The 113,668-nt window shown below is 71.9% G+C and carries 103 protein-coding genes, 2 pseudogenes and 1 riboswitch (1 of these 106 running past the window's edge); of the genes and pseudogenes, 62 read left to right on the plus strand and 43 right to left on the minus strand.

From position 1 onward, the window contains the following. The first annotated feature begins 504 nt into the window (after positions 1–504). The 3 genes from ACIQFZ_RS00415 to sucD all read left to right on the plus strand — a co-directional run bounded on the left by ACIQFZ_RS00415 (position 505) and on the right by sucD (position 3,379). Positions 505–837, plus strand: coding sequence for a hypothetical protein (locus ACIQFZ_RS00415; RefSeq protein WP_365433173.1), 333 nt, complete (start codon positions 505–507; stop codon positions 835–837). A 454-nt stretch (positions 838–1,291) separates the two neighbouring features. Continuing rightward, complete coding sequence (sucC, locus tag ACIQFZ_RS00420; RefSeq protein ID WP_402690283.1) at positions 1,292–2,473, plus strand: ADP-forming succinate--CoA ligase subunit beta; 1,182 nt, start codon at positions 1,292–1,294, stop codon at positions 2,471–2,473. 21 nt (positions 2,474–2,494) lie between these two features. Next, a complete protein-coding gene (sucD, locus tag ACIQFZ_RS00425; RefSeq protein WP_402690284.1) occupies positions 2,495–3,379 on the plus strand; it encodes a succinate--CoA ligase subunit alpha in 885 nt (294 codons plus the stop codon). Between the two features lie 185 nt (positions 3,380–3,564). Here the strand turns inward: sucD and ACIQFZ_RS00430 are convergent, their stop codons facing one another. Further along, positions 3,565–4,464: a sigma factor-like helix-turn-helix DNA-binding protein gene (locus ACIQFZ_RS00430; protein ID WP_402690285.1), complete on the minus strand. Its 900-nt coding sequence runs from the start codon at positions 4,462–4,464 to the stop codon at positions 3,565–3,567. Positions 4,465–4,560: 96 nt separating this feature from the next. On the opposite strand from ACIQFZ_RS00430, the gene ACIQFZ_RS00435 reads away from it, so the two are divergent. After that, positions 4,561–6,396: a DUF6350 family protein gene (locus ACIQFZ_RS00435; RefSeq protein ID WP_383057106.1), complete on the plus strand. Its 1,836-nt coding sequence runs from the start codon at positions 4,561–4,563 to the stop codon at positions 6,394–6,396. On the opposite strand, the gene ACIQFZ_RS00440 is transcribed toward ACIQFZ_RS00435, so the two are convergent. Continuing rightward, positions 6,386–7,177 (minus strand): hypothetical protein, encoded by a 792-nt coding sequence (locus tag ACIQFZ_RS00440; RefSeq protein WP_383057108.1) that lies wholly within the window; start codon positions 7,175–7,177, stop codon positions 6,386–6,388. The genes ACIQFZ_RS00435 and ACIQFZ_RS00440 overlap by 11 nt on opposite strands. A 323-nt stretch (positions 7,178–7,500) precedes the next feature. Here ACIQFZ_RS00440 and purN point away from each other — a divergent pair, with 323 nt between their 5' ends. Both purN and purH read left to right on the plus strand, forming a co-directional pair. Beyond that, entirely contained in the window at positions 7,501–8,130 is a 630-nt protein-coding gene (gene purN / locus ACIQFZ_RS00445; protein WP_361416006.1) for a phosphoribosylglycinamide formyltransferase, read from the plus strand. Continuing rightward, entirely contained in the window at positions 8,127–9,689 is a 1,563-nt protein-coding gene (gene purH / locus ACIQFZ_RS00450) for a bifunctional phosphoribosylaminoimidazolecarboxamide formyltransferase/IMP cyclohydrolase (RefSeq protein ID WP_402690286.1), read from the plus strand. Before purN ends, purH begins: the two co-directional genes overlap by 4 nt. Positions 9,690–10,218: 529 nt before the next feature. Here purH and ACIQFZ_RS00455 read toward each other — a convergent pair. From ACIQFZ_RS00455 to ACIQFZ_RS00465, 3 genes and pseudogenes are all read right to left on the minus strand, one after another. Beyond that, a pseudogene (locus ACIQFZ_RS00455) lies at positions 10,219–11,698 on the minus strand (protein kinase); the annotation flags it as partial. After that, positions 11,695–12,441, minus strand: a complete 747-nt coding sequence (locus ACIQFZ_RS00460; RefSeq protein WP_383057233.1) for an FHA domain-containing protein — start codon at positions 12,439–12,441, stop codon at positions 11,695–11,697. The pseudogene ACIQFZ_RS00455 and the gene ACIQFZ_RS00460, both read right to left, overlap by 4 nt. Positions 12,442–12,555: 114 nt before the next feature. Next, positions 12,556–13,158, minus strand: a complete 603-nt coding sequence (locus ACIQFZ_RS00465) for a hypothetical protein (RefSeq protein ID WP_383057111.1) — start codon at positions 13,156–13,158, stop codon at positions 12,556–12,558. A gap of 271 nt (positions 13,159–13,429) precedes the next feature. Between ACIQFZ_RS00465 and ACIQFZ_RS00470 the strand changes: the two genes are divergently transcribed. The 12 genes from ACIQFZ_RS00470 (at position 13,430) to ACIQFZ_RS00525 (ending at position 28,773) form a co-directional block, all read left to right on the plus strand. Further along, positions 13,430–14,284 carry a bifunctional methylenetetrahydrofolate dehydrogenase/methenyltetrahydrofolate cyclohydrolase gene (locus ACIQFZ_RS00470; RefSeq protein WP_365425499.1) on the plus strand — a complete coding sequence of 285 codons (855 nt, stop codon included), beginning with the start codon at positions 13,430–13,432 and terminating at the stop codon, positions 14,282–14,284. Next, positions 14,274–14,771: a DUF3017 domain-containing protein gene (locus ACIQFZ_RS00475; RefSeq protein WP_383057113.1), complete on the plus strand. Its 498-nt coding sequence runs from the start codon at positions 14,274–14,276 to the stop codon at positions 14,769–14,771. The genes ACIQFZ_RS00470 and ACIQFZ_RS00475 overlap by 11 nt, the downstream gene beginning before the upstream one ends. A gap of 534 nt (positions 14,772–15,305) precedes the next feature. Next, positions 15,306–16,700: a helix-turn-helix domain-containing protein gene (locus tag ACIQFZ_RS00480; RefSeq protein ID WP_365425503.1), complete on the plus strand. Its 1,395-nt coding sequence runs from the start codon at positions 15,306–15,308 to the stop codon at positions 16,698–16,700. Between the two features lie 415 nt (positions 16,701–17,115). Next, positions 17,116–18,105 (plus strand): malate dehydrogenase, encoded by a 990-nt coding sequence (locus ACIQFZ_RS00485; protein ID WP_402690287.1) that lies wholly within the window; start codon positions 17,116–17,118, stop codon positions 18,103–18,105. A 219-nt stretch (positions 18,106–18,324) separates the two neighbouring features. Continuing rightward, positions 18,325–20,073 (plus strand): hypothetical protein, encoded by a 1,749-nt coding sequence (locus tag ACIQFZ_RS00490; protein ID WP_402690288.1) that lies wholly within the window; start codon positions 18,325–18,327, stop codon positions 20,071–20,073. A gap of 24 nt (positions 20,074–20,097) precedes the next feature. Next, the gene (locus tag ACIQFZ_RS00495; RefSeq protein WP_383057115.1) at positions 20,098–20,451 is read left to right on the plus strand and encodes a hypothetical protein; all 354 of its coding nucleotides are present in this window, start codon (positions 20,098–20,100) and stop codon (positions 20,449–20,451) included. 12 nt (positions 20,452–20,463) lie between these two features. Beyond that, positions 20,464–21,372, plus strand: coding sequence for a hypothetical protein (locus ACIQFZ_RS00500; RefSeq protein WP_383057117.1), 909 nt, complete (start codon positions 20,464–20,466; stop codon positions 21,370–21,372). Positions 21,373–21,573: 201 nt separating this feature from the next. Beyond that, a complete protein-coding gene (locus ACIQFZ_RS00505; RefSeq protein ID WP_402690289.1) occupies positions 21,574–23,100 on the plus strand; it encodes an aldehyde dehydrogenase family protein in 1,527 nt (508 codons plus the stop codon). A gap of 106 nt (positions 23,101–23,206) precedes the next feature. Then, on the plus strand, positions 23,207–24,736 hold the full coding sequence (locus ACIQFZ_RS00510) for a GMC family oxidoreductase (RefSeq protein ID WP_402690290.1): 1,530 nt from the start codon (positions 23,207–23,209) through the stop codon (positions 24,734–24,736). Then, positions 24,736–25,872, plus strand: coding sequence for a glycine betaine/L-proline ABC transporter ATP-binding protein (locus ACIQFZ_RS00515; protein WP_365425515.1), 1,137 nt, complete (start codon positions 24,736–24,738; stop codon positions 25,870–25,872). The genes ACIQFZ_RS00510 and ACIQFZ_RS00515 overlap by 1 nt, the downstream gene beginning before the upstream one ends. Further along, positions 25,872–27,815, plus strand: coding sequence for an ABC transporter permease (locus ACIQFZ_RS00520; RefSeq protein ID WP_402690291.1), 1,944 nt, complete (start codon positions 25,872–25,874; stop codon positions 27,813–27,815). The genes ACIQFZ_RS00515 and ACIQFZ_RS00520 overlap by 1 nt, the downstream gene beginning before the upstream one ends. A gap of 1 nt (position 27,816) precedes the next feature. Continuing rightward, positions 27,817–28,773 carry an ABC transporter substrate-binding protein gene (locus ACIQFZ_RS00525; protein WP_402690292.1) on the plus strand — a complete coding sequence of 319 codons (957 nt, stop codon included), beginning with the start codon at positions 27,817–27,819 and terminating at the stop codon, positions 28,771–28,773. A 64-nt stretch (positions 28,774–28,837) separates the two neighbouring features. Here the strand turns inward: ACIQFZ_RS00525 and ACIQFZ_RS00530 are convergent, their stop codons facing one another. After that, on the minus strand, positions 28,838–29,371 hold the full coding sequence (locus ACIQFZ_RS00530; RefSeq protein ID WP_402690293.1) for a carboxymuconolactone decarboxylase family protein: 534 nt from the start codon (positions 29,369–29,371) through the stop codon (positions 28,838–28,840). Between the two features lie 47 nt (positions 29,372–29,418). Here ACIQFZ_RS00530 and ACIQFZ_RS00535 point away from each other — a divergent pair, with 47 nt between their 5' ends. Next, on the plus strand, positions 29,419–30,837 hold the full coding sequence (locus ACIQFZ_RS00535) for a PLP-dependent aminotransferase family protein (protein ID WP_376654194.1): 1,419 nt from the start codon (positions 29,419–29,421) through the stop codon (positions 30,835–30,837). Between the two features lie 30 nt (positions 30,838–30,867). On the opposite strand, the gene ACIQFZ_RS00540 is transcribed toward ACIQFZ_RS00535, so the two are convergent. Both ACIQFZ_RS00540 and rocD read right to left on the minus strand, forming a co-directional pair. Then, on the minus strand, positions 30,868–31,722 hold the full coding sequence (locus ACIQFZ_RS00540) for a hypothetical protein (RefSeq protein ID WP_402690447.1): 855 nt from the start codon (positions 31,720–31,722) through the stop codon (positions 30,868–30,870). Between the two features lie 102 nt (positions 31,723–31,824). Continuing rightward, positions 31,825–33,030 (minus strand): ornithine--oxo-acid transaminase, encoded by a 1,206-nt coding sequence (gene rocD, locus ACIQFZ_RS00545; protein WP_402690294.1) that lies wholly within the window; start codon positions 33,028–33,030, stop codon positions 31,825–31,827. Between the two features lie 114 nt (positions 33,031–33,144). Next, positions 33,145–33,233, plus strand: a riboswitch (ZMP/ZTP riboswitch). A gap of 30 nt (positions 33,234–33,263) precedes the next feature. Here rocD and ACIQFZ_RS00550 point away from each other — a divergent pair. Beyond that, positions 33,264–34,718, plus strand: a complete 1,455-nt coding sequence (locus ACIQFZ_RS00550) for a glycine hydroxymethyltransferase (RefSeq protein ID WP_402690295.1) — start codon at positions 33,264–33,266, stop codon at positions 34,716–34,718. 66 nt (positions 34,719–34,784) lie between these two features. Here ACIQFZ_RS00550 and ACIQFZ_RS00555 read toward each other — a convergent pair whose 3' ends face one another. The 4 genes from ACIQFZ_RS00555 to ACIQFZ_RS00570 all read right to left on the minus strand — a co-directional run bounded on the left by ACIQFZ_RS00555 (position 34,785) and on the right by ACIQFZ_RS00570 (position 38,121). Next, positions 34,785–35,510 (minus strand): hypothetical protein, encoded by a 726-nt coding sequence (locus ACIQFZ_RS00555; RefSeq protein WP_365430376.1) that lies wholly within the window; start codon positions 35,508–35,510, stop codon positions 34,785–34,787. Between the two features lie 52 nt (positions 35,511–35,562). Further along, positions 35,563–36,300, minus strand: coding sequence for a hypothetical protein (locus ACIQFZ_RS00560; RefSeq protein WP_383057124.1), 738 nt, complete (start codon positions 36,298–36,300; stop codon positions 35,563–35,565). 293 nt (positions 36,301–36,593) lie between these two features. Next, positions 36,594–37,556, minus strand: a complete 963-nt coding sequence (locus ACIQFZ_RS00565) for a hypothetical protein (RefSeq protein WP_402690296.1) — start codon at positions 37,554–37,556, stop codon at positions 36,594–36,596. Then, positions 37,513–38,121: an RNA polymerase sigma factor gene (locus tag ACIQFZ_RS00570; protein WP_383057127.1), complete on the minus strand. Its 609-nt coding sequence runs from the start codon at positions 38,119–38,121 to the stop codon at positions 37,513–37,515. Before ACIQFZ_RS00570 ends, ACIQFZ_RS00565 begins: the two co-directional genes overlap by 44 nt. A gap of 89 nt (positions 38,122–38,210) precedes the next feature. On the opposite strand from ACIQFZ_RS00570, the gene trpS reads away from it, so the two are divergent. Both trpS and ACIQFZ_RS00580 read left to right on the plus strand, forming a co-directional pair. Then, the gene (gene trpS / locus ACIQFZ_RS00575; protein ID WP_365421713.1) at positions 38,211–39,224 is read left to right on the plus strand and encodes a tryptophan--tRNA ligase; all 1,014 of its coding nucleotides are present in this window, start codon (positions 38,211–38,213) and stop codon (positions 39,222–39,224) included. Positions 39,225–39,386: 162 nt separating this feature from the next. Beyond that, complete coding sequence (locus ACIQFZ_RS00580; RefSeq protein ID WP_383057129.1) at positions 39,387–39,968, plus strand: 2'-5' RNA ligase family protein; 582 nt, start codon at positions 39,387–39,389, stop codon at positions 39,966–39,968. An 80-nt stretch (positions 39,969–40,048) separates the two neighbouring features. On the opposite strand, the gene ACIQFZ_RS00585 is transcribed toward ACIQFZ_RS00580, so the two are convergent. Further along, complete coding sequence (locus tag ACIQFZ_RS00585; protein ID WP_383057130.1) at positions 40,049–40,807, minus strand: decaprenylphospho-beta-D-erythro-pentofuranosid-2-ulose 2-reductase; 759 nt, start codon at positions 40,805–40,807, stop codon at positions 40,049–40,051. A gap of 85 nt (positions 40,808–40,892) precedes the next feature. Between ACIQFZ_RS00585 and ACIQFZ_RS00590 the strand changes: the two genes are divergently transcribed. After that, positions 40,893–41,852 carry a YihY/virulence factor BrkB family protein gene (locus ACIQFZ_RS00590; protein WP_365421704.1) on the plus strand — a complete coding sequence of 320 codons (960 nt, stop codon included), beginning with the start codon at positions 40,893–40,895 and terminating at the stop codon, positions 41,850–41,852. On the opposite strand, the gene ACIQFZ_RS00595 is transcribed toward ACIQFZ_RS00590, so the two are convergent. Next, entirely contained in the window at positions 41,800–43,077 is a 1,278-nt protein-coding gene (locus ACIQFZ_RS00595; protein ID WP_402690297.1) for a D-alanyl-D-alanine carboxypeptidase family protein, read from the minus strand. The genes ACIQFZ_RS00590 and ACIQFZ_RS00595 overlap by 53 nt on opposite strands. A gap of 91 nt (positions 43,078–43,168) precedes the next feature. Here ACIQFZ_RS00595 and ACIQFZ_RS00600 point away from each other — a divergent pair, with 91 nt between their 5' ends. From ACIQFZ_RS00600 to ACIQFZ_RS00610, 3 genes are all read left to right on the plus strand, one after another. Further along, positions 43,169–43,408 carry an SCO4848 family membrane protein gene (locus tag ACIQFZ_RS00600; protein WP_225078982.1) on the plus strand — a complete coding sequence of 80 codons (240 nt, stop codon included), beginning with the start codon at positions 43,169–43,171 and terminating at the stop codon, positions 43,406–43,408. Positions 43,409–43,483: 75 nt separating this feature from the next. Beyond that, positions 43,484–44,959, plus strand: coding sequence for a metallophosphoesterase (locus ACIQFZ_RS00605; RefSeq protein WP_402690298.1), 1,476 nt, complete (start codon positions 43,484–43,486; stop codon positions 44,957–44,959). Between the two features lie 182 nt (positions 44,960–45,141). Next, entirely contained in the window at positions 45,142–46,680 is a 1,539-nt protein-coding gene (locus tag ACIQFZ_RS00610; protein WP_365421696.1) for an ABC transporter substrate-binding protein, read from the plus strand. A gap of 3 nt (positions 46,681–46,683) precedes the next feature. On the opposite strand, the gene ACIQFZ_RS00615 is transcribed toward ACIQFZ_RS00610, so the two are convergent. Both ACIQFZ_RS00615 and ACIQFZ_RS00620 read right to left on the minus strand, forming a co-directional pair. Continuing rightward, positions 46,684–48,138 (minus strand): HAMP domain-containing sensor histidine kinase, encoded by a 1,455-nt coding sequence (locus ACIQFZ_RS00615; protein ID WP_365421693.1) that lies wholly within the window; start codon positions 48,136–48,138, stop codon positions 46,684–46,686. Further along, positions 48,135–48,839, minus strand: coding sequence for a response regulator transcription factor (locus tag ACIQFZ_RS00620; protein WP_361415943.1), 705 nt, complete (start codon positions 48,837–48,839; stop codon positions 48,135–48,137). The genes ACIQFZ_RS00615 and ACIQFZ_RS00620 overlap by 4 nt, the downstream gene beginning before the upstream one ends. Before the next feature lie 156 nt (positions 48,840–48,995). Between ACIQFZ_RS00620 and ACIQFZ_RS00625 the strand changes: the two genes are divergently transcribed. Next, the gene (locus ACIQFZ_RS00625; protein ID WP_402690448.1) at positions 48,996–51,410 is read left to right on the plus strand and encodes an MMPL family transporter; all 2,415 of its coding nucleotides are present in this window, start codon (positions 48,996–48,998) and stop codon (positions 51,408–51,410) included. On the opposite strand, the gene ACIQFZ_RS00630 is transcribed toward ACIQFZ_RS00625, so the two are convergent. From ACIQFZ_RS00630 to ACIQFZ_RS00650, 5 genes are all read right to left on the minus strand, one after another. After that, a complete protein-coding gene (locus tag ACIQFZ_RS00630) occupies positions 51,403–52,020 on the minus strand; it encodes a Uma2 family endonuclease (protein ID WP_402690299.1) in 618 nt (205 codons plus the stop codon). The two genes, ACIQFZ_RS00625 and ACIQFZ_RS00630, sit on opposite strands and share 8 nt — an antisense overlap. A 90-nt stretch (positions 52,021–52,110) precedes the next feature. Further along, positions 52,111–52,863, minus strand: a complete 753-nt coding sequence (locus tag ACIQFZ_RS00635; RefSeq protein WP_383057137.1) for a TetR family transcriptional regulator — start codon at positions 52,861–52,863, stop codon at positions 52,111–52,113. Positions 52,864–52,872: 9 nt separating this feature from the next. Then, positions 52,873–53,367 (minus strand): thiol-disulfide oxidoreductase DCC family protein, encoded by a 495-nt coding sequence (locus ACIQFZ_RS00640; protein ID WP_402690449.1) that lies wholly within the window; start codon positions 53,365–53,367, stop codon positions 52,873–52,875. Between the two features lie 5 nt (positions 53,368–53,372). After that, entirely contained in the window at positions 53,373–53,780 is a 408-nt protein-coding gene (locus tag ACIQFZ_RS00645) for a hypothetical protein (protein ID WP_361415935.1), read from the minus strand. Between the two features lie 112 nt (positions 53,781–53,892). Continuing rightward, a complete protein-coding gene (locus ACIQFZ_RS00650; RefSeq protein ID WP_402690300.1) occupies positions 53,893–54,300 on the minus strand; it encodes a VOC family protein in 408 nt (135 codons plus the stop codon). Positions 54,301–54,466: 166 nt separating this feature from the next. On the opposite strand from ACIQFZ_RS00650, the gene ACIQFZ_RS00655 reads away from it, so the two are divergent. From ACIQFZ_RS00655 to ACIQFZ_RS00665, 3 genes are all read left to right on the plus strand, one after another. Then, complete coding sequence (locus tag ACIQFZ_RS00655; protein ID WP_365421681.1) at positions 54,467–54,901, plus strand: TM2 domain-containing protein; 435 nt, start codon at positions 54,467–54,469, stop codon at positions 54,899–54,901. Beyond that, entirely contained in the window at positions 54,894–55,307 is a 414-nt protein-coding gene (locus ACIQFZ_RS00660) for a DUF2752 domain-containing protein (protein ID WP_376652695.1), read from the plus strand. Before ACIQFZ_RS00655 ends, ACIQFZ_RS00660 begins: the two co-directional genes overlap by 8 nt. A 353-nt stretch (positions 55,308–55,660) precedes the next feature. Next, positions 55,661–55,924: a TM2 domain-containing protein gene (locus tag ACIQFZ_RS00665; protein ID WP_365421675.1), complete on the plus strand. Its 264-nt coding sequence runs from the start codon at positions 55,661–55,663 to the stop codon at positions 55,922–55,924. Between the two features lie 92 nt (positions 55,925–56,016). On the opposite strand, the gene ACIQFZ_RS00670 is transcribed toward ACIQFZ_RS00665, so the two are convergent. From ACIQFZ_RS00670 to ACIQFZ_RS00690, 5 genes are all read right to left on the minus strand, one after another. Beyond that, on the minus strand, positions 56,017–56,778 hold the full coding sequence (locus tag ACIQFZ_RS00670; protein WP_365421672.1) for a succinate dehydrogenase iron-sulfur subunit: 762 nt from the start codon (positions 56,776–56,778) through the stop codon (positions 56,017–56,019). Beyond that, positions 56,778–58,532 (minus strand): succinate dehydrogenase flavoprotein subunit, encoded by a 1,755-nt coding sequence (gene sdhA / locus ACIQFZ_RS00675; protein ID WP_383057142.1) that lies wholly within the window; start codon positions 58,530–58,532, stop codon positions 56,778–56,780. Before sdhA ends, ACIQFZ_RS00670 begins: the two co-directional genes overlap by 1 nt. A 25-nt stretch (positions 58,533–58,557) precedes the next feature. Continuing rightward, positions 58,558–59,040, minus strand: coding sequence for a succinate dehydrogenase hydrophobic membrane anchor subunit (locus ACIQFZ_RS00680; RefSeq protein ID WP_361415923.1), 483 nt, complete (start codon positions 59,038–59,040; stop codon positions 58,558–58,560). A 5-nt stretch (positions 59,041–59,045) separates the two neighbouring features. Further along, on the minus strand, positions 59,046–59,426 hold the full coding sequence (gene sdhC, locus ACIQFZ_RS00685) for a succinate dehydrogenase, cytochrome b556 subunit (protein WP_100569866.1): 381 nt from the start codon (positions 59,424–59,426) through the stop codon (positions 59,046–59,048). Positions 59,427–59,573: 147 nt separating this feature from the next. Further along, positions 59,574–60,173 carry a 2-oxo-4-hydroxy-4-carboxy-5-ureidoimidazoline decarboxylase gene (locus ACIQFZ_RS00690; protein WP_402690301.1) on the minus strand — a complete coding sequence of 200 codons (600 nt, stop codon included), beginning with the start codon at positions 60,171–60,173 and terminating at the stop codon, positions 59,574–59,576. Between the two features lie 96 nt (positions 60,174–60,269). On the opposite strand from ACIQFZ_RS00690, the gene ACIQFZ_RS00695 reads away from it, so the two are divergent. From ACIQFZ_RS00695 to ACIQFZ_RS00725, 7 genes are all read left to right on the plus strand, one after another. Beyond that, entirely contained in the window at positions 60,270–61,889 is a 1,620-nt protein-coding gene (locus tag ACIQFZ_RS00695) for a glycoside hydrolase family 20 protein (RefSeq protein WP_402690302.1), read from the plus strand. Between the two features lie 110 nt (positions 61,890–61,999). Next, the gene (locus ACIQFZ_RS00700) at positions 62,000–62,764 is read left to right on the plus strand and encodes a DUF4328 domain-containing protein (RefSeq protein ID WP_402690303.1); all 765 of its coding nucleotides are present in this window, start codon (positions 62,000–62,002) and stop codon (positions 62,762–62,764) included. 168 nt (positions 62,765–62,932) lie between these two features. After that, on the plus strand, positions 62,933–63,550 hold the full coding sequence (locus tag ACIQFZ_RS00705; RefSeq protein WP_365773953.1) for a hypothetical protein: 618 nt from the start codon (positions 62,933–62,935) through the stop codon (positions 63,548–63,550). Positions 63,551–63,715: 165 nt separating this feature from the next. Next, entirely contained in the window at positions 63,716–64,111 is a 396-nt protein-coding gene (locus ACIQFZ_RS00710) for a hypothetical protein (RefSeq protein WP_383057147.1), read from the plus strand. A gap of 129 nt (positions 64,112–64,240) precedes the next feature. Further along, the gene (locus ACIQFZ_RS00715) at positions 64,241–64,840 is read left to right on the plus strand and encodes an RNA polymerase sigma factor (protein WP_365773955.1); all 600 of its coding nucleotides are present in this window, start codon (positions 64,241–64,243) and stop codon (positions 64,838–64,840) included. A 328-nt stretch (positions 64,841–65,168) separates the two neighbouring features. Next, entirely contained in the window at positions 65,169–65,831 is a 663-nt protein-coding gene (locus ACIQFZ_RS00720; protein ID WP_365424986.1) for an RNA polymerase sigma factor, read from the plus strand. Then, the gene (locus tag ACIQFZ_RS00725) at positions 65,831–67,066 is read left to right on the plus strand and encodes an extensin (protein ID WP_402690304.1); all 1,236 of its coding nucleotides are present in this window, start codon (positions 65,831–65,833) and stop codon (positions 67,064–67,066) included. The genes ACIQFZ_RS00720 and ACIQFZ_RS00725 overlap by 1 nt, the downstream gene beginning before the upstream one ends. A gap of 269 nt (positions 67,067–67,335) precedes the next feature. Here the strand turns inward: ACIQFZ_RS00725 and ACIQFZ_RS00730 are convergent, their stop codons facing one another. Then, positions 67,336–68,196 (minus strand): L,D-transpeptidase family protein, encoded by an 861-nt coding sequence (locus ACIQFZ_RS00730; protein ID WP_376652700.1) that lies wholly within the window; start codon positions 68,194–68,196, stop codon positions 67,336–67,338. Positions 68,197–68,434: 238 nt separating this feature from the next. Here ACIQFZ_RS00730 and ACIQFZ_RS00735 point away from each other — a divergent pair, with 238 nt between their 5' ends. After that, positions 68,435–70,015, plus strand: a complete 1,581-nt coding sequence (locus ACIQFZ_RS00735) for a methylmalonyl-CoA mutase family protein (protein WP_365422514.1) — start codon at positions 68,435–68,437, stop codon at positions 70,013–70,015. A gap of 99 nt (positions 70,016–70,114) precedes the next feature. Further along, on the plus strand, positions 70,115–70,768 hold the full coding sequence (gene leuE / locus ACIQFZ_RS00740) for a leucine efflux protein LeuE (RefSeq protein WP_365773957.1): 654 nt from the start codon (positions 70,115–70,117) through the stop codon (positions 70,766–70,768). Here leuE and ACIQFZ_RS00745 read toward each other — a convergent pair. Next, positions 70,765–71,943, minus strand: coding sequence for an acyltransferase family protein (locus tag ACIQFZ_RS00745; RefSeq protein ID WP_402690305.1), 1,179 nt, complete (start codon positions 71,941–71,943; stop codon positions 70,765–70,767). The genes leuE and ACIQFZ_RS00745 overlap by 4 nt on opposite strands. A 255-nt stretch (positions 71,944–72,198) precedes the next feature. On the opposite strand from ACIQFZ_RS00745, the gene ACIQFZ_RS00750 reads away from it, so the two are divergent. Genes ACIQFZ_RS00750 through ACIQFZ_RS00760 form a run of 3 tightly spaced genes read left to right on the plus strand, consistent with a single transcriptional unit; the run spans position 72,199 to position 77,771 of the window. Next, positions 72,199–73,698, plus strand: coding sequence for a glycosyltransferase family 29 protein (locus tag ACIQFZ_RS00750; protein WP_402690306.1), 1,500 nt, complete (start codon positions 72,199–72,201; stop codon positions 73,696–73,698). Next, the gene (locus ACIQFZ_RS00755) at positions 73,695–76,058 is read left to right on the plus strand and encodes a glycosyltransferase (protein WP_365422526.1); all 2,364 of its coding nucleotides are present in this window, start codon (positions 73,695–73,697) and stop codon (positions 76,056–76,058) included. The genes ACIQFZ_RS00750 and ACIQFZ_RS00755 overlap by 4 nt, the downstream gene beginning before the upstream one ends. A 3-nt stretch (positions 76,059–76,061) precedes the next feature. Then, the gene (locus tag ACIQFZ_RS00760; RefSeq protein WP_383057152.1) at positions 76,062–77,771 is read left to right on the plus strand and encodes a hypothetical protein; all 1,710 of its coding nucleotides are present in this window, start codon (positions 76,062–76,064) and stop codon (positions 77,769–77,771) included. Positions 77,772–77,885: 114 nt separating this feature from the next. Here the strand turns inward: ACIQFZ_RS00760 and ACIQFZ_RS00765 are convergent, their stop codons facing one another. The 5 genes from ACIQFZ_RS00765 to ACIQFZ_RS00785 form a co-directional block, all read right to left on the minus strand. Further along, entirely contained in the window at positions 77,886–79,154 is a 1,269-nt protein-coding gene (locus ACIQFZ_RS00765; protein WP_365422530.1) for an NAD(P)/FAD-dependent oxidoreductase, read from the minus strand. Next, on the minus strand, positions 79,151–79,597 hold the full coding sequence (locus ACIQFZ_RS00770) for a GtrA family protein (RefSeq protein ID WP_365422533.1): 447 nt from the start codon (positions 79,595–79,597) through the stop codon (positions 79,151–79,153). Before ACIQFZ_RS00770 ends, ACIQFZ_RS00765 begins: the two co-directional genes overlap by 4 nt. Continuing rightward, on the minus strand, positions 79,587–80,630 hold the full coding sequence (locus ACIQFZ_RS00775; RefSeq protein ID WP_402690307.1) for a glycosyltransferase family 2 protein: 1,044 nt from the start codon (positions 80,628–80,630) through the stop codon (positions 79,587–79,589). The genes ACIQFZ_RS00770 and ACIQFZ_RS00775 overlap by 11 nt, the downstream gene beginning before the upstream one ends. A gap of 166 nt (positions 80,631–80,796) precedes the next feature. Further along, positions 80,797–82,131: an alpha-2,8-polysialyltransferase family protein gene (locus ACIQFZ_RS00780; protein ID WP_365422540.1), complete on the minus strand. Its 1,335-nt coding sequence runs from the start codon at positions 82,129–82,131 to the stop codon at positions 80,797–80,799. Next, positions 82,131–83,108, minus strand: coding sequence for a glycosyltransferase family 2 protein (locus ACIQFZ_RS00785; protein WP_361415883.1), 978 nt, complete (start codon positions 83,106–83,108; stop codon positions 82,131–82,133). Before ACIQFZ_RS00785 ends, ACIQFZ_RS00780 begins: the two co-directional genes overlap by 1 nt. 199 nt (positions 83,109–83,307) lie before the next feature. On the opposite strand from ACIQFZ_RS00785, the gene ACIQFZ_RS00790 reads away from it, so the two are divergent. The 13 genes from ACIQFZ_RS00790 (at position 83,308) to ACIQFZ_RS00850 (ending at position 98,898) form a co-directional block, all read left to right on the plus strand. Then, positions 83,308–84,648: a DUF6716 putative glycosyltransferase gene (locus ACIQFZ_RS00790; protein WP_402690308.1), complete on the plus strand. Its 1,341-nt coding sequence runs from the start codon at positions 83,308–83,310 to the stop codon at positions 84,646–84,648. 32 nt (positions 84,649–84,680) lie between these two features. Beyond that, entirely contained in the window at positions 84,681–85,967 is a 1,287-nt protein-coding gene (locus ACIQFZ_RS00795; RefSeq protein ID WP_383057158.1) for a cytidylyltransferase domain-containing protein, read from the plus strand. 14 nt (positions 85,968–85,981) lie between these two features. Then, positions 85,982–86,920 (plus strand): N-acetylneuraminate synthase family protein, encoded by a 939-nt coding sequence (locus ACIQFZ_RS00800; protein WP_361415877.1) that lies wholly within the window; start codon positions 85,982–85,984, stop codon positions 86,918–86,920. A 34-nt stretch (positions 86,921–86,954) separates the two neighbouring features. Beyond that, the gene (locus ACIQFZ_RS00805) at positions 86,955–88,052 is read left to right on the plus strand and encodes a hypothetical protein (protein ID WP_402690309.1); all 1,098 of its coding nucleotides are present in this window, start codon (positions 86,955–86,957) and stop codon (positions 88,050–88,052) included. 341 nt (positions 88,053–88,393) lie between these two features. Next, complete coding sequence (locus ACIQFZ_RS00810) at positions 88,394–89,629, plus strand: amidohydrolase (RefSeq protein ID WP_365422554.1); 1,236 nt, start codon at positions 88,394–88,396, stop codon at positions 89,627–89,629. Positions 89,630–89,907: 278 nt separating this feature from the next. After that, complete coding sequence (locus tag ACIQFZ_RS00815) at positions 89,908–90,960, plus strand: BMP family protein (RefSeq protein ID WP_402690310.1); 1,053 nt, start codon at positions 89,908–89,910, stop codon at positions 90,958–90,960. Between the two features lie 302 nt (positions 90,961–91,262). Next, positions 91,263–92,312 carry a BMP family protein gene (locus ACIQFZ_RS00820; RefSeq protein WP_383057163.1) on the plus strand — a complete coding sequence of 350 codons (1,050 nt, stop codon included), beginning with the start codon at positions 91,263–91,265 and terminating at the stop codon, positions 92,310–92,312. A gap of 224 nt (positions 92,313–92,536) precedes the next feature. After that, positions 92,537–94,123: an ABC transporter ATP-binding protein gene (locus ACIQFZ_RS00825; protein WP_383057237.1), complete on the plus strand. Its 1,587-nt coding sequence runs from the start codon at positions 92,537–92,539 to the stop codon at positions 94,121–94,123. Beyond that, positions 94,120–95,247 carry an ABC transporter permease gene (locus tag ACIQFZ_RS00830; protein WP_383057164.1) on the plus strand — a complete coding sequence of 376 codons (1,128 nt, stop codon included), beginning with the start codon at positions 94,120–94,122 and terminating at the stop codon, positions 95,245–95,247. Before ACIQFZ_RS00825 ends, ACIQFZ_RS00830 begins: the two co-directional genes overlap by 4 nt. Beyond that, positions 95,247–96,509, plus strand: coding sequence for an ABC transporter permease (locus ACIQFZ_RS00835; RefSeq protein ID WP_383057166.1), 1,263 nt, complete (start codon positions 95,247–95,249; stop codon positions 96,507–96,509). The genes ACIQFZ_RS00830 and ACIQFZ_RS00835 overlap by 1 nt, the downstream gene beginning before the upstream one ends. Beyond that, positions 96,506–96,907 (plus strand): cytidine deaminase, encoded by a 402-nt coding sequence (locus ACIQFZ_RS00840; RefSeq protein ID WP_365430194.1) that lies wholly within the window; start codon positions 96,506–96,508, stop codon positions 96,905–96,907. The genes ACIQFZ_RS00835 and ACIQFZ_RS00840 overlap by 4 nt, the downstream gene beginning before the upstream one ends. 78 nt (positions 96,908–96,985) lie before the next feature. After that, positions 96,986–98,269 carry a thymidine phosphorylase gene (locus ACIQFZ_RS00845; protein WP_141359083.1) on the plus strand — a complete coding sequence of 428 codons (1,284 nt, stop codon included), beginning with the start codon at positions 96,986–96,988 and terminating at the stop codon, positions 98,267–98,269. Positions 98,270–98,364: 95 nt separating this feature from the next. After that, complete coding sequence (locus tag ACIQFZ_RS00850; protein WP_402690311.1) at positions 98,365–98,898, plus strand: Uma2 family endonuclease; 534 nt, start codon at positions 98,365–98,367, stop codon at positions 98,896–98,898. Between the two features lie 59 nt (positions 98,899–98,957). On the opposite strand, the gene ACIQFZ_RS00855 is transcribed toward ACIQFZ_RS00850, so the two are convergent. Further along, positions 98,958–99,878 (minus strand): AEC family transporter, encoded by a 921-nt coding sequence (locus tag ACIQFZ_RS00855; RefSeq protein ID WP_402690312.1) that lies wholly within the window; start codon positions 99,876–99,878, stop codon positions 98,958–98,960. A 134-nt stretch (positions 99,879–100,012) separates the two neighbouring features. On the opposite strand from ACIQFZ_RS00855, the gene ACIQFZ_RS00860 reads away from it, so the two are divergent. Continuing rightward, positions 100,013–100,399, plus strand: a complete 387-nt coding sequence (locus ACIQFZ_RS00860) for an STAS domain-containing protein (RefSeq protein WP_383057171.1) — start codon at positions 100,013–100,015, stop codon at positions 100,397–100,399. Here the strand turns inward: ACIQFZ_RS00860 and ACIQFZ_RS00865 are convergent. From ACIQFZ_RS00865 to ACIQFZ_RS00875, 3 genes and pseudogenes are all read right to left on the minus strand, one after another. Further along, complete coding sequence (locus ACIQFZ_RS00865; protein ID WP_365430205.1) at positions 100,283–101,299, minus strand: sigma-70 family RNA polymerase sigma factor; 1,017 nt, start codon at positions 101,297–101,299, stop codon at positions 100,283–100,285. The two genes, ACIQFZ_RS00860 and ACIQFZ_RS00865, sit on opposite strands and share 117 nt — an antisense overlap. Before the next feature lie 475 nt (positions 101,300–101,774). Beyond that, positions 101,775–101,891 (minus strand): annotated as a pseudogene (locus ACIQFZ_RS00870) (acyltransferase domain-containing protein); the annotation flags it as partial. A gap of 167 nt (positions 101,892–102,058) precedes the next feature. Then, positions 102,059–103,333, minus strand: coding sequence for an MFS transporter (locus ACIQFZ_RS00875; RefSeq protein ID WP_383057172.1), 1,275 nt, complete (start codon positions 103,331–103,333; stop codon positions 102,059–102,061). A gap of 63 nt (positions 103,334–103,396) precedes the next feature. Between ACIQFZ_RS00875 and ACIQFZ_RS00880 the strand changes: the two genes are divergently transcribed. Beyond that, positions 103,397–104,350 (plus strand): LysR substrate-binding domain-containing protein, encoded by a 954-nt coding sequence (locus tag ACIQFZ_RS00880; RefSeq protein WP_376652708.1) that lies wholly within the window; start codon positions 103,397–103,399, stop codon positions 104,348–104,350. Between the two features lie 12 nt (positions 104,351–104,362). Here ACIQFZ_RS00880 and ACIQFZ_RS00885 read toward each other — a convergent pair whose 3' ends face one another. Continuing rightward, positions 104,363–105,124 carry an alpha/beta hydrolase gene (locus ACIQFZ_RS00885; RefSeq protein WP_365424139.1) on the minus strand — a complete coding sequence of 254 codons (762 nt, stop codon included), beginning with the start codon at positions 105,122–105,124 and terminating at the stop codon, positions 104,363–104,365. A 126-nt stretch (positions 105,125–105,250) separates the two neighbouring features. Here ACIQFZ_RS00885 and ACIQFZ_RS00890 point away from each other — a divergent pair, with 126 nt between their 5' ends. The 4 genes from ACIQFZ_RS00890 to ACIQFZ_RS00905 all read left to right on the plus strand — a co-directional run bounded on the left by ACIQFZ_RS00890 (position 105,251) and on the right by ACIQFZ_RS00905 (position 108,421). Continuing rightward, on the plus strand, positions 105,251–105,412 hold the full coding sequence (locus ACIQFZ_RS00890; protein ID WP_365424141.1) for a toxin-antitoxin system HicB family antitoxin: 162 nt from the start codon (positions 105,251–105,253) through the stop codon (positions 105,410–105,412). After that, complete coding sequence (locus ACIQFZ_RS00895) at positions 105,409–106,617, plus strand: RNA-guided endonuclease InsQ/TnpB family protein (protein ID WP_402690313.1); 1,209 nt, start codon at positions 105,409–105,411, stop codon at positions 106,615–106,617. The genes ACIQFZ_RS00890 and ACIQFZ_RS00895 overlap by 4 nt, the downstream gene beginning before the upstream one ends. A gap of 158 nt (positions 106,618–106,775) precedes the next feature. After that, positions 106,776–107,939: an adenosine deaminase gene (locus ACIQFZ_RS00900; protein ID WP_365424145.1), complete on the plus strand. Its 1,164-nt coding sequence runs from the start codon at positions 106,776–106,778 to the stop codon at positions 107,937–107,939. Positions 107,940–108,067: 128 nt separating this feature from the next. Continuing rightward, complete coding sequence (locus ACIQFZ_RS00905) at positions 108,068–108,421, plus strand: ATP-binding protein (RefSeq protein WP_365424147.1); 354 nt, start codon at positions 108,068–108,070, stop codon at positions 108,419–108,421. A gap of 117 nt (positions 108,422–108,538) precedes the next feature. Here the strand turns inward: ACIQFZ_RS00905 and ACIQFZ_RS00910 are convergent, their stop codons facing one another. The 5 genes from ACIQFZ_RS00910 to afsQ1 all read right to left on the minus strand — a co-directional run bounded on the left by ACIQFZ_RS00910 (position 108,539) and on the right by afsQ1 (position 112,861). Beyond that, on the minus strand, positions 108,539–108,739 hold the full coding sequence (locus ACIQFZ_RS00910) for a PspC domain-containing protein (protein ID WP_141359063.1): 201 nt from the start codon (positions 108,737–108,739) through the stop codon (positions 108,539–108,541). A gap of 65 nt (positions 108,740–108,804) precedes the next feature. Then, entirely contained in the window at positions 108,805–109,386 is a 582-nt protein-coding gene (locus ACIQFZ_RS00915) for a VanZ family protein (protein WP_402690314.1), read from the minus strand. Positions 109,387–109,974: 588 nt separating this feature from the next. Then, positions 109,975–110,583, minus strand: a complete 609-nt coding sequence (locus ACIQFZ_RS00920; RefSeq protein ID WP_402690315.1) for a hypothetical protein — start codon at positions 110,581–110,583, stop codon at positions 109,975–109,977. Then, on the minus strand, positions 110,580–112,187 hold the full coding sequence (locus tag ACIQFZ_RS00925) for an ATP-binding protein (protein ID WP_402690316.1): 1,608 nt from the start codon (positions 112,185–112,187) through the stop codon (positions 110,580–110,582). The genes ACIQFZ_RS00920 and ACIQFZ_RS00925 overlap by 4 nt, the downstream gene beginning before the upstream one ends. After that, the gene (gene afsQ1, locus ACIQFZ_RS00930) at positions 112,184–112,861 is read right to left on the minus strand and encodes a two-component system response regulator AfsQ1 (RefSeq protein ID WP_100569907.1); all 678 of its coding nucleotides are present in this window, start codon (positions 112,859–112,861) and stop codon (positions 112,184–112,186) included. Before afsQ1 ends, ACIQFZ_RS00925 begins: the two co-directional genes overlap by 4 nt. A 362-nt stretch (positions 112,862–113,223) precedes the next feature. On the opposite strand from afsQ1, the gene ACIQFZ_RS00935 reads away from it, so the two are divergent. Continuing rightward, positions 113,224–113,668: the 5' portion of a hypothetical protein gene (locus ACIQFZ_RS00935; RefSeq protein ID WP_402690317.1), read on the plus strand. The gene runs 401 nt beyond the window's last position; the window shows 445 of its 846 coding nt (coding positions 1–445); it begins with the start codon at positions 113,224–113,226; its stop codon lies beyond the right edge, outside the window.

Here is a 113,668-nt window from a genome sequence, read left to right on the forward strand (position 1 = left end):
GAACCCGGTCGTCCAGTCCGTCGTGCAGCCGGTCGTCGGGCCTGTTGTGACGGTGGTCGTCGAGTCCGTTGTCCGGCCGGTCGTGAAGCCGGTTGCCGAGCCGGTTGTCCGGCCCGTCGCCGAGCGCGTTGTGCGGCCGGTTGCCCAGCCAGTCGTCGAGTCCGTAGTCCGGCCCGTCGTGAACCCGGTCGTCCAGTCCGTCGTGCAGCCGGTCGTCGGGCCTGTTGTGACGGTGGTCGTCGAGTCCGTTGTCCGGCCGGTCGTGAAGCCGGTTGGGGATGTGGTCGGCGCTGAGGTGGGCGGGGCGGTCGAGGTGTGGCCCGAGGTGCCGGTGGTGCCTGTCGTGCCCGGCCTTCCGGCGCCGTTGCCGTTGCAGCCGCAGCCGGGGTCCGCTGCCTCGGCGCCGCAGGTCCCCAGCCGCAGCAGCGGCCGGACGGCGCGGGCCTGCCCACGTCCGGTGGGCACGCCAGCACCCCCAAGGTCCGTACGGCGCAAGGCGTCACCGTGTCCTCCGCTGCCGCCTACGGCCCGCGATACACCGGCGCGACCTCCGGGACCGGCGGCGCCGCCGTGCACGCCCAGCCTCACCGCGCGCCCCGTGCCGGTCTCGCCGCCCCCCTCGTCCCGATCCCTGCGCACCAGGGCCCCGATGGTGGTTCGGACGGCGTGCTCGGCGATCACGCGACAGCCGACTCCGGCACCTCGCGGCACGGTGACGCGCACGCCGTCACGGTGCCCGAGCGGGCCCCGTTGCGGCTGGTGCCCGGCGCTGCCGCCCGGGCTGCCGCACTCGGCACCCCGGACCGGCACCAGGCCGTCCCCGTCTTCCCCGGCTGACCGGACAGGTCCACCACTCCGTCGCCACGGAGAGCCCACCCGACTCCGCGGGCCCGGTGGACCCGGACGGCTGAAAGCCGTCGGTCCGTCCGGCCGTGCCGCCCGGGACCTCGCGGAAAGGGCGGCTGGTCCCCATTGGGGTGGGGACCAACCGCCTGAGCCCCTTCGGGGCTGCACGAGGGGGCCTCACCCGGTCAACCCCAGCCCGGTGAGGCCCCCGCTTCAGCGGCACGCCGTGCCAGAGAGCGCGGCATCATGTGACAGGTATCACCGCTCAGGTGTGACCCTCGATTTAGGGCACTCCCGTAAGCGGGGATAACCTGCGAGACGGACATGCCGCGCGCTCGGACACCGTGTGCGCCTTCCCTGTGACCCAGAGCGGACGTCACGTTGCCCTTCGCGGCACGCCCACGCATCCAACGAACCGCGAGATCACTGATAGGGACGGAAGCGCGTGGACCTGTTCGAGTACCAGGCGAGGGACCTCTTCGCCAAGCACGGTGTACCGGTGCTGGCCGGTGAAGTCATCGACACGCCTGAGGCGGCGCGCGAGATCACCGAGCGGCTGGGCGGCAAGTCGGTCGTCAAGGCCCAGGTGAAGGTCGGTGGCCGCGGCAAGGCCGGTGGCGTCAAGCTGGCCGCCACCCCGGACGAGGCCGTCGCCCGCGCGACGGACATCCTCGGCATGGACATCAAGGGCCACACGGTCCACAAGGTCATGCTCGCCGAGACCGCTCCGGAGATCCTCGAGGAGTACTACGTCTCCTTCCTCCTCGACCGCGCCAACCGCACCTTCCTCTCCATCGCCTCCGTCGAGGGCGGTATGGAGATCGAGGAGGTCGCGGCCACCCGCCCCGACGCCGTCGCCCAGATCGCGATCGACGCCATCGACGGCGTGGACCGGGCGAAGGCCGAGGAGATCGTCGCCGCGGCCAAGTTCCCGGCCGAGGTCGCCGACAAGGTCGCCGACGTCCTGGTCAGCCTCTGGGAGGTCTTCGTCAAGGAGGACGCCCTCCTGGTCGAGGTCAACCCGCTCGCGAAGGTCGCCTCCGGTGACGTCATCGCCCTCGACGGGAAGGTGTCGCTGGACGACAACGCGGAGTTCCGTCACCCCGAGTTCGAGGAGCTCCACGACCGGGCCGCGGCCAACCCGCTGGAGGCGGCCGCCAAGGAGAAGAACCTCAACTACGTCAAGCTCGACGGTGAGGTCGGCATCATCGGCAACGGCGCGGGTCTGGTCATGTCGACCCTGGACGTCGTGGCCTACGCGGGTGAGGCCCACAAGAGTGTCAAGCCGGCCAACTTCCTCGACATCGGCGGCGGTGCCTCGGCCGAGGTGATGGCGAACGGCCTGGAGATCATCCTGGGTGACCCGGACGTGAAGTCCGTGTTCGTCAACGTGTTCGGCGGCATCACGGCGTGCGACGCGGTCGCCAACGGCATCGTGCAGGCTCTGGAGCTGCTGGAGTCCAAGGGCGAGGAGGTCGCCAAGCCGCTGGTCGTGCGTCTGGACGGCAACAACGCCGAGCTGGGTCGCCAGATCCTGGACGACCGCAACCACCCGCTCGTGCAGCGGGTGGACACCATGGACGGCGCGGCCGACAAGGCCGCCGAGCTGGCTGCTGCCGCGAAGTAAGGGACGAGGTCACAGAACACCATGGCTATCTTCCTCACCAAGGAATCCAAGGTCATCGTCCAGGGCATGACCGGCTCCGAGGGCCAGAAGCACACGCGTCGCATGCTGGCCTCGGGCACGAACATCGTCGGTGGCGTGAACCCGCGCAAGGCGGGTCAGAGCGTGGACTTCGACGGCACCGAGGTGCCGGTCTTCGGGTCCGTGAAGGACGCCGTCGAGAAGACCGGCGCCGACGTCACGGTGATCTTCGTGCCGGAGAAGTTCACCAAGGACGCGGTGATCGAGGCGATCGACGCGGAGATCCCGCTCGCGGTGGTCATCACCGAGGGTGTCGCGGTGCACGACACGGCCGCGTTCTGGGCGTACGCCGGCAAGAAGGGCAACAAGACGCGGATCATCGGCCCGAACTGCCCGGGTCTGATCACGCCGGGTCAGTCGAACGCGGGCATCATCCCGGCCGACATCACCAAGCCGGGCCGGATCGGTCTGGTGTCGAAGTCGGGCACGCTGACGTACCAGATGATGTACGAGCTGCGGGACATCGGCTTCTCCACCTGTGTGGGCATCGGTGGTGACCCGATCATCGGCACCACGCACATCGACGCGCTGAAGGCGTTCCAGGACGACCCGGACACCGACCTGATCGTGATGATCGGTGAGATCGGTGGCGACGCGGAGGAGCGGGCCGCGGCGTTCATCAAGGAGAACGTGACCAAGCCGGTCGTGGGCTACGTCGCGGGCTTCACCGCGCCGGAGGGCAAGACCATGGGCCACGCGGGCGCCATCGTCTCGGGTTCCTCCGGTACCGCCCAGGCGAAGAAGGAGGCCCTGGAGGCCGCGGGCGTCAAGGTCGGCAAGACCCCGACCGAGACGGCCAAGCTGGCTCGCGCCATCCTCGGCAGCTGAGCACCGGCCGCCCCAGGCGGCTGAACACGGCCGCCCTCGGCGGCCGAGCTCTCCGAGCCGGTCCGGTGGGCCCACCCCCAGACGGGGGCGGGCCCACCGGCGTTTCCGGGAGGCGCGCCGGCGTTTTCCGCGGAGACCCACCGGCGTTTTCGGGAGCGGACCAGCCGGTCGGCGGACCAGCCGAGTCATCCGGGCTCCGGTGTCAGCCGCTCCGGCCCGCCCCCCGCCTCCTTCCTCAGCTCGGCGCGCAGCTTGAGCACCTCCGGCGAGAGCGGGCCGAGCACGCCCTGCACCGGCAGCCCCTTGATCGTGTGCCCGGGGGACACCCGGGCCAGGTAGTGGGTGGGGGCGGTGCGCAGGGTGAACGTCGTCGCGCCGATGATGGTGGCCGTGAAGGCGATGGCGGACCGGGTCCAGAACCGGGTCCGGCGTTCCCCGGTCGTGCGCGCGCCCGCCGGCTCGCCCGCCCCGAGGCGCACCGTCGAGGCCAGGCGGACCAGCCGCCGGTGCAGCTCCGCCGGATCGGACAGCTCCGGCAGGCGCGCGGCGAGCGCCTCGCGCGCGTGCATCAGCCGGCTCGCCGCGGCCGGGGTGCTCGCCTCCGTCTCCGCCGCCGTCTCGGGCAGGTCGAGGCCGACACCGTCGTAGAGCACCAGGGTGCGGCGGTACGACGGCGGGAGCAGCAGCAGGGCGCGTAGCAGCGCGCGGTCCGCGGGGTCGGACGGCGGGTCGGGGGCGTGGCCCCGCCGGCGGAAGAGGCGCCAGGGGGACAGCGCGCACTCGTACGCCACCGCCCGCACCCAGCCCGCCGGGTCCCGGTCGTGTGCCACCTCCGGCCAGCGCTGCCAGGCCAGTTGGAAGGCCTGTTCCACGGACTCGCGCGCTTGCTTGTGCCGGCCGGTGAGCAGATAGGCCTGCCGTACGAGCACGGGGGCACAGAACGTGTACAGAGCGTCGAAGGCCTGAGCGGGTGTCAGGGTGTTACCTGCCTCGTCGACGGCCTGATCCCGCGTCAGGGAGGCAGCCGTGCCGAAGCGTCGGCCCTCCGTGGGGGATGGCAGCGGGTTCGCATGACTGCTCGTCATGATGCGTCCCTCCGTGTGAATAGGCACATATTCGTATATTGAGTGACATGGCGGAGGTTCGCCTGTTGCGCCTGGAAAGCGTGTGTCGTTGGGAGCATGGAGGCCGTGATCCAGACGACCCGCAGACGTCCACCGCTGTCACGCCTTCGCACCCGCCTGCGGGACCGCTCACCCGGCCTGGGAGCCTGCTTCCTGGGCGGTGCGGTCGCGGCGGGGCTCGGCCTCGGCTCGTTCGCCGTGCTCGTCGTCGCGCTGTGGATCAGCTCGCCGTATCCGGACAGCGGACCCGGCGGCGCGCTGCACGTCGTCGGCGCGCTGTGGCTGCTGGCGCACGGCGCCGAACTGATCCGCACCGAAACCCTCACGGGGGTCCCCGCGCCCGTCGGAGTGACCCCGCTGCTGCTGCTCGCACTGCCCGCGCTGCTGGTGCACCGGGCGGCCCGGGACGCGACCGACGGGGGCGACGGCGGGCCGCTCGTCCCACCGCGCACCGCCTGGACGGGCGTCGTCCTCGGCTACCTCGCCGTCGGATCCGGCGCCGCCGCGTACGCGGACGGCGGTGCGCTGCGGACCTCGTGGGCGTGGGCGGCGGTGTGCGTACCGCTGGTTACCGCGGCGGCCGCGGGCAGCGGCGTGTGGACGGCGTACGGCTGTCCCCGCGCACCCCTGGAGCGGGCGTTGCACCGGCTGCCGGGCGGTGTGAGGCGGCTGCTCCTAGCGCCGGGTCCACGGGCGAGATTGGGTGTCGCGGCGCGGGCGGCGGGGGCCGGGGCCATGGTGTTCGCCGGCGGCGGGGCCCTGATGCTCGTGGTGTCGCTGGTGGTGCACGCCGGGACGGTCCAGGGGGCCTTCCTGGAGCTGACCGAAGGCTGGTCGGGACGGTTCACCGTACTGCTGCTGTGCCTGGCGCTGCTGCCGAACGCGATGCTGTGGGCGGCGGCGTACTCCCTGGGACCCGGCTTCGTGCTCGGCGCCGGTCATGTCGTCGGCCCGCTGTCCTCCGCCCCGGCCCCGCTGCTGCCGCCCTTCCCGCTGCTCGCCGCGGTTCCGGACCCAGGCCCCGGCACCGCGCTGAACTGGGCGACGGCGTCGCTGCCGGTGACGGCCGGGCTGACGATGGGCTGGTTCGTGGCCAGGTCGGCGGTGCGGGAGGAGCGGGGCGGCGCGGAGCCGGACGGCGGGGAGGTACGCGCGGGCGTGCGGGCCTGGTCGTGGCGGCGGACGGTGGCCGGTGCCGGGCTGGCCTGTCTGCTGTGCGCGGCGGTTCTCGGGGTGCTCTCGGCACTGGCCGGCGGTCCGCTCGGGGGCGCCGCGCTCGCCCGGTTCGGGCCGGTGGGGTGGCAGGTGGGCGCGGCGGCGCTGGTGTGGACCGCGACGGCGGCCGTGCCGACGGCGGCGGTGCTGCGGGCGTGGCGCTGCCGCTCGAGCCGGGTGGCGGTGGGCGGCGCGGCCAAGCCGAAGACCGGCGAACCCCAGGCGGGCACGACCGTCACGGTGCCGCGTCCGTCGCCCGCCGAAGCCTTGCGCGCAAGAGTGCGCCGGTGGGGCCTGCTCCTGCGGGCGAAGGCCGCGAAGCCCCGGCGCCCACAGCCCACGCCGGTCCCCGTTCGCCACGACGACCTCTTCGAGCCGTACGACGTCCTGCTCTTCGACCCGCCGGTGCCGGGACCCCCCTCCTGGCGCGGGGGCGACGGAGACCGGGACGCCCGCCGGGCCGCGCTGAAGGAAGCGGCGGCGGGGACGGAGGCGCCGCGGGAGGCCGGCGCGGCGCAGGAGAGCACGAAGCCGGAAGTAACCGTGGAGCCGTCCGTGCCCGCGAAGCCGGAAGGAACCGTGAGGCAATCCCCGCGCGAACCCCTCGCGCCACGGCCCCCCGCACAGGACCCCGGCGCGGAGGAACCCCCCGCGCCGGACGCCCCCGTCAGTCGCTGATCCCCAGCACTCCCCGCAGCTCAGCCGGCAGATGCTGGTCGCAGGACTGCTTGGCCTCGTTGGTGAGGGCGTCGTTCACGCACGAGAAGTAGTCGCGGTAGACCAGTTGCGCCGTGAAGTTCACGGCGACCAGAGCGAGCGCCAGTGACGCGGTGACCAGGCCGCTGACCGCGGCCGTCGTCTGGGGGCGGCCCTCGGGCGCCGGGCTGTCCGGCCCGTGCCCGCGCGGCTTGGCGCGCAGCGAGCTGACACCCCAGTACAGGGAGAGCGCGCCCAGCAGCAGGGCCACGTACGGCCAGCCGAACAGGGAGAAGAAGAAGGCCCACATGCCGCACAGCAGGGCGTACCGTGCACGGCGCTGGGCGGGGTCGGTGGGGTCCCAGCGCGGACCGGGGCCGCCGCTCGGGTTCTGCGGGCCGCCGCCGGGCCGCTGCGGGCGCTCGCCGAAGCCGTTGGAGGAGCGGCCGGGCTGGCGGTCGCTCCACTGGCTGCCCCAGGGGGCGTGGCCGCCGCCCTCGCCGGACCCGTCGGATCCGCCTTCGGAGGAGGCGTCACGGCCCGACTGGGGACGGGGCTGCCACGCGCGGTCGGGAGTGCCCTCCGGGGGCGGTGCGAAGGGGTTGTCGTCGGGGGTGGCGCTGCCGCGTCCGGCGCCGTCCCGCCCGTCCGAGGACGCGTCCGGGGGCGAGGACGGGCGCTCCCGCAGCAACACGGCACCGCGCCGCCCTCCCTGCGCCGACTGGGGAGGGAGCGTGAGGAGTCGCAGGCTGCGGTCCGGCATCAAGTGAGCGTCTTCCCCTTGGTGAGTCACGACTGATCTGGCACGACCGTTCCGGCACGGACGATCCGGTGGAGAGGTCCCCGAAGGCGCTGGGTGCCCACGGTCAGGGATCTCTCACCGCGTGAACGCACGGTGGGTGCGGTGCGTTCCCGTACCAGCTCCTCCCAGACGCTACCTTCCGGCCACGCCCACGTCCCATGGGGGCCGTCCGAAGTGCCGGTATCGTTGCTGACGGTCGGCCGCTTCGTAGGCTTCCCCGTATCCGGGGGCGCGAAGCATTCGTACGACCGTACAAAACAGCTTCCCCGAGAAAGGGCCCCATCGTGGCCGCCAAGCCCGTGGCCAAGCGCCTCGTCGTGCTGGTCTCCGGATCCGGCAGCAATCTTCAGGCGCTCCTCGACGCGATCGCCGACGTGGGAGCCGAGGCCTACGGCGCCGAGGTCGTTGCCGTGGGCGCCGACCGCGACGGCATCGAGGGGCTGGCGCGCGCCGAGCGCGCCGGGCTGCCGACCTTCGTGCGGAAGGTCAAGGACTACGGCACGCGCGAGGAGTGGGACGCGGCGCTGGCCGAGGCCGTCGCCGCCCACGAGCCCGACCTCGTCGTCTCCGCCGGGTTCATGAAGATCGTGGGGAAGGAGTTCCTCGCGCGGTTCGGCGGGCGGTTCGTCAACACGCACCCCGCCCTGCTGCCCAGTTTTCCCGGGGCCCACGGTGTGCGGGACGCGCTCGCGTACGGCGCCAGGGTCACCGGCTGCACCGTCCACTTCGTCGACGACGGCGTCGACACCGGCCCGATCATCGCCCAGGGCGTGGTCGAGGTCCGGGACGAGGACGACGAGAGCGCGCTGCACGAGCGCATCAAGGAAGTCGAGCGAAGGCTGCTCGTCGAGGTCGTGGGGCGGCTCGCCCGCAACGGCTATCGCATCGAGGGACGAAAGGTAGTTATCCAGTGACCGCCGAGAACAAGCGGCCCATCCGGCGCGCGCTCGTCAGCGTCTACGACAAGACCGGGCTGGAGGAGCTCGCGCGCGGGCTGCACGAAGCGGGCGTCGAACTCGTCTCCACCGGCTCCACCGCCGGCCGGATCGCCGCGGCCGGCGTGCCCGTCACGAAGGTCGAGGACCTCACCGGCTTCCCCGAGTGCCTGGACGGCCGGGTCAAGACCCTGCACCCCAAGGTGCACGCCGGCATCCTCGCCGACCTGCGCCTGGAGGACCACCGGCGGCAGCTGGGCGAGCTGGGTGTCGAGCCCTTCGACCTCGTCGTGGTCAACCTCTACCCGTTCCGGGAGACCGTGGCCTCCGGCGCCTCGCCCGACGAGTGCGTCGAGCAGATCGACATCGGCGGCCCCTCGATGGTCCGCGCCGCCGCCAAGAACCACCCGTCCGTGGCCGTGGTCACCAGCCCGGACCGCTACGCCGACGTCCTCGCCGCGGTGCGGGACGGCGGCTTCGACCTCGTCACCCGCAAGCGCCTGGCCGCCGAGGCCTTCCAGCACACGGCCGCCTACGACGTGGCCGTCGCCTCCTGGTTCGCCTCCTCCTACGCGCCCGTCGACGAGTCCTCCTTCCCCGACTTCCTCGGCGCCACCTACGCGCGCAAGAACACCCTCCGCTACGGCGAGAACCCGCACCAGCCCGCCGCTCTCTACACCGGCGGCCCGGTCGGCGGACTCGCCGAGGCCGAGCAGCTGCACGGCAAGGAGATGTCGTACAACAACTACACGGACACGGACGCCGCCCGCCGTGCCGCGTACGACCACGACGAGCCGTGCGTGGCGATCATCAAGCACGCCAACCCGTGCGGCATCGCGGTCGGCGCGGACGTCGCCGAGGCGCACCGCAAGGCGCACGCCTGCGACCCGCTGTCCGCGTTCGGCGGGGTGATCGCGGTCAACCGCCCGGTCAGCAAGGAGATGGCCGAGCAGGTCGCGGAGATCTTCACCGAGGTCATCGTCGCGCCGGACTACGAGGACGGCGCGCTGGAGGCCCTCGCCAAGAAGAAGAACATCCGGGTGCTGAAGGCCCCGAACGGCCCGTGCGGCCGGTTGGAGGCCAAGCACATCGACGGTGGCGTGCTGCTCCAGGCCACCGACCGGCTCCAGGCCGACGGCGACGACCCGGCCAACTGGACCCTCGCCAGCGGCGAGGCGCTGCCGGCCGACGAGCTGGCCGAGCTCGCCTTCGCCTGGCGGGCCTGCCGGGCGGTGAAGTCCAACGCGATCCTGCTCGCCAGGGACGGCGCCTCGGTCGGTGTCGGCATGGGCCAGGTCAACCGCGTCGACTCCTGCAAGCTGGCGGTCGAGCGGGCCGGCGCGGAGCGCGCCCGCGGCTCCTACGCGGCCTCGGACGCGTTCTTCCCGTTCCCCGACGGCCCCGAGATCCTCATGGCCGCCGGCGTCCGCGCGATCGTCCAGCCGGGCGGCTCGATCCGCGACGAGCAGGTCGTCGAGGCCGCGCAGAAGGCGGGCGTGACGATGTACTTCACCGGGACCCGCCACTTCTTCCACTGATCGGCGAACGCCCCTGAAGGCCGCGGCCTCCGGCTCTCTCGAGGAGAGAGCCGGAGGCCGCGTTCACGCGGACCTCAGCACGAGGGCAGCGGGTTGGTCTCCGAGGCGATGTCGTTGTCGCTCATCCAGCCCCAGACCCCGTTGTCCGCCTGGGTGCAGACCCAGCGGGTGGGGTGCGGGCCGCCGTGGTTCTGCCCGCCGTCGAACTTGCAGACGAACCAGGACGGGTTGGAGTACGTTCCCCCCGTTCCTGCCTGAGTCGAGGACCTCGTCGAGGTCCTGCCACCCCGTGGGGTGGACGGCTCCACCGCGCCGAGGGCGGGGCGGCCGCGGTACCTCGGAACGGAGTTTCGCCCAAAAGATGAAAAACCGCCCGGGCGGTTGGGTAGTCTGGTTGTCGTGCGTTGCGAGAACCAAGCACGTGCAACTCCGTTGTCTTGACGGACAACCGGGCAGGTTCCGTCCCGGCTGGTGCTGAGAGCGTCAGACTCGTTCGCTCGCTGAGTGAACGAGCTGCTTGAGCCAGGAATCCCCCTGCTTCGGCTGGGGGAGGGTTCAACTTCCGGTACGACGTCCGGTAGGCGGCGGCGATCAGCACCCGCCGGTCGCCGGGCAGCCCGGCCTCCAGCCGCGGCTCGATGTAGCACAGGTACCGGCCCATGGCCGGGACGGACACGGCGGGGGACCGAGGGCGCCGGCTGACCGTCGGACCGTATCCACCAGCGCAGCACCTCGGGGGTCCAACGGGCGATGCCGTACTCGTCCTCGGCCGGGTCGGACAGGCCAGGGTCCAAGTCGCTCTCCGCCTTCAGCATGGCGGCGATCAGCGCGGGCGTGACCTCCGGCCGCGCGCAGCCGCGCGCGGAGTCGACGATCAGCCGCCGGTAGACGGCGGGAACGCCCCGGTCGGTGCGGAGTTCGGCGGCGCCGTAACCGAACGCGGCGGCCGTCGCCTCCGGCGCGGATCCCTTGGCGTCGGGCAGGCGGTCCGCGCGGGTGCCGACACCGTGGGCGAGCGCGGCCACGGCGGCCGCGGCGAGTGCCGCGGCCAGGACGACCACGCGGCGCTGGCGGCGGGCTGCGGGAATCGGGGGGATCTTCGGGAACCGGGGCGGGCGGGCCGTCCCGGCCGCGGCCGCGACCCGGCGCAGCAGGGCCTCGGCACCGATGCGGTCCTCGTGCGTACGGGCCAGGCAGCCGCCGACGATCTCCCGCCAGGCGTCCGGGAGTTCGGGGGACAGGCGCAGTTCCCGCGAGCCGCCGGCGTAGGCGGCGGCCGCGTCCCGGCGGAGTGTCGGGGTGGCGCCGGGCAGCGGGAAGGCGCCGGTGAGGACCAGGTGGGAGAGGATCCCGAAGGCCCATACGTCGGCGGACGGGCGGATCCGGCGCCCGCGTTCGCCGATCTCGGACCACAGCAGTTCGGGCGGGGTGTAGTCGGGGGTGCAGAAGGCCGGGGTGTAGGCGTGGGTGCCCTCCAGTTCGGCGGCCATGTTGAAGTCGGCCAGGCGCACCGAACCGTCCGGCATCAGCAGCACGTTGGCCGGTTTCAGGTCCCCGTGCACCCAGCCCGCCCGGTGCAACTGGGCGAGCCCTTCGCAGATCTGCGCGAGCAGTACGGGCCCCGAGGCGGGCCGGGGACCGGTGTCGAGCAGGGCGGCCAGCGAGCCCTGGGCCTTCTCCAGGACGAGCACGGTGGCGCCGTCCAGGCCAGGGCCGGCGGGGTCGTCGACCGTGAGGGTCTCGTACATCCGGATCAGCCGAGGGCGGCGCAGCCTGCGGTGCAACGCGACCTCGCGCTCGATGAGTTCGCGCAGGTGGGTCAGCTGGCGCGGGGTGCCGGTGCCGGTGGGCAGGAACTTCAGGGCGGCCGTGCGCGGCAGCGTCCCGTCGCCGCCGGTGCGGCGCCCCTCGTAGACGCTGCCGAAGGCGCCCGTGGCGATCGGCCTGCGCACCTCCCAGACGCCGACCCGGTAACCGCGGGGCACCGGCACGGCGTAGGGCTCGGTCACCGGGACGCCCGGCTCGGCCGGCCCGCGAGGACGGTCAGGTCGTCCTCCCGCACCAGGTCGAAGCGCAGGGCCAGGGAGACCAGCGACTCCTTCTTCCCGTTGAGGCGGGGGCCGGTCTCGGCGGTCTCCGGGCCGGGCTTCAGCCGCAGCTTCACGGCCAGGTAGTCGATGTTCCACTGCACCGAGGTGCGCGACGCGGCCGGCCAGGCCGGGCGCAACCGCTCGACCACCTGGTCGACGGTCGGCGGCGCGGCGTGCGGATCACCGCGCAGCCGGGGCTCGCACAGGGCGGCGAGCACCGCGAAGTAGCGCTTGCTGCGGTCCACGGAGAAGGCGGGCGCGGTGGGTTCGCCGTCGGATCCGCCCGTGCCGCACAGATAGTCGTGCCGTGGCGCCCACACCTCGATGGGCAGCAGGTCCCCGGCCGCGGGCAGCACGATCCGGGAGAACTCGAAGGGAACCGGCGCGTCCAGCCGCCCCGGTGCGACTTTGATGTGCTCGCCGGCGCCCTCCGGGTTCTCCACGACGTACGTGTGGCGGGCGGAGAGGTTGCTCAATATCCAGAACGCCCCGTGCGCGGTGATCTCACCGGCGCGGCGGGACACCCCGTCGTGCGCGATCACCAGGTCGTTGTCCGGGGCGGAGCGCCCGAAGGCGAGGCGCTCGCAGGGCGCGAGCCGGAACTGGGTGCTGTGTCGCTCGTCCCCCGTGGTCGGCGGAGGTACCACGATGATGCTGTACAGGGTGCGTCTCCCCGCGCCTGACGGCTACGGAATCCAGACTAGGGCGACGCACCAGGGCCGTGTCCCACTTTGTGTGGTTCCGACACGGCCCTCGGAGCAAATGGCGCGAACTGTTCAGTAGCTGGGGCGGTTGAACCAGGCGCCGCCGGCCTTGTTGGCGCAGAAGACGATGATCAGAATGCCCATGGCGAGGCTGAGCAGCGCCAGGATGTTGCCGCCCACCAGGCTCAGCAGGCTGAACAGGATGACGAACGAGCTGTACACGATCGCGGAGACACGCACGCCGCCGCGCCCGGCGGGGAACTTCACAGCGGTGAAGATCGCCCAGAACGCGAAGGCCAGCACGAGGACACCGAGGACGATCATGACGCCCGCACCGATGCTGGCCGCCTTGTCCGCGTCCGCGGCGGAGACGGTGCCGTCGGCGGAGACGGCTTCCTGGATCTTGTCGGCGAACCAGCTGCTCTTCACCATCATCACCACGCCGCCCACCACCTGGAAGGCGCCGAGCACGAACAGCATCACGCGGGCCGCCTTCACGGTGCCCGGCATCGTCTGCGGCACCGGCGCGCCGTACGGCTGCTGCACGGGCGGGGCCTGCGGATAGCCGTAGCCGGGGGCCTGGCCCTGCGGGTAGCCGAAACCGGGCTGCGGGGGCGGCTGCGGGGGCGGCTGCTGCGGCGCGCCGTAGGGGTTGTTCGAGTCGCCGTAACTCATGGCGGTTGCTTCCTCCGTCGATCAGGTGCGGGGACGCGCGGCACCGTACGGAGGAGAGTTAACAGAAGTGCGGTCCGTCCCCCCGAAGAGCTGCCCGCGGCACTGTGGTCATCATGGTTCTTTACCGGCGACTTACTTGTCCAGCCGCATTCCGGATGTGTTGTGCAAGTGCAACATCACCGATCAAGACGGCCGCGGGCGCCGGCGCGGACAGAGGGGCCGGGACCTCCCGGATTGGAACCGTGAGCCGGTCATCCGCGAGGATAAGGACATGACCGCCCAGATTCTCGATGGCAAGGCCACCGCAGCCGAGATCAAAACCGATCTGACCGCCCGTGTGGCGGCGCTGAAGGAGAAGGGCGTCACGCCCGGACTCGGCACGATCCTGGTCGGGGACGACCCCGGCAGCCGCAAGTACGTCGCCGGCAAGCACCGCGACTGCGCCGAGGTCGGCATCGCCTCCATCCAGCGGGAACTGCCGGCCACCGCGACCCAGGACGAGATCGAGGCGGTCGTCCGGGAGCTGAACGAGGACCCCGCCTGCACCGGCTACATCGTCCAGCTGCCGCTGCCCAAGGGCATCGACGAGAACCGCGTCCTGGAGCTGATGGACCCGGACAAGGACGCGGACGGCCTGCACCCGATGAACCTCGGGCGGCTCGTCCTCAACGAGCCCGCCCCGCTGCCCTGCACCCCGAACGGCGTGCTGACGCTGCTGCGCCGCCACGGCGTGGAGATCAAGGGCGCCGAGGTCGTGGTCATCGGCCGCGGCGTGACCATCGGCCGGCCGATGCCGCTGCTGCTGACCCGGCGCAGCGAGAACGCCACGGTGACCCAGTGCCACACCGGCACCCGCGACCTGTCCGCGCACCTGCGCCGCGCGGACATCGTCGTCGCCGCGGCCGGCTCTCCGCACCTGATCCGCGCCGAGGACGTCAAGCCCGGCGCGGCCGTCCTGGACGTCGGTGTCTCCCGCAACGCCGAGGGCAAGATCGTCGGCGACGTCCACCCGGACGTGGCCCAGGTGGCCGGCTGGCTGTCCCCGAACCCCGGCGGAGTCGGCCCGATGACCCGCGCCCAGCTGCTGGTGAACGTGGTCGAGGCGGCGGAGCGCAGTGTCGGCTGAGGTGGAGGGCACCGGGCGGGAGCCGTCTCCCGCGGAGCCGGAGACAGAGGTACGGGACGCGGTCGGCGTGCCGGCCGCCGCCGGGAAGCCGCGCCGGGGCGCAGGCCGCTTTCCGATGCTCACGCGGGACACCGCGCGGCCGGAGGGCGGCGGCCGGGCCGCGTCCGGCGGCGCCCCGGCGCCCGCCCGGCAGTGGCCGCTGCTGGCCGTGCTGGGCACGGTGGGGCTCGGGCTGCTGGTGACCGCCTTCGACGCCTTCAGGTTCGGTCTGCTGCTGATCGGGCTCGCGCTGCTCGGCGGGGCCGGGCTGCGCTGGTTCCTGCCCCGGGTCGGCATGCTCGCGGTCCGCTCCCGTTTCACGGACATCGTCACCTACGGCCTGCTGGGCTGCGTCATCGTCCTGCTGGCGCTGATGGTCCAGCCCAAGCCCTGGCTGGAGATTCCGTTCCTGGACGACGCGCTGCACTTCACCGTCCGCAACGGCTAGCCGTACGGCGTTCGCGGTGGCGGCCCATCCTCTCCCCCGAGTCAGGACGGGCCGCCGCCGGGACCAACCCTCCTGCACCGTGAACGGGCTGTTCAACGCCTGTCCGTGCGCTGTGGCACGGAAGTGACCGTTCCGCTACGGTGTCCGCGCTCTGCCACAGGCCCTGACCCGGCCTCGCCGGGTGAGCCGGAGACCGCTGCGGCGCACGAGGTCACGCCGGGATCCGGGATGTGCCGATGTGTCGACAGAGCCCGCCTCGCGGGTGAGGCATTCCGCCGATCGGGCTAGCGTGGGCAGCCGGCGCACCGGCGCGCGCTTCGGTTCGAATGCTCCCGTGCGCCCCCGAAATGGGACCTGAGATCCTGGCGGGGCGCACTCCTGTGGGTAACGAGAACCGAGAACACCGAAACACACTGAAGAACACCGAAGAACACCGAAGCACACCGAAGAGCACCGAAGGACCGAGGGCACGGACTCGGCACAGGGCGTCATGCGCGGGGAACAACCAGCACGTACCGGGGGGAAGGGGAAGCGATGCCTCGTTGGAAGGCCTTGCCCGATGAACTCGATCCACAGATAAGGGAGTTCGCGAGCCAGTTGCGCAGGCTCGTGGACCGCAGCGGCCTGAGTATCGCCGCACTGGCCGATCGCACGGGCTACAGCAAGACGTCCTGGGAGCGCTATCTCAACGGACGGCTCCTGGCGCCCAAGGGCGCGGTCGTGGCACTTGCCGAGGTCACCGGCACCAATCCGGTCCACCTCACCACCATGTGGGAGCTGGCCGAACGGGCCTGGAGCCGTGCGGAGATGCGTCACGACCGGACCATGGAGGCCATCCGAATAGCCCAGGCACGCGCCGCGCTGGGGGAGTTCGGCGCGGCGGCACCCGGCGCCGAGGCGGGCGGGGGCAAGGCGGCCCGCAAGAACGGCACCGCCACGGTGGCCCCGGGAGCCGCGGGCCCGGCGGGCGGGTCCCCCGCGGTGCCGGTGCAGCCCACGGCGTCCGACGCCGACGCCCGTGAGGGCACGGCGAGGAAGGCGTCGCCGACGTCGGAGGACGTCTCGGGAACGGCTGTCCTTCCGGCCGCCGCTCCCACGCCCGCAGCGCCCGGCGCCGGCCCGGACGCCGACTCCGCCTCCGACGCCCGCCCCGACTCCGCCACCGGATCGGGTTCCGATTCCGAGGCGTCGGGCGGCAACTCCTGGGGGCTGGCCGGTTACCGGGGACCGTCCCGGGCGGGTGGACGCGCCCCCGGTGCCACGGCGTCCCCGGCCGGCGGCGCCGTGCCGGCTGCCGGACCTCCGGGTCCGCACTCCGCGGCCTCCCCCGACCCGTTCGCCCAGGGCGACCCCGGCCGTCCGTACACCCAGGGCTCCCCGGGCCCGCACGGCGAGCCTCCTCGGTCTCCCCGGCCCGCCACCTCCTCCGGCGGCGGGGCGCGCAAGCGGCAGGTGATGATGTTCCTCGCGGGCGCGGCCAGCGCCCTGGCCGTGATCGGCGCCGTCTTCTTCCTCACCCGCGGCGGGGACGACAAGAAGGCCGCGGACGCGGCCAAGTCGCCTTCCCCGTCCGCCGACGTCAGCCTGCCGCCCGGAGTCAAGTGCGTCGCGGACGGCTGCACCGGCAAGGACGCCGAGGCCATGGGGTGCAGCGGCAACCTGGTGAGCACGGTCGAGAGCGTCACCGTCGGCACGACCCTGGTCGAGGTCCGCTACAGCAAGACCTGCGGTGCCGCCTGGGCCCGTATCACCCAGGCCGTCCAGGGCGACGAGGTCCGGGTCACGGTCGGCGCGCGCACGGAGCGCGGCACCCTCGCGGCGACCGGCGAGACGATCGCGTACACGCCCATGGTCGCGGTGCGGGACGCGACGCAGGCCAAGGCGTGCGCGACGCTGGCGTCGGGACAGACGGGGTGCACCAGTCAGTGAGACCGGGGGCGGCGGTCCGGGTCGGTGAGACCGGGAGCGGCGGTTTGGGTCCATCCGGATGACAAGTGGCACGGGACAGGTGTGGGGGCCGCCGAACCGGGCACGCGGACAGTACCCCCACGGGAGTCCGGTTTTCCGGCAACCCCCACACGGCGGCCGCCCTCGTCCCTCCTCTCCCGGACGGGCGGCCGCCTCTCCCACGTCAAGGGGTCGCTCTGTGGGCCGGGCCACAGGGGCCCGGCCCACCGGGATCCCGGAGAGGCGATAGCCTGACGGCCGGATCTCTCTTGACGCCAAGAGATCGATCATCCGTTGAGTGATCGGTCATCGCGGCGCCGCCGGTCACCGGCCGGCGGCGGGATCCCGCACCCCGGGGCAGGGACGCCCCACCGCCTGCTGTCATACGGAGAACGCCATGACCCGCACTCCCGTGAACGTCACCGTCACCGGCGCGGCCGGCCAGATCGGTTACGCCCTGCTCTTCCGCATCGCCTCCGGCCAGCTGCTCGGCGCGGACGTGCCGGTCAAACTGCGCCTCCTGGAGATCACGCCGGCGCTGAAGGCCGCCGAGGGCACGGCCATGGAGCTCGACGACTGCGCGTTCCCGCTTCTTCAGGGCATCGACATCAGCGACGACCCGAACGTCGCCTTCGACGGCGCCAACGTCGCCCTCCTCGTCGGCGCCCGCCCGCGCACCAAGGGCATGGAGCGCGGTGACCTCCTCGAGGCCAACGGCGGCATCTTCAAGCCGCAGGGCAAGGCCATCAACGACCACGCCGCGGACGACGTCAAGGTCCTGGTCGTCGGCAACCCCGCGAACACCAACGCGCTGATCGCCCAGGCCGCCGCGCCGGACGTGCCGGCGGAGCGCTTCACCGCGATGACCCGTCTGGACCACAACCGCGCGCTGACCCAGCTCGCCAAGAGGACGGGCTCGACGGTCGCCGACATCAAGCGCCTCACCATCTGGGGCAACCACTCCGCGACCCAGTACCCGGACATCTTCCACGCCACGATCGCCGGCAAGAACGCCGCCGAGGTCGTGAACGACGAGAAGTGGCTGGCCGACGACTTCATCCCGACCGTCGCCAAGCGCGGCGCGGCCATCATCGAGGCCCGCGGCGCCTCCTCGGCCGCCTCCGCCGCCAACGCCGCCATCGACCACGTCCACACCTGGGTCAACGGCACCGCCGACGGCGACTGGGCCTCCATGGGCATCCCGTCGGACGGCTCCTACGGCGTTCCCGAGGGCCTGATCTCCTCCTTCCCGGTCACCTGCAAGGACGGCTCGTACGAGATCGTCCAGGGCCTGGAGATCAACGACTTCTCCCGCAGCCGCATCGACGCCTCCGTCAAGGAGCTGGCGGAGGAGCGCGAGGCGGTCCGCTCGCTCGGCCTCATCTGAGCCACCACGCCTGTCCGCAAGGCCCCGTTCCGGTTCCGGCCGGAGCGGGGCCTGCGCGTTCGTGCCGCCCGGTCGGGAGCGAAGAAGACGGCCGCCGTGTGGCTCGTGTCACCGTGGTGTCCTCTTGACAAATCGCTTCCCTCGCGGCTTTCCGTCCCCCTATGCTGATAGTTCATCAGTTCCGTAGCACTGAGGACCGTTCGCACTCGGGGGAGTCGCGTGAGCACCGCATCCGTGCCGCAGCAACCGCAGCCGACGCCCCCGGACGTGCCCCCGCCCGTGCCGCCGCACGCGAGCGAGGCCACCCGGCTGCTGTGCGCGGGGACCTATCTGGACCCCGCCTTCCGGGACCGCGTCATCGAGGAACTGCACCTCAACGAACAGCGGATCGTGGCCCCCTCCCTCGGCTTCGACGTGGCGCGCGTCCTGGCCCACGCCCTGCGCGCCCGCCGCGTGGAGGTGGGCTGGGCCGCGGCGATCGTGGGCCTGTGGATCGTGGGGTGGCCGCTGACCGGCGGAGCGATGGCCGTCTACCTGCTGCCCGGCCTGCTGCTGGCGGCGGGCGTGGCCGTCCGCGGCGACGACCCACGCGAGCCGGCGGGACGCAAGGCGGCGGCGCTCGCCATGCGCTGGCTGGGCCGCCTGGTGTTCGGGGTCCTCCTGATCGCCACGGTGGTCGCCGCGTTCTCCAGCAAGGAGGAGGCCGAGGCCGCCCGCTACGGCTACGTCGACGGACCGAAGGGCTTCCTGCTGAGCCTGCTGCCCGAACTGGCCGGCATGCTCGGCGGCCAGGGCACGATCGGCGCGCTCCAGGCCTGGCTGGCGTTCGTGCTGTTCCTGGCCGTCGCCGTCTGCGCGGGCGTCCAGCGCAGCCAGTTCGCCCGCGCCCTGGGCGGCGAACTGGCCCCGGAGCGCTTCCCGGACGCCGCCTCCGACCCGGCGGAGCGGGCGGAGAGCCCGCGCTTCCAGCGGCTGAAGGAGCGCATCCGGCTGGAACAGCACGCCCCGCTGGTCATGTACCGCGAGTCGCGCCCGTTCTGCGGCGCGGGCAAGGCCCACGACACCTGGGTGCTCGCCGTCGAGATGCGCCCCGCCGAGGGGAAGAAACCGCTCCCGCTGAGCAACCGCACGGTCCTGGACACCGTCCGGTCGCTCCTGGAGGGCCTGCGGCTGCCCCCGCGGTACGCGGGGCACGCGGTCCGCGACCGGCTGCGCTGGCTGGAGCTGGACGAGTGCGTGTTCCTGCCGGCCGAGGGCATGACCCGCCGGGAGGACGCCCCGTACGGTCCGGAGGCCTTCGAAGCGCACCGGGACCGGGCCGTGGAGGAGGGCGCCGAGAAACGGCGGCACTTCCTGCGGGTGCGGGTCGGCGGCTGGGAGGAGGAACTGGTCGTCACCGTCTACGTGCGCATCCACACCCAGGGGCGGATGCTGATGCTGGAGATCGCCCCGCATGTGCTGATGCCGGTCCGGGAGGACTTCAAGGACGCCGACCGGACGGCCCATCAGCTGCGTACCAACAGCGCGTTCGGCAGGGCGACCTGGGCCGCCGGACAGGTCCCCGTCTCGGCGGTCCGCTCCCTGCTCACCCTGTTCCAGGCCGCCGGCCACGGCTGGCAACTGCTCACCGGCGGCTATGGCAACGCCCTGCCCGAGGGCCCCGCCGTGTCCGTACGGGAGCTGGGCGCGGCCCGTTCCCGCTCGCTGTTCCAGCAGATGGACGTCGACCGCTACCTGCGCAGCATCCAGGACCGCATCGCGCACGGCGTTCGTACGGCCCTGACCGAACACGGCTACCGGACGGGCGAGTTCGTCCAGAAGGTCGTCAACATCAGCAACGGCGGCGTGCACATCGACTCGGTCGCGCGCAGCACGTTCGCGATCGGCGCGCACGCCCGGGCGACCTCCGCCACGGACGACGGCGCGCACCCCTCGACCACCACCTCCCCGACCACCGACGGTCCGTGACCGGACAGAAGGGACCCGGCAGCGATGACCACCGCGGATGAGCCGGGCGTCAGCATCGGCGACGTCTCGCACAGCACCTTCGCCATCGGCAGCCACGCGCATGCCGAGAGCCACCATCACACGGCCCCGCGCGACCCGGCCGACGAGGAACTGCTCCAGGCCGTACGAGAGCTGCGCGCCGATCTGCGGCGCCTGCGGAGCACCGACCAGACCCGGGACCTGGACGCCTCGCTGGCCGACACCGAGGACGAGATCACCCGCACCGGCACCGCCGGGGCGGGCGGACGGCAGCGGCTGCGCGAACTGCTCACCGACGCCCAGTCGGTGCTGACCCTGCTCGCGTCGGCCGGGACGGTGGCCGGCCTGCTCGGGATGTGAGAGGAGAACACCGTGGCCAACGGGGGCGGGCGGCACTGGAACGAGGAGACCCAGCGCTGGGAGGACGGCGTGCGGGACGTGGCGCGGGCGACCTCGCCGCCGCCCGCCCGGCCGGGCCATGCGCCGGCGCCGCCGCCGGGTGAGGTCCGGGATCCCGACGCGCCCACCGGCGCGTGGCCCGTTGCGGCCCCGCCCGCGCCGTCGGCCGTGCCCGGCGGCCACAGCCGCCGCACCGTCTGGGCGGTGATCGGCGCGTCCGCCGCCGTCGGTGTCGCCGTGGCCCTGGTGGTGACTCTCGGTCCCGGTGGCAAAGGGCACGGCGACGATCGGGGCGTCGCCACGGCGAGCGGCACGCCGGCCACGACCGAACCGCCCCCGACGACGTACACCTCACCGGAGCCGGGCACCGAAACCCCGTCCCCCTCGGCCGGCGGGCCGCCGGCCGGCTACGCCGCCTACGACGACCCGGAGGGCTTCCGCATCGCCGTGCCCGACGGCTGGCAGCACCAGCGGTCCACCGTGAGCTCGCAGTTCGGGATGGACGTCGTCAACTACCGTGACTCCACGGGCCGTCACCGGCTCCAGGTCTACCAGGTGCGGGAGTCCTCCCCGGACGAGTCGTTCGACCTGTACCTGTCCGCGGACGTGCCCAAGCCCCCGGGCTTCCGGACGCTGTCCCTGGTGAACCTGGACAGCAGCGACTTCACCGGCTCCCGGCTGGAGTACCTGGCCGACTCCCTCAGGGGCGAACCGGACATCGGCACCTGGCACGTCGTGGACGAACGCTTCCGGGCCGCCGACGGCAGGCTGTACGCGCTCGCCTCCTACGGCCCCGAATCCGACGGCCGCGACGACGAGCAGGAGGTCCTCAGCGCGGCCGTGGACTGGTTCTGTCCGTCCTCCGCCACCTGCGGAGACTGATCCGCCGCGGTCCAACCGCCCTGACCGCCCCCATGGTGTTCCTTTCCTCCGGTAATGTCCGTAAGTTCCGTGACTCGGAACACTTTCGGTCATCGGTCGAGCATGGACGTCACGGAAGGGGGCAGGTGCTCGCTCACTCTCCCTGTGGAGGACACGACGTGACGCAGGGCAACTGAGCGGGAGCGGAAGGCAGTACCGATCATGGCGGACAGTACGGGACACGGTGCGCGCGGCACCATCCACGCGGGCGGGGAGTGGCGCGAGGCGATCGGCGGCGCGACACGCGAGATCCTCGACCCCGCGGACGCGGCTCCGTTCGCCGTGGTCGCGGAGGGTGACGAGAAGGACGCGGACGTGGCCGTCGAGGCCGCCCGCCGCGCCTTCGACGGCGGCGAGGGCGCCTGGCCGCGCACACCGGTCGCCGAGCGCGCCGCCCTGCTGCGCCGGGTGGCCGACCTCCTGGTGCGCGACCGGGAGGAGCTCGGCCTGCTGGAGAGCCGGGACACAGGCAAGACCGTGGAGGAGGGCCGCGTCGACATCGACTGCGTCGCCGACGCCTTCCGCTACTTCGCCGACCTCGTCGCCGCGGAAGCCCCCGGCCGGGTCGTGGACGCGGGCACGCCCGACGTGCACAGCGTCGTGGTGCACGAGCCGGTCGGCGTCTGCGCGCTGATCACGCCCTGGAACTACCCGCTGCTCCAGGCCAGCTGGAAGATCGCCCCAGCGCTCGCCGCCGGAAACACCTTCGTGATCAAGCCGAGCGAGATCACCCCGCTGACCACCGTCGCGCTGATCGACCTGCTCGTCGAGGCGGGCCTGCCCGCGGGCGTGGCCAACATCGTCACCGGCCCCGGCCACACCGTCGGCGCCCGGCTCGCCGAACACCCCGACGTCGGCCTGGTCTCCTTCACCGGCGGCCTGCTCAGCGGCGCGAAGGTGGCCCGGGCCGCCGCCGACACGGTCAAGAAGGTCGCCCTCGAACTCGGCGGCAAGAACCCCAACATCGTCTTCGCCGACGCCTGTGCGACCGACGAGGGCTTCGACACCGCCGTCGATCAGGCCCTCAACGCGGCCTTCCTGCACAGCGGCCAGGTCTGCTCCGCGGGCGCCCGGCTCATCGTCGAGGAACCGGTCCGGGAGCGCTTCGTCACCGAACTCGCCCGCCGCGCCCAGAAGATCCGCCTGGGCCGCGGCACCGCGCCCGGTGTCGAGTGCGGCCCGCTCGTCTCCGAGCAGCAGCGCGCCAGGATCGAGGCGTACGTCGCCTCCGCGCTCGCCGAGGGCGCGGTACCGCGCTGCGGCGGCAAGCGGCCCGAACCCGGGGAGACCCGGCCCGCCACCGGCTACTTCTACGAGCCGACCGTCCTCGACCACTGCACCCGCCAGATGAAGGTCGTCCGGGAGGAGGTCTTCGGCCCCGTCCTCACCGTCGAGACCTTCCGCACCGAGCACGAGGCGGTCGCGCTCGCCAACGACACCGAGTACGGGCTCGCGGGCGCCGTGTGGACCGCCGACGCGGGCCGTGCCCGGCGCGTGGCCGGCCGGCTGCGCCACGGCACCGTCTGGATCAACGACTTCCACCCCTACCTCCCGCAGGCGGAGTGGGGAGGCTTCGGCAAGAGCGGCGTCGGCCGCGAACTCGGCACCGCCGGGCTCGCCGAGTACCGCGAGACCAAGCACGTCTACCAGAACCTCGCCCCCAGGCCGGTGCGCTGGTTCGCCGGCTGAGCCCCGCGGGCCGCGGGCGCGCACCCCGACGCCGCGGCCGCGTCCGGCACCACCGCAGACCTCGAAGCCCCCGGACCTCCCGACCCCCCACTGGAGTACGAGCCCGATGCCCGACAACACCCACGAGTTCGACTACGTCGTCATAGGCGGCGGCACGGCCGGTTCCGTCATCGCCTCCCGCCTCACCGAGAACCCGGACGTCACCGTCGCCGTCATCGAGGGCGGTCCCAGCGACGTGGGCCGCGAGGACGTGCTGACCCTGCGCCGCTGGATGGGCCTGCTCGGCGGCGAACTGGACTACGACTACCCGACCACCGAGCAGCCGCGCGGCAACTCCCACATCCGGCACAGCCGCGCCCGCGTCCTCGGCGGCTGCTCCTCGCACAACACGCTCATCGCGTTCAAGCCGCTGCCGTCCGACTGGGACGAGTGGGAGGCGGCCGGCGCCAAGGGCTGGGGCGCGGTCCCGATGGAGGCGTACTACGCCCGGCTCAAGAACAACGTCGTGGCCGTCGACGAGAAGGACCGCAACGCCATCGCCCGCGACTTCGTCGACGCCGCGCAGACGGCGCTCGATGTGCCGCGCGTCGAGGGCTTCAACAAGAAGCCGTTCCACGAGGGCGCCGGCTTCTTCGACCTCGCCTACCACCCTGAGGACAACAAGCGCTCCAGCGCGTCCGTGGCGTATCTGCACCCGGTGATGGACGAGCGCGCCAACCTGACGATCCTGCTGGAGAGCTGGGCGCACCGGCTCCAGCTGAACGGCACCCGTGCCGAGGGCGTCCACGTGCGCACCAAGGACGGCGCCGAACTCCTCGTACGGGCCCGCCGCGAGGTCGTGCTCTGCGCGGGCGCCGTCGACTCGCCCCGGCTGCTGCTGCACTCCGGCATCGGCCCGAAGGCGGACCTGGAGAAGCTCGGCATCCCCGTCGTCCACGATCTGCCGGGCGTCGGCGAGAACCTGCTCGACCACCCCGAGTCGGTGATCGTGTGGGAGACCGACGGCCCCATCCCGGAGAACTCCGCGATGGACTCCGACGCCGGCCTGTTCGTGCGCCGCGACCCCGCAAGCGCGGGCCCGGACCTGATGTTCCACTTCTACCAGATCCCGTTCACGGACAACCCGGAGCGCCTGGGCTACGAACGTCCGCCGTACGGCGTGTCGATGACCCCGAACATCCCCAAGCCGAGGAGCAGGGGCCGGCTGTACCTCACCAGTGCCGACCCGTCCGTCAAGCCGGCCCTGGACTTCCGCTACTTCACCGACGAGGACGACTACGACGCCCGCACCCTCGTCGACGGCATCCGCATCGCCCGCCGGATCGCGCAGACCGAACCGCTGGCCGGCTGGCTGAAGCGGGAGGTGTGCCCCGGCCCGGAGATCCTCGGTGACGCGGAGCTGAGCGAGTACGCCCGCAAGGTCGCCCACACCGTCTACCACCCGGCGGGCACCTGCCGGATGGGCGCCGCCGATGACGAACTCGCGGTCGTCGACCCAGAGTTGCGCATCCGCGGGCTGGACGGCATCCGGATCGCGGACGCGTCCGTCTTCCCGGCCATGCCCGCCGTGAACCCCATGATCGGTGTGCTCATGGTCGGGGAGAAGGCCGTCGACCTGCTCGGAGGTGAGCGCTGATGGCTCTCGAGGTCCCCACGCGCAAACCGCCCACCGACGACTCCGAGCCCACCCCCGTCTTCTCGGTGGACGGCCTGTGGAAGGTCTTCGGCCCGCGCGCCGACCGGGTCCCCGCCGACCGGGAGCTCGGCGCGCTCGGCCCCGCCGAACTGCGCGAGCGCACCGGCTGCACGGCCGCGGTCCGCGACGTCTCCTTCGACGTGCGCAAGGGCGAGGTCTTCGTCGTCATGGGCCTGTCCGGCTCCGGCAAGTCCACGCTGGTGCGCTGCCTGACCCGGCTGATCGAGCCCACCGCGGGCACCATCGCCATCGACGGCGAGGACGTGCGCGCCATGGACGGGGCCCGGCTGCGCGCCCTGCGCAGGCACCGTGCCGCGATGGTCTTCCAGCACTTCGGCCTGCTGCCGCACCGCACGGTCCTCGACAACGTGGCCTACGGCCTCCAGATCCAGGGCGTCGCCCGGTCCGAGCGGCGCGAGCGGGCCGCCGAGGTGGTCGCCAAGGTCGGTCTGAAGGGTATGGAGGAGCGCCGCCCGGCCCAGCTCTCCGGCGGTCAGCGCCAGCGGGTCGGCCTGGCCCGCGCCCTCGCCGTGGACCCCGAAGTGCTGCTGTTCGACGAGCCGTTCAGCGCGCTCGACCCGCTCATCCGGCGGGACATGCAGGAAGAGGTCGTCCGCCTGCACCGGGAGGAGGGCCGGACGATGGTCTTCATCACCCACGACCTCCAGGAGGCCCTCCGGCTCGGCGACCGCATCGCCCTGATGCGCGGCGGCAGCATCGTCCAGCTGGGCAGCCCCGAGGAGATCGTGGGCTCCCCGGCCGACGACTACGTCCGCGAGTTCGTCCGGGACGTCCCGCGCGAGCAGGTGCTGACGGTCCGCGGCGCCATGCGCCCGGCCTCCGCCGACGAGGCCGGCAGCGGCCCGGCGGTTCCCCCGGAGGCGACGGTCGCGCAGGCCATCGAGGCGGTGGCCCGAGCGGGAGCACCGGCCCGCGTGGTCGACGAAGGCCGCTGCGTCGGCGTCGTCGACTCGGACGCGCTGCTGTCCGTGGTGGCCGGAACCGACGCCACGGCACCGCTCGGGCGCGGGGAGGCGGTCCCGCGCGACGCCGACGCCACCCCGGAGGCCGTCTGATGACGGCGATCGGCGCACCGGCCCTCCGTGCCGGCCTGCCCGGCGTGCTCAAACGCCCCGCCGGCCACAAGCTCATGGTCCTCGCGGTCCTGGCCGCCGTCCTCGTCCCGCTGGCCCACTCCCGCTGGTCGAGCGGAACCTGGCCGCACGCGCTGACGGTGGACCTGTCCGGGCCGCTCGGCAGCGCCAGCGACTGGATCATCGACAACCGCGACAGCCACCCGCTGTTCCTCTACTTCCTCGGCCACGTCAGCAACGCGGTCGTGATCTCCGTGCGCGCCGTCTACCTCACACTCCTCGCCGCCGGCTGGGCGGGCGTCACGGCCGCCGCCGCCCTCGTGGCATGGCGCGTGGCCGGTGTCCGGCTCGCCCTCGGCACGGCCGCCGCCTTCGTCGCCTGCGGACTGCTCGGCATGTGGGTGCCGACGATGCAGACGCTCGCCCTGATGGTGGTCGCGGTCCTCGCCTCCGTCCTCGTGGGCACCCTGCTCGGTCTGGCCGCGGGCCTGTCCGACCGCATGGACCGGGTCCTGCGCCCGGTCCTGGACACCATGCAGGTGCTCCCGGCGTTCGCGTACCTGCTCCCCGTCGTCCTGGTCTTCGGCATCGGCGTACCCGCCGCGGTCCTCGCCACGGTCGTCTACGCCGCCCCGCCCATGGCCCGGCTGACCGCGCTCGGCCTGCGCGGCGCGGACCCGGAGGTGCTGGAGGCGGTCGACTCCCTCGGCGCCACCGCACGCCAGCGCCTGCTGACCGCCCGGATCCCGCTGGCCCGCAAGGAGCTCCTCCTCGGCGTCAACCAGACGATCATGATGGCGCTGTCCATGGCGGTCATCGCCTCCGTGATCGGTGCCGGCGGCCTCGGCGACCGCGTCTACCAGGCGCTCGCCTCGGTCGACGTGGGCGCGGCCCTCGCGGCCGGCGTCCCCATCGTGCTGCTGGCCGTCGTACTGGACCGGGTGACCGGGGCCGCCGGAGAGCGCCTCGGGCAGGAGCGGCACGGCGTCCGCCCCTGGGCCTACGCCGCCGTGGCCACCGTGGTCGTCGCGCTGACCGCGCGCCTGGCGGGCAGCCCGGACTGGCCCGCGGCCTGGACCGTCGGCATCGCCGAGCCGGTCAACCGCGCCGTCGGCTGGATGACCGCCCACCTGTACTCCGGCGTCCCGTACATCGGCGGCACCGCCGACTGGGCGGGCCACTTCACCACCTGGATCCTGGACCCGGTCCGCTCCGGCCTCCAGTGGCTGCCGTGGTGGTCGGTGCTGCTGATCGTCGCCGCCCTCGCGTGGCTGATCGGCACCTGGCGCACCGCGCTGACCGCCGTCCTCGCCATGGCCGCCATCGGTGTGCTCGGCGTGTGGAAGCCGTCCCTGGACACCCTGTCCCAGGTGCTGGCGGCCGTCGCCGTCACCCTCGTCCTCGGCTTCGCGACCGGCGTCGCCGCCGCCCGCAGCGACCGCTTCGAGAAGCTGCTGCGCCCGGTCCTCGACGTCTTCCAGACGATGCCGCAGTTCGTGTACCTGATTCCGGTGGTCGCGCTGTTCGGCGTGGGCCGCGCCCCGGCTGTCGCCGCGGCCGTCGTCTACGCCCTGCCCGCGGTCGTCCGGATCACCGCGCAGGGCCTGCGCCAGGTCGACCCGGCGGCCCTGGAGTCCGCCCGCTCGCTCGGCGCGACCAGCGGCCAGCAGCTCCGCCAGGTGCAGCTGCCGCTCGCCCGCCCGGCGCTGCTGCTCGCCGTCAACCAGGGCGTGGTGCTCGTCCTCGCCGTCGTCATCATCGGCGGCCTGGTCGGCGGCGGCGCGCTCGGCTACGACGTGGTCTTCGGCCTCGCCCAGGGCGACCTGGCGACCGGCCTGGTCGCCGGCGCGGCGATCGTCTGCCTCGGCCTGATGCTCGACCGGGTGACGCAGCCGACCGGCCGCCGCACCAGGAAGGGAGCCTGACATGGGACGTCGTACGACTCTCACCACCACCGCCGTCGCGGTGCTGGCGCTGACCTGCGGCTGCGGCGCCGCCGACATGACCCGGCAGGCCTCGCCGTTCGCGGGCGCGCGGGGGTCGAAGACCGTGACCCTGTCCGTGCAGTCATGGGTCGGCGCGCAGGCCAACGTGGCCGTCACCCAGTACCTCCTCGAACACGAGCTGGGCTACCGCGTCGACACCGTCCAGGTCGACGAGGTCCCCGCCTGGGACGCGCTCAGCCAGGGCCGCGTCGACGCCATCCTGGAGGACTGGGGCCACCCCGACCAGGAGAAGCGCTACGTCGACGACAAGAAGACCATCGCGCGGGGCGGCGACCTCGGGGTGACCGGGCACATCGGCTGGTTCGTCCCGACGTACCTCGCCAAGCGGTACCCGGACATCACCGACTGGAGGAACCTCGACAAGTACGCCCCGCTCTTCCGCACCGCGGAGAGCGGCGGCAAGGGCCAGCTGCTGGACGGCTCCCCGTCCTACGTCACCAACGACAAGGCGCTGGTGAAGAACCTGAACCTGAACTACCAGGTGGTCTTCGCCGGTTCGGAGGCGGCGCAGATCACCCAGATCAAGCAGTTCGCCAAGGAGAAGAAGGCCTTCCTGACGTACTGGTACGCGCCGCAGTGGCTGTTCGAGAAGGTCCCCATGACGGAGGTGCGCCTGCCGCCGTACAAGGAGGGCTGCGACGCGGACGCGGCCAAGGTCGCCTGCGCCTACCCGCACACGGCGCTGCGGAAGTACCTCAACGCCGACTTCGCCCGGTCCGGCGGCGCGGCGGCCGCCTTCCTGAAGAAGTTCAAGTGGACCACCGAGGACCAGAACGAGGTCTCCTTGATGATCGCCGACCAGAAGCTCACCCCGGCCGAGGCGGCGAAGCAGTGGGTGGACGGCCACCGGTCCACGTGGAAGGCGTGGCTGCCCTGAGGGCGGCCGGGGCCCGCCGGGCCTTCCGGTCCAGGGGCACGGGCGGCCCCTGGACCGGGGGGCGTCACTTGTACTGCCCCGGCGTGTAGTGGCCCGGGACCGCGCGGGCCGTCACACCGAACCGGTTCCAGGCGTTGATCACCGTGATCGAGGCGATCAGGTGGGCCAGCTCGGCCTCCTCGAAGTGCGCGGCGGCCCTCTCGTACACCTCGTCCGGCACGAAGCCGTCGGTGAGGACGGTGACGGCCTCGGTCAGCTCGATCGCCGCGAGCTCCTTCTCCGTGTAGAAGTGCCGCGACTCCTCCCAGGCGCCGAGCTGCACGATCCGCTCCACGCTCTCGCCGGCCGCGAGCGCGTCCTTGGTGTGCATGTCCAGGCAGAACGCGCAGTGGTTCAGCTGCGAGGCGCGGATCTTGACCAGCTCGCGCAGCCGCAGGTCGAGGCCCTGGCCCGCGGCCGCGTCCAGCCGGACCATCGCCTTGTAGACCTCGGGGGCGTGCTTGGCCCACTGCATCCGGGGCTCGTGCTCTGGCGCGTACGCGGGGGCACCCTCGGTGGTGGTGTCCGTGTGTACGCCGGTGTTCGTCGTCGTAGTCATACGCCCGACCCTATGAGCGAAGCAGCCCAGGAGTATGGTCCATTTCCATGACGGAATCATGGGCCACTCTGGGCGTGGACCTGCATCTGGAACCGGCCGGACCCGGCGTGCGCCGCGGCCTCACCGACGCCCTGCGCGAGGCGGTCCGCACCGGACGCCTGGCCTCCGGAACGCGGCTGCCCTCCTCCCGGACTCTCGCCGCCGACCTGGGCATCGCCCGCAACACGGTCGCCGACGCCTACGCCGACCTGGTCGCCGAGGGCTGGCTCACCGCCCGCCAGGGCTCGAGTACGTGCGTGGCCACGGGGGCACCCGCCTCGCCGTTCGGGCCGCCGTCGAGCACGGACGTCCGGCAGACCGGCTCGGCCCGGCATCCCCGCGAACGCCCCCGCCCCGTGCACGACCTCGTCCCCGGCACCCCGGACCTCGCCTCCTTCCCCCGCACCCAGTGGCTCAAGGCCGCCCGCCGCGCCCTGGCCGCCGCCCCCCACCAAGCCCTCGGCTACGGCGACCCGCGCGGCCGGCCCGAACTGCGCACCGCACTCGCCGGCCATCTCGCCCGGGTCCGGGGCGTCCGCACCGACCCCGACCACCTGCTGGTGTGCGCGGGCTTCTCGCACGGACTGCGGATCCTCGGCACGGTGCTGCGGGCCCGCGGCGTCACCACAGTCGCCGTCGAGTCGTACGGCCTCGACGTGCACTGGGACCTCCTGGCTCGCGCGGGCCTGCGCACCCGCCCCCTGCCCTTCGACGAACGCGGCACCGTCACCGGCGAACTGAGCGGCCCCGGAGCGGTCCTGCTCACCCCCGCCCACCAGTTCCCGATGGGCGTGCCCCTGCACCCCGACCGGCGTGCGGCCGTGACGGACTGGGCCCGGCGCACCGGCGGCCTGATCCTGGAGGACGACTACGACGGCGAGTTCCGCTACGACCGCCAGCCCGTCGGCGCGCTCCAGGGACTGGACCCCGGCCGCGTGGTCTACCTGGGCACGGCGAGCAAGTCCCTGGCCCCCGGCCTGCGCCTGGCCTGGATGGCGCTGCCCCCGTCCCTCATGGCGGAGGCCACGGCCGCCAAGGGGCCCTCCGACACCTGCGGGGTGCTGGACCAGCTGACGCTCGCGGAGTTCATCACCTCCGGCGCCTACGACCGCCATGTGCGCTCGGCCCGCCTGCGCTACCGCCGGCGCCGCGACGCCCTGGTCGAGGCCCTCGCCACCCGCGCGCCCGACGTCCGCCCCACCGGCATCGCCGCCGGCCTGCACGCCGTGCTGCGCCTGCCGCCCGGCACCGAACCCGCGGTGGTCCAGGCGGCCGCCTGGCAGGGCCTCGCCCTGCACGGACTGTCCCGCTTCCGCCACGAGCAGGCCGCCGTGGCGCCGCTGGACGCCCTGGTCGTCGGCTATGGCACCCCACCGGACCACGCGTGGGCGGCGGCCCTGGACGCCCTCTGCCGGGTGCTGCCCTGACGGCCCGCCGGGCGGACCGTCGGGCGGTGGTCAACCCTCCTCTGCAGGCACCTTCCCGGTCGTTCTTTCCTCGGCCGGCGCCTCCCCGAACCGCGCCAGCGCCAGGGCGCCCGCCACCGCCACCGCGAAGCCGAGCACCGCGAGCCAGACCAGGCCTTCGCGGGTGCGGTCGCCCAGCCACACCACCCCGATCGCCGCGGGGCCGATCGTCTCGCCGATGACCATGCCCGCGGTGGCCGTGGTGACCGAACCGCGCTGGAGGGCCGAGGTCAGCAGCAGGAAGGCGGCTCCGCCGCCGAGGAGCAGCGCGTAGGCCGCCGGGTTGGTGAACAGCGCCGACACTGCGAGCGAGTCGATCAGCCGCACCGCCACCTCGACCACGCCGAAGCCGAAGCCCGCGCCCAGGCCCAGCAGCAGGGCACGGACGCGTTCGGGCAGGCGGCCGGCGACCGCTCCGAGCAGCAGCACGGCCAGCGCCGCCCCGAGCATCGCCCACCTCAGCGCCGCCGAGCCGTCCTCGCGGCCCTCCGTGCCCGAGGCCAGCCCCAGCATGGCCAGACCGGCACAGACGACGCCCACCGCCGACCACTCCATCGCGCTCAGCCGCACCCGCAGCAGCCGGGAAGCGGTGACCGCCGTCACCGCGAGGCTGGCGGCGAGGGCCGCGCCGACCACATAGATCGGCAGCGAGCGCAGGGCCGCGATCTGGAGCAGGAACCCGAGGCCGTCCAGGCCCAGGCCCGCCAGGTACCGCCACTGCTGCACCGCCCGCAGCAGTAGCGCCGCGTCCCCGCCCCCGCCGGTGTCCGCCGCGGCACGCGCGGCGATGGCCTGAAGCACCGTCGCCATGCCGAAACACACTGCCGCACCGAGCGCACACACCATTCCGAAGAGCACGAAGCGACTCTAGGGGAGCGGTGGATCGGCGCACCGCCCGGTCCGGCCGCTCGCACTGCCCGCTCCGGCCGGACTCCGCGTGCCAACCCGCTATGCGCCGAGCACCGCCCGCAGCTGGGCCAGCCCCCAGTCCAGGTCCTCCTCGCTGATCACCAGCGGCGGGGCGATCCGGATCGTCGAGGGGTGGGTGTCCTTCACCAGGACGCTCCGGTCCATCAGCTTCCGGGCGATCTCCCGCCCGGTCCCCAGCGACCGGTCGACGTCGACGCCCGCCCACAGCCCGCGTCCGCGCACCGCCCGCACCCGGCCCGTGCCGGCCAGCCGCTCCAGCTCGCGGTGCAGATGCCCGCCCAGCTCCGCGGCCCGTGCCTGGAACTCGCCCGAGCGCAGCATCGCGATCACCTCCAGCGCCACCGCACACGCCAGCGGGTTCCCGCCGAACGTCGACCCGTGCTCGCCCGGCCGGAACACGCCGAGCACCTCCCGCGAGGACACCACCGCCGACACCGGCACGATCCCGCCGCCCAGCGCCTTCCCGAGCACGTACACATCCGGCACCACTCCCTCGTGCTCGCACGCGAAGGTACGGCCGGTGCGCCCGAGCCCCGACTGGATCTCGTCGGCGACGAACAGCACGTTGCGCTCCCGTGTCAGCTCCCGCACCGCGGGCAGATAACCGGCCGGCGGCACCAGCACCCCCGCCTCGCCCTGGATCGGCTCGAGCAGCACGGCGACCGTGTTCTCCGTCATCGCCGACCGCATCGCCGTCAGGTCCCCGTACGGCACGATCTCGAAGCCCGGAGTGTACGGCCCGAAGTCCGCCCTGGCCTCCGGGTCGGTGGAGAAGCTGATGATCGTCGTCGTCCGGCCGTGGAAGTTGTTGCCCGCGACCACGATCTTCGCCATCTCCCCGGGCACGCCCTTGACCCGGTAGCCCCACTTCCGGGCCGTCTTCACGGCCGTCTCCACCGCCTCGGCGCCCGTGTTCATCGGCACCACCGACTCCATGCCGCACAGCTCCGCCAGCTGCTCGCAGAACGCCGCGAACCGGTCTTGGTGGAAGGCCCGCGAGGTCAGTGTCACCCGCTCCATCTGCGCCTTGGCCGCCTCGATCAGCCGCCGGTTGCGGTGCCCGAAGTTCAGCGCCGAGTAACCGGCCAGCAGATCGAGGTACCGGCGGCCCTCCACGTCCGTCATCCACGCGCCCTCCGCCGTGGCGATCACCACGGGCAGCGGGTGGTAGATGGGTGCGCTGTGGGCTTCGGCTGCGGCGATGAGGTCTTCCGTGGCGGTCACGGCGGCTCCCGAGGACGAGGGTCGCCTCCCCGGGAAGGGGAGGTTGTCCTCCTTCCTATCCTCGCTCGCATGGCGGACGCGGGAACTGCGCCGTGGGGTGCGCCCGGTAGGCTGACGACGGGCCGTGACTGGCGCGCTGGGATGGGACCGACCATCGGGGAGCGGCCCGAGCGGAAAGTGTGCCGTGCGCCTGGGCCGTAACGTGAACGTCGACGCCACGTCCGGAGGTCCCGATGCCTGAGAACACCGCGCCCCTGTCCAACGAGTCCACCGCCTTCCGTGCCGCCCTCGACGTGATCCGCGCCGTCGAGCCGCGCGTGGCCGACGCCATCGGCCAGGAGGTCGCCGACCAGCGCGAGATGCTCAAGCTGATCGCCTCCGAGAACTACGCCTCCCCGGCCACCCTGCTGGCCATGGGCAACTGGTTCAGCGACAAGTACGCCGAGGGCACCATCGGCCGCCGCTTCTACGCCGGTTGCCGCAACGTCGACACCGTCGAGTCGCTGGCCGCCGAGCACGCCAAGGAACTCTTCGGCGCCCGCCACGCCTACGTCCAGCCGCACTCCGGCATCGACGCCAACCTCGTCGCCTTCTGGGCCGTCCTCGCCCAGCGCGTGGAGGCCCCCGCCCTGGAGAAGGCCGGGGTCCGCCAGGTCAACGACCTCTCCGAGGCGGACTGGGCCGAACTGCGCCAGGCCTTCGGCAACCAGCGCATGCTCGGCATGTCCCTGGACGCCGGCGGACACCTCACCCACGGCTTCCGCCCGAACATCTCCGGAAAGATGTTCGACCAGCACTCCTACGGCACCGACCCGGCCACCGGCCTCCTCGACTACGAGGCCCTGCGCGCCTCCGCCCGCGAGTTCAAGCCGCTGATCATCGTCGCCGGCTACTCCGCCTACCCGCGCCTGGTGAACTTCCGGATCATGCGCGAGATCGCCGACGAGGTCGGCGCCACGCTCATGGTCGACATGGCCCACTTCGCGGGCCTGGTCGCCGGCAAGGTTCTCACCGGCGACTTCGACCCGGTCCCGCACGCCCAGATCGTCACCACCACCACCCACAAGTCCCTGCGCGGCCCGCGCGGCGGCATGGTCCTGTGCGACGACTCCCTCAAGGACCAGGTCGACCGGGGCTGCCCGATGGTCCTCGGCGGCCCCCTCCCGCACGTCATGGCCGCCAAGGCGGTCGCCTTGGCCGAGGCCCGGCAGCCCTCCTTCCAGGACTACGCCCAGCGCATCGTCGACAACTCCCGCGCCCTCGCCGAGGGGCTGACGCGCCGCGGGGCCACCCTCGTCACCGGCGGCACCGACAACCACCTCAACCTGATCGACGTCGCCTCCTCCTACGGCCTCACCGGCCGTCAGGCCGAGGCCGCCCTGCTCGAGTCCGGCATCGTCACCAACCGCAACGCGATCCCGGCCGACCCCAACGGCGCCTGGTACACCTCCGGCATCCGCATCGGCACCCCCGCGCTGACCACCCGTGGTCTGGGTACCGCCGAGATGGACGAGGTCGCCGGCCTGATCGACCGCGTCCTGACGGCCACCGAGGCCGGCACCACCGGCAAGGGCACCCCGTCCAAGGCCCAGCACGTCCTCGACCCGAAGATCGCGGACGAGATCGCCCACCGGGCCACGGACCTGGTGGCGGGCTTCCCCCTCTACCCGGAGATCGACCTCGGCTGACCCGTCCCCGCACGGGACTCACAGGTCACAGGGCTCACAGGGCACTGGACTGACAGGGCACAGGACTCACAGGTCGATCAGCTCCTGCCGTGGTTCCTCCCGCGGCGGTCCGGCACCGCGCCGGGCCGCCGCGCGGCATATCAGCAGCGTGCCGCCGGCCCCGGCGGCCAGCCCGCCGGCCGCCCACCACAAGTGATCACCCCGGCCGTCCGGACTGCCGCCCGGAGCCCCGCCGGACGGCGCATCGTCCGCGTCACCCAGCAGCCCCGTGCGGGCCAGCCGTTCGTACAGGTCCTGCGGCGCCCGGTGCCAGCGGATGTCGTCGTCCTCCACATCCGGGGCCAGGTCCGAGCGCACCCACGGTGCGCCGTCCTCCGCCACGATCAACTGGTCCTGCCGCTCCACGGCCACATCCCCTCCCGGCGGCCTGCTCGTCGCCGGCCACCCACCGACCCCGGTCAACCCCCACATCACGGTCACCCGCACCCCCGGATGCCGCCCCCGCGCCCAGGCGTCCGGCACCGGCTCCGTCCCCGTGTACGCCGGGCGCAGCAACTCCCGGAGCAGGGCGAAGTCGCGATCGCCCAGGTGCAACGCCCGGGTCCGCCCCGAGCCGCCCGCGACGACCAGGGCCACATCGGGCGCACGCGGCTCACCGCCCCCGTCCGAGGCCGCCGCGACCGCCGGCCCCCCGCAGAGCAGCACCCCGCACAGCAGCACCCCCACTCCGGCCACCGCCACCGGCAGCACGGAGATCAGCCACGGCGCCGAGCGCCCGCCGCGCAGTGCCATCCGACCACCCCCTCCGTCCTCCCGCGCACGTCTCTCGTCCTCGGCACGCGCCCTACACGTCACGCAGTTCCTGCCGGGGCCCCGGGTCCCGCTCCCGCCGCAGGCGGTCGAGCGGGAGCCTCGAAGCGAAGGGCCGCAGTACCAGCGCGAGCACCGCCCCGGCCGCCGCTCCCGGTATCGCCCACCACCAGTCGGTGCCGTCGCCACCCGCGGCCGGCACACTCACCCGCACCGTCTGCGTCCCCTCATCCGCGTCGGGTCCGGCGGTGTCCGGTGCGGCCGTCTCCGCCTGCCACGGCGCCGGGAAGATGCCGGTGTACCCCTGGCCCGCGGCCGAGGCCTTGCCCATCACGCCCAGCTTCGCGAGCAGGGCTCGCAGCCGGGCGGGCTGCTCGGCGCGGTGCCAGTAGCCGTTCATGGACTCGGGCACGTTCGCCGCCGTGTGGATCCAGACGGCGCTGTCGCCGGTCACCGGGAAGACCTGGTCGAGTCGCCACGGTGATATGTCGTGCGCCAGCCAGGTCACGTTGATCTGCCGGGCGTGGACCAGGTCGGCCTCGGGCGGCTTGTCGCGGCTGCCCGAGCCCGCCGGGCCCAGGAGCCTCTCCAACTGCCCGTACTCCTTCGCGGAGTAGTACAGCGCGCCGGCCTCCCCGCTCTGCGGCGAGGTCACCAGGACACTGGTCGGACCGCCCGCCGCCGCGGAGGACGCGCCCCACACCATCACGGCGAGCACCATCGTCAACGCGCCCATGAGCGCGGTCAGTTCACGAACCCTCCACCTGCCCATCCGAACCCCCACCGGCCGAATCCGGCGCGGCCCGCCCCGGGCCGCGCATCACTTCTGGTACACCGCCCGGCCCGTCCGGGTTCCCACCCCGCGTCACCAACCTGTCCGATCGGCACACCTGGGCCCTGTCGTCACATTCCCGCCTGCCCCGCGACGCCTGGCACGCACTCTCGCCACACCGGGCGAAAGCCCAAGTACGTCCAGTACGAGGACTTCCGCCCGGCACGCCGAGAGCACGCACCAGACGCCGCGGAGCCGCCCTTCGGGCGACGACGGGAATGTGACGACAGGACCTAGGGCGAAGGCCGCCCGGAAGTCCCGGACTCCAGCACGCCCGACCGGGCGATCCGCGTCGCGCGCGCCTTCGACGCCACTCCCTCCAGCCGGAGCGTCACGGCGTCGTCGCCCCTCCCGTGCATCCACAGCAGCGTCGGACCGGCGGTCCGCTTGCTCCGGGTGAAGCGATGGCCGTCGGCGTCCATCAGCCAGAAGCTGAGCAGGTGCGGCCTTGGGAACCACAGGGCGGTGTCCTGAACGCCATCGGCCGACGGCGTGTCCAACGTGATCCACTCCGGTGGTTCCCGCAGGCTCTTGGCGAAGCTGACGTCCAGCTGCTGCGGGAACTCGTCGAGCCGTATCGTCCGCCCCTGTTCGTGCCAGCACAGGGTCACCAGGAACCGCCCCCGCGGCTCGTCGGTCACCGTCACCGCGTCCGGCACGCCGAGCGCGTCCGGCACCAGGGGCTCGAAACCCGCCTGCCGCCGGGCCTGCTCCAGGGACAGCGACCGGCCGCAGCCGGGCACCTCGGCGCCGGGCGAAGGCACCGCCGACGGGTCGTACCGCACCTCGACGCCGGCGAAGCCGAACCAGTCGAGGACCGCCGCCCGCACCGGGGGAGTGAGCGCGAGGACCGTCAGCAGACCGCACAGGGCCGCCGTCAGGGAACGCCATCGTGTCCGCGTCCAGCGCCGCACCGCCCGCAGCCGCTCACCGGCACCCGCCGGCTCGATCACCGGGACCGGCACCTGATCGGCCAGTATCTGCTGAAGCACCCGCTCCACCATCGACTCGGGTCCCGCCGCCGGACCCGCCGGACCCGCCGGACCCGCCGGACCCGCCGGACCCGCCGGCCCCGCCGCCCCGGGCGCGTCCAGCGACCGCCCGAGCGCCCGCAGCTCCTCCGGCAGCCCGGGGGTTCCCGCCCCCTCCTGCTCACGCACGCTCCTCACCTCCTTCCCGGGACTGGGTCCGGACATCCGGCAGCAGCCGGCCCAGCTTGCGCAGGGCGCGGTTGAGACGGGACTTCACCGTGCCGCGGGGCCAGCCCAGGGCCTGGGCGGTCTCCGACTCGTCCATCTCCAGCAGGTAGCGGTAGGTGACGACCAGGCGGTGCTCCTTGCTCAGCTGTTCCAGCGCGGCCAGCAAGGCGGCGCGGCGCTCCGTGCGTAGCGTCGCCACCGCGGGGTCCGCCGACTCCGGTATCAGCGGCTCGGCCTCCGCGAACGCCGCCTCCCGGTCGGCGAGCGTGCGCCGCCGGGCCGCGGCGCGCACTGTGTTCCTCGTCTCATTGGCCACGATCGACAGCAGCCACGGCTTGAAGGCCGAGCCGTCCCTGAACCGGCCCAGGGCGCAGTACGCCTTGACGAAGGCCTGCTGCACCACGTCCTCCGCGTCCGCCCCCGCCCCGAGCGCGGTGGCCGCCCTGAACGCGATGCCCGTATGGGCCCGCACCAGCTCCGCGTACGCCTCCGGCTCTCCGGCGCGTACGCGTGCGATCACCGCGGCCTCATCGACGATGCGGCCCCCCTCCCGCGTTCTCACACCCTTGTTACACCGCGCGGGACGATTCGGTTCCCACCTGTTTCCAGCCGGTTCCGGATCGGGCCCCCATACCTGAGAGAATGGTGAGCATGGCGACTGACCGACCCCGCGTGCTCTCCGGAATCCAGCCCACCGCCGGATCGTTCCACCTCGGCAACTACCTCGGCGCCGTCCGTCAGTGGGTGGCCCTTCAGGAGAGCCACGACGCGTTCTACATGCTCGCCGACCTGCACGCGATCACGGTCACGCAGGACCCGGCCGAGCTGCGCGCCAACACCCGGGTGGCGGCCGCCCAGCTGCTGGCCGCCGGGCTGGACCCGGACCGCTGCACGCTGTTCGTCCAGAGCCACGTCTCCGAGCACGCCCAGCTCGCCTGGGTCATGAACTGCCTCACCGGCTTCGGCGAGGCCGGCCGCATGACCCAGTTCAAGGACAAGTCCGCCAAGCAGGGCACCGACCGGACCTCCGTCGGCCTGTTCACGTACCCGATCCTCCAGGTCGCCGACATCCTGCTCTACCAGGCCAACGAGGTGCCGGTGGGCGAGGACCAGCGCCAGCACATCGAGCTCACCCGCGACCTCGCCGAGCGCTTCAACGGCCGCTTCGGCCACACCTTCACCGTCCCGGGCGCGTACATCCTCAAGGAGACGGCGAAGATCTTCGACCTCCAGGACCCGACGATCAAGATGAGCAAGTCGGCGTCCACGCCGAAGGGCCTGGTCAACCTGCTGGACGATCCGAAGGCCACCGCCAAGAAGGTCAAGAGCGCGGTCACGGACACCGACACCGTCGTCCGCTACGACCCGGAGACCAAGGCGGGCGTCAGCAACCTCCTGACGATCTATTCGACGCTGACCGGGGCGGGCATCGGCGAACTGGAGGAGAAGTACGCCGGCAAGGGCTACGGTGCGCTCAAGACGGACCTCGCCGAGGTCATGGTCGAGTTCGTGACGCCGTTCCGGGAGCGGACCCAGCAGTACCTGGACGACCCGGAGACCCTGGACTCGATCCTGGCCAAGGGCGCGGAGAAGGCGCGCACGGTCGCCGCGGAGACCCTCTCCCAGGCATACGACCGGGTGGGTTTCCTGCCCGCCAAGCACTGAGGCGCACCACCGCACACGCGTACCGCCGGGCAGAGCGCTGTACATCACTGTGGCTGCGCCTGCCCACAACGGTGCCGTGGTCGTACAGTCATAGCCGGACGGCGGTGACGAAACGGCTGAGAACGAAACAGAAAACCCATCCGGCACGACGAAGGAGACGACGTGGGGACCGTAACGATCGGCGTGTCGATCGCGGTCCCGGAGCCCCACGGCAGCCTGCTCCAGCAGCGGCGCGCGGGCTTCGGCGACGCCGCGGCTCACGGCATCCCCACGCACGTCACCCTGCTGCCGCCGACGGAGGTCGACTCCGCGGAGCTGCCGGCCGTCGAAGCCCATCTGACGGAGGTGGCCGCGGCCGGGCGCCCCTTCACCATGCGGCTGTCCGGCACGGACACCTTCCGGCCGCTGTCCCCGGTGGTCTACGTACGGGTCGTCGAGGGCGCCGAGGCGTGCGCGTGGCTGCAGAAGCAGGTCCGTGACGCCTCCGGGCCCGTGGCGCGCGAACTCCAGTTCCCCTACCACCCGCATGTGACGGTGGCGCACGGCATTGACGACGCGGCGATGGATCGCGCCTACGAAGAGCTCGCCGGGTACGAGGCCGAGTGGCCGTGCACCGGGTTCGCCCTGCACGAGCAGGGCGCCGACGGGGTGTGGCGCAAACTGCGGGAGTTCGGTTTCGGCGGCAGTACGGTGGTGCCCCCGCAGGCGGCCCCCGTGGACCGCGGCACGCTGCCCGCCCGGTAGGCGCGCCGCTCCCCGGTAGGCATGCCGCCCGGTAGGGACGGGCTCGCCCCGGCGGCGAACAGGCGGTGCCGAAGCGGCGGCTACAGCGGCAGCCGCCGGAAGACCGCGCGCGGCAGATGCCGCAGCACGGACGTCACCACCCGGAGCACACCAGGCACCCACACCATCTCCGAGCGTCTGCGCAGGCCGAGTTCGACGGCGGTGGCGACCTGCTCCGGGGTGACGGTGAAGGGTTCGGCCTCGCGGCCGGCGGTCGCCCTGGAGCGTACGAACCCGGGGCGTACGACCATGACGTGCACCCCGGTGCCGTACAGCGCGTCGCCCAGGCCCTGGGTGAAGGTGTCCAGACCGGCCTTGCTCGAGCCGTAGATGAAGTCCGCGCGGCGGGCGCGTTCGCCGGCGGCCGAGGAGAGCACCACCAGCGAGCCGTGCCCCTGGTTCTGCAGCGCCTGCCCGGCCACCAGCCCCGCGGAAACCGCCCCCGTGTAGTTGGTCTGCGCGACCCGGACCGCGTTCAGCGGCGCCCGTTCGTCGTACGCCTGGTCGCCGAGGACGCCGAAGGCCAGCAGCACCATGTCGATACGGCCCTCGGCGAAGACCTTGCCGAGGACGGTCTCGTGGGACGCGCAGTCGAGCGCGTCGAAGGGGGCGGTGCGCACCTCCGCGCCCAGGCCGCGCAGGTGCGCGGCGGCCTCCTCCAGGGCCGGTGACGGGCGGCCCGCCAGCCACACGGTGCGGGTGCGGCGCGCGATCAGGCGGCGCACGGTGGCCAGGGCGATCTCGGATGTGCCGCCGAGCACGAGCAGGGACCGGGGGAGACGACCGGAGGCATCCTTCACGGCAGACGACTGTATCGTCCGGTTATGCGTGTTTTGACGCAGAAACGCGGTGTTCACGTGGCCGCCGAGCGGGCACAGTCCGATCATGGACTGGCTGAAGAAGCTTCCCGTCGTCGGGCCGTGGGTGGCCCGCCTGATGACCACGCACGCGTGGCGGTCGTACGAGCGTCTGGACCGGGTCAAGTGGTCGCGACTGGCCGCCGCCATGACGTTCATCAGCTTCGTCGCGCTGTTCCCGCTGCTGACGGTGGCCGCCGCGATCGGCGCCGCCACGCTCAGTCCGCAGCGGCAGCACACGCTCCAGGACAAGATCGCCCAGCAGTTCCCGGGCCTGGGTCGGCAGTTGGACATCAGCGCCCTGGTGCAGAACGCCGGGACGGTCGGGCTCATCGCCGGTGCCGTCCTGCTGCTGACCGGCGTCAACTGGGTCGGCCAGATGCGGGACTGTCTGCGCGCGGTCTGGGAACTGCCCGACCCGGAGGAAAACCCGCTGATGAGCAAGGTGAAGGACGCGGGTGTCCTGATCGGCCTCGGCGGCGCGCTGCTGGTCACGCTCGCCGTGTCCACCGTCGCCTCGGCCGCCGTCGGCTATCTCTCCCGGCATATCGGGCTCGCCGAACAGGGCTGGGGCAGCCTCCTGTTGCGGATCATCGCGTTCGCGGTCGCCGTACTGGCCGACTTCCTTGTGCTGCTGTACGTCCTCACCCTGCTGCCCGGCGTCGAGCCGCCACGCCACCGGCTGCTGGTCGCCGCGCTGCTCGGCGCGGTCGGCTTCGAACTGCTGAAGCTGCTGCTGAGCGGCTACATCCAGGGGGTGGCGACGAAGAGCATGTACGGCGCCTTCGGGGTCCCCGTCGCCCTGCTGCTGTGGATCAACTTCACGTCCAGGCTGGTCCTGTACTGCGCCGCCTGGACGGCGACGCAGAGCGGTACGGGCGAGGGGGGCGGTGCGCCCGGCGAGGGCGGGGGCGACGACGGCCGGGCCGTCGATCTCAGGGGCGGGTCCGGCGGCGCATCAGGTCCGGCAGCGGCCAGCGGCGGTTGACCAGGAAGACGCCGGCCGCGAGCAGCACCAGCGCGCCACCGGCGACCCCGAGGGCGATCCCCACTCCGGTGGAGCCGTTCCTGACGGGCGCGCTCGCCTCGGCCGCGGGGGACGAGCCGCCGTCGGCCCGGCCCGCGGAGGGCTTGGCGCCCGGCCGGCTCTTCGCCTCGGCGGCGCTCCTGGGCGGCACCAGTTCGCCCACCGGGCGCGCCTTGTCCAGGGCGGCGAAGCCCCAGTCGAAGAGCTTGGCGGTCTCCTTGTAGACCTCGTTGTGGTCCTGCTTCTCCGGGTTCATCACGGTCACGAGCAGCACCCTGCCGTCGCGCTCGGCGACTCCGGTGAAGGTGGCTCCCGCGTGGGTGGTGTTGCCGTTCTTCACGCCCGCGATGCCCTGGTAGACCGAGACGTCGTAGTCGCCGCTCAGCAGCCGGTTGGTGTTCTGGATCTCGAAGGAGCCGCGGGAGGTCTTGCCCTTCTTGTCCTTCTTCGTCTCGCCCGGGAACGACGCCCGCACGGTCGAGCAGTACTCGCGGAAGTCCTTCTTCTGCATCCCCGAGCGGGCGAACAGGGTGAGGTCGTACGCCGACGAGACCTGGCCCTTGGCGTCGTATCCGTCCGGGCTCATCACGCTCGTGTCGAGCGCCTGGAGCTCCTGCGCGTGCGCGTTCATGTCGTCCACGGTCGGTTTTATGCCGCCGTTCATCGCGGACAGCACGTGCACGGCGTCGTTGCCGGAGCGCAGGAAGACGCCCAGCCACAGGTCGTGGACCGTGTAGGTCTCCTTCTCCTTGATGCCGACCAGGCTGGACCCGGCGCCCACATCGGCCAGATCGGCCGGGGTCACCTTGTGCGTCTGCGTCCGGGGGAACTTCGGCAGCACGGTGTCGGCGAAGAGCATCTTCAGCGTGCTGGCCGGAGGCAGCCGCCAGTGCGCGTTGTGCGCGGCGAGCACCGCGCCGGACTCGGCGTCGGCCACGATCCAGGAGCGCGCGGAGAGGTCCTTGGGCAGCACGGGCGCGCCGTCGCCCAGGTCGACCTGTGTGCCAGGTAGTCCCAGGCGGGCGCCGCCCACGGTGGACATCCCGGCCGGGGGCGCGGCCGACGGGACCGGTGCTGCGAGAGCGGCGGGTGCGGTCAGCGGAATGGACAACACAGACAACGCAGACAACACGGTGGCAGAAGCGACCATCGGCGATCGACTGATGATCTTATTGGGTGCGGGCACGGTCGGAAACGTACAGGGCGCGGGCAGTGACGTCCCTCCCGGCCTCCCACCCCGGACGCGGAGCCGGGCCCCGGACAGCGATACTGAACGTATGAAGCTCAGCCGCCCCGTCTCCTGGTTCCTGCTCGCCTTCGGGGTGTGGAGCTGGGTCATCTGGGTCACTTTCGTCAAGAATCTCGTCAAGGACGGCAGCGGTCTCGCGTTCGACCACGGGCAACCGACGGCGTACTTCTGGGTGCACCTGGCGCTCGCCGTCGTCTCCTTCGTATTGGGGACGGTCATCGGCGTCATCGGGTTGCGCGGACTGCGCGCACTGCGCCGGACGTCATAGCGTTCCGGACAGCTCCACGAGGCCTTTGGCAGGGGCAGAGGCCGGCACAGGCAACAGGCGGAAGGAACAGACGGCATGGTGGTCGTCTTCGTGCTCGTGGCGCTGCTCGTGGTCACCGGGGTGGTGGCGGCCAACTGGTACCTGTGGCGCCGCCTGTTCCGCGACACCACTCGCGGTCCCGGTCCGGTGCGGCGCGCGGGCGCGGTCCTGATCGCGGGCGGCTGGCTCCTGGCCGTCGGGGCCCTCGTCGCCGAACGCGCCGGGGCCCCCTTCTGGCTCCAGCGCACCCTGGCCTGGCCCGGCTTCCTCTGGCTCGCCCTGGCGCTGTACCTGTTGCTGGCCACCCTGGCGACCGAACCCCTCCGCCCGGTCCTGCGCCGTCTCCTGCCCGCCCGCGCTCCGGAGTCCGCCCCCGATCCGGACGGCCCGCTGCCCGCCGCGCAGGCGCCCGCCCACGAGGCGCGGACCGCTGACGAGCCGGGGTCCGCCCACGAGCCACCCTCCGTCCACGAGTCACCTTCCGCCGCCGAGCCGTCGCCCGCCGCCGAGCCGGTGCTCGGCCGCATGCCGCTCCCCGCCGTCGGGGCGCAGTCCGGTTCCGGTCGTCTGGCGGTGGGCGAGGCGAAGACGGCGGCCGCCGGTCCCGACGACGGCGATGAGGCCCCACCGGCCCCCGGCCGTCCGGTCCCGCCCGCGCACGCCGCGTCGCCGTCCCCGCGCGACCTCCCCAGCCGGCGGCTGTTCGTGTCGCGGGTGGTCGCCGGAGGCACCGCCGCCGTCGCTCTGGGGACCGTCGGCCACGGGACCTACGGGGTGCTGCGCGGGCCGCGGGTGAAGCGGGTCACCGTGCCGCTGGCGAAACTGCCGCGGGCGGCGCACGGGTTCCGGATCGCCGTCGTCAGCGACGTCCACCTCGGTCCCGTCCTCGGACGCGGCTTCGCGCAGAAGGTCGTCGACACGGTCAACGCGACCCAGCCGGACCTCATCGCCGTCGTCGGGGACCTGGTGGACGGCAGCGTGAAGGACCTCGGGCCCGCGGCGGCACCGCTGGCCGGGCTCCGGGCTCGGCACGGGGCGTACTTCGTCACGGGCAACCACGAGTACTTCTCCGGTGCCGAGCAGTGGGTGGAGGAGGTGCGGCGCCTCGGCCTGCACCCCCTGGAGAACGCGCGCACCGAGCTGCCCGCCTTCGACCTGGCCGGCGTCAACGACGTACGGGGCGAGAGTGAGGGGCAGGGCCCCGACTTCGAGCGGGCGCTCGGCGACCGCGACACGGCACGCGCGTGCGTGCTGCTCGCCCACCAGCCGGTGCAGATCCACGAGGCCGTCCGGCACGGTGTGGACCTCCAGCTCTCCGGCCACACCCACGGCGGCCAGCTCTGGCCCGGCAGCCTCCTCGCGGCCGCCGCCAACCCGACCGTCGCGGGCCTGGAGCGCTACGGCGACACCCAGTTGTACGTCAGCCGCGGCGCGGGCGCGTGGGGCCCGCCGACACGGGTCGGCGCCCCCTCCGACATCACCGTCGTCCAGCTCGCCTCGAAGCAGGCCTAGAGTCCCGGAACCACCCCCGAAGCGCTCGAACAACAAGTCTTCGTAACTTCTTCGCATTCTCCCCAGACCCGGCTTCCCCTTGGCGAAAAGCGTGTGATTAGGTAACGGCGCCACTCAGGTGTGTGGCATATGCAGAAGGGCCCAAAAGGGGTCTGGGGAGGGTACGGGTGCGATCGGTTCGCATGCGGATCCTCACGACGCTGGCCGTGCTGGCGATCGTGGGGGTGGGCGGCTGGCAGTTGCTGCCGTCAAAGGACGACAAGAACAACGCGATCGTCGTGGGCACGACGGACGCCGTCACGTCGCTGGATCCGGCAGGAGCGTACGACGCGGGGTCCTGGGCACTGTTCAGCAACGTGTTCCAGTCCCTGCTGGCCTTCGAGCCGGGCGGTGTCCAACCCGTGCCGGACGCGGCCAAGAGCTGCGGCTTCGTCGGCGGCGGACTGCGCACCTACCGCTGCGAACTGCGCGAGGGCATCACGTTCCCCAGCGGGCGCACGATGACCGCCGAGGACGTGAAGTTCTCCTTCGACCGCATCAAGAAGGTCAACTCCGACGTCGGCCCGGCTCCGCTGCTCTCCACCCTCGCCTCGGTGGAGGACGACGGCATGACTGTCACCTTCCACCTGTCGAGGCCGGACGCCACCTTCCCCCTGAAGGTGGCCACGGGCGTCGGCTCCATCGTCGATCACACGCGCTACCCGAGCAACGGGCTGCGCACCGGCACCGCGGTCGACGGCACCGGGCCGTACGAGCTGAAGGGCTACGCCAAGGACAAGAGCGCGGTACTGGCACCGAACGGCTCGTACAAGGGCGCCATCAGCAGTGCCGGGCGACCGGTCGAGCTGCGCTACTACGACGACGCGGCCACGCTCGACAAGGCCTGGAACGACAAGCAGGTCGACGTCGCCACCCGAACGCTGCCCCCCAAGGTCCTCGCCGGACTCAGCCCGAGCGATCCCAAGCTGCGCGTGTCGGTGTCCGACAGCTCCGAGACCCGCAACCTCTACCTCAACACCCGTGCCTCCTCCCCGCTGCACGACGTCCGTGTCCGGCGGGCCATCGCATGGCTGATCAACCGCGAGCAGCTGGCCAGTACCGTGTACGACGGGACCGTGGACGCGCTGTACTCGCTGATCCCGGCCGGTATCACGGGCCACAACACGGCGTTCTTCGACGCCTACCCGGCGCAGGACGCCCAGAAGGCCCGCGAGCTGCTGACCGAGGCCGGCGTGTCGATCCCGGTGCGCTTCACCTACGCCTACCGCAAGGGTGGCGCCGCCGCCGAGGAGGCCGCCGAGCTCAAGCGGCAGCTCGAGGCGAGCGGCCTGTTCAAGGTCGACACCAAGGGCTACGAGTGGTCCGACTTCCAGAAGCTCTGGGCGGGCGGCGAGCTCGATGCGTACGCGGTCGGCTGGGTGGCCGACTACCCGGACCCGGACACCTTCGGCTCCCCGCTCGTCGGCACCGGCAGCTCCATGAACACCGGCTACAGCAGCACGACCGTTGACAAGCTCAGCCGGAAGACCCAGGAGTTCGCCGACCGCGGTCGGATCGTCGCGGACTTCCGCACCCTGCAGACGGAAGTCGCGCACGACGTGCCGCTGATCCCGCTGTGGCAGCGCAAGGAGTACGTGGTCAGCAGCTTGGACGTCAGCGGCAGCCAGTACCTGTCGGACGGTTCGGGCAGCTTCCGGCTCTGGAAGCTCGGCTGGATCTGACCGCTACGACCGGTCCCGCGCGGGCAGCGTGACCGTCACCGCGAACCCCTCACCGGGGTGCGTGTGGACGGCCACCTGCCCGCCGTGCGCTTCGGCCACCCCCTGGACGATGGCCATGCCGAGGCCGCTGCCCGCGCCGCCACCCGCGCGGAAGAAGCGGTCGAAGACACGCGCCGCGTCCTCCTCGGCCAGCCCCGGCCCCCTGTCCCGCACACACAGCCGTACGACACCGTCGGCGCGCTCCGCCGTGAGCCGCACCGGGACGTCGGCGGGCGTGTGGACGCGCACGTTGGCCACCAGGTTGCCGAGCACCTGCCGCAGCCCCGACTCGTCGGCGTGCACGAGGAGGACGCCCTCGGCGCCGACCGTCACGGGCCGCTCCGGCTGCTGTGCGCGCAGGTCCTCGGCGGCGTCCCGCACCAGCCGGACGACGTCGACGTTCCGCGGCCGCAACCGCGGCCGCTGGTCCAGGCGGGCCAGGGTGAGCAGTTCGTCGACGAGCCGCCCCATGCGGTCCACCTCGGCGTTCATCCGGTCCCAGGCGCGCCTGCGCTCGCCCGGCTCGGTCAGCATCCCCTTGTCGTACAGCTGGAGGTAGCCGCGTATCGCCGACAGCGGGGTGCGCAGCTCGTGCGAGGCGTCGGCGACGAAGCGGCGCAGCTGGGCGGCGCTGCGCTCGCGCGTGCGGTACGCCGACTCCACCTGGTGCAGCATGGAGTTCAGCGCGACGCGCAGCTGCTCCACCTCCTGGGTGGGATGGTGGCTGGAGGGCACACGCCGGGTCAGGTCGCCCTCGGCGATGGCCGAGGAGGTCTCCACCATGTCCTCCAGCGGCCGCATCCGGCGGCGCACGCTGAACATCGTCAGGCAGGCGAGCAGCGCCAGCAGCAGCGTGCCGACGCCCAGGTCCAGCCTGAGGGCCTTGGCGATGCCCTGGTGCAGCGCGTCGGTGGAGGTGGCGAACACCAGGTAGTTGCCGTCGGTCAGACGGGCGGAGGTCGCCCGGTAGGTGGCGCCGTGCAGCGTCACCTCGTGCGGTGCGAGGTCGGCGGCGAGCGCGCGCGGGTCGCCGATCGCGGCGGCCAGGGCCCGCTGGGCGCCGGTCGGCGCGAAACCGGCGATGGGCACGGCCTCGCCGCCGCTGCCCACGGCGGTGAAGACGGATTCCGGCCGCGGCGTGTTGACGGTGGGCTGTACGAAGTGGTCCCGGATGAGGGTCAGCGCGGCCAGCGAGTCGATCTGCCGCATGGTGAGCCGGGAGTCCGCCACGGACTCACGGGTCTTGATCAGCTGGGTGTCGATCTGGCCGAGCAGGTAGTGCCGCATGCCCATCAGGCTCGCGGCGGTCGCCACCACGACGCCCACGGCCAGCAGCCCGACGTTCGCCAGGGTCAGCTTGCCGCGCAGGGAGTGGATGCCGTGCCGGCGGCGCCGCGGACGCGGTCGGCGCGGCCTCATGCCAGCCCGTATCCCACGCCCCGCCGGGTCGTGATCAACGGCGGTCCGAGCGTGTCCAGCTTGCGGCGCAGATAGCTGATGTAGGTCTCGACGACGGTCGACTCGGGCGGTGTGTGCTCGTACTGCCAGACGTGCCTGAGGAGTTGCTCCTTGGGCACGATCCGGCCGCCGTTGCGCACCAGGAAGCGCAGCAGCGCGTACTCGGTGGGGGTGAGCTCGACCGCGCGGCCCGCGCGGTGCGCCGAGTACGTCGTCTCGTCCAGCTCCAGGTCGCCGTAGCGCAGCGGCGGGCGCTGCGGGAGGACGTCGGCGGGGCGGGTGCGGCGCAGCACGGCCCGTACGCGGGCGACGACCTCGTCGATGTGGAACGGCTTGGTGATGTAGTCGTCGCCGAAGCCGAGCGCGCCGACGATCTCCGTGGGCGCGTCCCGCGCGGTCACGAAGACCAGCGCCAGGTCCGGGCAGCGGGTGCGCAGCTCGCGGCCCAGCGCCCGGCCGTCCCCGTCCGGCAGCATCACGTCGAGCAGGGCCACGTCGGGCCGGGTGCGCTCGGCGAGCGCGCACGCCTCGCGGACCGTGCCCGCGGTCATCACCTGGAAGCGGTGGTAGCGCAGGGCGATGGCGAGGACGTCCGCGATGGACTCCTCGTCCTCGACGACGAGGACCGTCGCCCCTTCGTGCGCTGCCTCGTTGACGGTCATGTCCCCAGTATCCGCGGCGGGACCGGCGGCGGGGCCGCGGGTGCTTTGGAGTTCCTTGAGAGTCGCGGCGGCGCGTGCCCGTCCGCGCCCGCCGCTGCGGATGCTGGTGCCCAGGACCCGGGGGACCCGGATGAAGGAGCGTAGAGCGTGACGACATTGGCGCGGTGGTGCTACCGGCACCGGCTGCTGGTCCTGTTGCTGTGGGTGGTGGCACTGGTCGGGGCGGGCGTGGGGGCGTCCGCAGGGGGCACGGCCTACGCGAACGTCTTCTCCCTGCCGGACACGGACTCCAAGACCGCGTACGACCTGATGGAGAAGGCGTTCCCGAAGGCCGCGGGCGACACCGACACGGTGGTGTGGAAGGTCGACGAGGGGTCGGTCCGGGACGAGTCGGTGCGCGCCCGGATCGAGCCCGCCCTGGCGGAGATCGGCCGGATGCCGGGGGTGGGCGCGGTCAGCAGCCCGTACGCGGGCGCCAGGGGCGCGGCGCAGATCAGCCGGGACGGGACGATCGCGTACGCGCAGCTCACCTTCACCGAGCGGGCGAACGCGGTGCCCGAGCAACTCGTGCGGGACGTCGTCGACACCGCGCAGGCGGCCGAACGCGGCGGCCTGCGGGTGGAGTTGGGCGGCCAGGCGATCACCCGGATCCAGCAGCCGCCCACGGGTCTGTCCGAGCTGGTCGGCCTCGCGGCGGCGGCGGTCGTGCTGTTCCTCGCCTTCGGCTCGCTCTTCGCGATGCTCCTGCCGATCGCCGTGGCGGTCTTCGGCGTCGGCATCGGCCTGTTCTCCACCCAGATGATCAGCCATGTCACGGACGTGCCCGACATCGCCCCGCTGCTCGCCTCGCTGATCGGCCTCGGCGTGGGCATCGACTACGCACTGTTCATCGTCACCCGGCACCGGCGCGGACTGCTGCGCGGTCTGGAACCGGAGGAGTCGGCGGTCGTCGCCCTCAACACCTCGGGCCGGGCGGTGCTGTTCGCGGGCGGCACGGTGTGCATCGCGCTCGCCGGGATGCTGGTGACGAACCTGCGCTTCCTGGACGGCGTGGTCATCGGCACCTCGCTCACCGTGGTGCTGAGCGTGCTCGCGGCCGTCACCCTGCTGCCGGCGCTGCTCGGATTCCTCGGGCCGCGGGTGCTCAGCCGGCGCCAGCGGCGGCGGCTCGCGGCCGGGGGCCCCTCCCGGGACGAGCGGGCGAGCACGCTCGCGGCACGCTGGTCGGGCACGGTGCAGAGGCGTCCCGGCTGGATCGCGGGCCTCGCGCTGGTCGTCATGGTCCTGCTCGCGCTGCCGGTGCTGTCGCTTCGGCTGGGCGCCACCGACCAGGGCAACGACGACGCCTCGACGACGACCCGCAAGGCGTACGACCTGCTGGCCGAGGGCTTCGGCCCCGGCTTCAACGGGCCGCTCCAGGTGGTCTCCACCGACGGTGACACCACCGCGCTGGTCAAGGGCATCGCCGGGACCCGCGGGGTGGCCCGGGTGGCCGCGCTGCCGCCCGCGCACGGCGTCACCGTCATCCAGGTCGTCCCGACCACCTCGCCGCAGTCCGAGCGGACGGACCGGCTCATCGACACCCTGCGCGACGAGGTGATCCCCGAGGCGGGGGCGCGGGCGCACGTCGGCGGGGTCACGGCGGTCTCGAAGGACTTCGCCTCCGTCACGGGCGACCGTCTGCCGTACTTCGTCGCGACCATCGTCGGCCTGGGCTTCCTGCTCCTGCTGGTCGCCTTCCGCTCGCTGCTGGTGCCGCTGACAGCGGCCGTGATGAACCTGGTCGCCGCCGCCGCGTCCTTCGGCGTCCTCGTGGCGGTCTACCAGTGGGGCTGGGGCCTGGACCTGCTCGGCCTCGGCAAGGAGGGACCGATCCAGGCGTTCCTGCCGATCATCATGCTGTCCCTGCTGTTCGGCCTGTCGATGGACTACCAGGTCTTCCTGGTGAGCCGGATGCACGAGGAGTGGGTGCACACCCGGGACAACGCGCGTGCGGTCCGCGTGGGCCTTGCCGAGACCAGCCGGGTCATCAACTCCGCGGCCCTGATCATGGTCTGCGTCTTCCTCGCCTTCGTCCTCAGCGGAAACCAGGGCGCGGCGATGGCGGGCGTCGGCCTGGCGGCGGCAGTCGCGCTGGACGCGTTCGTGCTGCGGACGGCACTGGTGCCGGCGGCGATGCATCTGTTCGGCAGGGCCAACTGGTGGTTGCCGGCCTGGCTGGAGCGCCCCCTGCCGCATCTGGCGGTGGAAGCGAAGGAGGAGCCCGAGGAGGCGCCGGTCCCGCGGCAGCCGGGCCCCGCTTCGGTGGTCCACGGCTTCATCCGCACCGAGGAGGGCGAGCCCGTCCACGGCGCGGCCGTGACCCTGCTGTCCAAGGGCGGCCGGCAACTGGACCGGGTGACGTCCCTGGCCGACGGCTCGTACATCGTCGCGGTACCGGGCCCGGGCACCTACCTGCTCGCCGCCACGGCATCGCCCTACGGCTCGCGGGCACGGCATGTCGTGGTGGAGGACGGGCCGCTGATGTACGACGTGGAGCTTGCGGAGGGGGAGGTGGACGCGGTCAAGTAGCCTTCTTCTGCCCGGCGTTGAGGATCTCGGTCACATCGAGGGTGACCTTGGCGCCGATGGAGTCGGGCAGGGTGACGAGCTCGCCGGGGGCGTGGGGGCGGTGGTACTCGTACTTGCCCTCGGCCGGCTCCGCCAGGACGTGAAGACGCTGGTGTTTGCGGTCGACGATGAGGTATACCGGGACTTTCGCCTCCGCGTAGGCGGCGGCCTTGGTCTTCAGGTCGTCCTTCCAGTTGCTGGAAGTCACTTCCAGGACGAGACGGAAGCAGACCGGGTCGTACGCGTTGTTCTCGACGAAGTGCTCGTCGATGTCGGCGTCCACCACGGCGAGGTCGGGGATGGCGTAGTCCTCGGCGCCGGAGGGCAGCCAGAGCCCGATCCTCTGGAGGACCTCGGTCTCGTCGTCGTCGAGTCCTGCGGCGATGAAGGGACGCATCAGCTTCGTCAGGGCGCGGGCGTGGGGGGCATCCGGTGATGGGGTCACGAGGAGGTGGCCTCCGATGATCTCGACGCGGTAGCCCGGATGGCGCTCCATGATCTCGTCGGCGATGGCCGTGAGCGAGAACGGCCGGTCGTCGTCGAAGGGCTGCTCGACGGATGCGGCGGACATCGCGTGCCTCCTAGGGGCTGGTGTCGAGAGCATCATCGTAGGCAGGCCGAGAGTCGGGTGTCCCGTTCGCGCCCGTTCACCCGAAGGTGATCACTCGGCCGCAGTGTTCCGCCCCCTGCCCGCCGGGTCCGGCAGCATTCGGGTCATGCCCGGGAGGAAGTCCGTGAACAGGTCGTGCACCTCGTGCACCAGGGGGCGCAGGACCCGGAAGCGGGCCAGGGACACCCCGCGGGCGGTGAGCCGGGCGCCTCGCTCGGCCAGCCGGTAGCTGCGTTCGCGGCCCTCGGTGCGGTCGAAGATCCAGTACAGGACGAGCCCCATCTGGGAGAGCCACATCAGCTCGGGCAGCACCTCCCGAAGGTCCGCAGGGACCTTGGTCCGCGCGCCGTGCAGCACCTCCTTGTGGATGTCGATGGCCTCCGCGCGCGCGTGCTCCGACTCGGCGGAGAAGGGGCTGAGCGGGCTGTCGGGGTCGGCGGCGTTCTTGAAGAACTGCACCGCGAACTCGTGGTACGGCGTGGCGATGTCCAGCCACGCCGTCAGCACGCCCGCCAGCCGGGCCTCCAGGGCGGTCTCCCGGGCCAGGACCTCCCGGACCGCCTCCCGGTGCTCGGCGGCGATCCGGTCGTAGAAGCCCTGGATCAGGTGTTCCTTGCCCTCGAAGTAGTAGTAGGCGTTGCCGACGGAGACCCCGGCCTCCTTGGCGATGGCCCGCATGGTCGTCTTGTCGTAGCCGCGCTCCTGGAACAGCCGCATGGCCGTCTCCAGGATGAGCGCGCGGGTCTGCTCGGACTTGCTGGCGGGCACGCCCCCATCGGGGCCGTCGTCGTTCTTCGCGGGCACGGACAGAGCCTAGCCAGTGGCGCAGGCGCCGCCGTCACAGCCTGGCGGGTCGTAGGTCCAGCCGTCGCGCGGGTCGTAGGACCACCCGTCCCCGCGCCGGTACGCACCCCCGCCCCACCGCCCGCCGCGCCACTTGGCGGCCGCCAGCACCGCGCCCCTGGCGAGCCGCTCGCCCGCCGGGGTGCTGAGCCGGTGGGCGAGCGGCCGGTGCTCGCGCAGCGCCCACAGGACGACGATCCAGGCGGTGGCGCCCCGGTAGACCTGGCCCGAGTCGCCGACGACCGTGACCTCGTCCAGGGTGACCCCGTGGTCGAGGCCCGGGAAACGCCTCCCGGCCTGCTCGGAGCCGGCCGGGAGGAGTTCCAGGGGCACCAGTTGCGGCTGCCCGGCGAGCCAGTCGCGCACGAACGAACACAGCGCGCACTCGGCGTCGTACAGGACGGTCAGCCCGCGGACCGGGACGGGCACGGAGGCGTCCCGGTCCCGGCCGGCGGCGGCCGGCATCGCGCTCACGCCCCGGCCGAGGGGGCGGCCCAGTCCTGCGGCGCGACCGGCGGCACCTGCTCGCGCTCCAGCACCCCGCGGCGGCGGATCCGGTTCAGCACGTACACGTTGCCCAGATGCATCACGCCGAGCACCAGCAGCACCACGCCGAGCTTCGTCGACAGGGCCTCGAAGATGCCGCGTGTGTCGTCGATGCTCCGGTCGCCGCTCAGATACAGCGCGACGAAGCCGAGGTTGACGAGGTAGAAGCCGACCACCAGCAGGTGGTTCACGGCGTCGGCGAGCTTGTCGTCGCCGTGCAGCACGTCGGCGAGGAAGATCCGCCCGTTCCTGCTGAGCGTCCGGGCCACCCAGACGGTCAGGGCGATGCTGACGAGCAGATAGATGACGTAGGCGATGACCGTGCGGTCCATGCCCCCCACCCCTTCTTTTGAACGCGTTCAAAATGCTGGCAGAGGTGACTCTAGACCTGTTTTTGAACGCGTTCAATACGGAGGTGAGGGGAGTGTGGCGGTGATGGACGCCTCAGGGCCTGCGCCCCAGCTCCGGCCGCTTGCCGTAGTCCGTGAAGCCCAGGACGTTGCCCCACGGGTCGGCGATCTCGACGGTCCAGCCGGTCGCCACGGCGAAGGGCTCGTCGAGCAGGGCGATCCCGGCCTTCGTCAGCTCGCGCGCCGCCGCCCGCGCGTCCGGCACCTCCAGCCACACCCGCGGCGAGGGCCACGGCGGCGGGCGGTGCCCGAACGCCTCCTCGCGCAGCAGGATCCCCGGCGTCTCGCCCCCGACCTTCAGCAGCGCGATGCCGACCTCGTCCAGACGGAACGCCACCGCGAACCCGGCCCGCTCGTAGAACCCCACGGCCTCGCCCAGATTCCCCACGGGCAGCAGGACGTTGTCGAACCCGAGCAGCTCGTACGACTCGTCATCTGACATGCCATCAGATTAGGTGCGGGATCCGCCGGGTCCGGGAGGCCGAGCGCGCAGCGGGCGCCGGGTCACTCGATCGGGCCGGGCGCCGAGCGGGACCCCGATGTTTCTCTTCGGCCGCTCTTCCTGCAATATGACCGTCAGTTCGTCGGCAGTCGAAGAGTGGAGCCACGTGTCCGAGCAGCCGCAGCAGCCGCAGCAGCCCAACCAGGCCCCGGGATACGGGTATCCCAACCAGCAGCCCGGCGGCTACCCGCCACCCCCGGGTGGTTACCCGCCGCCCGGCGCGTACCCGCCGCCGCCCGGTGGCTACCCGCCGCCCGGCGCGTACCCGCCGCCCCCGGGCATGCAGTACGACCCCAACGCCCCCTACGGCTACGACCCCTACGGCCGCCCGTACTCCGACAAGTCGAAGATCGTCGCCGGTGTCCTCCAGCTCAGCCTGGGCACCCTCGGCATCGGCCGCTTCTACATGGGCCACGTCGGGATCGGCATCGCCCAGCTCCTCACCTGCGGCGGGTTCGGCATCTGGTCCCTGATCGACGGCATCATGCTGCTGACCGGCAACGACAACACCGACTCGCAGGGCCGGATCCTGCGTGGCTGACGCGGTGTCCGGCGCGGTGCGCGGCCGGCTGCTGCGGCATCCGGCCGCGGCTCCGCTCGCGGTGCTGTGCGCCGGGGTGGCGGGCGCCGGGTACCTCTACGTCACCGACCCGCACCAGCCCGGCCACGTCCTGCCCCAGTGCCCCTTCCGGTACGTCACCGGACTGCTCTGCCCGGCCTGCGGCGGCACGCGCATGGTGTACGACCTGATGCACGGCCGGCTCACCCAGGCCTGGCTGGACAACAGGATGCTGCTGCTCGCCGCGCCGTTCGCGCTGGCGCTGCTCGGCAAGTGGGCCCTGGAGGGGCTGCGCGGGCGCCGATGGCACCCCCGGCTCAGCCCGCGGGCGCAGGCGGCGGTGCTGCTGGTGGCCGTGGCGTGGACCGTGGTCCGCAACGTCGTCTAGAGGCAGAGGCGGTTGGTGCGGCGCCGGGCAGGCGGAACGGCGGAGGCGAGGGCGTGCGGCGCTAACGAGCGCGTACGGCGCCGGCGAGGGCGGGCGGACGGGTCGGGGCCGGGCGCGGTGCCAAATGCCGCCAATGTGGCCGAATTTGATCACGGAACGGGAACGTTCCTTCGAACCCCCTCCCGCGCCGCCCTTCGGGATCTTTATGCTCCCAACGCGCAGGGGGACGGCCGCATCCGGTCAACGCGCGTGGAATCGCGTACGGATGCCGTGTGACCGGGCAGGCAGTCGGGCTCCCTGGCCCCGGAGGTTCCCACTCCGGGTGTTCTCACCACTCCCCAGGAGCACCAGCCATGACTGTCCCCACCCCTGACGCCCCCTACGGCTACGACCCGCAGGGCCGCCCGTACTCCGACAAGTCGAAGATCGTCGCCGGCATCCTCCAGCTCTTCCTCGGAAGCCTGGGCATCGGCCGCTTCTACGTCGGTTCCGTGGGTGTGGGCATCGCCCAGCTGCTGACCTGCGGCGGTCTGGGCATCTGGGCCCTGGTCGACGCCATCCTCTTCTTCACGAGCAACGACCGCACCGACAAGGACGGTCGCGTCCTGCGCGGCTGACCCGTCCGCGCACCCGGCGGCGGCCGGGCACAGCACGCCGAGGGCCCCGTTCCGGATGGAACGGGGCCCTCGGCGTCACGTACGGCGGAAGATCAGAAGCGGCGCGTGATCAGCGCCCGCTTCACCTCCGCGATCGCCTTCGTCACCTCGATGCCGCGCGGGCAGGCGTCGGTGCAGTTGAAGGTGGTGCGGCAGCGCCAGACGCCGTCCTTGTCGTTCAGGATCTCCAGGCGCTGCTCACCGGCCTCGTCACGGCTGTCGAAGATGAACCGGTGGGCGTTGACGATGGCCGCCGGGCCGAAGTACTGGCCGTCGTTCCAGAAGACCGGGCAGGACGAGGTGCAGGCCGCGCACAGGATGCACTTCGTCGTGTCGTCGAAGCGGGCGCGGTCCTCGGCGGACTGCAGGCGCTCCCGCGTCGGCTCGTTGGTCTCCTTGGTGACCAGGAACGGCATGACGTCCCGGTACGCCTGGAAGAACGGCTCCATGTCCACGACCAGGTCCTTCAGGACCGTGAGGCCCTTGATGGGCTCGACCGTGATCGGCTTCTCGGGGTTGATGTCCTTGATCAGCGTCTTGCAGGCCAGACGGTTCTTGCCGTTGATCCGCATGGCGTCCGAGCCGCAGATGCCGTGCGCGCAGGAGCGACGGAAGGTCAGAGTGCCGTCGAGGTCCCACTTGATCTTGTGCAGGCCGTCGAGGACGCGCTCCTTGGGGTCGATCTCCAGCTGGAAGTCTTCCCAGGTCGCCTCCGCCGAGACCTCCGGGTTGAACCGGCGGATGCGGAAGGTGACGGTGATGTAGGGGGAGGCGGCGGACTGCGCCTCCACCTTGTCCAGAACGGGGGTTGCCATCAGTACTTACGCTCCATCGGCTGGTAGCGGGTCTGGACGACCGGCTTGTAGTCGAGACGGACGGTTTCCGACCCGTCGTCGCCGACCTCGCGGTACGCCATGGTGTGGCGCATGAAGTTGACGTCGTCGCGGTTGGGGTAGTCCTCGCGGTAGTGACCACCGCGGGACTCCTTGCGGGCCAGGGCGGAGACCGCCATGACCTCGGCCAGCTCCAGCAGGTTGCCCAGCTCGACGGCCTCCAGCAGGTCCGTGTTGAACCGCTTGCCCTTGTCCTGGATCGCCACGTTCTTGTAGCGCTCGCGCAGTTCGGCGATCTTCTCGACGGCCGTCTTGATCGTCTGCTCGGTGCGGAACACCATGACGTTGGCGTCCATGGTGTCCTGCAGCTCCCGGCGGATGTCCGCCACCCGCTCGGTGCCGGTGGAGGTCCGCAGCCGCTCGAGCTGCTCGACCACGAGCGACTCGGGGTTCTCCGGCAGCTCCACGTAGTCGGCCTTCGCCGAGTACTCCGCGGCCGCGATGCCGGCCCGCTTGCCGAACACGTTGATGTCCAGCAGCGAGTTGGTGCCCAGGCGGTTGGCGCCGTGCACGGAGACGCAGGCGACCTCGCCGGCCGCGTACAGGCCCGGTACGACCGTGGTGTTGTCCGCGAGCACCTCGCCCTGGACGTTGGTCGGGATGCCGCCCATCGCGTAGTGCGCGGTCGGCTGGATCGGGATCGGGTCGGTGTACGGCTCGATGCCCAGGTAGGTCCGCGCGAACTCGGTGATGTCCGGCAGCTTGGCGTCCAGCTGCTCCGGCGGCAGGTGGGTCAGGTCCAGGTAGACGTGGTCGCCCTCGGGACCGCAGCCGCGGCCCTCGCGGATCTCCGTGTAGATGGAGCGGGAGACGACGTCACGGGAGGCGAGGTCCTTCATGACCGGCGCGTACTTCTCCATGAAGCGCTCGCCGTCCTTGTTGCGCAGGATGCCGCCCTCACCGCGGGCGCCCTCGGTGAGCAGGATGCCCATGCGCCAGATGCCGGTCGGGTGGAACTGGAAGAACTCCATGTCCTCCAGCGGCAGCCCGCGCCGGTACACGGCGGCCTGGCCGTCACCGGTCAGCGTGTGCGCGTTCGACGTCACCCGGAAGAACTTGCCGTTGCCGCCGGAGGCGTAGATCACGGACTTCGCCTGGAAGATGTGGATCTCGCCGGTCGCCAGCTCGTACGCCACCACGCCGGCCGACTTCTTGACGCCGTCGACCTCGGTGATCAGCTGGTCCAGGACGTAGAACTCGTTGAAGAACTCCACGCCCTCCTTGACGCAGTTCTGGTACAGCGTCTGGAGGATCATGTGGCCGGTGCGGTCGGCCGCGTAGCAGGAGCGGCGGACCGGGGCCTCGCCGTGGTTGCGGGAGTGCCCGCCGAAGCGCCGCTGGTCGATCGTCCCGTTCGGCGTCCGGTTGAACGGCAGGCCCATCTTCTCCAGGTCGAGGACGGAGTCGATGGCCTCCTTCGCCAGGATCTCGGCGGCGTCCTGGTCGACCAGGTAGTCACCGCCCTTGACCGTGTCGAAGGTGTGCCACTCCCAGTTGTCCTCTTCCACGTTGGCCAGCGCGGCGGCCATGCCGCCCTGCGCGGCGCCCGTGTGGGAGCGGGTGGGGTAGAGCTTGGTCAGGACCGCGGTGCGGCTGCGCTTGGTCGCCTCGATGGCGGCCCGCATACCGGCGCCGCCGGCGCCGACGATGACGGTGTCGTACTTGTGGATCTTCATCAGTGAAATACCTCGGTCCCGGGGCCTAGCGGATGTTCGGGTCGAAGGTGAAGATCACCAGCGTGCCCAGCAGGATGGTCCACACCGTGGCGGTGTACAGCAGTGCCTTCAGCCACAGCCGGGTGTTGGCCCGCTCCGCGTAGTCGTTGATGACGGTACGCAGACCGTTGGCGCCGTGCAGCATCGCCAGCCACAGCATGGCGAGGTCCCAGACCTGCCACCACGGGGAGGCCCAGCGGCCCGCCACGAAGGCGAAGCCGATCTTGGAGACGCCGCCGTCCAGGACGAGCTGGATCAGCAGGTGGCCGAGGACGAGGACGACCAGGACGATGCCGGACAGCCGCATGAACAGCCAGCCGTACATCTCGAAGTTGCCCCGGGTCGACTTCGGGGTCTTCTTGGTGCGCTGACGCGGGGCCTCGATGAGGGGGGCGGGGTTGTCCACGCCGTAGACGGAGCCGCCCTCGACCGGGCCGATGCCGGAAGCGGTGGTTTCAGTGGTGGACATGTGCGTCAGCTCCCGAATACTGCACGAGCGGCATGGCCGAGGACGGGGTAGATCGCCCCGATCATGAGCAGGACCCAGACGCCGACCACGGTCCACAGCATCTGCTTCTGGTAGCGGGCGCCCTTGGCCCAGAAGTCGACGGCGATGACGCGCAGGCCGTTGAGCGCGTGGAAGAGGATGGCGGCGACCAGCCCGTATTCGAGCAGGGCGACGATCGGTGTCTTGTAGGTGGCCACGACCTTGTCGTAGGCCTCCGGAGACACACGCACGAGTGCGGTGTCCAGCACATGGACGAACAGGAAGAAGAAGATGAGGACGCCGGTGACTCGATGAGCCACCCAGGACCACATTCCTTCCCGGCCGCGGTACAGCGTTCCAGCCGGCACGGAAGAACCCTCCGGGAGCGGGGACTAGGGCCGCGCCGGCTCACTGTCGGTCGGGCCCGGCCGGGTACGGTCCACCGGCCCCCAGTATCGTACCGAGGAGCTGACGGGGGCCTTACGGGGGGTCCGCCCGTGTGATCGAACTCGTCCTCAAAGGTGCACGGACGGCGCAGTGGCGGCGCCCAGAAGGCCCCGAAGTCGCCCGTTCGTCAGCCTCCGCAGCTCCTCCCGGGCGACGATGCGCTCGTCCTCGGAGTCGTTGGTCAGACGTGACCGGATCGCCGGCAGGACCCGGTCCAGGGCCTCGTCCGGGGCGGTGCCGTCCAGACAGATGACGAAGGTGTGGCCGAATCTGGCCTCGTAGGCGGCGTAGCCGGCGCTCAGGGCCATGGAGGCGGCCGCGTACGTGTGGGCGGGCAGCTTCGGCAGGGGTTCTTCCGCCAGGGCCCCGGCGAGTTCCTCGGGGCCCAGGTCGTACGTCGCCTCGTCCGCTGCCGCCAGGAGGGACGGCACGTCCGGATAGGGGCGGTGGGCGGCGACGCGGTGGGCCCAGCGGGGGCTGTGCAGGCAGGTCAGGAGGGTCCGGTGGACCTTGGGGGCGGGGGCGGTGTTGAAGCGCTCCAGGTTCTGCGCGGGCAGCGTGGGTCCTAGGTCGGCAGGGATGTCGGCAGGATGCCGGCAGCGTGTCGGCAGGGGGGTCGGCGGGGGAATCCGTGAGGGATGCGCCGCTACGTTATCGGGTGTGCTCATGACGTGTTCGACGGGTGCTTGAATTTCACTCGGACGGGAGAGTTTGAGAACGTGCGGTGGACACGGGTGGTGGTCATCCGCCGTTAGGTTGGCCGGGTGAGCAAGCACAGGCGCCGGGCTCCGGCACGCAAGCCGCCGCGCACGCGGGCTGTCGTCGTCGGCGGGTTCGTCACCGCTGTCGGACTGGGCATCGGACTGGCCGTGTGGTCCTTCGGGGGCGACGGAACCCCTGCGGACGCGGCGCCGGGCGGGACCTCCGGCTCGGGGAGTCCCAGCCCCACCCGCAGCTACCCGCTGTCGCAGGCGCCGCGGACCATCCCCGCCGTGCGCTCCCACACCGCCGCCCGCGGCCCCGGCTGGCGCCCGGAGCCCGGCTCCCGGGTCGTGGTGGACGACGCCTCCCTCACCGACGAGGGGAAGCTGATCGCGAGTGAACTCGGTCTCACCTACTCCGGTCGGAGCGGCGACGCGCGCCCGGGGGACGTCCGGCTGGCGCTGGACGAGGGCGCGGGCCGCAACCCCGAGGCGTACACCATGACCGTGCGCGACGGCGGGGTGACCATCAGGGGCCCGGCCGACGCGGGGGTCTTCTACGGAACCCGCACCCTGAAGCAGGAGGTGCACGGCGGCGGCACGGCCCCCGAGGGGGTCGTGGAGGACGCGCCGGCCAAGCCGCGGCGCGGTTTCATGCTGGACATCGCCCGCAAGCCGTACACGGCCGACTGGCTGGAGGACCGCATACGGGAACTCGGCGACCTGAAGTTCAACGAGCTCGGGCTGCACTTCTCCGACGACCAGGGCTTCCGCATCGAGTCCGACACGCACCCGGAGGTCGTCTCCGCGGACCACTTGACCAAGGCCCAGGTCAAGCGGATGGTCGACCTGGCCGCCAGCCGGCACATCACCGTCGTCCCCGAGATCGACTCGCCCGGCCACCTCGGCGCCGTGATGGCCGCCCACCCCGAGTTGCAGCTGCGCAACGCGCAGGGCGTGGCGACACGCGGCGCCATCGACATCTCCGAGCCCCGGTCGGCCGCGATCGTCGACGACCTGCTCGACGAGTACGCGGACCTCTTCCCCGGCGGCCACTGGCACCTCGGCGGCGACGAGTACCAGGCGCTGACCGCGCGCGACCCCCAGGCGTCCTACCCGCAGCTCGCCGCCGCCGCGCGGAAGGCCTACGGCTCCGGCGGCAACGTGGCCGACCTGACGACGGGCTGGCTGAACGACCGCGTCGCCACCGTCCGCGCACACGACCGCACCCCGCGCGCCTGGAACGACGGGTTCTTCCGGAGCTCGTCGGTACCGCCCGCCCGTGACATCGAGGTCGCCTACTGGACGGGCAAGGAGTACGGCGCCCGGCAGCCGCTCGAGTACCTCGACGCCGGCCGCAAGGTGCTCAACTACAACGACGAGTTCCTCTACTACGTCCTCGGCGAGCCGCAGACCTTCGTCTACCCGACCGGCCGGCGGATCTACGAGCAGTGGACCCCGCGCGTGCTGCGCGGCACCGAGCCGGTGCCCGCCAAGTACGACGCGCAGATACTGGGCGGCTCCTTCGCCGTGTGGTGCGACCTGGCCGACTCCCAGACCCAGGACCAGGTGGCGGCCGGTATCCGGATGCCGCTGCGGGCGACCGTCCAGAAGCTGTGGCATCCGGGCGAACCGGCGATGTCCTGGGCGGAGTTCAAGAGGCTTGCCGACAAGCTGGGTTGACGCCGAATCGAGTGGACGTGCGATAGGCGGGCGCCATAGGTTCCGGGTGCCGCGCCCGCGCTCCGGGGGGAGCCGGGCCGGCTCCACTACGACACCTCGGGGGACCCACCATGATCTGCGCACGCTGTCACCACCTCGCGGCGGTACCCGGCGGCACCCTGTGCACCAGTTGCGCGGCCGTCCCGGCGCCGGCCGCCCCGCCGTACGCGGGGGTGCCGCAGGCCTGGCTGCGCTCGCCGGTCGGACTCGGCCGGGCCGCCGCCGCGCTGCTCCTCCTCGTCGCCGCCGCCGACCTGTTCGCCGTCTGGACGGACATCGTGATGTACGACGTCTCGGGCGACCTCGCGAACGGCTCGGTCGGCGCGGACGTGATGCGGCGGGCCGACGACGCCGACCGGCTCTACGCCGTCGCGGGCGTCGTCCAGCTGGTCACGCTGCTCGCGAGTTGTGTCGTCTTCCTGTGCTGGTTCTACCGGGTGCGGGTCAACGCCGAGGTGTTCGATCCCTTCGGGCACAGCATGAAGCGTGGCTGGGCGATCGGCGCGTGGTTCACCCCGGTCGTCAACCTGTGGTTCCCGCGCAGGATCGCCGTGGACATCTGGGAGGCCAGCAGCCCGGCGGACGGGCCCAGGTCGAACTGGTTGGTGAACACCTGGTGGACGTTGTGGCTCATCGGAGCGGTGGCCGGCCGGTTCGCGGCCACCGAAGACAACCGGGCCGTCACGGCCAAGGACCTGCACGAGGCCGCCGGGGGAATGATGTTCAGCGACGTCCTCGACATCGTCGCCGCCGTGTTCGCCGTTCTCGTGGTGCTCCGGCTGACCCGTATGCAGCACGAGAAGGCGCTGCGGGGACCGGCGCCGGCCGCGGCCTGACCCCGCTTTCCCCCGCCCCGGGCCGCCGACCTCGGTCATTGGCCGAAACCTTCTCTTATGCCAACTTGCTCGACTCTGCGTGCGACCCGTGTGACACTACCGGCCGATCGCACGCAGTAAGGGCAAGTGCGGGCTCCGTAGGGGTCGGCGCCCTTTGAGGAGGCGTTGATGAGTCTGGTGGAACTGATCGCGCAGGCCGACGAGCGCGGACTGGCCGCCAGCGGGCTGGCTTGTTTGGATCGGTGCGTGCCGCTGCTCGGCGGCGACGACGAGGTCCTGCGGCCGCTGTGGGGGAGCCTCGCCGAGAGTTCCGCCCACTCCTCGGACGGCGACTGGGCCGAGCGGCTGGAGCAGGCACGCGGCGCGCTGGGCGCGCTGGGCGAGGAGGCCGCCGAGGAGACCGAGGACGAGGCCGCGCTGCTGGCCCGCCGGATGCTGGCCGCCGCGCCGGCCGCCCGGTCCGCGGCCGAGGTCCGGCAGTGGGCCGACGCCTGCTCGGTCGCCTCGCTCCAGATCCACCGGCTCCTCGACCCGGCCGAGGACGCCGCCCCCGCCGACTCCCTCCCCGAGGCGCTCGACTCCGTTCGCGCCGGAGCGAGCCCCGTCCCGGGTCCCGTCGAGGGCATGTCGCCGCTGGTCGCCGGCGAGCTGCGCCGCCAGATCACCGTCCTGGAGCTGGTCACCGGACACGGGCGGGCCGGACTCCGCCAGGCCCTGGAGGTCTCCACGGAGGGGCGCCGCGTCCTGCGGGCGGTGGTGTCCCGCCGGGCCCGCGGCCGGGTGTGAGCCGGGGGCCCCGGACGGGCCGAACGCGCGGCGGAGATCTGTGAGCGTCCTGCGGGCGCGGTGCGGTGGTCCTGCGCCGGTCGTGCGCCGGTTGTGGGCAAGACCGCGATCGCGGGTGACGAACCGAGGGCGGATCGCGCTCTTCCCTATGTGACAGTCCAGCATGTGACGACTCATCAGCAGAGCAGGCCCCAGGCCGCCACCAAACCGGTGCGGTGGGCGGCGGACACCGTGACGGCGATGCGCGAAGGCGCTCGGCTGCGCCTGGACTACTCGGCGCAGAGCCTGTGGCGCGTCGACCGGACGATCGAGGAGATACGCCGCGAGGGCACGCCGCACGCGGCCGTGCGGAGTGTGCTGCGCGGCTTCGGCGCGTACGCAGGCGAGGTGATCGTCCGTCATGGCGGCGGGGCCGAGTGGTGGGCGAGCGGTGGCGAGCACTGGGTACGCACCGTGGACGGACGGCTGTGGGACCCCATCGAGGAGGCCGGGCGGTGCTTCACGGGCCAGGGGTCGCTGCGGTTGCTGTGCCGGGACGCGATGGGGACCGAGCGGACCTGAGCCGTGGCCGTGGGGCTGCTGACGAGCTGTGACACTTCTGTGGGAGCGAACGCTGATGACCGTGGGGGCGTGGACACGGCCGATCGGCGGTGCGCACGTCTGGGGACTCGCTACGGACGAGGACGGTTCTTGGGCCAGGGAGGGGAACCCCGCCGCGCGCAGGCGTACGACGGGGAGTTGGGTGCGGCCGTCGCACGGGCCCAGGAAGGCGACGAGGAGGCCTTCGCCGTCGCGTACCGGTTGGTGCAGCCCGGACTGCTCGGGTATGTGCGCGGTCTCGTCGGTGAAGACGCCGAGGACGTGGCGTCCGAGGCCTGGCTGGAGATCGCGCGGGACCTCGGCCGGTTCCGGGGCGACGGTGCGGGCTTTCGCGGCTGGACGGCGACCATCGCCCGGCACCGGGCGCTCGACCATCTGCGCCGGCGGCGGGTGCGGCCCCAGGCCGCCACACTCGAACAGGACGTCCTGGAGCTGCCCGGCCCGTACAGCACCCATGACCAGGCCATGGAGTCCATGACCACCGAGCGTGCTCTCGACCTCGTCCGCCGGCTGCCCCGCGATCAGGCGGAGGCGGTACTGCTGCGGGTCGTCGTCGGCCTCGACGGTCCCGCCGCCGCGCGCGTCCTCGGCAAACGGCCGGGCGCTGTGCGCACCGCGGCCTACCGGGGGCTGAAACGGCTGGCGCGGCAGCTCGAGGAGGAGGCCCGGGGCGGGGCGGGGGAGCGATGAGTACCGAGGCAACGGCCGGGGCCGCCACCCCCCACAGGAGAGGCCCCGGCCGTCGCGCGGCACGGGCCGCGCGGCCCGTACTCCATACAGCGCCAAGGGTGCGGTTTCTGTCACACCTCACCCCGGCTCCGGTTAGTTGCACGTTGTACGGTCATGGACGGAAGGCGGTTTCAGGTCGTAACGTGCCTTTCGCGCCGAGGCGTGGCGGGCATGGCCACCGCAACGATCTGCCGCCTCGAACACCGCAACCATCAACCGAGGAATTACGACGGCCAGAGTCCGGTCCGCGACAGCGGTGCCGGTTCAGTCGCAAGGAAGGGCACCACGGGTGCTGGGGGACGACGCGGAGCTGACCGCCGCGGTGCTCGCGGCGCAGGACGGGGACGAGACCGCGTTCCGGACTGTGTACCGTGCCGTGCACCCGCGGCTGCTCGGATACATACGCACGCTGGTCGGCGACCCGGACGCCGAGGACGTGGCGTCCGAGGCCTGGCTCCAGATCGCCCGCGATCTGGAGCGGTTCAGCGGGGACGCCGACCGGTTCCGCGGCTGGGCCGCCAGGATCGCCCGCAACCGCGCTCTGGACCACATACGCATGCGCGGCCGCCGCCCCGCGATCGGCGGCGACGAGACGGAACTGACCGGCCGGGCCGCGGAGTCCGACACCGCGGGCGAGGCCATGGAGGCACTGGCCACCGGCAGCACCCTCTCGCTCATCGCCCAACTCCCGCAGGACCAGGCCGAGGCCGTGGTGCTGCGCGTGGTCGTGGGCCTCGATGCGAAGACCGCGGCGGAGACGCTCGGCAAGCGCCCCGGTGCCGTGCGCACCGCCGCGCACCGCGGTCTGAAACGGCTCGCGGAACTCCTCGGCAACGATCCGGAATCCCCCCACGCGCTCGACGCGCTGCCGCCTCCGCGAGAACCGCGGGGCCGCGCGGTGACGTCCGCCGGTGTGACGCATATGCGTGCCCGGACGCAGAAGGACATGTGATGGCCGAGGAGCAGCACAGGTGGCTGGACCGCGACACCGCGGAGCGTTTGCTGCGCGGGGAGCCACTGGACACCGTCGACATCACCGTCCGTCACCAGGCTGAACGGCTCGCCAAGGCGCTCGGCGCCCTGTCCGCCGAGTCGTACCCGCCTCCTCCGGCCGCCCGGGCCTTCCCGGACCCGGCCGCTTCTCCCGCCTCCGCGTACCCGGACGACTCCGCCGACGCCGCGCTGCCCGGTGAGGCCGCCGCGCTGGCCGCCTTCCGCAAGACGCGCGCCGAGCGGGCCGACGAGCGGGCAGCGGAGGAGGCCGACGCGCGCGGCGCGGCCCTCGAAGCGCACTCCCGTCCGCGTTCCGCGCTCGCCGACGACGTCGGGCTCGTCCGGATCGGCACGCACGCGCGTGGCGGTACGGGAGGGCGCGCCAGGCGTGCCGGGGCGCGGCGCCGGGGCCGGCCGGTACGCCTCGCGGTGTCGGCCGCGCTCGCCGCGGGCGCGGTCGGCGGGGTCGCGGCGGCGGCCACCACCGGCGTGCTGCCCACGCCGTTCGGCGGCGACGAGCCCGCCCCCGGCACCTCCGTCTCCGTCCCGGCGGCACCGGAACGCCCGCTGGTGTCGCCCTCGCCCGGCGGCACCACGGGCAGCGGTCCGGGCACGCCGACGCCCGGCGGCACCACGACCGGTGCCACCGACGGCGACGCCGGAAGCACCCCGCGCGAGGGCGGCACCGCCCCCGGCCGCGACGCCGCCACCGGCTCCGCCGACGAACAGGGCGGTTCCGGCGCCCGCTGGAACCGGCTGGTCTCGTCCTGCCGCGACCTGCGCGACGGCAAGACCCTGGACTCCGGCCGCCTGCGCGACCTGGAGGGAGCGGCCGGCGGCTCCACGCGAGTGTGGTCGTACTGCCAGGGTGTCCTGAAGGCGGTCGACGGCCGCTCCGGTGACACCGGCGGCGACGACCAGGGCCAGAACGACGGCGGTCAGAACGGCAAGAGCGGCGGGAAGAGCAAGGGCGGCGGGAACGGCCAGGACGACAAGGGCGCCCCGGGCGAACAGGGCGACGACCAAGGCGGCGACAGAGGCGGCAGCGGCGGCGACGACCCCAGTCTCCGCAAGGGCCTCGCACCCACGGTCCTCGCCCCGCAGTTCCCGGACCCCGCCTCGTCGGCCCCGAAAGAGCCGGCCTCGCCCTCGCCCTCGGCGTCGTCGCCGGGGCCCACCTACAGTGCCCTGTGATCCCGCTCCAGCGCCCTGTAATCACCCGCTGACGCTGCTCTGACCTGCGAGTTCGTTCCACGGGAAAAATTGTCCCGGCGGGGTGTGACGTTTTCCGCGGCGGTGGCGCAGTAGTGAGTGAGCCGACTGGTCATCGGCCACCGCACAGAGCCGGGGTTCCCCCCGTACCCACGGCTCGTGCATTTCGGCGCGGGCGGGACACGTTCCCCCGGTCCCGCCCGCGCCCCCGCTCTTCCCCCCTCTTTCTCCTCTTCGCCGCGCCCCGCGCGTCACCAGTGCACGACGACCCTGTCGCCGACCCGCACCTGCGCGAACAGCCGTGAGACCGCCGCCTCGTCCCGAACGTTGACGCACCCGTGCGAGCCGCCCGCGTAGCCGCGCGCCGCGAAGTCGTAGGAGTAGTGCACGGCCTGGCCGCCGCTGAAGAACAGCGCGTAGGGCATGGGGGAGTCGTAGAGCGTCGACACATGGTGTCGCGACTTCCAGTAGACCTGGAACATACCTTCGCGGGTGGGCGTGTACTCCGTCCCGAACCGCACCGCCATCGTCGAGAGCGTCCGCCCGTCCACCATCCAGCGCAGCGTCCGGCTGGTCTTGTCGATGCACAGCACCCGGCCGGTCAGACAGCGCCGGTCCGGCGGGCCGGCCGGCTGACCACCCATCAGGTACAGCTCCCACCGACCCGGCTCGTGCGTCATCCGGAGCAGCCGCTGCCAGGTCACCGTGTCGGTCCGCCCCGTCCGCGGCAGCCCGCGCTTTCCCTGGAAGCCCATGACGGCCTGTTGGGTCAGGTCGTCGTAGGACCCGGTGGGCCCGTCGAACAGCCAGCCGATCTGGCGCAGCCGGGCCTGGAGCTCCCGGACGTCACGGCCGCTGTCGCCGCGGGACCACAGGACCCGGGCGGCGGTGCGGACCGGGGTCCGGGTCCGCCCCGCGTCGCCGGGGGCGCTGGTGCGGGGGCCGGGCGGCCCGGTGTCCGGGATCTCGATGTGCACCGGCGAGCGCGGCCGGCCGTCCTGGCCCGGGGACTGCACCGTGCAGCCGCACACGGCGGCCAGTGCCGTGGCCGCGGCGACGGCGGCGATCGCTCTCCTCATGCCCTTCATGCCCTTCATGCCCCCGGTACGCATGGCGCTCCCCGCTGTCTCACCGGCCTCCGTCGCCGGCGTACACCGGAATGTCTCCCCACAGGTGACGGGCGGCGAACCAGGGGGCAAGGTGGGGAGACAGAGTGACCACCAGGGCTGTGAGATAGCTCCCAGCGTGGGGCACTCCACCCGGCGCACGGCCGCCGCTACAGTCCGTGGCGAGAGTCGGTTGTACTGGCGGGTAACTGGCGAGTAACAAGGAAACGCGGAGGCACACACCATGGCGCGCGAGTCGGAGTCGGGGCTGCCCATCGAGCCGGTCTACGGGCCGGACGCCCTGAAGGGCTGGGACTCGGCCGAGAAGCTGGGCGAGCCGGGGGCCTACCCCTTCACCCGCGGTGTGTACCCCACCATGTACACGGGCCGCCCCTGGACCATGCGCCAGTACGCCGGCTTCGGCACGGCGGTGGAGTCCAACGCCCGCTACAAGCAGCTGATCGCCAACGGCACGATGGGCTTGTCCGTCGCCTTCGACCTGCCCACCCAGATGGGCCACGACTCCGACGCGCCGATCGCGCACGGCGAGGTCGGCAAGGTGGGCGTGGCCATCGACTCGATCGACGACATGCGGGTGCTGTTCGGCGGGATCCCGCTGGACAAGGTGTCGACGTCGATGACGATCAACGCCCCCGCGGCGCTCCTGCTCCTGCTGTACCAACTGGTGGCGGAGGAGCAGGGGGTCGGCGCCGACAAGCTGACGGGCACGATCCAGAACGACGTGCTGAAGGAGTACATCGCGCGCGGGACGTACATCTTCCCGCCCAAGCCGTCCCTGCGGCTGATCGCGGACATCTTCAAGTACTGCAAGGCCGAGATCCCGAAGTGGAACACGATCTCGATCTCGGGCTACCACATGGCCGAGGCGGGCGCGTCCCCCGCGCAGGAGATCGCGTTCACCCTCGCCGACGGCATCGAGTACGTCCGCACGGCGGTCGCGGCCGGCATGGACGTCGACGACTTCGCCCCGCGCCTGTCGTTCTTCTTCGTCGCCCGTACGACGATCCTGGAGGAGGTCGCCAAGTTCCGCGCGGCCCGCCGGATCTGGGCGCGTGTGATGAAGGAGGAGTTCGGCGCGAAGAACCCCAAGTCGCTGATGCTGCGCTTCCACACGCAGACGGCGGGTGTCCAGCTGACGGCGCAGCAGCCCGAGGTGAACCTGGTCCGGGTCGCCGTCCAGGGCCTGGCGGCGGTTCTGGGCGGCACCCAGTCGCTGCACACGAACTCCTTCGACGAGGCGATCGCGCTGCCCACCGACAAGAGCGCGCGCCTGGCTCTGCGCACCCAGCAGGTCCTGGCGTACGAGACGGACGTGACCGCGACGGTGGACCCGTTCGCCGGCTCCTACGTCATCGAGAAGATGACGGACGAGGTGGAGGCGGCCACCGTCGCGCTGATGCGGAAGGTCGAGGACCTCGGGGGCGCGGTCTCGGCGATCGAGCACGGCTTCCAGAAGCAGGAGATCGAGCGCAGCGCCTACCGCATCGCCCAGGAGACCGACTCCGGCGAGCGGGTCGTCGTCGGCGTCAACCGCTTCGAACTCGACGAGGAGGAGCCGTACGAGCCGCTCCGCGTCGACCCCGCCATCGAGGCCCAGCAGGCCGAACGCCTGGCCAAGTTGCGCGCCGAGCGCGACCAGACGGCCGTGGACACGGCGCTGTCCGCCCTGAAGAAGGCCGCGAAGGGCGAGGACAACGTCCTGTACCCGATGAAGGAGGCGCTGAAGGCCCGGGCGACGGTGGGCGAGGTGTGCAACGCGCTGCGGGAGGTGTGGGGCAACTACGTGCCGAGCGACGCGTTCTGAGCGACAGCCGCCCCCGCGCCGAGGGGGCGGCCGGCCCGCCCGTCTCGTCCCCCGGAACCCGGCACCGCGGTGCCGCACCCCCGTGCGACACTCCTTGCCATGTTCGGAGTCATCCATCTCCCCACCTATCTGGCAGGGCTCGTCCTCATCGTCCTGCTTCCCGGGCCCAACTCGCTGTACGTGATCTCCGTCGCCGCCCGGCGCGGGATACGCGCCGGCTACACCGCCGCGGCGGGCGTCTGGTGCGGGGACACCGTGCTCATGACGCTGGGTGCGGCCGGGGCCGCCTCCCTGCTGAAGGCCAACCCCGTGCTGTTCGGGATCGTGAAGTACGCCGGCGCCGGATACCTGACCTGGATCGCGATCGGCATGCTGCGGACCGGCTGGGGCATGTGGCGGACCCGGCGCGAGAAGGCGGCGCCGGCGGAGGACTCCGCGCCGGCGGCCGCCGCCGAGCGACCGTTCCGCCGGGCTCTGGTCGTCAGCCTCGTCAACCCCAAGGCGATCCTGTTCGTCATCGCCTTCTTCGTGCAGTTCGTCGACCCGGCCTACGCCTATCCGGCGCTCTCCTTCGTCATCCTCGGCGCCTTCCTCCAGTTCGCCAGCGTCCTCTACCTCAGCGCGCTGATCTTCGGCGGCACCAAGCTGGCCGCCGCCTTCCGCCGCCGCAAGCGCCTGTCGGCGTCCGCGACCTCCGCGGCGGGCGTCCTGTTCCTGGGCTTCGCGGTGAAGCTGTCGCTGGCGAGCGCCTAGTGCTGTGACCGGCCCGGCTGCGCGCGTGGCCGCGACAGCGCCGTGCGCAGCCTCGGGGTCAGCCACTGCTCCACGTACCGGTGCAGCAGCCAGGCCAGCAGCAGCATCACGGCGACCGTCAGCAGGAAGGTGCCGTACGACGGGATGCCGAGGCGCTGGTGGAGCACATCGATGACGACCCAGCCCAGGTGCTCGTGGACCAGGTAGAAGGGGTAGGTGAGGGCGCCCGCGACCGTCAGCCAGCGCCAGTCCACGCGGCTCAGCAGGCCGAGCGCGATGGCGGCGACGGCGAGGAAGCCGAAGGTGACGATCAGGATGATGACGTAGGAGCTGCGGTACGAGAAGGCGTGCACGCTCGGCGAGTGCCATAGGTCCCGCACCGCGTAGTGCTGGCCGATCAGCCAGCTCACGGCCACGATGCCCCAGGCGTAGGCGTCCCGCCGGTCCCGGTGCACCAGGTAGAGGCCCACGCCGCCGATGAAGAACGGGGCGTACTCCGGCATCAGCACGATGTCGAGCAGGGGCTGCTTCGCGCCCTGCGCTACGGCCGCCGCCAGCGTCCAGCCCGCGCAGAACAGGATCACGCGCCGGCGGTTCGCGCCGGGCAGCACGACGCACAGCGCGAACAGGGCGTAGAAGCGTATCTCCGCCCACAGCGTCCAGCACACGCCCAGCACCCGGTCGACCCCCAGCGGCATCTGGAGCATCGTCAGGTTCACCAGGGTGTCGCTCGGCGAGAGCGCCTGGTAGGCGACCACCGGCAGTGCGAACACCGCCGTGACCAGGATGACCGCCGCCCAGTACGCGGGCAGCAGCCGGGAGGCGCGGGAGGCGAAGAACGAGCGCAGCGGCCGGCCCCAGCCGCTCATGCAGATGACGAAGCCGCTGATCACGAAGAACACCTGCACGCCGAGGCAGCCGTAGGCGAACCACGAGTGCAGCGTGGGGAACTGGTGTGCCGGTGACGCCCCCCAGGCCTGGGTGACCGCGCCGCCCCGGCCGCCGTAGTGGTAGGCCGCCACCATCAGCGCGGCCACCAGCCGCAGCCCGTCGAGGGCGCGCAGCCGGCCCCCCGAAGCCTTCGCCCGCGGTGGATCGGCCGGGGCGCGCCGGTCCAGGACGGCGTCGGCCTCGGCAGGCTGCGGATTCGATGTGCCCACGACCGTTCCGGTCACGCTTTCACCCCTCATGGTGCGTCGAGGGCTCGTTCCGTGCGCTTTCGAATCGTGTGCGCCGATAACGGAGAAGAGCCGTCCGACGAGAACCCTAAGGCGCCTCCGTGAGCGCTTTTGTTCGGCGAGGTCGGTGTTTGTCTGCTGGCCTCAATCGGTTCACCAGGGCGTCGCATTGCTTTCTTAACGTTTTTCAACCTTCCTCCCAGGCCCTTGGCAATTCCATGCCGTTTTCCCACCTTTCAGAGCAGGAGCACCATGACGAGGGTTCGCAGCAGATGGTCACGTTCCCGGCCCGGGGGACCGGCGTCCGCGGAACCCGGCCTGCCCGGCGCCGAGGTCACCCCGACGGAGCTGGAGGACTGCCTGCGCGCGTGCGCCGTCCACAGCGGCAAGGTCGTCGGCAGCCTTGACCCCCGCCGCGCGGCGCTGGCCGAACAACTGCGTCAGCTGCTCGCTCTGTGGGCCGGACAGCAGCAGTCCGCGCCGGCGGCGTCCACGGCGGGCGGCCTGCTGCGGCGCGGCACCAAGGCGGTCGGCGGCGGCATCGGCAACGACCTGCTCGACGCCCTCCTCGCGGTCGCCAACAAGGCACTGGCCTGCGGCTACGACGACGAGCTGAACCTGGCGCTGCTCGTCAGCGACACCGTCCTGACCCAGCGCAAGAACTCCCGCGCCGGCTGGCGGCTGCGCGGGCGCCTGCTCGAGGCCATGGGTCTGCCGGTCGCGGCGGTCGAGGCCTACGAGCGCTACCTGGCCCTGACGAAGGAGGACGGGTTCGGCACCTCGGCCCGGATCGCGGGCATCCGCACCGCGCAGGACCGGCGCGCGGAGCTGCTCGCGCTGCTGGAGCGCGACGTCCCGGCCGCCGCCGGCTTCGCCGAGCGGCCCCCGACCGACGTGTGGGCCGAGGGACTTCAGACGCACGCCGACGGCGACTGGGACGGCGCACAGGCCCGCCTGGTGGGCGCCCTGCTCGCCATGGACCGCACCGGATCCCCGGAGCAGGACTTCCTGGAGGCGCTCAGCCAGTACCTCGACCTGGTCACCCGAACCCACGTCCGGCCCACGGCCGAACTGACCGAGGTCATCGGCCTCTTCGCCGAGCAGCGCCGCAACCGCCTGCGCGGACCGGTGGAAGACCCGCTCTTCGGCGGACTGGAATGGATCACCCTCGGCGAGTTCCGCAACCAGATCGCCGGCAAGTCCGTCTGCCTGATCGCCAACTCCGGCAAGGTCGGCCGGAGTTCCCTGGGCTCCGAGATCGACGCCTACGACCTCGTCGTGCGCTTCAACTCGTACCGGATCGACCCCGTCCACACCGGCCGGCGCACGGACATCCACGTCACCATCCACAAGCACGGCTTCAACTGGGACCAGCCCGTGACCACCCGCCTGGTCTTCGGCGGGAACTCCAGCGACTGGAAGTACTCCCTGCGCCACCGGCTGGTGCCGGGCGCCCAGCGGTATCTCGGTGACGAGTCGCTGCGCTGGCCCGCGCGCAACATCGGGAACCTCGACACGGACGTGTTCCCCGGGATCCCCACCAGCGGCTTCAACATGCTCTGGCTGCTCGACTTCCTCGACGTCAGCCCCACCCTGGACCTGATCGGCTTCGACTTCTACGAGAGCGGCGCGTACCGCGTCGACGCCGCGATGAAGCTGCCCATCACGTCCGTCCACGAATACACCACTGAGAAGGCGTGGGTCATGGAACGGGCCCAGAGCGTCTCCGGCATGAGGATCTCCCTGCGATGACCGCGACCCCCATCTCCGCCTCCGGCCCCGTCGTCACCGCGGCCGGGACCCCGGCACCGGCCTTCGCCGAGGGCTCCGCCCGCGCGCTGACCGGCAAGCGCCGCATCGCCTTCGCCAGCTTCGTGGACGAGAACTACCTGCCCGGGTTCCTCGCCCTGCTGCGCTCGCTCGCGCTGTCCAACCCGGACGTGTGCGAGGACTTCGTCGTCCTCCACGACGACCTGCGCCCCTCCTCCATAGCCCGGATACGCGCCCTGCACCCGCGGATCGTGCTGCGCCGCGTCGACGCCGACCACTACGACTCGTACGTCAAGGGCGACCAGGACAACTACCTGGTGCGCAAGGCGTACTTCATCCTCGACGTCTTCCGCATCCGCGACTACGACACCGTGATCACCCTCGACACGGACATGGTGGTCCTCGACTCGCTGGGCGAACTGCTCACGCTGCGCGAGGGGTTCGCGGCCGTGCCGCAGTTCTTCTACGGGGAGTCCAAGCTCAACAGCGGCCTGCTGGTGATCCAGAAGGAGCAGCTGAGCGACGAGTTCTGCGCGCGGATCGACGAGATCGGCCGCGCCGGCACCTATGAGCTCGACAAGCACGACCAGGGCATCCTGAACGCCCTGCTCGACGGCGACTTCGTCCGCCTCGACCCGAAGTACAACTTCGTCAAGCGCCGCCTGTCCGGCGACCTCCCGGTGCCCGAGGACACGGCCGTCCTGCACTTCACGGGCCGGCACAAGCCGTGGCAGGGCGGCGAGGCGGGCTACGAGCAGGCGCAGGAGCGCTGGCGCGAGTTCGACCTGGACGACGCCGAGCTGCACGCCGCCTTCCTCGCCCTCCCCGAGCCCCTGCACCGCGACCTGCTCGTGCACTACGGCACGCCGCACGTGGAGCGCACCGGAGACGTCGACACCGCCCGCCGGGTCGCCCTCGCGCACATCGGCGCGGGCGACTACCAGTCCGCCGTCGACATCATGGAGCGGGTGCACATCCCGATCGACGAGGCCTGGCCGCACGAGGTCTACGGGCACGCCCTGATGAGCGTCTCCCGGTACGACGAGGCCAGGGCCCAGCTGCTGCTCGCCACCTCCGCGCCCAACCGCGCCGCCACCGCCTTCGCCCGGCTCGCCCAGATCGCCTGGGTGCACGGCGACGACGCCACCGCCCAGCGGTACGCCCTGGCCGGGGTCGGCGTCGACCCCACCCACCGGGCCGCCCGGCTCTGGCAGCGCCGCACCCTCGGCGGCGTGCCCACCCAGCAGCAGGGCAGCCCCGAGGACCAGCTGGCACACGTCGCCTTCTACATGGACCGCCAGGGCAACGCGGGCGACAAGCTCCTCCCGGAGAGCGTCCGCCTCGCCTTCGGGCCCGACACCACCTCCCGCCGCTGGCACCCGGTGCACGCCCACCGGCTGTTCGACGAGGCGGCCCTGGAGCGGGTCAACGCCCGCCGCGGCCTGGTCATCGGCGGCGGCGGACTGTTCATCCCGGACACCATGCCCAACGGCAACAGCGCCTGGCAGTGGAACGTCCCCGACGCGCTGCTGAACCGCATCGACGTGCCCATCGCGGTCTACGCCGTCGGGTTCAACGCCTTCGACGGCCAGTCCTACCGCGCCGAGCGGTTCCGCACCTCGCTGCGCCTCCTCGTGGAGCGGGCGGCCTTCTTCGGGCTGCGCAACCACGGCTCGATCGAGAAGGTGCGGGCCATGCTCCCGTCCCACCTGCACGACAAGGTGCGCTTCCAGCCCTGCCCCACCACGGTCACCCGCCAGCTCGTCGCCGACTGGCAGGACCCGGCCGAGCGGGACGACACCATCCTGATCAACGCCGCCTACGACCGGGCCGGGCTGCGCTTCGGCCACGACTACGCCTACTTCCTGGGGCAGATGGCCGAGGCGGTCAAGGGCCTGCGCGGGCTGGCCGAGGTCAAGTGCGTGGCGCACTCGCTGGACGACGAGAAGATCGTCTTCGATCTGCGCCGCGAGTACGGCATCTCGCTGCCCGTCATCCCGATGTACGACTTCGAGAACGACGCGATCCGCGACCTGTACGCCCGCACCAAGCTGGTGATCGGCATGCGCGGGCACGCCGGCATGATCCCGTTCGGCTGCGGCACTCCGGTCATCAGCCTGATCTCGCACCCGAAGATGGCGTACTTCCTGAACGACATCGAACGGCCCGAGTGGGGCGTGTCGGTGCACGACCGCCACCTCGGCGCTCGGCTCGTGGAACGCGCCCGGGACCTGCTCGCCGACCACGACGCGACCGTCGCCGACGTGCACGGCCGGCAGCAGGAGCTGTGGAAGGTCACCGAGGCGAACGCCGCGGACCTGCGCGTCCTCCTGGGCGGCTGATCCGTGCCGGCCGTCCTGAGCGACGCGCCCGCCGCGCAGCGTCCGCGCGTCCGCCGGTCACCCCTGTGGTGGCCGGTGGTCGCGGTGCCCGCGGTGGCGGCCATCGTGTACACCGTGCTCACCCGGCGCCCCACCGGTGACATCCGGTATGTGCTCGCCGCCCTGCGCACCGGTGGCGAGGCGGGCTACTCGCCGTCGGAGGTCTTCACCCACCGGCCGTTCTTCTACCGGTGGTTCATCGCGCTCCTGGACGACATCGGTTTCGGCCCGGTCGCCGTCCGGGAGACCGTGATGTACGCGGCGGGCGCCCTGCTCGCCGCCGCGGCGGCCTACGCCCTGTACGTGGCGTTGCTGCGGTGGCTGACCGGCCGCGAGGCCGCCCTCACCGCGGGCGCCACCGGCCTGCTGCTGGTCCTCACCCCGCGCACCGACTTCCTCCAGCCGGAGTGGGCGGCGGTCGTCCTCGCCGTGTTCGGTGTGGCGGCGGCGCTGGGCGTGGCGCGCCCCTGGCCGGCGGCACTGATCTCCGCACTGCCGCTCGGGCTCGCGGTGATGATGAAGTACTCCACCGCCTCGACCGCCGCCTTCGGCATCCTCCTCGTCTACGTCGTCGACCGCGGCCGTGCGATCCGGGCCGCGCTCGTCGCCGTGCCCGGCGCGGCGGTCCTGTTCGCGCTGAGTGTGCTCGCCGGGTCCCATGAGTGGCAGTGGACCCACGACATGCCGCAGATCAACCAGTCGGCGCTCAGCCGCACCGGTATCCACGCGCACCTCTTCGAGCAGTCGGTGGACTTCCTCGCCGACCGGTCCTTGGTCAGCCCCGTGCTCCTGCTCCTGCCGGGCGCCCTGCTCCTCCTCCTCGCCCGGGTGCGCGGGCGCGGGAGGCGTGTCGAACTGCTCGTGATCGCCCTGGCCATCGGGTCCGGCTCGCTGGCGGTCGTCATCGTGCAGGGCAACTGGTTCATGTACCACGCCTTCCAGCTGACCGTGGTCGCCGCCGCGATGTGGGGGCTGGCGGTGGGTGGTGCCCGCCGCTCGATCCCGCGCTGCTTCGGTGTCGTGACGCTGCTGTTCGGGCTGCTGCCCGTGCTGTACACGCACGCCCCCAAGGGGGCGCAGCGCCCCGCCGCGGTCTGGGCGTTGGGCCTGGTCGCGCTGCTGGCGGCGGCCATCGACGCCTGGCGTGAGTCCCGCGGTGCGCAAGACGCTCCCCGGGGTGTGCTGCCTGCGGCCCTGGCCGCGCTGGCGGGGGTGGTGTGCCTGGCCGGAGGCATGTGGCCGGATGCGCCGCACCTGGTGGCGCACGGCAAGGTGGGCTCGACCAACGCCTCCTTCGTGCGCGGCGTGGAACACAAACAGGCGCTTGACGACCAGTTGCGCGCGCGGATCCCCGACGGCGCCCCCGTGCTCTACCTGGCCTTCGGCGACGACGTGTACTTCGTCGACCACCCGGCCCAGTGCCGGTATCCGATCGCCACGTTCCTGCAGCGCACCCGGTTCCTGAAGGACGTCGCCGATCTGAAGTCGTTCAAGGAGAACGCCGACTGCGTCGACCACGACCCGGCGCCCTACGCGGTGCTCGACCGGTTCTGGTTCAAACCCGGCAGGGTCGACCCGGGGCTCGGGCGGCGGATCGCCGCCACGTACGAGTGCCCGCCCGCGAGCGGCGAGACGAAGACTGTGCTTTGCGTGCGCAGATCCGGAGGGAACTGAGCGGCTCACAAGGACTACGGGTCCCGGCCGGCGCACCGGGGCCCGTAGGCACGAAGGACGGGGCCCCGGCCGGCACACCGGGGCCCCGTTTTTGTGTCCGCGTGTCGGCGGCGGTCAGCGCAGGCCGAGCGAGGCGGTCACCTTCCGTGCCATCGCCACCGAATAGCTCTGCCCCCGGTCCTGCGGGTAGATCTGGGCCATCGTCGCCAGCGTGACCTTGCTCATCGGCGTCTCGTGGCCGGGGATCAGCCCCCGGTACTCGGGCGTCACGACCGGCTGGGCGAACCCCGCCTTCGAGAAGTGCCACCTCTGGATCCAGGAGCGGTCGAACTCCGGGTTGATCCGCTTCAGGTACGGCACGAACCTGTCCAGCAGCTCGCCGGGCTCGGTGGTGAACCTCCAGTCCTCGCGTTCGACGTAGTTGCCGACGTAGAGGACGTGACGGCCGCCGTAGACGGCCGGATCGATCATCCGGGTGTGCTCGACCACCGCGAGGAACGGGAAGTCCGGCTCGTTGATGTTGAGCCAGTAGTACGGGATCACGCTGCGGTCCAGCTCCAGCACGAAGCAGGTCGCGCCCAGGTACTGGTTCTTCCACACGGCGTCGTCGGTCGGCAGCCCCGCCGCCCTGGCGAAGGCGGGCTGCGGGGTCGTGACGATCAGCTGGTCGAACTCGTAGCGGGAGCCGTCCGCGCAGCGCACCACGGCGGGCGCGTCCGTGCCGTCCTGCCGGATCGACTCGACCGCCTTGCCGAACTCCACCTTGCCGCCGCGCTCCTCGACGCCGTCCCGCAGCGCCGCGTAGACCCGCTCGAACCCGCCGTCCACATAGCCGAGTTCGAAGGTCCGGCAGTGGATGCGGGCCCACAGCCAGGCCATCGACACCTGCTCCGCCCGGTCGCCGAACTTGCCGCGCAGCAGCGGCTCCCAGATCGCCTCGGTCGCCCTGCGCCCCGCCCGCCGGCGCAACCAGGCCAGGGCGGTGCGGTCGTTGTACCGCTCACCGTGCCGGACCGCCTTCAACAGGGCGGACGAGCCGGCGAAGCGCACGGCGTCCAGCGGGGAGAACTCCGGGAAGCGCAGCATGTCGAACGGGGTGGTGAAGTCGATCAGCCGGCCCCCGCGGAAGATGCCCGTGGTGGGCTTGTGGAAGCGCAGCGCGTCACCGAGCCCCAGCTCCTCGATCAGGGCGATCATGGCGCGGTCGCTGCGGAAGATGTGGTGGTAGTAGCGCTCCAGCGGAACGCCGCCCACCTCCAACGACGCTGCCAGGCCGCCCAGTTCGCCGGCCGCCTCCAGGACGGTGGCCTGGTGGCCGGCGCGTACGGCGTCCCAGGCGGCGGTCAGGCCGGTGGCACCCGCGCCGATGATGCCGAGGTTCATGCGAAGCTCCACTTTCTGTTGAGCACGAACTGGAGCGCCAGGACCAGGGGCAGCGAGCCCGCCTTGACGAGGTCGGCGCCGATACCCAGTGCGTCGGTGAAGACGAGGAAGAGCAGGTTCGTCAGGACGATCCCGGCCAGCCCGACGGCGTAGAAGCGCAGGAAGCGCACCACGATCCGGTCGCGCCGGTCGAAGGTGAACAGCGCGTTGAGGACGAAGTTGTTGGCGATGCCCAGGGTGGTGCTGAGCACGTTGGCGAACTGCTCGTCCATTCCCGCGGTGTTGTGCAGGAGCAGGAAGGCCACGAGGTCGAGTGCGACGCCGCTGCCGCCGATCAGGGTGTAGCTCAGCAGCTGACGCAGGGTGCGGGACCGGCCCGGGGCCGGTTCTCCGGGCGCCCGGTCGGGGGACGCCTCGGGCGCGGCCGAGGTCTCAGACGCCACCGGGACCGTCCCGCTCGTCCGCGCGGGAGCCGATCACCTCGCGCACCAGGTACAGCGGGCGTGCCTGCACCTCGCCGTAGATGCGCCCTATGTAGCTGCCCAGCACCCCCAGGAACAGCATCTGGGTGCCGCCCAGGAAGAGCACCACCACCATCAGCATCGTCCAGCCGGAGACGGTGATGTCGGGCCGGAAGAACTTCATCGCCAGCGCGTAGCCGATGCCGGCCAGCGACAGCAGCAGCACCAGGAAGCCCAGCCGGGTGATCATCCGCAGCGGCACCGTGGAGAAGCTGGTCACCCCGTCGATCGCCAGCCGGGCCATCTTGCGCAGCGGGTACTTGGTCTCGCCCGCGAAACGCTCGTCGCGGTCGAACGCCACCTCGGTCTGGCGGAAGCCCATCGAGGCCACGATGCCGCGCACGAAGCGGCTGCGCTCGCGGTACCGGCGCAGCTCGTCGGCGACCCGCCGGTCCAGCAGCCGGAAGTCCCCGGTGTCCAGGGGGATGTCCACCTCGGCGCAGGACCGCAGGACGCGGTAGTACAGATGGGCCGTGGCCCGCTTGAACGCGGTGTCCTGCCGGCTGCGGCGGCGGGCGTGCACGATCTCGGCGCCCTCGCGCCAGGCGTCGACCAGCTCCAGGCTGATCCGCGGCGGGTCCTGGAGGTCGGTGTCCATCACGATCACCGCGTCGCCGCCGGCGATGTCGAGGCCCGCGGTGATGGCGATCTGGTGCCCGAAGTTGCGGGCGAAGTCGACCACCCGGACGTGTCCGTCGTCCGCCGCCAGCTCCCTGAGGAGGGCGAGCGAGCCGTCCGAGGAACCGTCGTTGACGTAGACCAGCTCGTAGTCGAGCTCCGGGCGTTCGGCGAGGGCGGCCGTGAGCGCGGTGTGGAAGGCGGTGATGCCGTCCTGCTCGTTGTAGACCGGCAGGACGTACGAGATCAGCGGCTGCCGGCCCGGCCGCGGCTCGGGCCGCGCGGGCCGGACGGGAGCCGCGGCACGCGCCGGCGGGCGGATGTCCTGCTGGGTCATCCTCTGCCCACCGGGCCGAACTCCGGGGAATTCACGCATGATTGGCGCATTGGGAGAAACTATGGAAGCCGCGTGAACCGCAGCCGAACGGTCCACGTCCAGTAGCCGTCCTCCCGTTTTCCCTTCGGAGGCGTCTCCTCGGGGCTTCCCGCCCCGAGCCGCCTCCTCAGAGCTTCTTCTTCAAGGCGCGCGCCCGTCGTACGACGCGGCGCGCCGTGGCGCTGCGGGGGAGGAACGCCAGCCGCTCCGGGATGCCGCCCGGCAGGCCCAGCGAGGTGAGCCGGCGGCGCTTGAAGTAGCGCTGGGTGCGCGGTCCGAAGTGCTGGGAGAGGAAGCGTTCCGCTGCCGGGCGCAGACCCGGGTGGATCTGCGGCTGCATGATGAAGCCGACGGCGGTGACCAGCCCGGTCAGCATGTCGGCGGCGACGGCGGCCTCCTGGCCGTCCTCCTGCCCCGCCTCCAGGTCCGGCAGCAGCGCGTCGGCCAGGACGACGGGCACGCGGTTGCTGTTCTGGTAGGGCGTCAGGCGCTCAAGGATCAGACCGGTCCCGACCCGGGCGACCGGCAGGCCCTGGAACGCGGAGGCGGTGAACAGCGCGGTCGAGAAGCATCCGACCACCAGCGCGGGCCGGGCCTTCTCGAACAGCACCTCGGCGAGGACGGGCAGGTCCAGGACGGTGAGGTCCGCGCCGAGCCGTTCCGCCTCGGCCTCCAGCGCCCGGCTGTAGCGGGCCGGAGCGGTCGGGTGCGGCTTGAAGACGACCGAGCGGTGCCCGCGGGCGACCGCGCCCCGCAACATCCGCACGTGCAGCTCTTCCTCCTCCTCGGCGGAGAGGATGTCCAGCGCGGACAGGTACTGGCCGAGCAGGACGGCGGCACGCTCGGGCAGCGGCGGAAGCTGCGGCACGGCGTCGCCGATCCGGCTCAGCACCTTCATGAACGCATCGGTCGGCAGGGCCTGCGCGGGCACGTCGAACTCGGTCAGCAGCAGCGGGGTCAGACCGGGGACCAGGTCCAGGTGGAGCAGCCGCCGCACCCGCGTGCCGACCAGCGGGTCGATCTTGTTGCGCGTGGGGCCGTAGCTCATCAGCCCGTCGGCGTAGACGTCGATGGGTGCCTCGGCGAACGACTGGGCGATGGCCAGGGCCGGGTTGACCTGGAGGGACTCCATCACCAGGGCCACGCGGTCGTCGCCCAGGCCCCACAGCAGCCGCAGATAGCGCTCGAACAGCGGGAAGTCGTCGGGACGCGGGGACCAGGCCCCGGGGTGGAAGGGGTGGATCGCCTCGTTCCAGGACAGCACGCCGTCGAAGTGGTCGCGCAGCGGTGCGAAGCCCGGCATCTCGTCGACGGCCGGGGTGATCTCCGGCGTCGCCGCGTTGTTGCACACCAGCAGCAGTCGGCGGTCCGCCTCGGGGAAGCAGTCGGACTCGATCGCGGCGGCCAGGGTGGCGGCGCCGTACAGCGTCGAGGCGCAGAAGATCTGGGTCGTGCGGGGCATCAGGAGGCCGCCTTCGCTGCGGGAACCCGGCGGCGCAGTCGGCGCAGCCTGGAGGAACGGTTCAGGTCCATGGTGTCGAGGACGTCGGTGAGCAGCTCCTGCGGCAGCCGCTTGATCGCCGCCGCGCTCATGGTCCGCAGCTGCCTGGCCACCGACGGCTCGAACTTGTCGATCTCCGACAGATGGTGGGCGATGATCGCGCAGTAGGTGCGCACCGCCTTCGGCAGCAGCCGGTCGGCCTCCGGGTCGGCCGCGGTCTCCTCGATCACCTGGTCGAAGGCGCGGATGAAGTCGAGTTGGCGCACATCGCCGATCTGCGTGAGGGAACCGGCCACCCCGCGCCGGTAGAAGACGCCCAGCAGACCCACCACGGCGAACGACTCCGCCTCCCGGTGCAGCCGCCAGATCCACGGCCGGTCCTCGGCCGTGCGCAGACCGTCGGTGAAGTGCAGCAGCCCCCGGTCGACCAGCCGCCGGTGGTAGACACCCGCCCAGGCGTAGGGGTAGTCGACGGAGGTGGTGCGGTCGGCGGGCAGGATCGCCTGCCGCGGGTCCATCACCTCGCCCCGCCGGCCGTGCGGGACACGCTGGATCGTGCGCGCCCGCGCGGTGCACTGCACATGGTCGGTGCGGACGAAGTCGCAGCCCAGCTCCTCGATCGCGGCGAGCAGCCGCGGGTAGTAGCCGGGGGCCAGCCAGTCGTCGCCGTCCAGGAAGGTCAGATACTCGCCGCGCGCCGTGTCGATCCCGGTGTTGCGCGCGGTCGCAAGCCCGCCGTTCTTCTCATGTCTGACGTACACCGCTCCCGGCAGCTCGCGCTCCGCGCGCGCGAGAATGTCCGGTGTCTCGTCGCGCGAGCAGTCGTCGACGAGAATGAATTCGAAGTCCTCGCGGGCGTTCGCGCGCAGGCTCTTCAAGGTGTCGGACGCGTATTGCCGGACGTTGTAGAACGGCACGATGACGGAGAGCTTGACCACGTAGGTGACGTTAGGGCGCGGCCCCGCCCTCCGTCTTTACCCCCAGCTTGAGCTTGGGTGAACGACGCGTGGCGGCGCTGTGAACCCGCCCTTATTCCGGGCCGCCGGCGGCCCGATTCGCCATTCGGCGATGTGCTGTTAACCGTTTGTTGCGTTCGGGTTGGGCGGGACCTAGAAATGCCTTCCTACGGTCTTCGACGTGCCAGCCAGTGTGAAGAAGTCCCGGCGAGTCGCCGTTCTCGCGGATTCCGACACCCGGTGGAAATGGGGTGCCCTCACGGCGAACCGCTTGGTTTCCGCCGGTGTCTCCCCCGACTCGGGTGAACCGGACATCCAGCTCGACGGCTACCTGCTGCGGGGCCGTGCCACCCCCACCCCCCGCCAGCTCGAGGAGGTCGGCGTCCGCGCGGACCGTCTGAGCGAGGTCACCGCCGCCGAGTTCCTGCGCGAGATGGCGCAGGAGCCGTACGACGTCCTCGTGCTCGCCCTCGTCGGCGGCGGCGTCCAGGCCATGCTGCACGGACTGGCCCACGCCTGGCAGGGCCGCACCGAACGACCCGTGGTCGTCACCGGCTACGTCGGGGTCGTCTACGAGAAGCTCACCGACGGTCTGCTGCTGCGGCACGGCGCCGACCTCGTCCTCGCCAACTCCCGCCAGGACGCGGACCGTTTCCGGGCCGTGTACGAAGGAGTGGGCGCCGACGCCTCGTCGGTGACCGAGGTGGCGCTGCCGTTCCTCGGCGGCGCCGTGCACACCTCGGACCGGGCGGAGGACGACCCCTACACGGTCGTCTTCGCCGCGCAGCCCTCCGTGCCGCAGAGCCGCGGGGACCGCGCCTACCTGCTGGACCGGCTGATCCGGCACGCCCGCCGGCACCCCGGGCGCGAGGTGCTGCTCAAGCTCCGCTCCAAGCCGGGCGAGCACACCACGCACATCGAGGAACTGCCGTACCAGAAGCTGGCCCAGCGCAAGGACCTGCCCGCCAACTTCCGCCTGGTGTACGGGAACATGGGTGAGGTCCTGGACCGCACCGACCTGCTGGTCACGGTGAGTTCCACGGCCGCCCTGGAGTCCCTGCACCGGCGCATCCCCACCGTCGTCCTGACCGACCTCGGGGTGCGGGAGGCGCTCGGCAACCACCACTTCGTGGGCTCCGGCTGCCTGGCCTCCTGGGACCAGCTCGACGACGGCCACGAGCCGGAACCGGACCCGTGGTGGGTGGCCCGCCAGGGCGTCGCCACCGGAGGGTCGTACGAGGCCGCCTTCGACAGGGCCCGCCTGCGCGTCGACGAACTGCTCGCCGCCGGTGAACTCCCGCCGCTGAAGCCCTACTACACCCCCGTCACGGCCCCCGGCTATCTGCCCGGCGTCCTCGCCCGCCACCACCTCGCCCCCGACGGCAGCCCGCTGCCGGGCGCGCCCGCCGCCGACCGGTCGCCCGGCCCCGTACGCCGGATCTTCCGCCATGCCGCCCGCGGCGCCTACCGCCACGGTGTGCAGCGTGTGGCGCCCGTGATCCGGCGGATGGGGGAGCTGTGAGCGACCGCGTCCCACACCAAGGAGTGCAGCCCATGACCGACGCCCACCCGGACGCGGGATCCGGCGCCCCGGCGCGCCGCGTGCTCGCGGTGATACCCGCGCGCGGCGGCTCCAAGGGCGTACCCGCGAAGAACCTCGCCCCCGTCGGCGGTGTCCCGTTGGTCGCCCGTGCCGTGCGCGAGTGCCGGGCGGCCCGGCTGGTGACCGACGTGGTGGTCTCCACCGACGACCAGGCCATCGCGGCCGCCGCCCGCCAGGCCGGCGCCGAGGTGGTGCTGCGGCCGGCCGCCATCGCCGGTGACACCGCCACCTCCGAGGCCGCCGTGCTGCACGCCATGGACGCGCACGAGGCACTGCACGGCGCCCCGGTGGACGTGGTGCTGCTCGTGCAGTGCACCAGCCCGTTCCTGCGGAGCGAGGACGTCGACGGGGTCGCGGGCGCGGTCGTCGAGGACGGCGCCGACACCGCGGTGACCGTGGCGCCCTTCCACGGCTTCGTGTGGCGGGACGCCGCGGACGACCCGGTGACCGCCGGCGCGCCGTCGGACGCGGCCGCCGCCGAGTCCCCGGCCACCGAGGGCGGTTACGGCGTCAACCACGACAAGTCCTTCCGCCCGCGCCGTCAGGACCGCCCCCAGGACCTGCTGGAGACCGGCGCCGCCTACGCCATGTCGGCGCCCGGGTTCCGTACGCACCAGCACCGCTTCTTCGGCCGTACGGAGCTCGTCCGCACCGACCCGGCGCGGGTGCTGGAGATCGACGACCCGCACGACCTGGCGCGGGCGCGCGCGCTGGCACCGCTGTTCGACGCCAACCGGCCGGGGGCCCTGCCCACCGCCGCCGACGTGGACGCGGTCGTACTCGACTTCGACGGCACCCAGACCGACGACAGGGTGCTGATCGACTCCGACGGACGGGAGTTCGTCTCCGTGCACCGCGGGGACGGCCTCGGCATCGCGGCGCTGCGCGACAGCGGCCTGACGATGCTGATCCTGTCCACGGAACAGAACCCGGTCGTCGCCGCCCGCGCCCGGAAGCTCAGGCTTCCGGTGCTGCACGGCATCGACCGCAAGGACCTCGCGCTGAAGCAGTGGTGCGAGGAGCAGGGCATCGCGCCCGAGCGCGTGCTCTACGTCGGCAACGACGTCAACGACCTCCCGTGCTTCTCCCTCGTGGGCTGGCCCGTGGCGGTCGCGAGCGCCCACGACGTCGTACGCGGCGCCGCACGCGCGGTCACCACCGTCCCCGGCGGCGACGGCGCGATCCGAGAGATCGCCAGCTGGATCCTCGGCCCCTCTCTCGATTCCCTCACCAAGTAAGGACGATTCCTGCCATGAGCACCAACTCCCGCATCCGCACCTTCGGTTCGCGTGAGGCCGGCCCCGGCCGCCCGGTCTACGTCACCGGTGAGATCGGCATCAACCACAACGGCGACATCGAGAACGCCTTCAAGCTGATCGACGCGGCCGCCGAGGCCGGCTGCGACGCCGTGAAGTTCCAGAAGCGCACGCCCGAGATCTGCACCCCGCGCGACCAGTGGGACATCGAGCGCGACACCCCCTGGGGCCGGATGACCTACATCGACTACCGCCACCGCGTGGAGTTCGGTGAGGACGAGTACCGCCGGATCGACGAGTACTGCCGCGAGAAGGGCATCGCCTGGTTCGCCTCCCCGTGGGACACCGAGGCCGTCGCCTTCCTGGAGAAGTTCGACGTGCCGGCCCACAAGGTGGCCTCCGCCTCCCTGACGGACGACGAGCTGCTGCGCGCCCTGCGTGCGACGGGCCGCACGATCATCCTCTCCACCGGCATGTCCACGCCCAAGCAGATACGCCACGCGGTGGAGGTGCTGGGCTCGGACAACATCCTGCTGTGCCACGCCACGTCGACGTACCCGGCGAAGGCCGAGGAGCTGAACCTGCGCGTGATCAACACCCTGGAGAAGGAGTACCCGAACGTCCCGATCGGCTACTCCGGCCACGAGACGGGCCTGCAGACCACGCTGGCCGCGGTCGCCCTGGGCGCCGTCTTCGTCGAGCGCCACATCACCCTGGACCGCGCCATGTGGGGCTCCGACCAGGCCGCCTCCGTGGAGCCGCAGGGTCTGCAGCGCCTGGTCCGCGACATCCGCACGATCGAGGCCTCCCTCGGCGACGGCGTCAAGAAGGTCTACGACTCCGAGCTCGGCCCGATGAAGAAGCTGCGCCGCGTCACCGGCGTCGTCGCCGAGGCGGAGATCGCCGCGGCGGCGGGCGAGCCGGTCGCGGTGTGAGCCCCAGCCCCTTAACACGGACGGTCCCGCGCCGATGAGCCCCCACACCCTCGCTTTCGTCGAGAGCCCGGTACAACTGCTGAACGTGCTGGAATGGGCTCACGCCCGCGGCCACACCACCGACCGCGCCCCCGATCCGGGCGGGACCGCTTCCGGCGCCCGCCCGGAGTCCGGGATCACCCTCGTCGTGCTGTCGCCGACCGATCCGATGAGCCGCGGTCAGCTGCGGCGGATGGCCCAGCTGGCCCGCGACGAGGGCCACGAGGTGCGGTGGGAGGAGGCGCGGGGCGGCGCCGGGGCGCCGCTGCGGACCATCGGCGGCCTGGCCGGGCCGCTCCGGCGGGTCGAGCGGGTCGTGATGGGGGACCCGTTCTCGCGCTATGTGCAGCTGCTGCTCACGATCACCAAGGCGCGGGACCTCGTGGTCGTGGACGACGGCACGGCGACGATGGAGTTCGTCGGCCAGCTCGCCCGCGGCGAGCGGCTGGTGCGCTGGCACCGCAAGGGCGGCCGCCGCGGCCTGCGGGACCTCGTCCTCGGCCCGGTGTCGGCCGTCGCCCGGCGCCGGCTCACCCCTCGCGGGGAGCGCCGGGTGGAGGTGTTCTCGTCCATGCCGATCGACGAGACCCCGCGGGGTGTGACCGTCACCGCGAACCGCTTCGCCTGGACCCGCGACCGCTTCGGCCCGCCCAGTGTCACCACGAGCGCCGACCTGGTCGGCACGTCACTGGTGGAGACGGGCGTCGTCGACGCCGACCGGTACGTGGACGCCGTACGGGCACTGGCCACGACGCACGGGGCGACCCGCTACTTCGCCCATCGGCGCGAGAGCGCCGAGAAGCTGCACCGGCTGGCCGTGGAGACGGGCCTGCAGATCGTCCGCCCCGAGCTGCCCCTGGAGTTGATCGCCCGCCGCGGCCCGATCGGCCGCACGATCCTCAGCTTCCCCTCCACCGTCGTCCACACCCTGCCGCTCGCCCTGGCCGGCACCGAGGTGCGCGTCACCGTCTGCGACATCGACCCGAGCTGGCTGACGGCGCACGCCTCCCCGCGGGCCCAGGGCTTCCTGTCCGGGGTGACGGGCACCGCCCGGGACGTGCACCGCCTCGCCCGTACGGCCCAGGCCGGCTGAGCGCCCGCCAGGACTTTCCTGGGCGGTCCCGAGGAGTCCCGGCGGGGTGCGGGAATGGTCCGGATGGCGTCCGACAGGTGAACATCTCGGGCGTGGTTCCGGTGCGACGTGGTATCCGTTGAGAAAAGAACAAATGGGGCGGGGTGCCAGAGGTGTGACGCAAGCCACGCTTCCGGAGCCCCGTGATCCGCTCGGCCGGGCAAGGCGGGCGAGTTTACCCATCCCAGCCGATACGTATGCGCCGGGCGGCCACTTTTTCTTCCCCTAAGGGGTTGAACTTTTGTTGATCGAGGGTCAGTTGACCACCCTGGCGTCCTACCCTTCAGAGGGTGAAGCAACTGATGTCCCCAGAGTCCGAGGCCGATCTCCCCGCTGATGCCACGGCGGACGCCCTTCCCGGCACGCTGCCGGAGGAGCTGTACGCCGAGCTCGTCGCCTTCCGGCGCGACCTGCACATGCACCCCGAGCTCGGCAACCAGGAGTTCCGTACCACCGCCGCGATCAAGGAGCGGCTGGAGAAGGCCGGGCTGGCGCCGCGGGTGCTCCCGACCGGGACCGGTCTCGTCTGCGACATCGGCGGCGACCCCGGAGGCGGGGGGCCGGCCGTGCTCGCCCTGCGCGCTGACATCGACGCTTTGCCCATCCCCGACACCAAGAGCGAGATCCCGTACCGCTCCACCGTGCCCGACCGCGCCCACGCCTGCGGACACGACGTGCACACCACCGTTGCCCTCGGCGCCGGACTGGTCCTCGCGGACCTGCACCGGCAGGGGCTGCTGCCGCGGCCCGTGCGGCTGATCTTCCAGCCCGCCGAGGAGGTGCTGCCCGGCGGCGCCGCCGAGGTCATCAAGAGCGGCGCGCTGGAGGGAGTGGGCCGGATCGTCGCCGTGCACTGCGACCCCCGGGTCGACGCCGGCCGGATCGGACTGCGCCAGGGACCCATCACCTCCGCCTGCGACCGGCTGGAGGTCTCGCTGGACGGTCCCGGCGGGCACACCGCACGACCGCACCTGACGACCGACCTCGTCACCGCCGTCGCCCGGGTCGTCACCGACGTGCCCGCGCTCGTCGGCCGGCGGGTCGACACCCGCGCCGGGCTCGCCGTGACCTGGGGGCGGATCGAGTCCGGGCACGCCCCGAACGTGGTCCCGCAGCACGCCGAACTCGCCGGGACGGTCCGCTGCCTGGACATCAACGCCTGGCGGCAGGCGCCCGACATCGTGGTCGCCGCGATCGACGAGGTCGCCAACCTGCACAAGGCCAAGTCCGAGATCAACTACGTGCGCGGGGTGCCGCCGGTCGTCAACGAACCGGTGGTGACCGAACTGCTGCGCGACGCCATGATCGCCCGGCGCGGCGCCGCCAACGTGGAGGACACCGAGCAGAGCCTCGGCGGCGAGGACTTCTCCTGGTACCTGGAGCACGTGCCCGGCGCGATGGCCCGGCTCGGGGTGCGCACCCCGGGTGAGCGGACCGTGCGCGACCTGCACCAGGGGGACTTCGACGCCGACGAGTCCGCCATCAGGGTGGGCGTGGAACTGTTCACCGCCGCCGCCCTGCTGCACCCGACGCGCTGATCCCGGCCGGAGGAAGGGGGCGCCCGGCCGGCGCCCCCTTCCTCCGACGTGTCACCCGTCCGCGACCGCCGGGCACGCGAAGGTCGTCCGCTGTCGGCACGGTTCGGTAACGGCCGGGATAAACCCCGTTTCCCTCCGCCTCTACGCGCGTTACTGTGCGCCGGAATCGCCACCAGAGGCGGCACATGGGTGAAACGGGCCGGCGACGGTGCCGTGGGCAAGAAGGGGTGCTTGCTGTGCGTCTGAACTCATCGAGGTCGAGATTCTCCCAAGCCGCGGTGACCGTAGCGGTCATCGCGCTCGCGGCCGCCGGGTGCGGCAAGTCCAGCAGCGATTCGGCCGGCGGCTCCGACAAGGCCGGCAGCAGCTCGACCGGTGGCTCCGGCACGTACTCGGGCAAGGGCATCGGTCTGGCGTACGACATCGGCGGCAAGGGCGACCAGTCCTTCAACGACGCCGCCTTCTCCGGTTTCCAGAAGGCCGAGAGCGAGTTCAAGATCGGCGGCCGGGACGTCGAGCCGAACGACAACGAGTCCGACGCCGACAAGGTGCAGCGCCTCGAACAGCTCGCCAAGGCGGGCTACAACCCGATCATCGGCGTCGGCTTCGTGTACGGCCCGGCGGTCAAGGAGGCCGCGGCCAAGTTCCCGAAGACGACCTTCGGCATCATCGACGACGCGACTGTCAAGGCCGACAACGTCGCCGACATGGTCTTCCACGAGGAGCAGGCCTCGTACCTGGCGGGTGTCGCGGCGGCCAAGACCACCAAGAAGAACCACGTCGGCTTCATCGGCGGTGTGGACATCCCGCTGATCCACAAGTTCGAGGCGGGCTTCGTCCAGGGTGTGCAGTCGGTCAACCCGAAGATCAAGATCGAGAAGCAGTACCTGACGCAGACCCCGCAGGAGGGCGGTTTCTCGAGCCCCGACAAGGGTGAGAGCGCCACCAACGGCCAGATCGACGCGGGTGCCGACGTCGTCTACCACGCGGCCGGCCTGTCCGGTCTGGGCGTGATCAAGTCCGCCGCCGCGCACAAGGTGTGGGCGATCGGCGTCGACTCCGACCAGTACCAGCAGAGCTCCCTGGCCAAGTACAAGGACTGGATCCTCGGCTCGGCCCTGAAGAACGTCGGCGGCGCGGTCTACGAGCTGACCAAGTCCGTCGTCGAGGGCAAGCCGCTGTCCGGTGAGGTGCGGGGCGACCTGAAGTCGGGCGGTGTGGGCTTCGCCGACTCCAACCCGAAGTACCAGGCCATGAAGGACGTCGTCGCCGCCGTCGACAAGGCCAAGCAGGACATCATCGACGGCAAGGTCACCGTCAACACCGAGTGACCGCGCCGCCAGGCCCGAAGCGCTGACGGGAAGGCCCCGGACCGTGCCGGTCCGGGGCCTTCCCGCGTCCCGGTGCCGGCGCGCGCCGCGCGTGCCCGTCGTGCCCGGGTGGCCACGGCCCGTCAGGTCACGGGCCGGTGGGCGTCCCCGGCGGGTGCCCACGCCGGGCCAGATTGGAACCGAAGGATCAAAACGGTCGGATAACACTCTGGCAAGGAGGGGTTCTCCAGCATGTCTACGCGCGTTACGCTGCGGCGGAACCAGCGCCTGGTTTGGGCGCTTGCACGAAGGAGTCTCGTTCCATGCGCCGGGTGTCCCGTATAGCGGTTGCAAGTGTCGCAACCGCAGCCCTCGCCGTCACTGTTTCCGCATGTGGCAGCAGCTCGTCCAGCTCGTCGGCCGGTGGCGGCGACAAGAACCGGGGCCTCGCCCTCGCCTACGACGTCGGCGGCAAGGGCGACCAGTCCTTCAACGACGCCGCCACGGCCGGCATGGACCAGGCCGACAAGGAGTTCGGCTACAAGAGCACGGCCGTCGAGCCGCAGGACGGTGAGTCGGACGCGGACAAGGTACAGCGCCTGGAGACCCTCGCCAAGCAGGGCTACAACCCGGTGATCGGCGTCGGCTTCGCCTACGCGCCGGCCGTCAAGGCGGCCGCCGCCAAGTTCCCGAAGACCACCTTCGGCATCGTCGACGACAACACGATCACGGCGAGCAACGTGGCCGACCTGGTCTTCCACGAGGAGCAGGCCTCCTACCTGGCCGGTGTCGCCGCCGCCAAGACGACCAAGTCGAACACCGTCGGCTTCGTCGGCGGCGTGGACGTCCCGCTGATCCACAAGTTCGAGGCGGGCTTCAAGCAGGGCGTCGCGGACACCAAGAAGGGCGTCACGGTCAAGTCGCAGTACCTGACCCAGACGGCCGCGGAGGGCGGTTTCTCCAGCCCGGACAAGGGCGAGAACGCCGCCAACGGCCAGATCGACGCCGGTGCCGACGTCGTCTACGCCGCCGCGGGTCTGTCCGGCCAGGGCGTGATCAAGGCCGCCTCCGAGCACAAGATCTGGGCCATCGGCGTCGACTCGGACCAGTACAAGCAGGACGCGCTGGCCAAGTACAAGGACTCGATCCTCACCTCGGCCATGAAGGACGTCTCCGGCGCGGTCTTCAACCTGGCCAAGTCGGTCAAGGACGGCAAGCCCCAGACCGGTGAGGTCCGCGCCAGCCTGGCGACCGGCGGTGTGAGCCTTTCCGACTCCAACCCCGTCTTCAAGAACAACGCCGACCTCCAGGCCGCGATCAAGAAGGCCGAGGAAGGCATCAAGAGTGGCTCGATCACGGTCAAGGACTCCTGACCGAACGGTCGCGGGCCTGTCATAGGGATGGCCTGATCGACGCTGCGATGGCAGCGTTGCGGCGGCGGAACGGGGTGTGGAAGCGCACAGCGACTCCCACCCCGTTCACGCGGCAGAATGCTCGGAACGGATCGAGGACAAATCAAGGTCGATCAGGTCCGGGCACTATTTAAAGCAGGGGCGCTACGCGCGTAGAGCGGCCCCTTTCCCCAAGGAGAGTCGCCATCGACGCGTCCAGCAGCCCTCCGCTCACCGCCCAGCCGTCCATCGCGGTAGAGCTCGCGGGCATCACCAAACGGTTTCCCGGAGTCGTGGCCAACCGCGACATCCGTCTGACGGTCCGTAAGGGAACCGTACACGCCCTCGTCGGCGAGAACGGCGCCGGCAAGTCCACCCTGATGAAGATCCTCTACGGTATGCAGAAGCCGGACGAGGGCACCATCGCGGTCGACGGCGAGGAGGTGAGCTTCGGCAGCCCCGCCGACGCCATCGCCCGCGGCATCGGCATGGTCCACCAGCACTTCATGCTGGCCGACAACCTGACCGTGCTCGAGAACGTCGTCCTCGGCAGCGAGAAGCTGTACGGCATCGGCGGCGCCGCCCGCAGGAAGATCAAGGAGATCTCCGACCGCTACGGCCTCGGTGTCCGCCCGGACGCCCTGGTCGAGAACCTCGGTGTCGCCGACCGCCAGCGCGTGGAGATCCTCAAGGTCCTCTACCGCGGCGCCCGCACCCTCATCCTCGACGAGCCGACCGCCGTGCTCGTCCCGCAGGAGGTCGACGCGCTCTTCGACAACCTGCGCGACCTGAAGGCCGAGGGCCTGTCCGTCATCTTCATCTCCCACAAGCTGGGCGAGGTCCTGTCGGTCGCGGACGACATCACCGTCATCCGCCGCGGCACCACAGTGGGCACGGCCGTCCCCGCCGAGACCACCTCGCGCCAGCTCGCCGAGATGATGGTCGGCAGCGAACTGCCCACCCCGGAGACCGCCGAGTCCACGGTCACCGACCGCGCCGTCCTCACCGTCGACAAGCTGCGGCTGGAGGCCGAGGGCGGCCGGGCCGTCCTCGACGACATCAGCTTCACCATCCACGCCGGAGAGGTCCTCGGCCTCGCGGGCGTCGAGGGCAACGGCCAGAGCGAGCTGATCGAAGCCCTCATCGGCCTCAAGCAGGCCGACTCGGGCACGATCGCCCTCCTCGGCGAAGACGTCACCTCCTGGCCCACCCGCAGGCGCCGGGAGTCGGGCGTCGGCTACATCCCCGAGGACCGCCACCGGCACGGGCTCCTGCTGGAGGCCCCGCTGTGGGAGAACCGCATCCTCGGCCACGTCACCGAGCGCCCCAACGCCAAGGGCTTCTGGCTCGACCCCAAGGGCGCCCAGGAGGACACCCGCCGGATCGTCGAGGAGTACGACGTCCGCACCCCCGGCATCGACGTCACCGCCGCCTCCCTGTCCGGCGGCAACCAGCAGAAGCTGATCGTCGGCCGTGAGATGAGCCACAGCCCCAAGTTCCTCATCGCCGCCCACCCCACCCGCGGTGTGGACGTCGGGGCGCAGGCCGCGATCTGGGACCACATCCGGGACGCCCGCCGCGAGGGCCTGGCCGTGCTCCTGATCTCCGCCGACCTGGACGAGCTGATCGGTCTGTCCGACACCCTGCGGGTGATCTACAACGGCCGCCTGGTCGCCGACGCCGACCCGGCCACCATCACCCCCGAACAACTGGGCTCGGCCATGACGGGTGCCGCGTCCGGTCACCTGGAGCACACCGAAACCACCGCCGGTCCGGAGGACGAGGCCCGATGAAGAAGTTCGACAAGGAGCGGGTGCTCCTCGCGGTGGCCGGCCCGGTCATCGCGCTCGTCGCGGCGATCCTGCTGACCTCGGTCGTGCTGATCGCCTCGGGCAAGAGCCCGATCGAGCCGTACACGCTGATGCTCGAGCAGGCGTCGTTCTCCGACGTCCAGGTGCTGATCATCAACCAGGCGTCGATGTACTACCTGGCGGCGCTCGCGGTGGCGGTCGGCTTCCGCATGAACCTGTTCAACATCGGCGTCGACGGCCAGTACCGGCTCGCCGCGATGATGACCGCCGTCGTCGGCGCCCACCTGGCCCTGCCGTCCTTCCTCCAGATACCGACGCTGCTGCTCGTCGGCATGCTCACCGGCGCCTTCTGGGCCGGCATCGCGGGCCTGCTGAAGGTCACCCGGGGCGTGAGCGAGGTCGTCGCCACGATCATGCTCAACGCCATCGCCACCAGCCTCATCGGCTACCTCACCCTGAAGGACGTCTGGGGTGTGCAGGTCGGCAACAACATGACGACCGGCATCATGAAGGAGTCCGGCTGGGTCTCGGGCATCGACCTCGGCTCGGACGTCGGCCAGATCTACGGCCTGGTCTTCCTCGCCGTCGCCATGGGCGTCGTCTACTGGATCGTGCTCAACCGCACCCGCTTCGGCTTCGACCTGCGCGCCACCGGCGAGTCCGAGAGCGCCGCCGCGGCCTCCGGCGTGGACGCCAAGAAGATGGTGCTCACCGCCATGCTGATCTCCGGCGGGGTCGCGGGCCTGTCCGGCCTGCCGCTGCTGCTCGGCGACGCCCACACCTACAGCCTGAGCTTCCCGACCGGTCTCGGCTTCACCGGCATCACCATCGCCCTGCTCGGCCGCAACAACCCGGTCGGCATCGCCTTCGCCGCCCTCCTGATCGCCTTCCTCGACAAGGCCTCTCCCGCCCTCGACTACGCCACCCCCGTGGCGTACGAGAAGGAGATCGCCACGATCATGCAGGGCCTGATCGTCTTCGCGGTCGTCATCTCCTACGAGGCCGTACGCCAGTGGGGCCTGCGCCGCCAGCAGAAGCGGGTCGGCGCCGAGCTGGCCGCGGCCGCCGCCCAGAACAACGTCCAGAAGAAGGAGGTGGCGGCCTGATGTCCACCGCGACCATCGCCAAGCCCCAGGCCAAGCAGCCCGGCAAGGGCAGCCGCCGTGTCTCCCTCCCGGTGCTCCTGCTGATCATCGCGGGCGTGCTGGTACTGACCTCGGTCGTCCGCCTCGTCACCGGCGCGCACGGCATCACGTCGACCGGCCAGATGTCCACCGCGCTGCGCCTGGCCGTCCCGATCGGCCTCGCCGGCCTCGGCGGTCTGTGGGCCGAGCGGTCCGGCGTCGTCAACATCGGCCTCGAGGGCATGATGATCCTCGGCACCTGGTTCGGTGCCTGGGCCGGCTACCAGTGGGGTCCCTGGGCCGGTGTCGTCTTCGGCATCATCGGCGGCGCGCTCGGCGCCGTCCTGCACGCCATCGCCACGGTCACCTTCAACGTCAACCACATCGTCTCCGGTGTGGCGATCAACATCCTGGCCCTCGGCACCACCCGCTACCTGTCGAAGTTCACCTTCGAGGGCGTCCCGCAGGGCTCCTCCAAGCAGTCCCCGCCGATCGACTCGCTCGGCACCTTCGACATCCCGGGATTGTCCAGTTGGCTGGCCACCCTCAACGGCAAGCACTGGTTCCTGGTCTCCGACGTCGCCGGCCTGCTCGGTGGTCTGATCACCAACCTGTCGCCGCTGACCGTCGTCGCGGTCGCCCTCGTGCCGCTGTCCTGGTGGGTGCTGTGGCGCACCGCCTTCGGGCTGCGCCTGCGCTCCTGCGGCGAGAACCCGGTGGCCGCCGAGTCGCTCGGCGTCAACGTCTACAAGTACAAGTACATCGCCGTGATCATCTCCGGCGGCTTCGCCGGCCTGGGCGGCGCCTTCCTGTCCATCGTGGCCTCGAACGTCTACCTCGACGGCCAGACCGCCGGCCGCGGCTACATCGCTCTCGCCGCGATGATCTTCGGCAACTGGATGCCGGGCGGCCTCGCCCTCGGCGCCGGGCTGTTCGGCTACACCGACAGCCTGAATCTGCGCGGCGGCACGACCAACGTGCACGCGCTGATCCTGCTGCTTGCGATCCTGCTGGTGTTCGGCGCGGCATACCTGGTGTGGAAGAAGAAGCTGGTGCCCGCCGTCATCACCGCCGTCGTCTCGGCGCTGATGTTCGCCTGGTACCTCGGCACCAACGAGGTGCCCAAGCAGGTCGTGACCGCCACGCCGTACATCGTCACCCTGCTGGTGCTGTCGCTGTCGGCACAGCACCTGCGGATGCCGAAGGCGGACGGTCAGCCGTACCGGAAGGGACAGGGCAAGTGAGCTCGGACGCGACGGTCGACTGGGAAGCGCTGCGGCAGGAGGCGCGCGCGGCGATGACCCGTGCGTACGTCCCCTACTCGAACTACCCGGTCGGTGCCGCCGCCCTGGCCGACGACGGCCGGATCGTCACCGGCTGCAACGTCGAGAACGCCTCCTACGGAATCGGCCTGTGCGCCGAGTGCGGACTGGTCTCGCAGCTCGCGAACACCGGGGGCGGCCGGCTGACGCACTTCACGTGCGTGGACGGCAGGGGCGAGATCCTCGTCCCGTGCGGGCGCTGCCGCCAGCTCCTGTACGAGTTCGGCGGGCCGGACCTGATCCTGGAGACCCCGGCGGGGATCCTGCCGCTGTCCGAGATGCTGCCGCAGGCCTTCGGGCCGGACCACCTCACCAAGTGAACCCGGGCGGCCCTCCTGAACCCCTTGGGGCCAGGCGGGCCGCCCGCCCCCTTCGCACCCCGGAAGGAACCGAACCCCATGGCCATGGACGCCATCTCCGTCATCCGCACCAAGCGGGACCGCGGCGAGCTCAGCGGCGAGCAGATCGACTGGGTGATCGACGCGTACACCCGCGGGGAGGTCGCCGACGAGCAGATGTCCGCGCTCGCGATGGCCATCCTCCTCAACGGCATGAACCGCGAGGAGATCGCCCGCTGGACCGCGGCGATGATCGCCTCCGGCGAGCGCATGGACTTCTCCTCCCTGTCCCGCCCCACCGCCGACAAGCACTCGACGGGCGGCGTCGGTGACAAGATCACGCTGCCGCTGGCCCCGCTGGTCGCGGCCTGCGGCGCGGCCGTCCCGCAGCTGTCGGGCCGCGGCCTCGGCCACACCGGCGGCACGCTGGACAAGCTGGAGTCGATCCCCGGCTGGCGGGCGCTCCTGTCCAACGAGGAGATGCTGTCGGTACTGGACGGCGTCGGCGCGGTGATCTGCGCGGCGGGCGACGGCCTGGCGCCCGCGGACAAGAAGCTGTACGCCCTGCGCGACGTGACCGGCACGGTCGAGGCGATCCCGCTGATCGCCTCCTCCATCATGTCCAAGAAGATCGCCGAGGGGACTGGCTCGCTGGTCCTCGACGTGAAGGTGGGCACCGGCGCCTTCATGAAGACGCTCGACGACGCCCGTGAACTGGCCTCCACGATGGTCGGCCTGGGCACCGACCACGGCGTGCGGACGGTCGCGCTCCTGACGGACATGTCGACCCCGCTCGGCCTGACGGCGGGCAACGCGCTGGAGGTCCGCGAGTCGGTCGAGGTCCTGGCCGGCGGCGGCCCCGCGGACGTGGTCGAACTGACCCTGGCCCTGGCGCGCGAGATGCTGGACGCGGCCGGCCTGAAGGACGCGGACCCGGCGAAGGCCCTGGCCGACGGCTCCGCGATGGACGTCTGGCGCCGCATGATCGCGGCCCAGGGCGGCGACCCCGACGCCCCCCTGCCCACCTCCAGGGAACAGCACGTGATCACGGCCCCGTCCTCCGGCGTCCTGACCCGCCTCGACGCCTACGGCATCGGTGTCGCCGCCTGGCGCCTGGGCGCCGGCCGCGCCCGTAAGGAGGACCCGGTCCAGGCGGCCGCGGGCGTCGAGCTGCACGCCAAGCCCGGCGACCGGGTGACGGAGGGCCAGCCCCTGCTGACCCTCCACACGGACACCCCCGAGCGCTTCGAGTACGCGCTCCAGTCGGTCGAGGGCTCGTACGACATCGCGGCGCCCGGCACGGACTTCACCGCCTCGCCGGTGGTGCTGGAACGTATCGCCTGACCTGCGCTTTTCTCTTCCGGGTGAACGGGATCGGTGGACCTCCACCGGTCCCGTTCGGCATGCTGGGATCGGTGACGCCCCGATAGGGGACCGCCATGAGCGCACTCACCGTCAGCCATGACCCCGAGCAGGGCTGGGACGACCTCGTCCGGTTCTGGGAGGAGATGGAGTGGCCTGAGGGCAGCAAGGTGGAGATCATCGAGGGGATCATCACCGTGTCACCTCCGCCGTCCGAAGAGCACAACGACACCGCTGAACTGCTTCACGAACGCCTGTACGGCGCGCTTCCGCCCAACTGCGACTGGGGCGTCTACCAGACGCTCGGGCTGACGTGCCCGGAGACGGGCGGCCTGTTCGTCCCTGATCTGTGCGTGGTGCCCAGGGCCGCCCTGCGCCGCGGAAGGCGGGTGCATGTCGGCGAGGCGGAACTGGTCGTCGAGGTCACGTCGCGGAGCAACGCCAATCACGACCGCATCAAGAAAGCCCACGGTTACGCCGTGGGAGGCGTGCCTTTCTACCTTCTCCTGGATCCCTGTCAGTCGGGTCGTCCCACGGCGACGCTCTATGGCGAGCCGCAGAAGGGCACGTATCGGGTACTCGCATCAGTCGAGTACGGCTCGGGGAGCTGAAGCTCCCCGAGCCGTTCAGACTGATTCTCGACACCGGCATGTTCCCCTGCGGCTGATGGTCAGCCCAGCAGTGCCGCGACCACCACCAGCGTCGGCACCGACAGGATCGTCGACAGCAGGATGGACTCGCGGGCCAGGGACTCGCCGACGCGGTAGCGGCTCGCGTAGGTGAACAGGTTCTGGGCGGCAGGCAGGGCCGAGGTCACCACGACGTCCAGCAGAGGTGCCCCGCTCAGGCCGAAGACACCCGCCGCCAGGGCCCAGGCCGCCAATGGCTGGCCCGCCGACTTCAGGGCGACCGCGAGCAGCACCAGGTGGCGGTCGCGGCCGCGGCCGGGGGCCGCGCTGCCGCGCAGGGAGATGCCGTAGGCCAGCAGGACGGCAGGGACCGACATGTTGCCGATCAGGGTGATCGGGTCCATGACCGGGCCGGGCACCCGCAGGCCGGTGGCCGAGACCAGGACCCCGCTCAGGGAGCCCACCGCGATCGGGTTGCGCAGCGGGGTGAGCAGGCGCCGCCACAGGGAGCCCTTCCCGCCCGACCCGGAGAGGTCGAGCACCGTCAGCGCGATGGGCGTGACCATGACCTGCTGGAACAGCAGGACCGGGGCCACCAGGGACGCGTCGCCCAGGACGTATACGGCGATCGGGATGCCGAGGTTGCCGGAGTTGACGTAGCTGGAGCACAGCGCACCGATCGTGGTGCGGCCCACGCCCCAGCGCCGCACCGCGCCGAACGCCACGAAGATGCCCGCCGCCGCGGCCGTGCTCATCGCCGTCACCAGCAGCCGGCTGGAGAAGACCACCGACAGGTCGGCCCGCGCGAGCGTCGTGAACAACAGGGCGGGGGACGCCACGTGGAAGGCCAGCCTGGTCAGCACCTCGCGGCCCTGGTCGCCGAGGGAGCCGCGGCGCCCGATCACATAGCCGACGCCGATCACCACCGCTATGACCGCGAACCCGCTCAGCACCCCCCGCACACGGCCTCCTCCGCGGGCAGGAGGCCGTCGGGTATCCAGGGCGGTGGCGATCCGTGGGGCATACGGTCACCCTCCGGGGAGAGCGGGGAGCGGGTCAATGTGATCTTCGGCGGACCTGTGGCACCCGGTCCGCGATGAGTTGTGCCCGGTCGCACGGTCTACAGATCGTGGATGCCAGGACACCTGCCGTGCTCGTGCTCGCCGGCCCCGTCACCCGGGAGGAGGTGGCGGGGCTGTGCGCGGACGTGCGGGCCCTGCTGGAGGACACCCGGACCGAAGTCGTCGTGTGCGACGTCGGGGGTCTCGGACCGCCGGGACTCGGCGTCGTCGACCTGCTGGCGCGGCTCCAGCTCACCGCCCGACGGGCCGGCGGCCGCATACGGCTGCGCGACCCCGACCCGGCGCTAGACGGCCTCCTCCGCCTGGTCGGCCTCTCCTTCGAGCTGGAGCGGCAACCCGAACAACGGGAACCACCGCTGGGTGTCGAGGAAGCAGTGGAACCCGGTGATCCGGCCCTCTGACGTCTCCAGGACCTGCACCGCCCACGCGGTGAAGCCGCCCTTCTCCAGGTCCGGCTTGTACTGGGCGAAGCCCGGCAGCCCGTTGGCCCGCACCGGCAGCAGCCGGGAGCCCGCGCAGGCCGCGCCCAGCGTCGTCATGAAGCCCGTGATGTCCGACGGGCCCGTCAGCCACAGGTCGAACGGCGGCATCGTCATCACCGCGTCCTCGTGCAGCAGCGCGGTCAGCTCCGCCATGTCGTACCCCTCGAACGCCTTCACATAGCGCTCCAGGAGCCGTTGCTGGGCCTCGTCCAGCGGGTCCGACACCGCCGCCTCGGCGGCCTTGTCGCCCCGCTCGGCGAGCGTGGCGCGCGCCCGCTGCAAGGCGCTGTTGACCGAGGCGACCGATGTCCCCAGCAACTCGGCGACCTCGCTCGCCCGCCAGGCCAGTACCTCGCGCAGGATCAGCACGGCCCGCTGCTTGGGCGGCAGCTGCTGCAAGGCGGCCATGAAGGCGAGCCGCACCGACTCCTTGGTGACGGCCGCCTCCGCCGGATCCTCGACCGCCGGCAGCACACGGGCGTCCGGCACCGGCTCCAGCCAGGTGTGGTCCGGGCGCGGGGAGAGCGCCGCGCGGGCCAGCGGCGTGGACTCGGTCAGGTCCATCGGCCGGGCCCGCTTGCTGCCCGCCGCCAGCATGTCCAGGCAGACGTTGGTCGCGATGCGGTAGAGCCACGAGCGCAGGCTGGAGCGCCCCTCGAACTTGGCGTAGCTCCGCCAGGCACGCACGAGGGTGTCCTGGACCGCGTCCTCCGCCTCGAAGGACGAGCCGAGCATGCGGTAGCAGTAACCGGTCAGCTCGACCCGGTACTCCTCCAGCCGCTCGTCGAGCTCCGCCGTCGCCGTCGTGCCGTTTCCCATCGTCCACCCGCCCCTGTGGCCGTCCCGTCCGGTGCGCGTCGTCACGCCCAGCACTTCGGAAGCTACCGCAGCCCACTGACAACGGCCGCTGGAGCGGAAGAACCCGCAGGTCGGGAGGGCGGTGCGCGGCCACGGGCCCGCCGCCGCAGGCGCCGGCGTACCGGACGGCCCTCCGGGCGCGGGCGATCAGCTCCCCGACGGTGCATACGACCCCGTCGGGGCCCTCCGCGTCACCTTCGCCCTTGATGACGGCGCCGGAGGTGCTGGAGGCGCCGACGTCGGCCGACAGACAGGCGCCCGCCGCGGCTACGCCGGCACCGGAGCCCGGAGCCCGGAGCCCGGAGCCCGGAGCCCGGAGCCCGGAGCCCGGCGTGGCTGAGTGGCCCGGTTCCCGGCTCCCGCCGTGGCCGAGGGTCCGGTTCCGGGAGAGCTGGGGCAGGGCCTGGCTGCGCAGCGCCACGACGAGGGCGGCGTCCTCGAGGCTGAGCGCCCCGGCGACGTGGGCGGTGGCGATCTCGCCCTGCGAGTGGCCGATGACGGCGGCCGGTTCGACGCCGTGCGCCCGCCACAGCGTGGTGAGGGCGACCATCATCGAGAACAGGGCGGGCTGGACGACGTCCACGCGCTCAAGGAGCTCCGGGGGCCGGCTCCCGCCGTGGGTGAGTGGCCCGCCGCCCGCTGTGGCTGAGTGGCCCGGCTCCCGCCGTGGCCGAGCGGTCCGGTGCCCCGCGTGGCCGAGCGGTCCGGTGCCCGGCGCGGCTAGGCCGGCACCGGCTCCCGCCGCGCCGCGACCCTGGCCGCCCGCGAGCCGAGCGCCGTGATCGCCACGACGCCCAGGACGGCCAGCAGTCCGACCCCGACCGTTCCCGCCCAGCCCTGCGCGTGGAAGGCCACGGCGCCCACCGTGCTGCCCGCGCTGGAGCCGACGTAGTAGGCGGACTGGTAGAGCGCCGAGGCCTGGGCGCGGCCGTGCGTAGCCGTCCGGCTGACCGCCGAGGAGGCGACCGCGTGACCGGCGAAGAAGCCCGCGGTGATCAGGACCAGGCCCAGCAGGACCAGCGCGACCGAGTCCAGCAGGGACACCAGCAGCCCCGCCGCCGTCGTGGCGCCCGCCAGGTACAGGGCGCCCCTGCGGCCCAGGCGGCCCACCAGCCGCCCCGCCGTCGACGCGGACACCGTGCCCACCAGGTACACCAGGAAGATCGAGCCGACGATGCCCTGCGGCAGGGAGAACGGCGCCTCGGTCAGGCGGTAGCCGATCACCGTGTAGACCCCGCCGAACACCGTCATGAACAGCGCGCCGATCGCGTACAGGCGGCGCAGCAGCGGATCGGCGAGGTGGTCGCGGACCGAGCGCGCCAGCACCCGCGGGCGCAGCGAGCCCGCCCGGAAGTGCCGGGGCGCCGGAAGCAGCAGGCGGAAGGCCACCGCGCAGCCCACCGCGATCACCCCGATCACCCCGACGGCCACCCGCCAGCCCCACTCCTGGGCGACCCAGCCGGTGATGACCCGGCCGCTCATGCCGCCCACGCTGTTGCCGGCCACGAACAGGCCGATCGCCGTGATCAGGGCCCTGGGCCGGACCTCCTCCGCCAGATACGCCTGAGCCGAGGCCGGCAGCCCCGCGAGGGCCGCGCCCTGGAGCGCCCGCAGCACCACCAGCGCGCCCAGCGACGGCGCGAACGGCACCAGCAGCCCGACGACCACCGCGACCGCCAGCGAGGCCGTCATGACCGTACGCCGCCCGAAACGCTCCGACAGCGCGCTCGCCGGGAGCACGAACAGCGCCAGGCCGCCCGTCGCGGCGGCCACCGTCCAGCTCGCGTCGCTCGCCGCCACGTGGAACTCGCCGGAGATCAGCGGCAGCAGGGCCTGCGTGGAGTACAGCAGCGCGAAGGTGGCGACACCCGAGAGGAAGAGGGCGAGACTCATCCGGCGGTAGCCGGGGCCGCCCGGGGCCATACGGGAGTCGGAGTCGGGGACTGAGGCGACGGCGCCCACGGTGGTGAGCGCCCCGGTATCGGCGGGAGTCATACGGCGACCGTAGAAAGCCCCGTACTCATCCGTCCAATGCATGGACTCGGCATAATCGTTCCCATGGTGCATCAGCCGAGGTCGCAGCCGCGTCTGTCACAGACCGGTGACACAGAAGACATCGTCGCGTTGCTGGCGCCCCGCCTGGCGCACTTCGCCGGTGTGGCCCGCACCGAGCACGTCACCCGGGCCGCGCAGGAGATGCAGGTCCCGCAGTCGACGCTCTCGCGGGCCATGGTCCGGCTGGAGCAGGACCTCGGCGTCGACCTCTTCGCCCGCCGGGGCCGCACGGTCTCCCTGACCCCCGCCGGCCGCACCTTCCTCGCCTCCGTGCAACGCGCCCTCGCCGAGATCGAGCGCGCCGCCGAGGAGGTGCGCGCCGACGCCGACCCGGCCACCGGCAAGGTCGCCTTCGGCTTCCTGCACACCATGGGCGCCGAGACCGTGCCCGCCCTCATCCACGCCTTCCGGGCCGACCATCCCCGCGTCCGCTTCAGCCTGGTGCAGAACTACGGCGAGGCCATGCTGGAGGGGCTGCGGGCGGGTGAGCTCGACCTTTGCCTGACGTCCCCCGTGCCGGACGCCCCCGACCTGGTCGCCCGTCGTCTCGACGAGCAGAAGCTGCGCCTGGTCGTCCCCGTCGACCACCGGCTCGCCGCCCGCCGCCGTATCCGCCTGGCCGAGGCCGCCGAGGAGTCCTTCGTGACCCTGGAACCCGGCTACGGCCTGCGCCGCATCACCGACGCGCTGTGCCGGGAGGCCGGCTTCAAGCCGCGCATCGCCTTCGAGGGCGAGGAGGCCGAGACCCTGCGCGGCCTGGTCGCCGCGGGCCTCGGGGTCGCCCTGCTGCCCCCGCCGGCCTTCCCCCGGCCCGGAGTCGTCGAGCTGACGGTGACGGCCCCGCGCGCGGTGCGGGAGATCGGCGTGGCCTGGCTGGAGGGCCACCCGGACACCCCGCCGGTGGCGGCGTTCAAGAAGTTCCTGCTGGCCAAGCGCGGCAGTCTGCTCCCCACCTGACGGCGGGCGGCCCTACCGCCGCAGGGTCTTCCCGAACCCGGCCGCCAGCGGCATCCGCAGGCCCAGCGGCGGCGGCGCCGCCAGCGCGTCCTGCACCGGCCGCGAGAACACCCGCCCGAACAGGGATCCCATGACGAAATCGGTGGTGAGCGCGAGGACTTCGTCCCGGTACTGGCGCAACCCGTGCCCGTCGGCGTGGACTTCGAACCGGCACACGTCCCGGTTCGCCTTCTTCGCCCGCTCGGCGAACCGGAAGGACAGCTCGGGATCGGTCCGTTCGTCGTTCGTGCCGTGCACGATCAGCACCCGGCGCCCGGCGAGCTGCCTGACCGGTTCGGGTGAGGCCGCCATATCGGCCTCGGGCAGCCAAGGGGCGATGGCCACCACGGAGTTGACGGTCTCGTGCCCGGCGGCGTGCAGCGCGGCCCGGCCGCCCATGTCGAGACCGGCCAGGCAGACCGGCACGTCCCCGTAGCACCGGACGACCTCCTCGACGGCCCAGGCCGCGTCGCGGGCCGGATGCGCCTCGGCGCCGTTCCAGCCGCGGTAGCGGTAGTGCACCACGTGCACGGCCAGACCCTCCTCGCGCCCCGCGCGGGCCAGCCGGCGCCCCAGCGTGCGCACCGAGGCGGCCGCCAGCACCGGCGAGGGTCTGCGGGTGGAGACCTCCTGGCCGCCCGGGAGCAGCAGCACCGCTCCGCCCACCGCCGCCGGCTCCGGGCCGAGCGTCCTCCCCAGGCGTGCCGTGCGAACCGGCGTCGCTTGGTGTGCCATCAGATTCCTTTCGAGCGGACCGCCGGCTTCGGCCGGTTGGGGAATCGACTCCGCGATTGCGCTGCGGAGCAGCGTGGCATCCAATCTCGAATATGACTCACCGTCAAAAGCGGTAGCGTTTTGGTCGTGGCCAGAGGTGACTGCCGGGAGTCGCTGAACCTTCGCGTGCCCCCGGATTTGAAGCGGCAGGTCGAGGAGTACGCCCACCGGGCGGGCATCTCGATCAACGCTGCTGCGTGCGTTCTCCTCGCCGAAGCCCTGCGCCTTGAGCGGAGGAGCAAGGGGTGATCCGCGCGTACAAGTTCCTCCTGCGTCCCACCGTGCGTCAGGCGGCCGCGTTGGCCGAGATGTTGCGAGACCACTGCTCCCTGTACAACGGCGCATTGCAGGAGCGTCGGGACGCCTACCGGCACGCCTCGAAGACCACCGTCCGGTACGGCTGCCAGTCCGCCCAGCTCAAGGAGATCCGGGCATTCGACCCGGAGCGTCAGGGCCGCTGGTCGTTCTCCTCCCAGCAGGCCACCCTGCGGCGGCTGGACAAGGCGTTCGCCGCGTTCTTCCGCCGAGTGAAGGCCGGGCAGATTCCCGGCTACCCGCGGTTCAAGGGTGTCGGACACTTCGACACCGTTGTGTTCCCGAAGGACGGAGACGGCTGCCGCTGGGACTCCACCCCGCACGATCCGCAGACCCGCGTCCGCCTCCAGAGCGTCGGGCACGTCCGCGTGCACCAGCACCGGCCCGTGAAGGGCCGTGTGAAGACGATCGCGGTCAAGCGGGAGGGCAACCGCTGGTATGTACTCCTGACTTGCGACGACGTGACTGCTGAGCTCCTGCCGCCCAGCGGTGCCGTCGTCGGCATCGACTTGGGCACCGTGCACTTCCTGACCACCTCGGACGGTGCACACGTCGCCAACCCGAGGTTCCTCAACGCGATGGCCGAGGACCTGGCCGAGGGCCAACGGCATCTCGTCACGTTCCCCAAGCGCACCAGGCAGCGCACCAAGAAGCACCGCGCCGCCGCTCGAAAGGTCGCCAAGCTCCACGCGAAGATCCGCAGGCAGCGCGTCGACTTCCACCACAAGACCGCGAACGCGCTGATCCGCGACCACGATGTGATCGCGCACGAGCGGCTCAACACCGCGGGCATGACGAAGGCGCCCGCGCCCAGGCCCGACCCCGAAGCGACCGGCGCCTTCCTGCCGAACGGCGCCGCCGCGAAGGCCGGACTCAACCGCAGCATCCTGGACGCGGGCTGGGGACAGTTCCTGACGATCCTGGCGAACAAGGCTGAAAGTGCCGGTCGCCTCGTGATCGAAGTGGACGCCCGCAACACCTCCCGCACGTGCCCGGCATGCGGGCATGTCGCGAAGGAGAACCGCGTCACCCAAGCGAAGTTCCAGTGCACGGCGTGCGGCTTCACCGCCAACGCTGACCGCGTCGGCGCGACGAACGTCCTCAACAGGGCCGGGCTGGTCCTCTGCGACGTGGCCTAGCCACCGTTGCAGGGAGCCCGCGCGTTCACGCGTGGGTGGAGTCACGACAGAACAGTGTCAGAAGCACCCGTGTACGCCACCCGTCCGGGCGGTCACCGTTACATATCGACGGATGTGTACACGCGATGATCTACGCGCGTAGGAGTTACAGTGCGGAAATGACGAGCCAGACTGCCCAGCAGGGGAACACCCCGAGCTCGGACCAGATCCGCCGGGCGCCCAAGGTTCTGCTCCACGACCACCTCGACGGCGGGCTCCGCCCGGGAACCGTCGTCGACCTGGCCCGTACGACGGGCTACTCCCTGCTCCCCGAGACCGACCCGGACAAGCTGGGCCTGTGGTTCCGGGAGGCCGCCGACTCCGGCTCCCTGGAACGGTACTTGGAGACGTTCTCGCACACCGTCGCCGTGATGCAGACCCGCGACGCCCTCGTCCGGGTCGCCCGCGAGTGCGCCGAGGACCTCGCCGAGGACGGCGTCGTCTACGCCGAGGTGCGCTACGCCCCCGAGCAGCACCTGGAGGGCGGGCTGAGCCTGGAGGAGGTCGTCGAGGCCGTCAACGAGGGCTTCCGCGAGGGCGAGCGGACCGCCCTGGAGAACGGTCACCGGATCCGGGTCGGCGTCCTGCTGACCGCGATGCGGCACGCGGCCCGCTCCCTGGAGATCGCCGAACTCGCCAACAGCTACCGGGACTCGGGCGTCGTGGGCTTCGACATCGCGGGCGCGGAGGCCGGCTACCCGCCCACCCGGCACCTGGACGCCTTCGAGTACCTGAAGCGGGAGAACAACCACTTCACGATCCACGCCGGCGAGGCCTTCGGGCTGCCGTCCATCTGGCAGGCGCTGCAGTGGTGCGGCGCGGACCGGCTGGGCCACGGGGTGCGCATCATCGACGACATCCACGTCCGCGAGGACGGCACGGTCGAGCTGGGGCGGCTGGCCTCCTACGTCCGCGACAAGCGCATCCCGCTGGAGCTGTGCCCGAGTTCCAACCTCCAGACCGGAGCGGCGCCCTCGTACGCCGAGCATCCGATCGGGCTGCTGCGCCGGCTCCACTTCCGGGCCACGGTCAACACGGACAACCGCCTGATGTCCCACACCAGCATGAGCCGGGAGTTCGAGCAGTTGGTCGAGGCATTCGGATACACGCTCGACGACATGCAGTGGTTCTCCGTCAATGCGATGAAATCAGCATTCATTCCTTTCGATGAACGACTGGCGATGATCAATGACGTGATCAAGCCCGGATATGCGGCGCTGAAATCCGAATGGCTGTTTCAGCAGACCGCGTCCACCAGGGGTTTCTCGACCTCGGAAGGGTGATCGGCGGATACGGGAACACATTCGGGGCGCATATTCCGTCCGTATTCCGATGTTTGCGGCGGACGGCTCGGCATGTTTACGGTCGTGGACCGCTCAGTTCCCTGTCTTCCACCCAAGGACGCGTTTTCATGAAGCAGTCTGCCGCCAAGTCCCTCGGTGTCGCCGCTCTCGGGGCCGCCTTCGCCGCCGCCGGCGCGGGCGCCGCGAACGCCGCGCCTGCCGTTCCGGACGCCGGCCAGGCACTCGGCACCGTCAGCAAGGCGCTCCCGACGGAGAACGTCACCAAGTCGCTGCCCGGCGCCGGTCAGGCGCTGAACCAGGCCAAGCCCGCGGTGCAGACGGGTCTCGCGGCCGCGCAGCCGGCCACCCAGGGCCTGCTCCAGAACGGCCCGACCAAGCAGGTCGCCGGTCTGCTCGGCGGACTGCCGGTGCAGGGCCTGCCCACCCACGGCCTGCCGGTGAACGGGCTGCCGCTGGGCTGAGCCGACCGCTCCCCGGACAGCGACACGGCTGGGGCGCACCTCCTGGTTCCAGGGTGCGCCCCAGCCGTGCCGTCGTTTCAGCGTGTCACCGCGTCGCCGCCTCCGCGTGCGCGGCTTTCACCACGCGCTGCCGGCCGTCTCCTCCGAGGGCAGCAGGATCCACAGCGCGATGTAGACCAGGAACTGCGGGCCCGGCAGCAGGCAGGACAGCAGGAAGATCACGCGCATCGTCGTCGCGGAGGTGCCGAAGCGCCGAGCCAGCGCAGCGCACACTCCGCCGAGCACGCGGCCGTGGGTCGGGCGGGCCAGGGCGGTCATGGTCGACTCCTTCGTGAGCTGTCGGTGCGGGGCCGCCCCGTCGGCTGCCCCGTCCAACTTCCACGTTACGGAGACGAAGGGGGCAGAGCGTCGCTCCACGGGGCGAGGCCGACCCTGGGAATCGTCGGGGTGCGCCCCTGAGGCAGGTCCTCCCGGCGCGGGGCCGGCCGGTTCCGGCGCTCCGCCCCGCGGCGGAGACGGGAACGGCCCGCGGGTACGACCGCGAGGTGGGCGAGGGTCACGCCCGCGGTGTTCAGCAGGAGTGTGTCGACGTCCACCACCCGGCCCGGTACGCCGGTCTGCAGCAGGGCGATGCCCAGCGAGACCAGGCTGCCCGCGGCGACCGTGCGGAACAGGGACCCGAGTGGAGAGACGCGGAGGCTGCCGTGCGTCATCGGCAGCAGTACGCCCAGCGGCGCGAGCAGCGCCAGTCCCTCGCCGATGCGCCGGGCCGCCTCGGGCCAGCCCAGCGCCAGGTCGGCCCGGATGGTGGCGAACGGACGCAGATTGGGCGGCGTCACCCAGGGGACGTCCAGCGGACGCAGCATGAGCCAGGCGACGAGCGCGAGGTGGGCGACGAGGAGGACACCCCCTGTCACGCGGACGTGGATCGCGGCGCTGCCGCGGATGGAGCCTTGACGCTGCACGCCACCCAAGACGCGGCCCCCGGCACGATCGGTTCCGGCCGGACGGCACACTCCATGGTGAGTGCTGCGCCACACTCGCACGCCGCGCCTGTGCGCCACGACCCTGTGCCGCGCCTGTGCGGCACACCTGTGCACCGTGCCTGTGCGTCACACCTGTGCACCGTGCCTGTGCGTCACACCTGTGCACCGTGCCTGTGCGTCACGGCCCTCTGCCAGGCCTGTGTGCCACGCCCGTGTGTCACGGCCCAGGGCCAAGCCTGTTGCGCCGCGTCTGTGTGTCACGGCCCTGTGTCACACCCCTGCGCCGCGCCCGTGGGCATGGTCATGCTGGGCATCACCCGGGCGCCGGCCGAGCAGCCCGCCGTGCCCCCGCCCGGCGGCGCCGGGCGACCCGGCCAGTCGGCTCTGCCTATGGCCCTGTGTCACGGCCTGTGCGTCGCATCCATGTGTCACGGCCCCAGCGCCAGGCCTGTTGCGCCCCACCCGTGTGCCAAGCCTGTGCGCCGCGCTCGTGTGCCACGACCGAGCGGCACGCCCGTGCACCGCACGCACCCGTGTGCCGCACGGCACCCGTGTGCCGCCTTCGCGTCAGCCCGTGGTCACCGGGGTCGACGGTGGCAGGGTGGTGCCCGGGCGGGAGCGGAGTTCCCCGGTGCACTCGTAGCGGCGCAGCGCCGTGTCGTCCGGGCCGCCGAGGACGACGGAGCCGTCCCCCTCGGCGGCGGCCGAGTCGGACAGCGTGCACACGATCTGTGCGAGGGTGTACGGGGCGAGGCCGGCCGGCGCGCTGCTCAGCCGGAGCGTGTCGGCGGGGTCACGGGGGCGCGGGCCTTCGGCTTTCAGGCCGTCCGGGACGTGCGTGGTGTACCCGGCCGCCTTCTCGCCGGCCGACGGCGGCGCGGCGAGCTGGTCGAGCAGGCCCTGGGCCACGATCACCCGCCGCCGCGCGTCCACGGTGCCCTCCGGCACCCGTACCGTCCGGTCGACGGTCACCAGCGACGAGCCGCACAACAGGAACACCTGTACGGGCACGCCGCGCGAGGACTGGATGGTCAGGTCGGGCTGGGACAGCGAGCAGGGCACGCGGGAGGGCGCGCCGCCGAAGTCCGTGGGCACCTCGGTGGGCCGGATCCCGCACCCGGCGAGCAGCAGGCCCAGGGCGGTCAGCGCCGCCGGCAGAAGTCGGCGTGCGTTCATCGGGCTGTCCCCTTCGCGCCGTTCGCGCCGTTCTCGTCGTCCCGCTCGCCCTCGGTGCGCTCCTCGGCGAGCGCGGAGGCGTCCCGCGGCAACCGCAGCGTGAACACCGCTCCGCCCTCGGGCGAGTTGGCCGCGGTGATGCCGCCGCCGTGGATCTGCGCGTTGTTCAGGGCGATGGACAGCCCCAGGCCGCTGCCCTCGGAGCGCGGCCGGGACGCGCTCGCCTTGTAGAAGCGGTCGAAGACGTGCGGCAGGACGTCCTCGGGGATGCCCGGCCCGTGGTCGCGCACCTGGATGACGATCTCGGCGGGCCGCTCCGCCTCCGCGGCCGACGCGCGCACCGACACCCGCACCGGCGAGCCGCCGTGCTTGAGCGCGTTGCCGATGAGGTTGGCGAGGATGACGTCCAGGCGGCGCGGGTCGAGCCGGGCGTGGATGCCGCGCTCGGCGTCCAGCTCCACGGCGTCCAGCCAGGCGCGGGCGTCGATGCAGGCGGTGATCTGGTCGGCGATGTCGACGTCGTCCAGGACCAGCCGGGCCGTGCCCGCATCGAAGCGGGTGACCTCCATCAGGTTCTCGACCAGGTCGTTCAGCCGCCGGGTCTCGCTGACGACGAGCCGGACCGCAGGCTCGATCATCGGGTCGAGGCCGCCGCCCTCGGAGTCCAGCTCCTCCTCCAGCACCTCCGTCACGGCGGTGATGGCGGTCAGCGGCGTACGCAGCTCATGGCTCATGTCCGCGACGAAGCGGCGGGAGGCCTCGTCGCGGGCGGCCATGTCGGCGACCCGTTTCTCCAGCGCCTCGGCCGCCTTGTTGAACGTGCGGGACATGTCGGCGAGTTCGTCGGTGCCGGACACCCGCAGCCGGGTGTCGAGCTTGCCCTCGCCGAGCCGGCGCGCGGCGACTCCCAGCCGGTGCACCGGCTTCAGCACCGTCGTGGCGGCGGCCTGGGCGAGGAGAGCGGCACCGATGAGCGCCAGTCCGGTGGCGATGCCCAGGGACCAGGCCAGCGAGTTGAGGTCCTTGGCCTCCGGCTCCAGCGACTTGAGCATGTAGCCGGTCGGGCCGCCGCCGATCACCCGCGTGCCGGCCACCAGGTACGGCGTCCCGTGCATGACGATCCGCTGCCAGTACAGGTGGTAGGGCGCCTTGTTGGCGGAGGAGAGCGGCTGCTGCCTGTTCACCGCGGTGCGCAGCGAGGCGGGCACGTCCTCCAGCGAGAAGCCGTTCAGCCCGCCGGAGTTGCCGTACAGCGTCCTGCCGTTCGCGTCCTGGCCGACCAGCAGCACGCTGAACCGCTGGCTGCTGCCGGCCATCTGCCCGGCGGTGTGCTGGAGTTGGTCCTGCGTGGTGTGCACCGGCAGCGCGCCCGCGCGGTTCTGCACCTCCTGCTGGAAGTCGCGCAGCGCCGCGTCCTGGGCGCGGGTGAGCACCGCCTCGCGGTTGAGCCAGTACGCGATCCCGGACGCCGACACGGCCGCGGTCAGCGCCACCAGCGCGAAGACCACGACCAGCCGCAGACGCAGACTGCTGAACCGCAGCCGGGACAACGTTCCCCTGCGCCCCGAGGCCCAGCCCCGGAGCCCGTCCCGCTCGTCCGTCACTGAGGCGCGTCCAGGCGGTAGCCGACGCCGCGCACGGTACGGATCAGCGTCGGGGACGAGGGCACGTCCTCCACCTTGGCGCGCAGCCGCTGCACACAGGCGTCCACGAGCCGCGAGTCGCCGAGGTAGTCGTGCTCCCAAACCAGCCGCAGCAACTGCTGCCGGGACAGCGCCTGCCCGGGCCGCCGGCTCAGCTCCAGCAGCAGTCTCAGCTCGGTCGGGGTCAGCTGGAGGTCCTCGCCGTTCTTCGTCACGGTCATCGCCGCCCGGTCGATGACGAGGCTGCCGAAGGTCGCCGCGTCGTTCGCCTCCCGCTCGCCGCGCCGCAGCACGGCCCGGATCCGGGCGTCCAGCACCCGCCCCTGCACGGGTTTGACCACGTAGTCGTCGGCACCGGACTCCAGTCCGACCACCACGTCGATGTCGTCGCTGCGCGCGGTGAGCAGAATGATCGGCAGTTGGTCCGTGCGCCGGATGCGCCGGCACACCTCGAACCCGTCGATGCCGGGCAGCATCACGTCCAGCACGATCAGGTCCGGCCGCTGCTCGCGCAGCAGCTTCAGACCGTCCTCACCGCTGGCAGCGGTGGCCACCCGGTGTCCCTGGCGCGTCAGTGAGAGCTCCAGGGCCGTTCGGATGGCGTCGTCGTCCTCGATCAGCAACAGGGAAGGCACGGGCCTCATTCTGGCCCATGCGGGGGTGGGGTTTCGACACCTGGAGCGCTCCCGCACATCTCCCACGAATGACGACGGTCACCAAGACCCCTCAGCCGACCCCGCCTCGTGGGCGGCTGCCTCCCGTCCACCGGCTTGGCGACGGATCACTACGCGATCACGTCACCGGACTCCACGCGTTCAACCGGATCGCCTCGCCGGACCTTTGTTTCTGCGCAGCAGCCTCCTGAAAGGCCATTGATCACAAATGAAGAAAATCCCCAGTTCTCATCGATTCAAGCCGGACCTGTTCACCGCCGACAGGGTACTGCGCGACGTGGCTGGAATCGGCATGGCGGCGTCCGAGATGGGAGGAGATGTTTATGCGATTCGCGGTGACTGTTCTTCGTCCGCAGGGGTATCAGCATTGGGAAGCGTTCAAAGAGGTCGCTGAAACCGTGCATTGGGCACTGCTGGATCTAGGCCATGACAGTGTACTGACCCACGATCCTCGTCTGCCGGGCCGCAGGCACATCATTTTCGGATCCAACCTTCTAGGGAATTACCCGAGCCCGGCGGAAGTCCTGCCGGAGAAGTCCATCCTGTATAACTTGGAGCAGATTTCCGCTGGTTCCCGTTGGGTCACGCAGGGTCTGCTGGATTTGTTTCGAAAGCACACGGTGTGGGACTACAGCGCTCGTAATATCGCCGAACTCGAGCGCTTGGGGGTGGACGAGGTCCAGCATGTCCCCATCGGCTACGTTCCGGAGTTGGAGCGGATGCAACCAGTGGCCGAGGAGGACATCGATGTGCTGCTCATCGGCTCAT

Origin of the sequence: Streptomyces sp. NPDC093064 (genome assembly GCF_044754605.1) — a bacterium.
Classification (GTDB): Bacteria; Actinomycetota; Actinomycetes; order Streptomycetales; family Streptomycetaceae; genus Streptomyces.

Coding starts and splice junctions, on each gene's coding strand:
- ACIQFZ_RS00765 (WP_365422530.1), bottom strand. CDS start 79,154: ATGAACCTCGGCATCATCGGCGCGGGTGCCACCGGCCTGACCGCCGCC.
- ACIQFZ_RS00690 (WP_402690301.1), bottom strand. CDS start 60,173: ATGAGCACACCCGATAACGTAGCGGCGCATCCCTCACGGATTCCCCCG.
- ACIQFZ_RS00485 (WP_402690287.1), top strand. CDS start 17,116: ATGACCCGCACTCCCGTGAACGTCACCGTCACCGGCGCGGCCGGCCAG.
- ACIQFZ_RS00465 (WP_383057111.1), bottom strand. CDS start 13,158: ATGAGTTACGGCGACTCGAACAACCCCTACGGCGCGCCGCAGCAGCCG.
- ACIQFZ_RS00620 (WP_361415943.1), bottom strand. CDS start 48,839: ATGACCGTCAACGAGGCAGCGCACGAAGGGGCGACGGTCCTCGTCGTC.
- ACIQFZ_RS00775 (WP_402690307.1), bottom strand. CDS start 80,630: ATGACCCAGCAGGACATCCGCCCGCCGGCGCGTGCCGCGGCTCCCGTC.
- ACIQFZ_RS00805 (WP_402690309.1), top strand. CDS start 86,955: ATGAGCCCCCACACCCTCGCTTTCGTCGAGAGCCCGGTACAACTGCTG.
- ACIQFZ_RS00470 (WP_365425499.1), top strand. CDS start 13,430: ATGACCGCCCAGATTCTCGATGGCAAGGCCACCGCAGCCGAGATCAAA.
- ACIQFZ_RS00910 (WP_141359063.1), bottom strand. CDS start 108,739: ATGACCGCCCTGGCCCGCCCGACCCACGGCCGCGTGCTCGGCGGAGTG.
- ACIQFZ_RS00795 (WP_383057158.1), top strand. CDS start 84,681: ATGACCGACGCCCACCCGGACGCGGGATCCGGCGCCCCGGCGCGCCGC.
- ACIQFZ_RS00555 (WP_365430376.1), bottom strand. CDS start 35,510: ATGGCACTGCGCGGCGGGCGCTCGGCGCCGTGGCTGATCTCCGTGCTG.
- ACIQFZ_RS00885 (WP_365424139.1), bottom strand. CDS start 105,124: ATGGCACACCAAGCGACGCCGGTTCGCACGGCACGCCTGGGGAGGACG.
- ACIQFZ_RS00435 (WP_383057106.1), top strand. CDS start 4,561: ATGGAGGCCGTGATCCAGACGACCCGCAGACGTCCACCGCTGTCACGC.
- ACIQFZ_RS00920 (WP_402690315.1), bottom strand. CDS start 110,583: ATGAACGCACGCCGACTTCTGCCGGCGGCGCTGACCGCCCTGGGCCTG.
- ACIQFZ_RS00800 (WP_361415877.1), top strand. CDS start 85,982: ATGAGCACCAACTCCCGCATCCGCACCTTCGGTTCGCGTGAGGCCGGC.
- sucD (WP_402690284.1), top strand. CDS start 2,495: ATGGCTATCTTCCTCACCAAGGAATCCAAGGTCATCGTCCAGGGCATG.
- ACIQFZ_RS00670 (WP_365421672.1), bottom strand. CDS start 56,778: ATGGCAACCCCCGTTCTGGACAAGGTGGAGGCGCAGTCCGCCGCCTCC.
- ACIQFZ_RS00440 (WP_383057108.1), bottom strand. CDS start 7,177: ATGCCGGACCGCAGCCTGCGACTCCTCACGCTCCCTCCCCAGTCGGCG.
- ACIQFZ_RS00535 (WP_376654194.1), top strand. CDS start 29,419: ATGACGGAATCATGGGCCACTCTGGGCGTGGACCTGCATCTGGAACCG.
- ACIQFZ_RS00750 (WP_402690306.1), top strand. CDS start 72,199: ATGACGAGGGTTCGCAGCAGATGGTCACGTTCCCGGCCCGGGGGACCG.
- ACIQFZ_RS00875 (WP_383057172.1), bottom strand. CDS start 103,333: ATGACTCCCGCCGATACCGGGGCGCTCACCACCGTGGGCGCCGTCGCC.
- ACIQFZ_RS00560 (WP_383057124.1), bottom strand. CDS start 36,300: ATGGGCAGGTGGAGGGTTCGTGAACTGACCGCGCTCATGGGCGCGTTG.
- ACIQFZ_RS00900 (WP_365424145.1), top strand. CDS start 106,776: ATGACGAGCCAGACTGCCCAGCAGGGGAACACCCCGAGCTCGGACCAG.
- ACIQFZ_RS00640 (WP_402690449.1), bottom strand. CDS start 53,367: ATGCCGGCCGCCGCCGGCCGGGACCGGGACGCCTCCGTGCCCGTCCCG.
- ACIQFZ_RS00600 (WP_225078982.1), top strand. CDS start 43,169: ATGAAGCTCAGCCGCCCCGTCTCCTGGTTCCTGCTCGCCTTCGGGGTG.
- ACIQFZ_RS00850 (WP_402690311.1), top strand. CDS start 98,365: ATGAGCGCACTCACCGTCAGCCATGACCCCGAGCAGGGCTGGGACGAC.
- ACIQFZ_RS00530 (WP_402690293.1), bottom strand. CDS start 29,371: ATGACTACGACGACGAACACCGGCGTACACACGGACACCACCACCGAG.
- ACIQFZ_RS00650 (WP_402690300.1), bottom strand. CDS start 54,300: ATGTCAGATGACGAGTCGTACGAGCTGCTCGGGTTCGACAACGTCCTG.
- ACIQFZ_RS00565 (WP_402690296.1), bottom strand. CDS start 37,556: ATGTCCGGACCCAGTCCCGGGAAGGAGGTGAGGAGCGTGCGTGAGCAG.
- ACIQFZ_RS00865 (WP_365430205.1), bottom strand. CDS start 101,299: ATGGGAAACGGCACGACGGCGACGGCGGAGCTCGACGAGCGGCTGGAG.
- ACIQFZ_RS00520 (WP_402690291.1), top strand. CDS start 25,872: ATGACGGCGATCGGCGCACCGGCCCTCCGTGCCGGCCTGCCCGGCGTG.
- ACIQFZ_RS00780 (WP_365422540.1), bottom strand. CDS start 82,131: ATGCCCCGCACGACCCAGATCTTCTGCGCCTCGACGCTGTACGGCGCC.
- ACIQFZ_RS00505 (WP_402690289.1), top strand. CDS start 21,574: ATGGCGGACAGTACGGGACACGGTGCGCGCGGCACCATCCACGCGGGC.
- ACIQFZ_RS00830 (WP_383057164.1), top strand. CDS start 94,120: ATGAAGAAGTTCGACAAGGAGCGGGTGCTCCTCGCGGTGGCCGGCCCG.
- ACIQFZ_RS00540 (WP_402690447.1), bottom strand. CDS start 31,722: ATGGTGTGTGCGCTCGGTGCGGCAGTGTGTTTCGGCATGGCGACGGTG.
- ACIQFZ_RS00860 (WP_383057171.1), top strand. CDS start 100,013: ATGAGTTGTGCCCGGTCGCACGGTCTACAGATCGTGGATGCCAGGACA.
- ACIQFZ_RS00590 (WP_365421704.1), top strand. CDS start 40,893: ATGGACTGGCTGAAGAAGCTTCCCGTCGTCGGGCCGTGGGTGGCCCGC.
- leuE (WP_365773957.1), top strand. CDS start 70,115: ATGTTCGGAGTCATCCATCTCCCCACCTATCTGGCAGGGCTCGTCCTC.
- ACIQFZ_RS00605 (WP_402690298.1), top strand. CDS start 43,484: ATGGTGGTCGTCTTCGTGCTCGTGGCGCTGCTCGTGGTCACCGGGGTG.
- ACIQFZ_RS00905 (WP_365424147.1), top strand. CDS start 108,068: ATGAAGCAGTCTGCCGCCAAGTCCCTCGGTGTCGCCGCTCTCGGGGCC.
- ACIQFZ_RS00630 (WP_402690299.1), bottom strand. CDS start 52,020: ATGTCCGCCGCATCCGTCGAGCAGCCCTTCGACGACGACCGGCCGTTC.
- ACIQFZ_RS00880 (WP_376652708.1), top strand. CDS start 103,397: ATGGTGCATCAGCCGAGGTCGCAGCCGCGTCTGTCACAGACCGGTGAC.
- ACIQFZ_RS00810 (WP_365422554.1), top strand. CDS start 88,394: ATGTCCCCAGAGTCCGAGGCCGATCTCCCCGCTGATGCCACGGCGGAC.
- ACIQFZ_RS00610 (WP_365421696.1), top strand. CDS start 45,142: ATGCGGATCCTCACGACGCTGGCCGTGCTGGCGATCGTGGGGGTGGGC.
- ACIQFZ_RS00515 (WP_365425515.1), top strand. CDS start 24,736: ATGGCTCTCGAGGTCCCCACGCGCAAACCGCCCACCGACGACTCCGAG.
- ACIQFZ_RS00525 (WP_402690292.1), top strand. CDS start 27,817: ATGGGACGTCGTACGACTCTCACCACCACCGCCGTCGCGGTGCTGGCG.
- trpS (WP_365421713.1), top strand. CDS start 38,211: ATGGCGACTGACCGACCCCGCGTGCTCTCCGGAATCCAGCCCACCGCC.
- ACIQFZ_RS00735 (WP_365422514.1), top strand. CDS start 68,435: ATGGCGCGCGAGTCGGAGTCGGGGCTGCCCATCGAGCCGGTCTACGGG.
- ACIQFZ_RS00615 (WP_365421693.1), bottom strand. CDS start 48,138: ATGAGGCCGCGCCGACCGCGTCCGCGGCGCCGCCGGCACGGCATCCAC.
- ACIQFZ_RS00495 (WP_383057115.1), top strand. CDS start 20,098: ATGACCACCGCGGATGAGCCGGGCGTCAGCATCGGCGACGTCTCGCAC.
- ACIQFZ_RS00820 (WP_383057163.1), top strand. CDS start 91,263: ATGCGCCGGGTGTCCCGTATAGCGGTTGCAAGTGTCGCAACCGCAGCC.
- ACIQFZ_RS00550 (WP_402690295.1), top strand. CDS start 33,264: ATGCCTGAGAACACCGCGCCCCTGTCCAACGAGTCCACCGCCTTCCGT.
- ACIQFZ_RS00755 (WP_365422526.1), top strand. CDS start 73,695: ATGACCGCGACCCCCATCTCCGCCTCCGGCCCCGTCGTCACCGCGGCC.
- ACIQFZ_RS00835 (WP_383057166.1), top strand. CDS start 95,247: ATGTCCACCGCGACCATCGCCAAGCCCCAGGCCAAGCAGCCCGGCAAG.
- ACIQFZ_RS00430 (WP_402690285.1), bottom strand. CDS start 4,464: ATGACGAGCAGTCATGCGAACCCGCTGCCATCCCCCACGGAGGGCCGA.
- ACIQFZ_RS00700 (WP_402690303.1), top strand. CDS start 62,000: ATGATCTGCGCACGCTGTCACCACCTCGCGGCGGTACCCGGCGGCACC.
- ACIQFZ_RS00725 (WP_402690304.1), top strand. CDS start 65,831: ATGGCCGAGGAGCAGCACAGGTGGCTGGACCGCGACACCGCGGAGCGT.
- ACIQFZ_RS00680 (WP_361415923.1), bottom strand. CDS start 59,040: ATGTCCACCACTGAAACCACCGCTTCCGGCATCGGCCCGGTCGAGGGC.
- ACIQFZ_RS00665 (WP_365421675.1), top strand. CDS start 55,661: ATGACTGTCCCCACCCCTGACGCCCCCTACGGCTACGACCCGCAGGGC.
- ACIQFZ_RS00730 (WP_376652700.1), bottom strand. CDS start 68,196: ATGCGTACCGGGGGCATGAAGGGCATGAAGGGCATGAGGAGAGCGATC.
- sdhA (WP_383057142.1), bottom strand. CDS start 58,532: ATGAAGATCCACAAGTACGACACCGTCATCGTCGGCGCCGGCGGCGCC.
- ACIQFZ_RS00645 (WP_361415935.1), bottom strand. CDS start 53,780: ATGGACCGCACGGTCATCGCCTACGTCATCTATCTGCTCGTCAGCATC.
- ACIQFZ_RS00480 (WP_365425503.1), top strand. CDS start 15,306: ATGCCTCGTTGGAAGGCCTTGCCCGATGAACTCGATCCACAGATAAGG.
- ACIQFZ_RS00510 (WP_402690290.1), top strand. CDS start 23,207: ATGCCCGACAACACCCACGAGTTCGACTACGTCGTCATAGGCGGCGGC.
- ACIQFZ_RS00705 (WP_365773953.1), top strand. CDS start 62,933: ATGAGTCTGGTGGAACTGATCGCGCAGGCCGACGAGCGCGGACTGGCC.
- ACIQFZ_RS00845 (WP_141359083.1), top strand. CDS start 96,986: ATGGCCATGGACGCCATCTCCGTCATCCGCACCAAGCGGGACCGCGGC.